The 87,098-nt window shown below is 64.6% G+C and carries 95 protein-coding genes, 1 tRNA gene and 2 pseudogenes; 30 read left to right on the top strand and 68 right to left on the bottom strand.

What is annotated here, in order from left to right:
• The 5 genes from E3O57_RS07355 to E3O57_RS07335 form a co-directional block, all read right to left on the bottom strand.
• Positions 1-1,422: Ig-like domain-containing protein (locus E3O57_RS07355; RefSeq protein WP_166804764.1), on the bottom strand; the 1,422-nt coding region annotated here is incomplete at its 3' end.
• Between the two features lie 3 nt (positions 1,423-1,425).
• Positions 1,426-2,151 (bottom strand): hypothetical protein, encoded by a 726-nt coding sequence (locus E3O57_RS07350; RefSeq protein ID WP_241990340.1) that lies wholly within the window; start codon positions 2,149-2,151, stop codon positions 1,426-1,428.
• Positions 2,135-3,850, bottom strand: a complete 1,716-nt coding sequence (locus tag E3O57_RS07345) for a serine/threonine-protein kinase (protein ID WP_103479803.1) — start codon at positions 3,848-3,850, stop codon at positions 2,135-2,137. The genes E3O57_RS07350 and E3O57_RS07345 overlap by 17 nt, the downstream gene beginning before the upstream one ends.
• Positions 3,850-5,238 carry an FHA domain-containing protein gene (locus E3O57_RS07340; RefSeq protein WP_133159825.1) on the bottom strand — a complete coding sequence of 463 codons (1,389 nt, stop codon included), beginning with the start codon at positions 5,236-5,238 and terminating at the stop codon, positions 3,850-3,852. Before E3O57_RS07340 ends, E3O57_RS07345 begins: the two co-directional genes overlap by 1 nt.
• 21 nt (positions 5,239-5,259) lie before the next feature.
• Complete coding sequence (locus tag E3O57_RS07335; RefSeq protein ID WP_103479801.1) at positions 5,260-6,141, bottom strand: PP2C family serine/threonine-protein phosphatase; 882 nt, start codon at positions 6,139-6,141, stop codon at positions 5,260-5,262.
• 199 nt (positions 6,142-6,340) lie between these two features.
• Here E3O57_RS07335 and E3O57_RS18660 point away from each other — a divergent pair, with 199 nt between their 5' ends.
• On the top strand, positions 6,341-6,634 hold the full coding sequence (locus E3O57_RS18660) for a 2TM domain-containing protein (protein WP_165787985.1): 294 nt from the start codon (positions 6,341-6,343) through the stop codon (positions 6,632-6,634).
• A gap of 77 nt (positions 6,635-6,711) precedes the next feature.
• Here the strand turns inward: E3O57_RS18660 and E3O57_RS07325 are convergent, their stop codons facing one another.
• Positions 6,712-7,272, bottom strand: a complete 561-nt coding sequence (locus E3O57_RS07325; RefSeq protein WP_198415728.1) for a DoxX family protein — start codon at positions 7,270-7,272, stop codon at positions 6,712-6,714.
• Between the two features lie 151 nt (positions 7,273-7,423).
• A tRNA-Glu gene (locus E3O57_RS07320) sits at positions 7,424-7,499 on the bottom strand.
• Positions 7,500-7,644: 145 nt separating this feature from the next.
• On the opposite strand from E3O57_RS07320, the gene E3O57_RS07315 reads away from it, so the two are divergent.
• Together E3O57_RS07315 and E3O57_RS07310 are read left to right on the top strand one after the other, a co-directional pair.
• A complete protein-coding gene (locus E3O57_RS07315) occupies positions 7,645-8,283 on the top strand; it encodes an MBL fold metallo-hydrolase (protein ID WP_103479799.1) in 639 nt (212 codons plus the stop codon).
• Positions 8,284-8,304: 21 nt separating this feature from the next.
• Positions 8,305-8,688: a YciI family protein gene (locus E3O57_RS07310; RefSeq protein ID WP_088456523.1), complete on the top strand. Its 384-nt coding sequence runs from the start codon at positions 8,305-8,307 to the stop codon at positions 8,686-8,688.
• Here the strand turns inward: E3O57_RS07310 and E3O57_RS07305 are convergent.
• The 31 genes from E3O57_RS07305 to E3O57_RS07155 form a co-directional block, all read right to left on the bottom strand.
• Positions 8,685-9,785, bottom strand: a complete 1,101-nt coding sequence (locus tag E3O57_RS07305; protein ID WP_103479798.1) for a DUF475 domain-containing protein — start codon at positions 9,783-9,785, stop codon at positions 8,685-8,687. The genes E3O57_RS07310 and E3O57_RS07305 overlap by 4 nt on opposite strands.
• A gap of 84 nt (positions 9,786-9,869) precedes the next feature.
• Positions 9,870-12,710, bottom strand: coding sequence for a LysM peptidoglycan-binding domain-containing protein (locus tag E3O57_RS07300; RefSeq protein WP_165787984.1), 2,841 nt, complete (start codon positions 12,708-12,710; stop codon positions 9,870-9,872).
• Positions 12,711-12,731: 21 nt separating this feature from the next.
• Positions 12,732-13,163 carry a hypothetical protein gene (locus E3O57_RS07295; protein WP_198416814.1) on the bottom strand — a complete coding sequence of 144 codons (432 nt, stop codon included), beginning with the start codon at positions 13,161-13,163 and terminating at the stop codon, positions 12,732-12,734.
• Positions 13,160-13,663: an ATP/GTP-binding protein gene (locus E3O57_RS07290; RefSeq protein ID WP_103479796.1), complete on the bottom strand. Its 504-nt coding sequence runs from the start codon at positions 13,661-13,663 to the stop codon at positions 13,160-13,162. The genes E3O57_RS07295 and E3O57_RS07290 overlap by 4 nt, the downstream gene beginning before the upstream one ends.
• A gap of 455 nt (positions 13,664-14,118) precedes the next feature.
• The gene (locus E3O57_RS07285; protein ID WP_133159823.1) at positions 14,119-14,760 is read right to left on the bottom strand and encodes a hypothetical protein; all 642 of its coding nucleotides are present in this window, start codon (positions 14,758-14,760) and stop codon (positions 14,119-14,121) included.
• Positions 14,761-14,813: 53 nt separating this feature from the next.
• Complete coding sequence (locus tag E3O57_RS07280) at positions 14,814-15,269, bottom strand: TadE/TadG family type IV pilus assembly protein (protein ID WP_103479795.1); 456 nt, start codon at positions 15,267-15,269, stop codon at positions 14,814-14,816.
• Positions 15,266-15,685 (bottom strand): TadE/TadG family type IV pilus assembly protein, encoded by a 420-nt coding sequence (locus E3O57_RS07275; protein WP_103479794.1) that lies wholly within the window; start codon positions 15,683-15,685, stop codon positions 15,266-15,268. Before E3O57_RS07275 ends, E3O57_RS07280 begins: the two co-directional genes overlap by 4 nt.
• 10 nt (positions 15,686-15,695) lie before the next feature.
• Entirely contained in the window at positions 15,696-15,887 is a 192-nt protein-coding gene (locus tag E3O57_RS07270) for a hypothetical protein (RefSeq protein WP_103479793.1), read from the bottom strand.
• Between the two features lie 51 nt (positions 15,888-15,938).
• Positions 15,939-16,817, bottom strand: coding sequence for a type II secretion system F family protein (locus E3O57_RS07265; RefSeq protein ID WP_103460404.1), 879 nt, complete (start codon positions 16,815-16,817; stop codon positions 15,939-15,941).
• A 1-nt stretch (position 16,818) separates the two neighbouring features.
• Positions 16,819-17,718, bottom strand: a complete 900-nt coding sequence (locus E3O57_RS07260) for a type II secretion system F family protein (RefSeq protein WP_103479792.1) — start codon at positions 17,716-17,718, stop codon at positions 16,819-16,821.
• Positions 17,715-19,328 (bottom strand): CpaF family protein, encoded by a 1,614-nt coding sequence (locus tag E3O57_RS07255; RefSeq protein WP_103479791.1) that lies wholly within the window; start codon positions 19,326-19,328, stop codon positions 17,715-17,717. Before E3O57_RS07255 ends, E3O57_RS07260 begins: the two co-directional genes overlap by 4 nt.
• On the bottom strand, positions 19,325-20,188 hold the full coding sequence (locus tag E3O57_RS07250) for a hypothetical protein (protein ID WP_103460401.1): 864 nt from the start codon (positions 20,186-20,188) through the stop codon (positions 19,325-19,327). Before E3O57_RS07250 ends, E3O57_RS07255 begins: the two co-directional genes overlap by 4 nt.
• A gap of 2 nt (positions 20,189-20,190) precedes the next feature.
• On the bottom strand, positions 20,191-20,919 hold the full coding sequence (locus tag E3O57_RS07245) for an SAF domain-containing protein (protein ID WP_103479790.1): 729 nt from the start codon (positions 20,917-20,919) through the stop codon (positions 20,191-20,193).
• Entirely contained in the window at positions 20,916-21,464 is a 549-nt protein-coding gene (locus tag E3O57_RS07240; RefSeq protein ID WP_103479789.1) for a hypothetical protein, read from the bottom strand. Before E3O57_RS07240 ends, E3O57_RS07245 begins: the two co-directional genes overlap by 4 nt.
• Complete coding sequence (locus E3O57_RS07235; RefSeq protein ID WP_103460398.1) at positions 21,461-21,901, bottom strand: hypothetical protein; 441 nt, start codon at positions 21,899-21,901, stop codon at positions 21,461-21,463. Before E3O57_RS07235 ends, E3O57_RS07240 begins: the two co-directional genes overlap by 4 nt.
• Positions 21,902-21,999: 98 nt before the next feature.
• Positions 22,000-23,913: a hypothetical protein gene (locus tag E3O57_RS07230; protein WP_103479788.1), complete on the bottom strand. Its 1,914-nt coding sequence runs from the start codon at positions 23,911-23,913 to the stop codon at positions 22,000-22,002.
• Positions 23,910-24,209, bottom strand: a complete 300-nt coding sequence (locus E3O57_RS07225) for a hypothetical protein (protein ID WP_103479787.1) — start codon at positions 24,207-24,209, stop codon at positions 23,910-23,912. Before E3O57_RS07225 ends, E3O57_RS07230 begins: the two co-directional genes overlap by 4 nt.
• Before the next feature lie 52 nt (positions 24,210-24,261).
• The gene (locus E3O57_RS07220) at positions 24,262-24,558 is read right to left on the bottom strand and encodes a WXG100 family type VII secretion target (RefSeq protein WP_103429634.1); all 297 of its coding nucleotides are present in this window, start codon (positions 24,556-24,558) and stop codon (positions 24,262-24,264) included.
• 444 nt (positions 24,559-25,002) lie between these two features.
• Positions 25,003-25,557 carry a hypothetical protein gene (locus E3O57_RS07215; RefSeq protein ID WP_133159822.1) on the bottom strand — a complete coding sequence of 185 codons (555 nt, stop codon included), beginning with the start codon at positions 25,555-25,557 and terminating at the stop codon, positions 25,003-25,005.
• Positions 25,558-25,564: 7 nt separating this feature from the next.
• Positions 25,565-27,676: a hypothetical protein gene (locus tag E3O57_RS07210; protein ID WP_103479785.1), complete on the bottom strand. Its 2,112-nt coding sequence runs from the start codon at positions 27,674-27,676 to the stop codon at positions 25,565-25,567.
• A complete protein-coding gene (locus E3O57_RS07205; RefSeq protein ID WP_103479784.1) occupies positions 27,666-28,625 on the bottom strand; it encodes a hypothetical protein in 960 nt (319 codons plus the stop codon). Before E3O57_RS07205 ends, E3O57_RS07210 begins: the two co-directional genes overlap by 11 nt.
• On the bottom strand, positions 28,622-29,185 hold the full coding sequence (locus E3O57_RS07200) for a hypothetical protein (RefSeq protein WP_103479783.1): 564 nt from the start codon (positions 29,183-29,185) through the stop codon (positions 28,622-28,624). Before E3O57_RS07200 ends, E3O57_RS07205 begins: the two co-directional genes overlap by 4 nt.
• Before the next feature lies 1 nt (position 29,186).
• Positions 29,187-33,692 (bottom strand): FtsK/SpoIIIE domain-containing protein, encoded by a 4,506-nt coding sequence (locus E3O57_RS07195; RefSeq protein WP_165787983.1) that lies wholly within the window; start codon positions 33,690-33,692, stop codon positions 29,187-29,189.
• A gap of 82 nt (positions 33,693-33,774) precedes the next feature.
• Positions 33,775-35,109 carry a phosphoribosyltransferase gene (locus tag E3O57_RS07190; RefSeq protein ID WP_103479781.1) on the bottom strand — a complete coding sequence of 445 codons (1,335 nt, stop codon included), beginning with the start codon at positions 35,107-35,109 and terminating at the stop codon, positions 33,775-33,777.
• Between the two features lie 59 nt (positions 35,110-35,168).
• Positions 35,169-36,188: a C4-dicarboxylate transporter gene (locus E3O57_RS07185; protein WP_165787982.1), complete on the bottom strand. Its 1,020-nt coding sequence runs from the start codon at positions 36,186-36,188 to the stop codon at positions 35,169-35,171.
• Positions 36,189-36,592: 404 nt separating this feature from the next.
• Positions 36,593-37,234 carry a helix-turn-helix domain-containing protein gene (locus E3O57_RS07180; RefSeq protein WP_103460388.1) on the bottom strand — a complete coding sequence of 214 codons (642 nt, stop codon included), beginning with the start codon at positions 37,232-37,234 and terminating at the stop codon, positions 36,593-36,595.
• A gap of 6 nt (positions 37,235-37,240) precedes the next feature.
• Positions 37,241-37,675 carry a VOC family protein gene (locus E3O57_RS07175; protein ID WP_103460387.1) on the bottom strand — a complete coding sequence of 145 codons (435 nt, stop codon included), beginning with the start codon at positions 37,673-37,675 and terminating at the stop codon, positions 37,241-37,243.
• Positions 37,676-37,784: 109 nt separating this feature from the next.
• Positions 37,785-38,309, bottom strand: a complete 525-nt coding sequence (locus E3O57_RS07170) for a hypothetical protein (protein ID WP_103479779.1) — start codon at positions 38,307-38,309, stop codon at positions 37,785-37,787.
• A 108-nt stretch (positions 38,310-38,417) separates the two neighbouring features.
• A complete protein-coding gene (locus tag E3O57_RS07165) occupies positions 38,418-39,152 on the bottom strand; it encodes a hypothetical protein (protein ID WP_103460386.1) in 735 nt (244 codons plus the stop codon).
• Positions 39,153-39,349: 197 nt separating this feature from the next.
• Positions 39,350-39,664 carry a hypothetical protein gene (locus E3O57_RS07160; protein ID WP_088456535.1) on the bottom strand — a complete coding sequence of 105 codons (315 nt, stop codon included), beginning with the start codon at positions 39,662-39,664 and terminating at the stop codon, positions 39,350-39,352.
• Between the two features lie 38 nt (positions 39,665-39,702).
• The gene (locus E3O57_RS07155) at positions 39,703-41,274 is read right to left on the bottom strand and encodes an MFS transporter (RefSeq protein ID WP_103460385.1); all 1,572 of its coding nucleotides are present in this window, start codon (positions 41,272-41,274) and stop codon (positions 39,703-39,705) included.
• 72 nt (positions 41,275-41,346) lie between these two features.
• Here E3O57_RS07155 and E3O57_RS07150 point away from each other — a divergent pair, with 72 nt between their 5' ends.
• On the top strand, positions 41,347-41,859 hold the full coding sequence (locus E3O57_RS07150) for a MarR family transcriptional regulator (RefSeq protein WP_103460384.1): 513 nt from the start codon (positions 41,347-41,349) through the stop codon (positions 41,857-41,859).
• Between the two features lie 221 nt (positions 41,860-42,080).
• Here the strand turns inward: E3O57_RS07150 and E3O57_RS07145 are convergent, their stop codons facing one another.
• Complete coding sequence (locus E3O57_RS07145; protein WP_088458038.1) at positions 42,081-42,467, bottom strand: MmcQ/YjbR family DNA-binding protein; 387 nt, start codon at positions 42,465-42,467, stop codon at positions 42,081-42,083.
• A gap of 164 nt (positions 42,468-42,631) precedes the next feature.
• Between E3O57_RS07145 and E3O57_RS07140 the strand changes: the two genes are divergently transcribed.
• A complete protein-coding gene (locus E3O57_RS07140; protein WP_241990339.1) occupies positions 42,632-43,645 on the top strand; it encodes an NADPH:quinone oxidoreductase family protein in 1,014 nt (337 codons plus the stop codon).
• A 24-nt stretch (positions 43,646-43,669) separates the two neighbouring features.
• Here E3O57_RS07140 and E3O57_RS19095 read toward each other — a convergent pair whose 3' ends face one another.
• Complete coding sequence (locus tag E3O57_RS19095) at positions 43,670-44,026, bottom strand: three-helix bundle dimerization domain-containing protein (protein ID WP_241990338.1); 357 nt, start codon at positions 44,024-44,026, stop codon at positions 43,670-43,672.
• A 198-nt stretch (positions 44,027-44,224) separates the two neighbouring features.
• Here E3O57_RS19095 and E3O57_RS07130 point away from each other — a divergent pair, with 198 nt between their 5' ends.
• On the top strand, positions 44,225-44,653 hold the full coding sequence (locus tag E3O57_RS07130) for a hypothetical protein (protein ID WP_133159821.1): 429 nt from the start codon (positions 44,225-44,227) through the stop codon (positions 44,651-44,653).
• A 140-nt stretch (positions 44,654-44,793) separates the two neighbouring features.
• Here the strand turns inward: E3O57_RS07130 and E3O57_RS07125 are convergent, their stop codons facing one another.
• Together E3O57_RS07125 and E3O57_RS07120 are read right to left on the bottom strand one after the other, a co-directional pair.
• The gene (locus E3O57_RS07125; protein ID WP_241990337.1) at positions 44,794-45,663 is read right to left on the bottom strand and encodes an ATP-binding protein; all 870 of its coding nucleotides are present in this window, start codon (positions 45,661-45,663) and stop codon (positions 44,794-44,796) included.
• A gap of 260 nt (positions 45,664-45,923) precedes the next feature.
• Complete coding sequence (locus E3O57_RS07120; protein WP_165787981.1) at positions 45,924-46,661, bottom strand: response regulator transcription factor; 738 nt, start codon at positions 46,659-46,661, stop codon at positions 45,924-45,926.
• Positions 46,662-46,862: 201 nt separating this feature from the next.
• On the opposite strand from E3O57_RS07120, the gene E3O57_RS07115 reads away from it, so the two are divergent.
• From E3O57_RS07115 to E3O57_RS07105, 3 genes are all read left to right on the top strand, one after another.
• Complete coding sequence (locus E3O57_RS07115) at positions 46,863-47,333, top strand: hypothetical protein (protein ID WP_103479777.1); 471 nt, start codon at positions 46,863-46,865, stop codon at positions 47,331-47,333.
• 92 nt (positions 47,334-47,425) lie between these two features.
• On the top strand, positions 47,426-48,037 hold the full coding sequence (locus E3O57_RS07110) for a DUF305 domain-containing protein (RefSeq protein ID WP_103479776.1): 612 nt from the start codon (positions 47,426-47,428) through the stop codon (positions 48,035-48,037).
• A gap of 70 nt (positions 48,038-48,107) precedes the next feature.
• Positions 48,108-48,707 carry a recombinase family protein gene (locus E3O57_RS07105; protein ID WP_103479775.1) on the top strand — a complete coding sequence of 200 codons (600 nt, stop codon included), beginning with the start codon at positions 48,108-48,110 and terminating at the stop codon, positions 48,705-48,707.
• Between the two features lie 148 nt (positions 48,708-48,855).
• Here the strand turns inward: E3O57_RS07105 and E3O57_RS07100 are convergent, their stop codons facing one another.
• The 4 genes from E3O57_RS07100 to E3O57_RS07085 all read right to left on the bottom strand — a co-directional run bounded on the left by E3O57_RS07100 (position 48,856) and on the right by E3O57_RS07085 (position 51,114).
• Positions 48,856-49,137: a thioredoxin family protein gene (locus E3O57_RS07100; protein WP_103460377.1), complete on the bottom strand. Its 282-nt coding sequence runs from the start codon at positions 49,135-49,137 to the stop codon at positions 48,856-48,858.
• Positions 49,134-49,829 carry a peroxiredoxin family protein gene (locus E3O57_RS07095; protein WP_103479774.1) on the bottom strand — a complete coding sequence of 232 codons (696 nt, stop codon included), beginning with the start codon at positions 49,827-49,829 and terminating at the stop codon, positions 49,134-49,136. Before E3O57_RS07095 ends, E3O57_RS07100 begins: the two co-directional genes overlap by 4 nt.
• Positions 49,829-50,776, bottom strand: coding sequence for a cytochrome c biogenesis CcdA family protein (locus tag E3O57_RS07090; protein ID WP_103479773.1), 948 nt, complete (start codon positions 50,774-50,776; stop codon positions 49,829-49,831). The genes E3O57_RS07095 and E3O57_RS07090 overlap by 1 nt, the downstream gene beginning before the upstream one ends.
• 71 nt (positions 50,777-50,847) lie before the next feature.
• On the bottom strand, positions 50,848-51,114 hold the full coding sequence (locus E3O57_RS07085; RefSeq protein WP_103479772.1) for a hypothetical protein: 267 nt from the start codon (positions 51,112-51,114) through the stop codon (positions 50,848-50,850).
• A 476-nt stretch (positions 51,115-51,590) separates the two neighbouring features.
• Here E3O57_RS07085 and E3O57_RS07080 point away from each other — a divergent pair, with 476 nt between their 5' ends.
• The 3 genes from E3O57_RS07080 to E3O57_RS07070 all read left to right on the top strand — a co-directional run bounded on the left by E3O57_RS07080 (position 51,591) and on the right by E3O57_RS07070 (position 54,525).
• A complete protein-coding gene (locus tag E3O57_RS07080; protein ID WP_103479771.1) occupies positions 51,591-51,869 on the top strand; it encodes a hypothetical protein in 279 nt (92 codons plus the stop codon).
• A gap of 275 nt (positions 51,870-52,144) precedes the next feature.
• Entirely contained in the window at positions 52,145-52,867 is a 723-nt protein-coding gene (locus E3O57_RS07075; protein ID WP_103479770.1) for a bifunctional 2-polyprenyl-6-hydroxyphenol methylase/3-demethylubiquinol 3-O-methyltransferase UbiG, read from the top strand.
• A gap of 227 nt (positions 52,868-53,094) precedes the next feature.
• Positions 53,095-54,525: a protein kinase gene (locus tag E3O57_RS07070; protein WP_103460371.1), complete on the top strand. Its 1,431-nt coding sequence runs from the start codon at positions 53,095-53,097 to the stop codon at positions 54,523-54,525.
• A gap of 82 nt (positions 54,526-54,607) precedes the next feature.
• Here E3O57_RS07070 and ppk2 read toward each other — a convergent pair whose 3' ends face one another.
• Positions 54,608-55,432: a polyphosphate kinase 2 gene (gene ppk2, locus E3O57_RS07065; RefSeq protein ID WP_103479769.1), complete on the bottom strand. Its 825-nt coding sequence runs from the start codon at positions 55,430-55,432 to the stop codon at positions 54,608-54,610.
• A gap of 149 nt (positions 55,433-55,581) precedes the next feature.
• On the opposite strand from ppk2, the gene E3O57_RS07060 reads away from it, so the two are divergent.
• Positions 55,582-56,562 (top strand): diacylglycerol kinase family protein, encoded by a 981-nt coding sequence (locus E3O57_RS07060; RefSeq protein WP_103479768.1) that lies wholly within the window; start codon positions 55,582-55,584, stop codon positions 56,560-56,562.
• Positions 56,563-56,634: 72 nt separating this feature from the next.
• Entirely contained in the window at positions 56,635-56,808 is a 174-nt protein-coding gene (locus E3O57_RS07055) for a DUF3618 domain-containing protein (RefSeq protein WP_103479767.1), read from the top strand.
• Here E3O57_RS07055 and E3O57_RS07050 read toward each other — a convergent pair.
• Entirely contained in the window at positions 56,735-57,550 is an 816-nt protein-coding gene (locus tag E3O57_RS07050; protein WP_088456555.1) for a bacteriorhodopsin-like, read from the bottom strand. The genes E3O57_RS07055 and E3O57_RS07050 overlap by 74 nt on opposite strands.
• 156 nt (positions 57,551-57,706) lie before the next feature.
• Here E3O57_RS07050 and E3O57_RS07045 point away from each other — a divergent pair, with 156 nt between their 5' ends.
• Positions 57,707-58,165 (top strand): MarR family winged helix-turn-helix transcriptional regulator, encoded by a 459-nt coding sequence (locus E3O57_RS07045; RefSeq protein WP_103460367.1) that lies wholly within the window; start codon positions 57,707-57,709, stop codon positions 58,163-58,165.
• A 250-nt stretch (positions 58,166-58,415) separates the two neighbouring features.
• A complete protein-coding gene (locus E3O57_RS07040) occupies positions 58,416-59,000 on the top strand; it encodes a hypothetical protein (RefSeq protein WP_103479766.1) in 585 nt (194 codons plus the stop codon).
• 211 nt (positions 59,001-59,211) lie between these two features.
• Here the strand turns inward: E3O57_RS07040 and E3O57_RS07035 are convergent, their stop codons facing one another.
• The gene (locus E3O57_RS07035; protein ID WP_103479765.1) at positions 59,212-59,823 is read right to left on the bottom strand and encodes a DUF6611 family protein; all 612 of its coding nucleotides are present in this window, start codon (positions 59,821-59,823) and stop codon (positions 59,212-59,214) included.
• A gap of 292 nt (positions 59,824-60,115) precedes the next feature.
• On the opposite strand from E3O57_RS07035, the gene E3O57_RS07030 reads away from it, so the two are divergent.
• Positions 60,116-60,970 carry an NmrA family NAD(P)-binding protein gene (locus E3O57_RS07030; RefSeq protein WP_198416813.1) on the top strand — a complete coding sequence of 285 codons (855 nt, stop codon included), beginning with the start codon at positions 60,116-60,118 and terminating at the stop codon, positions 60,968-60,970.
• Between the two features lie 54 nt (positions 60,971-61,024).
• Here E3O57_RS07030 and E3O57_RS18655 read toward each other — a convergent pair whose 3' ends face one another.
• Positions 61,025-61,183: a hypothetical protein gene (locus tag E3O57_RS18655; protein ID WP_165787980.1), complete on the bottom strand. Its 159-nt coding sequence runs from the start codon at positions 61,181-61,183 to the stop codon at positions 61,025-61,027.
• Between the two features lie 441 nt (positions 61,184-61,624).
• Positions 61,625-62,467 carry an SDR family oxidoreductase gene (locus tag E3O57_RS07025; protein ID WP_103479806.1) on the bottom strand — a complete coding sequence of 281 codons (843 nt, stop codon included), beginning with the start codon at positions 62,465-62,467 and terminating at the stop codon, positions 61,625-61,627.
• A gap of 64 nt (positions 62,468-62,531) precedes the next feature.
• Between E3O57_RS07025 and E3O57_RS07020 the strand changes: the two genes are divergently transcribed.
• The gene (locus E3O57_RS07020) at positions 62,532-62,921 is read left to right on the top strand and encodes a helix-turn-helix domain-containing protein (protein WP_103461984.1); all 390 of its coding nucleotides are present in this window, start codon (positions 62,532-62,534) and stop codon (positions 62,919-62,921) included.
• A gap of 34 nt (positions 62,922-62,955) precedes the next feature.
• On the opposite strand, the gene E3O57_RS07015 is transcribed toward E3O57_RS07020, so the two are convergent.
• Entirely contained in the window at positions 62,956-63,336 is a 381-nt protein-coding gene (locus tag E3O57_RS07015; RefSeq protein WP_103461985.1) for a helix-turn-helix domain-containing protein, read from the bottom strand.
• Positions 63,337-63,414: 78 nt separating this feature from the next.
• On the opposite strand from E3O57_RS07015, the gene E3O57_RS07010 reads away from it, so the two are divergent.
• Both E3O57_RS07010 and E3O57_RS07005 read left to right on the top strand, forming a co-directional pair.
• Positions 63,415-63,816 carry a nuclear transport factor 2 family protein gene (locus tag E3O57_RS07010; protein ID WP_103461988.1) on the top strand — a complete coding sequence of 134 codons (402 nt, stop codon included), beginning with the start codon at positions 63,415-63,417 and terminating at the stop codon, positions 63,814-63,816.
• A 510-nt stretch (positions 63,817-64,326) separates the two neighbouring features.
• Entirely contained in the window at positions 64,327-64,965 is a 639-nt protein-coding gene (locus tag E3O57_RS07005) for an isochorismatase family protein (RefSeq protein ID WP_103460496.1), read from the top strand.
• A gap of 341 nt (positions 64,966-65,306) precedes the next feature.
• On the opposite strand, the gene E3O57_RS07000 is transcribed toward E3O57_RS07005, so the two are convergent.
• Entirely contained in the window at positions 65,307-66,134 is an 828-nt protein-coding gene (locus E3O57_RS07000; protein ID WP_103479762.1) for a helix-turn-helix domain-containing protein, read from the bottom strand.
• A gap of 214 nt (positions 66,135-66,348) precedes the next feature.
• On the opposite strand from E3O57_RS07000, the gene E3O57_RS06995 reads away from it, so the two are divergent.
• Together E3O57_RS06995 and cynS are read left to right on the top strand one after the other, a co-directional pair.
• The gene (locus E3O57_RS06995; protein ID WP_103479761.1) at positions 66,349-66,732 is read left to right on the top strand and encodes a hypothetical protein; all 384 of its coding nucleotides are present in this window, start codon (positions 66,349-66,351) and stop codon (positions 66,730-66,732) included.
• The gene (gene cynS / locus E3O57_RS06990) at positions 66,719-67,156 is read left to right on the top strand and encodes a cyanase (RefSeq protein WP_103460493.1); all 438 of its coding nucleotides are present in this window, start codon (positions 66,719-66,721) and stop codon (positions 67,154-67,156) included. The genes E3O57_RS06995 and cynS overlap by 14 nt, the downstream gene beginning before the upstream one ends.
• Positions 67,157-67,209: 53 nt before the next feature.
• On the opposite strand, the gene E3O57_RS06985 is transcribed toward cynS, so the two are convergent.
• On the bottom strand, positions 67,210-68,082 hold the full coding sequence (locus E3O57_RS06985; protein WP_103460492.1) for an HAD hydrolase family protein: 873 nt from the start codon (positions 68,080-68,082) through the stop codon (positions 67,210-67,212).
• 128 nt (positions 68,083-68,210) lie between these two features.
• Between E3O57_RS06985 and E3O57_RS06980 the strand changes: the two genes are divergently transcribed.
• On the top strand, positions 68,211-69,158 hold the full coding sequence (locus E3O57_RS06980; protein ID WP_165787979.1) for a GlxA family transcriptional regulator: 948 nt from the start codon (positions 68,211-68,213) through the stop codon (positions 69,156-69,158).
• A gap of 23 nt (positions 69,159-69,181) precedes the next feature.
• Here the strand turns inward: E3O57_RS06980 and E3O57_RS06975 are convergent, their stop codons facing one another.
• Complete coding sequence (locus E3O57_RS06975; protein WP_103479760.1) at positions 69,182-70,399, bottom strand: MFS transporter; 1,218 nt, start codon at positions 70,397-70,399, stop codon at positions 69,182-69,184.
• 577 nt (positions 70,400-70,976) lie between these two features.
• Between E3O57_RS06975 and E3O57_RS06970 the strand changes: the two genes are divergently transcribed.
• Both E3O57_RS06970 and E3O57_RS06965 read left to right on the top strand, forming a co-directional pair.
• Positions 70,977-71,492: an RNA polymerase sigma factor gene (locus tag E3O57_RS06970; RefSeq protein WP_103479759.1), complete on the top strand. Its 516-nt coding sequence runs from the start codon at positions 70,977-70,979 to the stop codon at positions 71,490-71,492.
• 1,050 nt (positions 71,493-72,542) lie between these two features.
• Positions 72,543-72,812, top strand: a complete 270-nt coding sequence (locus tag E3O57_RS06965; RefSeq protein ID WP_103479758.1) for a hypothetical protein — start codon at positions 72,543-72,545, stop codon at positions 72,810-72,812.
• 20 nt (positions 72,813-72,832) lie between these two features.
• Here E3O57_RS06965 and E3O57_RS06960 read toward each other — a convergent pair whose 3' ends face one another.
• Positions 72,833-73,078 carry a hypothetical protein gene (locus tag E3O57_RS06960; RefSeq protein ID WP_103460486.1) on the bottom strand — a complete coding sequence of 82 codons (246 nt, stop codon included), beginning with the start codon at positions 73,076-73,078 and terminating at the stop codon, positions 72,833-72,835.
• Positions 73,079-73,732: 654 nt separating this feature from the next.
• On the opposite strand from E3O57_RS06960, the gene E3O57_RS06955 reads away from it, so the two are divergent.
• Positions 73,733-74,938 (top strand): epoxide hydrolase family protein, encoded by a 1,206-nt coding sequence (locus E3O57_RS06955; RefSeq protein ID WP_103479757.1) that lies wholly within the window; start codon positions 73,733-73,735, stop codon positions 74,936-74,938.
• Here the strand turns inward: E3O57_RS06955 and E3O57_RS19195 are convergent.
• Positions 74,878-75,195, bottom strand: a complete 318-nt coding sequence (locus E3O57_RS19195; protein ID WP_304991710.1) for a helix-turn-helix domain-containing protein — start codon at positions 75,193-75,195, stop codon at positions 74,878-74,880. The two genes, E3O57_RS06955 and E3O57_RS19195, sit on opposite strands and share 61 nt — an antisense overlap.
• A 167-nt stretch (positions 75,196-75,362) precedes the next feature.
• Here E3O57_RS19195 and E3O57_RS06945 point away from each other — a divergent pair, with 167 nt between their 5' ends.
• Positions 75,363-75,983 carry an NADPH-dependent F420 reductase gene (locus E3O57_RS06945; protein ID WP_103479755.1) on the top strand — a complete coding sequence of 207 codons (621 nt, stop codon included), beginning with the start codon at positions 75,363-75,365 and terminating at the stop codon, positions 75,981-75,983.
• A gap of 579 nt (positions 75,984-76,562) precedes the next feature.
• Here the strand turns inward: E3O57_RS06945 and E3O57_RS18650 are convergent.
• Positions 76,563-76,721 carry a hypothetical protein gene (locus E3O57_RS18650; protein WP_165787978.1) on the bottom strand — a complete coding sequence of 53 codons (159 nt, stop codon included), beginning with the start codon at positions 76,719-76,721 and terminating at the stop codon, positions 76,563-76,565.
• Between the two features lie 448 nt (positions 76,722-77,169).
• Between E3O57_RS18650 and E3O57_RS06940 the strand changes: the two genes are divergently transcribed.
• A complete protein-coding gene (locus tag E3O57_RS06940) occupies positions 77,170-77,460 on the top strand; it encodes a hypothetical protein (protein WP_103479754.1) in 291 nt (96 codons plus the stop codon).
• Positions 77,461-77,521: 61 nt separating this feature from the next.
• On the opposite strand, the gene E3O57_RS06935 is transcribed toward E3O57_RS06940, so the two are convergent.
• The 5 genes from E3O57_RS06935 to E3O57_RS06915 form a co-directional block, all read right to left on the bottom strand.
• Complete coding sequence (locus E3O57_RS06935) at positions 77,522-77,998, bottom strand: hypothetical protein (RefSeq protein WP_133159819.1); 477 nt, start codon at positions 77,996-77,998, stop codon at positions 77,522-77,524.
• Positions 77,999-78,146: 148 nt separating this feature from the next.
• Positions 78,147-78,566, bottom strand: a complete 420-nt coding sequence (locus tag E3O57_RS06930) for a hypothetical protein (protein ID WP_103479753.1) — start codon at positions 78,564-78,566, stop codon at positions 78,147-78,149.
• A complete protein-coding gene (locus tag E3O57_RS06925) occupies positions 78,563-79,657 on the bottom strand; it encodes a CU044_5270 family protein (protein ID WP_133159818.1) in 1,095 nt (364 codons plus the stop codon). Before E3O57_RS06925 ends, E3O57_RS06930 begins: the two co-directional genes overlap by 4 nt.
• Positions 79,620-80,213 carry an RNA polymerase sigma factor gene (locus E3O57_RS06920; RefSeq protein ID WP_241990336.1) on the bottom strand — a complete coding sequence of 198 codons (594 nt, stop codon included), beginning with the start codon at positions 80,211-80,213 and terminating at the stop codon, positions 79,620-79,622. Before E3O57_RS06920 ends, E3O57_RS06925 begins: the two co-directional genes overlap by 38 nt.
• A 270-nt stretch (positions 80,214-80,483) precedes the next feature.
• Positions 80,484-81,170 carry a hypothetical protein gene (locus E3O57_RS06915; protein ID WP_103479751.1) on the bottom strand — a complete coding sequence of 229 codons (687 nt, stop codon included), beginning with the start codon at positions 81,168-81,170 and terminating at the stop codon, positions 80,484-80,486.
• A 422-nt stretch (positions 81,171-81,592) separates the two neighbouring features.
• Here E3O57_RS06915 and E3O57_RS18645 point away from each other — a divergent pair, with 422 nt between their 5' ends.
• Positions 81,593-81,769 carry a hypothetical protein gene (locus tag E3O57_RS18645; protein ID WP_165787977.1) on the top strand — a complete coding sequence of 59 codons (177 nt, stop codon included), beginning with the start codon at positions 81,593-81,595 and terminating at the stop codon, positions 81,767-81,769.
• Between the two features lie 667 nt (positions 81,770-82,436).
• On the opposite strand, the gene E3O57_RS06910 is transcribed toward E3O57_RS18645, so the two are convergent.
• Together E3O57_RS06910 and E3O57_RS06905 are read right to left on the bottom strand one after the other, a co-directional pair.
• Positions 82,437-83,462, bottom strand: a complete 1,026-nt coding sequence (locus E3O57_RS06910) for a nitronate monooxygenase family protein (RefSeq protein ID WP_103479750.1) — start codon at positions 83,460-83,462, stop codon at positions 82,437-82,439.
• Positions 83,459-84,070 carry a flavodoxin family protein gene (locus E3O57_RS06905; RefSeq protein ID WP_103479749.1) on the bottom strand — a complete coding sequence of 204 codons (612 nt, stop codon included), beginning with the start codon at positions 84,068-84,070 and terminating at the stop codon, positions 83,459-83,461. The genes E3O57_RS06910 and E3O57_RS06905 overlap by 4 nt, the downstream gene beginning before the upstream one ends.
• A 73-nt stretch (positions 84,071-84,143) precedes the next feature.
• Here E3O57_RS06905 and E3O57_RS06900 point away from each other — a divergent pair, with 73 nt between their 5' ends.
• On the top strand, positions 84,144-84,743 hold the full coding sequence (locus E3O57_RS06900; protein WP_103479748.1) for a TetR/AcrR family transcriptional regulator: 600 nt from the start codon (positions 84,144-84,146) through the stop codon (positions 84,741-84,743).
• 483 nt (positions 84,744-85,226) lie between these two features.
• Here the strand turns inward: E3O57_RS06900 and E3O57_RS06895 are convergent.
• The 3 genes and pseudogenes from E3O57_RS06895 to E3O57_RS18640 form a co-directional block, all read right to left on the bottom strand.
• Positions 85,227-85,481 (bottom strand): annotated as a pseudogene (locus tag E3O57_RS06895) (recombinase family protein); the annotation flags it as partial.
• 556 nt (positions 85,482-86,037) lie between these two features.
• Positions 86,038-86,385 carry an ATP-dependent DNA ligase gene (locus E3O57_RS06890; RefSeq protein ID WP_103430601.1) on the bottom strand — a complete coding sequence of 116 codons (348 nt, stop codon included), beginning with the start codon at positions 86,383-86,385 and terminating at the stop codon, positions 86,038-86,040.
• 343 nt (positions 86,386-86,728) lie between these two features.
• Positions 86,729-87,098: pseudogene (locus E3O57_RS18640) on the bottom strand (hypothetical protein); the annotation flags it as partial.

The raw sequence follows: 87,098 nt of genomic DNA, 5'->3' as shown, positions 1-87,098 counted from the left end.
ATCGGCCACCGTGTACCGGAACGACACCGTTCCGGCCGCATCCTCGGCGGGAGTGAACTGCACGGCCCGGCCACCGTCGATGTAATCCAGGCTGCCCTGCGACGGGGAGAACCCGCTGATGTTGGTGACCGTGAGCACGTCACCGTCGGGGTCGGTGTCGTTCTCCAGCACCGGCAACACCGTCGTCTTGCCCGGCCGTACCCCGTACGCGTCGTCGCGCGCCAACGGGGCTCGGTTCACATCGGTGCGCTCAGCGATGGTGTCTTCGAAGGACTGTTGGGCGGCTTTTTCGGTGCCGTCCTCAGCGTCCGATTCCTCGGGCGGGGTGACCTCTTCCCAGTTCTCGACCAGGCGCATGTTCGAATCCACCAGCCACACGTTGCCATTGGAGAGGTTGTTCAACGCGATCACATCACGGTTGACCCTGAATTCAAGCACCGACCCCTGGGTGGGCTGCTGGATCGTCTCCCGCATTACCTCGGAGCCGTCGCAGTCGGCGAGGTAACGCTGGGCACCCGACCAGGCCGCGTGCGCGCACCCGTTCAACCACACCGGCGCCGACACCGATTTCGGATCGGTCACGGCGGCATCCAGCTTCGCGTCGACCGTGACGATGTCGCCGCCGTTCAGAGGCACCCTCAGCAGCGCCTTCGTGGTCGCCACCAGCGCCACGTCGTTCTCGGCCCCGGTCTGCTGCAGCTTCAGGGCAGTCTGGGGAACCTCAATGCTCTCACCGTCGACAACGAGCCGATGGTTCTCCGTGTCCAGCACAACGGCGGTGTCCCCCACCGCCGCAATCTGGAACTCGCCCAGCTTCGGCAGGTCACTCGCTACAGGTTGGGCCGTGTCTTCGGAGGACGGGTCGTAGCTGAAGAGGCTCTTTTCGGTCGATGATGCTCCGAAGACCACGCCGTCCTGCGAAACGGCGATGTGGCCGCCCGCACCGAGTTCCATCACCGGGTCGGTGGTTTTGGGGTCGAAGCTCAGTTCGCCGGCGGCGTTGAGTACCCACACGTCACCGGAGGGGGCCATCACGGCGATCGAGTCGCCGCCGTGGAGCACCTCGGAACCGGGCGTCACGTCGACACGTTCGCCAAGGGTGGTGAAGGCGGGGTCGATACGTTCGATCGAGCCCACACTGCTATCGATGAGGAAGACGTCATCGCCGTTCTGCAGCACGTCGAAGGCGCTGGACGCGGCGTTGACCGAGGCGTTGAGCTCCTCGATCTGCCGGTTCAACCGGCCGGCCAGCAGCTGCTTGCCGTTGGTGACCCACACATCACGGGCCGAGAGGTCGACATCCGTCACCGGGAAACCCTCGTGCAGCACCGCGAACGACAGCGGCACGCCGGCCATCACCGACAGGGCCACTACCGAAGCCGACATCTTGCGGCCGCGCAACCACGAACTCAGGGTCCCCACCGGTCACTCCCCCTCGGCCGCCCGGTCGAGCAGGACAACATCGTCCAGACTCACCAGCCGGGTGGCGACGGCGTACTCCACCAGTCGAGCCCGCCGATTGGTGGCCAGATGGCCGGTACCGCCGCGGAGCCCGGCGACGCCGAGCTTGTCGAGTTTGCTGCAGACATTGTCGAGCTTGCGGTTGAACGTGGTCATGCTCCAGCCCAGCCGGGCCGCGGCCTCCGCCGAGCTGGGAATGGCGCCCCGCCCGGGCACAGCCTGGGTGAGGATGCTCTCGGACAGGGCCACGATCAGCAGGCGCTGACTTGTCGTGAGGGTCACGGGCAGGATGGTGGTGGTACCGCCCTCGTGCGAGGCCGACAGCGAGGTGTTGTAGAAGTCGGACTCGGCGTGGATGGTGAAGTCGTAGGTGGACGAGCCGGCGCTGAACATCACGTGCATGGTCTGGAAGACGATGGGCAGTTTGGCGCCGGGCGCCAGCCAGGCCTGCACCGTGCCGGTGGTGTCCGGCACCGTCGCAGACAAGAGGTTGCCCACGTTCGCGATCCACCACATTCCGTAGTCCTCGTAGAGCCGCAGGAAGGTGCGGTGCAGATACGGATTGTCGTCGATGGTGAGGTCGGACTCGCGCCCGATCGAGAAGTCCGCTCCGGGCTCCACCCCGTACCACTCGCCGCAGAATTCAATCCGCAGCGGCTGCACCGGCGTGATTTCAGCGGTTGCAGGCACGGTTGGCCTCCGAAATCTTGCCGTCGGTGCGTTGCAGGTAGATGTCCACGCAGACCGTGCTGTCGGGCACGACGCCGTCGACGGTGATGTCGGCGACAGCGCTGAGCTTGGGCTGGTTGGGGGTTTCGGCGCGAGCCCACCTGTAAACGTCGCCGTCCAACGGGGACGGGTTGCTGACCGTGAAGGTGACCTGACTGCCGTCTTCGGAGGTGGCGGTGCCCTCGAGGACCGGCGCCGGCACTCCGGCGGCGGAATTCACGCTGTCCGGTTTGGCCGGTACCGGAGAGGCGCTGGGGGTGAGGGCGGAGTTGTCGATGCCGGTGAGTGTGACCGCGGCGACCACGGCGCCGATCAGGAGCACGGCCGCGGCTATGGACCCGATCATCACCAGGCGGCGACGGCCGGATGCGTTCTCTATCGGGGCATCGTCGGCGGCGGCGGGCGCTGAGACGGGTTCCTGTGCTCGTACCGAGCCGCGGGGGCGTACGACGGTGGCTTCCTTGGCCGGGTTGGGGGTGCCGGGGGCGGGCGTGCCGGCGTCGGCGCTCCTGGCGGGAGCGCTGCCGGATGGGGCGCTGCCCGGTTCGATCACCCGGGCGCCGCGCACGCGTGTCGCGTCCGCCTGATCCGGTTCGGCGGGCGGCGCTGCGGGCGTCGCCGGGGCGGCCCGGGCCGGAGCCGGGGCCTGCGCGGCGATCGACACCACGGAACGCGCCCGGGTCTCGTCGTCGCCGGCCGGCGCATCCGGTTTGCCGTGCTCGGTGCCCGCGATGGTGGGGATGTCGATACCCGTTGGCGCGTAGCCGAGTTCGAGCTCCACCCGCTGGAGGGCGCGAGCGAAGTCCACGGCGGTGGCGAACCTGTCGTCGCGTCGGGTGGCCATGGCCTTGGCCAGTACGGCCACGAGCGAGCGCGGCACATCGTCACGGCCGATGGGGGTGATGGCACCGCGTTCGATGCGACCGATCAGATCGAGGGTGCCGTTGGAGCGCCCGTGGATCTCGAACGGCGTCTGTCCGGCCAGGAGGGTGTGGATGGTGGCGGCCAGCGAGAAGACGTCGCTGCGCACGTCGGGCCGCGGGTCGTCCTCGAACATCTCCGGCGGCGACCAGGGCACACTCATGCCGACCGACTGGCTTTCTCCGGTGCCGGTGGACTCCGACCCGGCCGGGCGGTGGTTACCGGTGCTGGTTTGTACGGGCAGTTCCTCGTCGAGGCTCGATGAGATGCCGAAGTCGGTGAGGGCGGGCCAGCCGAAGTCGTTGGTGAGAACGTTGGCCGGTTTGATGTCGCGGTGCAGGATGCCGGCCGAATGGGCGGTCGCGATCGCGCCGGCCAGGCGTACTCCGGTGCGCAGGGCGTCCTCGACCCCGAATTTCTGGCGCTTGTAACGCTCGGCCAAGCTCGGGCCCGAGCAGTGCTCCATCACGAAGTACGGGCGGCCATCGCCCGCGACGTCGGCGTGGTAAATCGTGACGATGTACGGATGGGTCGACAGTTGCGCCATCAGGTTGGCTTCGTCGACGAACTGCGCCTGGGTGGAGGGGTTGAGCTGCTCGGTGAGCAGGACCTTCACCGCGACCCGGCGGCGGGGCAGGCGCTGCTGGTAGAGGAACACGTCGGAGAAGCCGCCGGAGCCGAGGACGGAGACATATTCGTAGCCGGGCAATTCCGGGGCGACGGACGGCGCGCGGCGCATCACTCCTGGCCGACCGTGAGGGTGATGCCGCTACCGAGGTCGATGACGGTGCCCACGATGACCGCGGTGGGTTCGCCCTGGCGCAACTTCTGGGCCGGCTTGCCCGGCAGCACGACCAGGGTGCCGTTGCGGGAATGCAGGTCGGTGACGACGACGGTGTCGCCCTCGACGGTGAAGTGCACGTGGTTGCGCGACACATCCTGGTCGGCACCGCCCAGGCTCACCAGTTTGGGCACGAGGCCGCCGGAGATCTTGCTGACGCTCGGCGCCCGACCCACCCGGATCGGCTGGCTGAGCGGTTCCCGCACCCCGCTGGGCAGCAGCAGGTAGAGCCGAGGCGCGACGGCGGCTGGTTCGGCGGCGATACGGCGACGCGAAGCGCGCATCCTCTGGATGTCACCGCTCATCACGGTGTGGCCGTCGTGGTCGCCGGGCAGGTCGCCGTCGAGCTCGTCGTCGTCCGGGTCGTCGTCGTCCGGGTCGGTGTCGTCAGGGTCGGTGTCGTCACGGTCGGTGTCGGAGGGGCCGACATCTGCCTTCGCGACGGGCTCGTCGTCATCGGCCTCGGCTTCAGGCCGCACGGCCGCCTGCTCGACACCGCGCATCACGGTCGCACCGAACAGGTGGTCGTAGCCGCCGGCGGGGTCGGCGTCGGGCTCCGGGGCGGGCTCGATGGCCGGTGCGTTGGCAGGCTCCGCCGCCGGGATGTCGGAGATGGTCTGTTCGCTGGCCGGTTCGGCGATCGGGCGGGCCGGCGGCAGCGGCGGCGGTGCGGTCTTCGGCGCTGCCGGCGGCGGCACGATCTGCGCGGTCGGTTGCACTCGAGCGGGCTCGACTCGAGTCGGCTCGGCCCGAGTCGGCTCGGCCCGAGTCGGCGACGCCGCACTGGCGCCGTCGACGGCCAGGCGCAGGCGACGGGTGCGCACCATGCCCGCCCGGAGGGGAAGGCCGGCCCCGAGCAGCAGGGCGGCGAGGTCATCCGTGCCGATCGGGTCGGCATCCGCAACAACGGGCACAGCGGTCACCGAGAGAGCGGTGACGTCCGCTACGGAGCGCTCCACCCAGGTTGAGACGCCCAGGCCGCCGATCGACAGGTCACCGTCGGCCGTGGTCAGAACGACCTCGACTTCTCCGCGCACAAAGACCCGTACCGTCGCCGGCACCGAGTCATCCCAGGTGAGAAGCGCGAACGGCGGGGTCTTGGACAGGCCGCCGGCGGTGAGGTCGTCGAGCACGGCGCGGGCACCCTGCTCGCTCGACCCGGCACCGACCAGGCTCGCCCAGACGCGGGCGCCGGCGGCGGAATCGGCGGCGGGCAGGAGCACCAGACGGTCCCCCGTCGCAGCCGCCAGCCATCCGCCCCGGTTGTCGTCGTCGTACGAAAGCACAGATCCCCCCATTGCCGTTCTTCAGTCCGGATTCGTGTTGCGTGGCCGCGTATCTTCAAGATTCTGGTGCAACCCTGCCGGGCTTTCGCGGGTCACATCGTTGTCCGGACCAGGATCGCCCCAGGTCGACTCGACGATGACGACGGTGACATTGTCCCGGCCGCCCTTGGCCAGCGCCGCGGCGACGAGCACGTCGGCCAGTGATCCGAGGTCTTCCGGAACGGCGTGCGAGGCCAGCAGCTCCGCGATCTCGACGACCGACAGTTCCTTGGTGAGACCGTCGGAGCAGAGCAGGAAGGTGTGGCGTCCGGTCGCGGGCAACAGCCAGACATCCGCGTCGACGAATTCGTCGGCCCCGATGGCGCGGGTGATGACGTTGCGGTCCGGGTGTCTCTCGGCATCCATCGCCTTGATCAAGCCTGCGTCCACCATCTCCTGAACCGCGGAGTGGTCGACGCTGAGCTGCTCGAGGGTACGACCATCCCAGGTGTAGATACGGGAGTCACCGATATTGAACGCCATCCAGTGAAAGCCGACGTCGTCGCCGGCATCGACGAACGCGACGCCGGTGAGGGTCGTGCCGGACACTGCGGTACCGAAGTCGTCAGCAGCGCTGAGGTCGCGCACCGCGTCGTTCGACGAGTGGATCGCGTCGAGGATCCGCTCGGGGGTCGAGGGCACGCCCTGTTCGATGTGGTCGTCGAAGACCCGGATGACGGTCTGGCTGGCGGCGTCACCGTGCGCGTGACCACCCATGCCGTCGGCGACGAAGAACACCGGTGACTGGGCCAAATAGCTGTCCTCGTTGACCTTGCGCACCCATCCGACGTCGCTGCCGGCACTGAAGCTGAAGTGCACGCTCGAGTCGCCGAGGGTGATCGCACTCTCGCCGTTGACTGCCATGTGCACTCCGAAAAAATCCGTCCGGCTCCGATTCGGAGCGCTTCCGCCCTGTTCGGGGGAAGTCGAGGTACCACCGTACCAATACCCCGGGCTTGTTCAGACGCACTCTGACCGGGAAATACGGGCGTCGCACTCCCCTTCGGCCACCTCGGCCGGTCGGGGGATGGTCGCGGCACCGTACCGGCGATACCCTCGCGGTATGAACAACGAAGAACTCCGCAAACTCGCGACGAAGCGGCTCAAGGCGCGCCGTGACTTCTGGAACTATTGCGGCGTCTGGCTCGGGGTTTCTCTCATCGTCATCGCCGTGTGGTTGTTGACGGATCCGGGCGGGTATTTCTGGCCGATCTGGCCGATCGGCGGCATGGGCATTGCTGCCTTCTTCATCGGCCTCGACGCCTTCGGACCCAACCGGGGCATCATCACCGAAGACGCCATTGACGACGAAGTCGCCCGAATCACCCGCGGCAACCAGCGCGGCGCCGCCAAGTAGCCTGCGGCCGGCTGCGGGTAGAACAGAACCGGCCACCCCGAAGGGCGGCCGGCCAGGTACTTCTGCGTGCTGACTGGCTAGATCAGCCAGGTGTACTTCTGCACGATCGGCAGTGCCTTCCAGGTCTTGCCGAAGCCCCAGGTGTCGCCGGCCGCGAAGACGGCGACGACGATCAGAGCCAGCGCGTAGATGATGTGGTAGTCCACCAGCGGGTTGGTCGAGGCCGCGCCGGCGGCGAAGGGCCACTCGGCCAGGTACATGAAGACCATGATGAGGCTGCCGGCAACGGCGCTGACGCGCAGACCCACACCGAGCATGACGGCGAGTCCCACGGCGATCATGCCGAGCATGAAGAGGAAGTCCACCAGCGGGCTGGCGATTCCGACGAAGAACGGTTGCAGCGGTCCGGTGACGCCGGGGCTGTTCAGGAAGCCCTGCGCCGGGGTTCCGCCGTTGAGCCAGGCACGCTCGGCGGGAGTGGAGAAGCCCAGACCGAAGGTCTTGTCGAGGAACGCCCAGAGGAAGATGAATCCGATGGCCAGTCGCAGCACCGCGAGGGTTCGACGCTGGAGCAGGGTGGTGCCGGTCGTCGCGGCGGGGGCTGTGACCGCTGCCCCGCGGGTGGTGCTGGTGGCCATGGGAGGTTTCCTCTGGGTCGATTGATGGCGCCCGTGTCGTCTGACATTGGGCTGTGAGTCCCAGACTCCCAGCCGGCGTTCAGCAACGACAGGGTCGAACGTCCCAAAACAAAAAATGCCCGGCCTCCTTCGTGAGAAGGAGGCCGGGCGTTGGTGACCCCAACCGGATTCGAACCGGTGTTACCGCCGTGAGAGGGCGGTGTCCTAGGCCGCTAAACGATGGGGCCGTTTTTGCAACTTCACGAGTATGCCACAGCCTGGTTACCGAGTTCAAATCGAGCGCGTCGTCCGCGCGTCGTGCGGGGTGCAGGTGCTCACAGGATACGCGTGTCGCGCGTTGCCCGCGGTCTGGTTTGGGTATTAGCTCGAGACATGAAGTTGACCAAACTCGAACACGCCGCACTCGTCCTCGAAGCCTCTGGGCAGAAGCTGTTCATCGATCCCGGCTCGTTCACCACCGCACTGACCGAGACCGCCAATGCGGCCGCGATCGTGATCACCCACGAGCACGCCGACCACTGGACACCCGAGCAGTTGAACCGGGTGTTGGCCATGAACCCCGGCGTTCCCATCTACGGGCCGGCCGGTGTCGCCGCAGCGGCCGGTGACATCGCCGTGACCGTGGTCGCCGAGGGAGATACCGTTGAGGCCGGGCCGTTCACGCTGCGGTTCTTCGGCCAGAAGCACGCCGTGATCCACTCGTCCATTCCGGTGATCGACAACGTGGGGGTGCTCGTGAACGACGAGCTGTTCTACCCCGGTGATGCGTTCACCATCCCCGAGGGAGTCACGGTGAAGACCCTGGCCGTTCCGGCTGGGGCGCCGTGGCTGAAGATCAGCGAGGTCATCGACTACGTTCTCGCTATGAAGCCGATGCGCAGCTTTCCCACCCACGAGATGGGTTTGTCGCGGAGTGGCAAGGACCTCGCCGGCTCCCGCATCAAGTCCGCCACGGAGCAGAACGGCGGCACCTTCTTCCCGCTCGAACCCCACGAATCGCTCGACCTGTAACCGCATATCGAAGGAGATCTCATGCGCTTCTCGTTGCTCATCATCAAGGCTGAGACCAGGGAGGGCGATATCTCCGAGGAGGAGCTGCCGCCGTTTCGGGAGCTGTTCGACGCGTACGCGGCGTCGTTACAGGAATCGGGCGCGTTGGTCGCAGCGGACATCTTCAGGCCCGCCGCGGAGTCAACTACGGTGACGCTCCGCGGCGGCAGCCGGGAGGTGCGCGACGGCCCGTTCATCGACGCCGTCGAATCCCTGTCCGGCTGCTTTGTGATCGACGTGCCGAATCGGGCCGCCGCGCTGGAGTGGGCGGAGAAGTGCCCCGCCGCACTTTACGGAGTCGTCGAGGTGCGCCCGGCGGCCCTGGCTTTCCACGACGGTCGCTGGCGCGGTGAGAACCGACGCTAGGGACTGTCGACGAGTTCAGGGGCCTTCACCTGGGTTTCGGCCGATTCGCGCCGGTTCGCGAGAACCGACGAGAGGAAGGCCGCGCAGATCAGGAACACCCCGATGAGACCCGTGACGATCTCCGGGATCTCAAAACCGATACTCAGAAGCAGGATGCCCGCGAGCGCACCGATGGCCCAGTGGGCGCCATGGTCGAGGTAGATGTAGTCGTTGAGGGTGCCCTGGCGCACCAGGAAGATGGTGAGCGATCGGACGAACATCGCGCCGATCAGACCGAGACCGAGCAGGATGATAATCGGGTCCGCGGTGATTGCGAACGCGCCGATGACGCCATCGAACGAGAAAGAGGCGTCGAGGACTTCGAGGTAGAGGAAAGAAAAGAACGCTGCCCGGCCGGTGAGTACGGCAAGCGTGGACGCGCCGCCGCGTGTGGTGTCCGAAACTGCCTCGGCCGCGTCGCTGCCCTCGAACAATGACCCGAGTCCGTTCACCAGAACGTACGTGATGAGGCCGAGCACGCCGGCAACAAGCACCACAGAGGCATCTTCGGCAATGGCAGCTCCGCCCAGCAGGGCCGCGAGCGCGACAACGTACGACAGGGAATCAAGCTTTCCGACCCGTGCGAGCGGCTTCTCCAACCAGCTGAGCCAGGTGATGTCCCGCTCTTCGAAAATGAAATCCAGAAACAGCATGAGCAGGAACATTCCGCCGAAGGCCGCAATCTGCGGGTGGGCATCGTGCAGATAGTGGCCGTAGGTGCCGACGGTGGCCGGGTCACCCTTCTGCAGGGCCAGGGTGATGACCTCGCCGAAAGACAGACCCGTGGTTGCGGACACCAGGATGAGCGGCATGATCAGGCGCATCCCCACGACGGCGATGAGGATGCCGATCGTGAGGAAGATCTTCTGCCAGAATCCCGACATTTTCTCCAGCACCCTGGCATTGACAACCGCGTTGTCGAATGACAGAGAGATCTCCATCAACCCGAGGATCACGCAGAGGGCAACCGCAGCCCAGCCGCCGTAGACCAGCGCGATGACGAGCGCTATCAAGGACACGATGAGCGACCACGAGAAGTGGTGGAAGAAGGTTTTCATACTGACTTGGTTGGGATCACCCGTTCGGGCTCTCCGCATCCTTTCTGACAAATTTTGCGCGACGGTGCAGTTTTTTGACCTGTCTCACCGGGTCTCGACAGGCTCGACCAACGCCGCAGGCTCGACCAACGGTACAGGCTCGACGAGCCCGCGCGCGCTCGCGGCGAGGGCAGCACTGTCGGCGTCGCCCGAGATCCGGGCCCGCGCCGCAAGCTCGTCGGCGGCGTCCAGGACGGCTCCGGTGATCTCCTCCCGAAGCGGCTCGGCCCAGACGAAATGGTTGGTCGGCAGGCCGCTCAATGGCTCCCCGGTGACCAGCCGCAGGGCGCTGACCAGTGTCGCTGTCGTCGTGAGGGTGACATCGTCGCCGAGCAGCTGCCGCCAGACGTCCCAGTCGCTCTGCACATCGGGGTGCAGGCGCAGGCCGTCCGCGCCGACAACCGGCAGGTACGGTTCGTCGTCGGTGCTGTCGCCGAGCCAGGCCCGGGTCTCGTTCGTCAGCGCGTTGCGGTTCTGCTGGGCGGCCAGGCCGGTGGGCAGATCGGCCGGCCAGAGTGCCGTTTGCACGTCGACCGCGCTGGCAGTGCGGTGCACCGTGAAAAAGGCCACCAGCTCGGTCGCCCACGGCAGCCGAAACAGTTCTGCACCGCCGGCAGTGCCGCGAGGTTCAACACCGCGGGCGCCAATCACTTCGACCGGCCCGAGCAGGCGAATCCACGGGGCACCGGATGCTCCGACGTCAGCCGCTTCCGCCGTACCGGTCGAACCGGCTCCGCCGACACCCGCCGCACCCATCTGCCGCGCCCACTCGGGCCCGGTCACGCTGTGGGCGGCGGTGCTGCGGAACAGCTCGATCAGCCGGGTGCACTCCGCGGCCCCCAGCAGCTGCGGGGCAAGGCTGAGCCCCACCGGCAGCAGCCGGGCGGCGCCGATGTCGTCGACGTTGAGAGTCCAGGGCGCCCGGTCGGGTGCCGCCGCGGCGCGGGCCGTTGAACCCGACTGGACGATACCCAGCCGCGCGGACCGGGCGGCCAGGGCGGCCCGCTGCCGGTCGGAGAGTGGTTGCGCCAAGGCGAGGATCACAATTTCCGGGGTCTCCGCGGCGAGGCCATCTCCGGCCGGGTGCGCCAGGAGGGTGGCCACATCCGGCACATGCCGTAGCCGTGGCGAAGCCAGCGCCGTGGCCAGGTCGTCGGCGGCGCCGACGACGGTGACGCGGATCTCGGAGCGGCGGCTGGTCGCCAGTTCGGCGGCGATCGCGGTGAGCACGCCCAGCCGCAACTCGGGCGGCCCGGTCACGCCGAGCGTGCCGAGTCGCTCGAGGTCCACCAGGATGTGCGCTCCGGCTTGGTCCTGGCCGAGGGTCACGAATGCCGGGTACGGCGGCTGCGGCACCCGTTCCACTCCGGGCAGTGCAGCCCGGTCAATCGTCCAGGCCGTCGTGCTGTTCGCGGGCACGACGTTGGCAGGAACAGCCTCGGTGCGGAACGGTCGCGGTAGCGGGTCGGTGCCGGACAGATACAGGGTGACGTCATCATCGGCGAGACGGATGGCCTCAATCGAGGGCAGGGTCCTCCCGGTGTCCTCGGCCCACACGGCCAGGTACCGCAGTGCGTGATCGATGTCGTCCAGGCCCATCCGGTTCTCGACGGCGCGCAGTTCCAGTTCCAGGGTGCTGGCTTCAGCGGTGGGTAGGGCGATCCGGCGCCCGAACTCCCGGCGTCCACGCTGACCGGCCCGGCGCAGCCCGAGCAGCCCGAGCAGTCCCACGGCGAGCACCGCACCGATGCCGCCCGTTGTGTGTGCGGGTGCCGTGTGCGAGAACGCGGCAGCCCCGGCAGCGTTGGCTTCCACCCCGGCTGAGGCGTCAACGGGAGCGGCCACGGCCGGGGTGACGGTCGGCGATGCTGCCTCGATCGTTGCTCCGACCGGTACTCCCTCGGCAACCGGGCTGGCGGCTGCTGTCCCGGCGACCGCATCCGGTGTCGGTGCGCCGACGCCCGGCAGGTTCACCGTCTCGCCGGGCTGAATCAGGTTGGGGTCGGTGATCGTGGCGCCGTCGGGTTGCACCACCGCGGCACTGGCCGCGACGATCTCCGGGTACCGGGTGCCGTCGCCGTATGCGTCGGCGGCCAGGTCCCAGAGCGTGTCGCCCTCGACGACAACGTGCTCAGCCGGGGTGGCGGCTTCGGGAGCAGCCGGAACCGCGGCATCGGCGGGGAGGGTCAGTACCCAGCCGGCGTTGAGCCAGTTCTCGGCCGTGAGGGAATGACCGTCGCCCTGAGCCACTCCCAGGTTCAAGCCCGCGATCTCGGCGAACCGCTCCCCCGACCCCAGGTGCTGCTCCGCGATTCGCCAGAGCGAGTCGCCGGGTTGCACGACGTAGGTGGGCGCGGCGGCGATCGGCGCGGCGGGTGCAGCCTCCACCGTCGTGTCGATGCTCACCGCGGCGCTGTCCGTCGATCCCGCGCCGGTGCCGCCATGCGCCTGGGTCGAGCCGAACGTGGCACCGGTGCCGCTTTGGGACACGCTGACGGATGCGGGCGCGGACGCGGGCGATCCCGCAGTCGACCCGGCGAGGGCTCCGACGCCGGTGAGCATCACGACGATGGCGCCGATCAGGGCCGCGGCCCAGAGCTGTTGCAGGCCGAGGCCGGGCAGGTGCGGGCTGGGGATGCCGCGAATGTGCCCCGGCAGCTCCACGAGGAAGCCGAGCGCGAAGGTGGCCCAGGCAACCCAGGCGATCAGGGGCAGCAGGGTGCCCACCAGAAACTCGCCGCCGTAGTCCGGCGTGCTCAACGCCCGTGACAGCTCGTCTCCGCTGGGGAACGGGTTGCCGGCTAGGAACAGCAGGGCGGCCGGGATACCTACCAGCAGGGCGAGCACGAGCACCAACGAACCGAGTCCGAGAGCGAGTCTTTTCATGGTGGTCTCCTGCATCGAAAACTATTGGGTGATCAGCCGGGCCGAGGCTTCCCCGGTGCCGGGGAGCTCGACGATGCCGATCAGGCTGAGAAAGCGGGTGCTGTAGGTGGTGCTGACGGTGACGGTGACGACCTCACCGGTGACTGTGACGGTGCCGGGCATGCCGGCCGCCGCGAGGTAGGCCTCGCCGGCCGCGGTCGCCTTCGCGGCGTCGAGGGTGAGCGCGCCCACCCGCACGGTGTCGCCGCCGATCGAGTTCGTGGCGGTGCGGGCGGCGGATGCCGCGACCAGGTCGGCGCGTTCGTTCGCCTGGATCTTCCCGGCGCCGTCGACGACGAGGCCGATCACGACGATCAGGGTGACGGAGACGAGCAGGAACGAGACCGACGCGGACCCGCGGTCTCCGCGCAGCGCGGCGAGCCGGTCCCGGAGAAACACCGTAGGCCTGCTCATCGGCCGGGTCCCACGTTCACCGATTGGATCTCGTTGATCCGCACCGCACTGGTCGCGGTGGTGGTCAGCGGGATCGTTCCGGATTCTCCGCCGCCCTCCCAGCTGACCTGCCACTGGCTGGTCGCCGTGATCGGAAACGTGCCGCCCGGCTGGGTGGCGGAGGTACGGGCGTACCGGTGACCGCAGGTGGGTGAATCTACGGCGCCATAGGCAACCACGAACGGGGTTCCCGCGTTGGCGCAGGCGACGGTGGTGCCGTCACCCATATTCCAGACAATGGAGCTCACCTGCGCTGTCGCGGTGATGGTCACACCGCCCAGGGTCGTCGATTGCACGTATGGGCCGTAGCTGAGCGGGGTCGGGTTCGCCGCCCACATCCAAATAGGGACGCCCACGTAGCTCTTCGAGCCGGCCACGGTCGGATCCGGTGCAAAGCCCACTGTGATGCCCTGCAGCCGGAAGCTGCTGATGAGTCGCTGAGCGGCCTGTCCAGGTGTCATTGTATTCACGCCTGGTGGTGGGGTGTCAGACCAGTACGTGAGGATGTAGCACTCGTACAAGCCGCAAGAATCCGCGGGAGGGTCGCAGGTGTACCACGCACCGTTGGCGTCCTCCCCCGGCGGGATCTCGAGTTGAGGGCTAGTGAGCTTGATATAGCAGTGCCTCTTGTTGCTCCAATATCCGTTGTCGGTAGAGCAAGGTACGACGACGTTTGTCGCATCGGCGAAGTTGGGCCAGGTGCACTCAACCGGACCGGGGGTGAAACCGGTCTCAGGATCGGGGTTTGAGATGGGATCTGTGCCTGGCAGTTCTCTTACTTCATAACAAACATCCGTGAACTCGTTGCAGTAAAGACCGGGTGCGGTCTCGGCGAAGGCCGCGATGGGAGCGCCGGCAACTGCTCCTGCCACGAGTGCTCCATTGAGCAAGGTGAGGAGGAGCAGACGTCTGTTGTTTAGCAAGCTTCACCTGTGTCATCCAACGACCTCACAAACCAGGCACCCGCGGCGGGGCTATATACGACAGTTATTGTCGACAAACCACGCGGGTTCGGTGGCTGGGGTGCAGCCTCCCCGCTGGGCAGGGTGACCGTTCGGGTGGAGCTGTCGTAGCAGGTGGTGACCATCACCGATCCGAAGGGGACGGTCGTCCCATCCGCTTCCAGGCCCCCAGAATATGAGTCCTCTACGGTGCTGGTGATTCCCCCGGTGACCACGTAGCCCTGATCGGCGATGGCTTGAGCCGTGGTGATGACAGAGGTATTTGCTGGAGGGACTGCAACCGCGTTGATTCGCTCGGGTGAAACACCCTTCTCCGCAATAACAGCGTTCATGATCTGAACGAACTGAGCGAGGGTCGCCTCAGCCGCGACCACAGCCTCAGACTCGCTCGTGGGAGCAGCCGCTGAGGTGGGTGTCGGCGCGGGAGCCGCCGAGCTCTGTGGAGTAGCTGTCGCGGCGGTGGCTTCAGGGGTCGGCGCAGCCTGTGGTGCCGGGCTCGAACAACCTGCCAGAATCACTGCGGCCACCAGGGACGAGCCCAAAAGGCCAAACGTGCGCTTCTGACTGATTGACATCGGGGTGATCAGCGTGGTCATGGTGCTCCTTTGAAGGGCTGGAAGTACATCAGATGCGATGAGTCGGCGAGAAGTCATGGTCGTTCCCGGAAGGCATCCACGGGCGAGCTCGCCGTGGTGGTGATGGTCTTGGCACCGGGTAGGCCGGGCAAGGCGATGTCGGTCAGGTCCAACGTGCAGCTCAGGGTGGCGCTCACGGTGCCTACCTCCCCCAGGGGAACATTGAGCCCACTGTCGTCAACGAACACGCTGAAGTCCGCGCAGGCGAGGCCGGACTGCGCCACCGAGGTCTGCGCGGCCAGCTGTGCGCTGGCCTGGGCGCCGGCGGTCGTGCGGGACAGGGACGCGTCCCGGGCCGCGGCGACAGCGGCGGATTCGACGGCGTTGCCGGCCAGGGCCACCCGGGCACCGGCCACCAGCAGCAGGATGACCAGTACCAGCGCCGGCGCGATCAGCACCAGTTCGACGGACATCGAGCCGCGCTCGCCGGAGCCGTGCAACCGCCCGCGCAGCCATCGACGTAGCCTCATGGTGTGATCCACCGTTCTACCGGTCCGGACACTGTGCGTTCCACTCGGGTGTCCCAGCCGGGAACCAGCGTGGGTGCGTTGCCGCTGACGGTGACGGTCACGGTGGTGATCGTTCTATCCACCACCACCACGGCACCGTCGAGCACAGTGCCGGTCTGCTGGGCAGAAGCGGTGCCGGCGGCCACGCCATCCGCCGCCACGGCGTCATACAGCCGGGCCGCGTTGTAGGCGCTGGACGCTGCGGCCTGGGCGATGTTGCCGGCGTGCAACCACACCGCACCCTGCACAATGACGAAGAAGACGCCGAACAGGATCGGCAGCACGATGAGGGCTTCCACCGTCTGTGAACCGCGCTCTGACGCCCCCTCACGACGAAGTGCCGTGAGGGTGGTGCGGAAACGCGGTCGTCTGGCCATGGTCTGCGGCTTAGCCCGGCAGCTTGCCGACCTGGGCCTGTACGAACGCCGTCACCGCGGCGATGACGATACCGGCGATCACGAGGATGCCGACGACGAGGAAGATCCACTCTACGGTCTGCAGGCCGGCGTCTCCGGTGGAGCGCACCAGACGGGCGCGGCGGCGAACTTCGGTGAAGAGGGATTGGGCGAGAGTGAACATGTGGCGCTCCTGATGATGTGCGGGTTGAGAACGGATGGGTCGGGCGAGAAATCAGGCGATGAGAAGGTTCATGACCAGCGGGGTGAGGATGATGCCGACGAAGACCATGGCGAGCATGGTCATCGGGATGGTCATGCGCTCGCTGGCCTCGTTGGCGTGGGTGTGTTCGTTGTTGAGCAGTTGCACCCGCAGGGACTTGCCGCGGGCCCGGAGGGTCTCGTACACCGAGGCGCCCTCTTCGCCCGAGAGCCGCACGATCTTGGCGACGTCGGCGAGTTCGGGCACGCCGATCTCCTCCGAGAACGTCGTCAGGGCGTCCCAGGGCGGGGTGCCGGCGTACTGCGCCCGGGTGAGTTCCTGGCGGATGCGCACGAACACCCACGACCGCCCGACCTGCGCCGCGGAGAGCAGCGCATGGCCGGCCGGGGCGCCGCGGCGCCGTTCGGCGGCGACGAGCTCGAGGTAGACCGCCACGGCCCGGGAGAATTCCTCCCTGGCGGTGGCGGCCTTGGCCTTGAGATCCTGGTCGGGACCGAACCAGAGCGCGACACCGAGCGGGATGCCCAGCAGGGCCGGCAGGTAGAACGGCACAACACCGAGCACCTGCAGGAACAGGCCGAACAGGCTGGGCGCGATCAAGCCGAATGCCGCCAGCAGGGCCTTGTCGGAGAGGTACTTGTTCACTGACACGCCGACGAGGGCAAGGTTGCGGGTGGGCAGGGTGAAACCCGGCAGGTCGGGCAGCCGGGCGCGCACCCAGCTGCCCACCCGCACCTCGAAGGAGGCATCCGTTTTCGCGTCGACGGCGGCGGTATTGCCCAGGCGGGTGATCGCGGCGGCCAGCTGCGGCTGCTTGGGCAGCAGTTGGGAGAGCACGAGCGCAACGCCGAGCCCGGCGATCACGCCGGGGATCAGGGCAAGCTGCCACATCTCAGGCCACCTTGCCGTGTGCGGAGTTTTCGTGCGCGGAGTCGAGCGGGTTCTCCAGGATGCGGGGCGTGGGCTTGCCCACCGTGATGCGCCCCAACCAGCCCAGCAGCACCACGTAGAGGGTGAGCCAGACGAACAGGGCCACCTGGCCGAAGAAGGTCTGGTACGGCTTCATGAACTCGCCGACGAACGGGATGACCGCCAGCAGTGCGAGCGTCACGATGGTGATGATGCGCACGCTGACGCGAGGCTTGGCGCGGTCGGTTTCGATCTGCCGGCGTACCCGCACCTCGTCGAAGACGATCTGGGCGAGGTCGTCGAGGGCGTTCACCAGGCCGGGGCCGCGCTGCTTCTCGGCGAGCAGAAGGTGGGCCACGACGAGGTCGGCGGTGGGGTCGTTGAGATCGTCGGCGAAGCCCTGTAGGGCGGCGGAGGTCGCCCACCGGGCGTTGATCCGGGCGATGAGCATGCTCACCTGTTCCTTGATCGCGCCGGGCGAGCTGCTCAGCGACGCGGCGATGGCCTGCTCCATTCCGGCGCCGGAGACGATCAGGCCGGACAGGCTCCTGGTCCAGGTTTCGAGGGCTTCCAGCCGTTCGATGGTCTCGTTCTCGGTGCCCTTGACCAGCAGAACCGGCAGGCCGATCGCGGCGATGGGCACGGCGATCACGGCGACGAACCACCCGGTCACCAGCCAGGCGAGCACACCCAGGACGAGGCCGCCGAGGGCCAACAACTGACGTTTCCGGCTGAATTGACTGCGGTAGGCGCGCACCCGCAACCGCAGCACACCCGGCGGCCTGGCCTGGGTGGGCGGGGGCGCGGGCAGCACGCCGAGCACCACGACGAGTAGACCAAGCAGGCCCACGACGGTGCAGAGCATCAGCAGGGTGGTATTCACGAGGGCGCACCGCCCTGCGTGGGGATCAGCAGGGCCGGGTCGAACCCGGCGTGCACCAGCTGGGCCAGGGTCTCATCGCGGGGCCGGTTGGCGGTCACCTGTTCGTGCGTGTACGGGTCGGCGCGGAAGATCGGGGTGGCGATGGGCCGCGAGCCCTCCCCCGGGCCGACCTCGGAGATCTCGGTGATGATGCGGCGCACCCGTCCGGTGGCGAGGTCGCGCACCTTGCTCACCTGCACGATGAAGTTGATGTGCTGGGCGATCTGCCGGTAGGCGTAGGCATCCGAGGTGTTCAGGCTCTTCTGGGTGAGGGTGGCCATGCGCTCGATGGCGTTGGACGGCGACTCGGCGTGCAGGGTGCTCAGGGAGCCGACTCCGGCCTGCATCGCCTGGAACATGGCGTCGATCTCGCCGCCGCGCACCTCGCCGACGACGATCCGTTGGGCGTTCAGCCGCAGCGCCTCTTCGAGCAGCTCCACCAGGGTGATCTCGCCCGGCCGGCTGCCGTCGCTGGTGCGCTCGCCCTGACCGGGCCGGTACTGCAGGGCCGTCACGATGTGGTGGCGGTCGCCCATGCGGTCCAGGTGCAGCTCGCGCTCCTTTTCGATGGTCACGATCTCCTCCATCGGGTCCATGCTGTTGCACAGGGCCCGCACGAGGGTGGTCTTACCGGCGTTGGGATGCCCGGCGACGACGATGGACTTGCCGGCCCGCACGGCGGCGTCGAGGAAGGCGCTCATCGGGTGGGTGAGGGTACCGTGGTTGACCACGAGGTCGTCGAGGGTGATGTCGACGAACCGGTGGATGCGGATGACGATCTTGGGCCGCGGCGAGATCGGCGGTGCGACGGCGGCGAGCCTGGCGCCGCCGGGCAGGTCCATGTCGAGGATCGGGTTGGTGGCGGTGAACGCTCGCCCGCTCTCGCCGCCCCGGGCAGCGAGGAACGCGATCTCGGCCATCAGGTCGGCGTCGGAGGAGGCCACGGGTTCGTGCCGCTTTTTCTCCCCGGACGCGTAGGTGAGCCAGACGTTGTCGTAGCCGTAGATGTCGATGTTCTCCACCTCGGGCTGTTCCACCAGCGGTTGCAACCGGCCGAGCTTGAACAGCGAGTCGAAGATGGCCTTGGCCATAGCGGTCTGGGTGCGCGGATCCCAGGCGCTGGTGCCGCCGGCCAGGCGCACCATGTCGTCGACCTGCGAACGGATGACGTCAACGATGTGCGCCTGCGCCAGGGCCTGCCGGGAGGCGTCGGTGAGGCTGGGCGAGGCCAGTTCGGACTGGGCCAGCAGATTCGCGACCTGCTCGCGGAGCCCAGCGACGATATCCCAGGGCAACGAAACGGGCAGGCTGCCGTCCAGCCCACCGGCCCACAACGGATCCACGGCCGCCGGAGCTGTGGCGGAGGTCGGCCCGTCACCGTGACGGCGATGGACCAGCAGGGCGTCGGACGGGTCCTCATCCGGAATGCTGATCGGCGAACCGCCGGCGAAGAACGGCAACTCGGCGATGTTCCGGGGCCGGTCCAGGTCGTCGGTCCGCTGGGTGGAGTCGGTCGACTCGGTGTCGTCCATGGGTTCGGTGCGGTCGGTCAGCCCGGTGCGGTCGGTCACGAGGGATCTCCTGCCTGGCTGGCGTCGGCGAGCGCGGTGTTGGTCTGCACGGTGTTGGTCTGCACGGTGTCGGTCGGTTTGCTCGGGCGGCGGCCGAGCCGGGTCGCCCGCATGGCGAGTCCCTGACTCAGCGCCTCGGTGGCGGTGGTGAGCGATCGGGCCAGGGGCGCGCGGTCGAATCGGAGCTGCCGGGTGGCGCCGAGCGAGTACACGGCGGCGGAGCGCACGTCCCAGTCGAGGCGCGCGGCCACCGGCAGTCCCAGGACCCGGCTGATCTCGGCGGAGGAGTAGCTCTCGTGGGCCGAATCCACCAGGAGCAGGGAGAGGGCACCGTCGCGGCCGGCCAGTCCGAGCGCCGTGCCGAGATCCCCCACCCGCGGGGCGAGTGCGGCCACATCGGGAAGCACCGGGCGCGCGACCAGCAGCACGCCGTCGGCCTGCTGCAGCAGCGGCATCCGCGAGTCGTTTTGGCTGAGCCGCCCCAGGTCGACCAGAACGTCGACGCCTGCCGCTTCGAGCCCGGCGAGCGCCGCACCCAACGCCACCCACAGCGTGGTCGTGCCGCGGGCGGCCTGCAGGCTGGAGAAACCGGGGATCAGGTATCGCTCCGGGGCGAGTTCGATGGTCTGGGCCCACAGGTTCGCCAGGGTGATCTCACCGCGCTGGTGGTCGACCGACAGCGGGGTGAGTCCAAGGGCGTGGTCCACCTGGCCGCGGAGGAATCCGGGCAGGATGCTGCTGGACTTGGAAATGTCGGCCTCGACGAGGATCACCGGACGCGGCCAGTTCAGCGCGGCGCCCACGGCCACGGTAGTGACACCGGGCGAGCCGGCCAGGCTGGTCAGGGCAAGGATCGCCACTGCTACTCGCCCTTGGGGGCGTCGAGGATCAGGGCGACACGGCCGGTGGCGCTGCGCGCCGCGATGTCGGCCGCCTCCTGTGCCGGCACGACGAGGTCGACGACCCAGGTGCCGGTGCCTTCATCGAACCGGCTGGTGAAGACCGTGGCGACAAAGGACTTGGGCGAGGTCGCGGGCGGGTCACCCTGCGCGATCGGGGTGTCCACAACGCGCACCCGATCCCCCGCGGCAAGCGGGTAGTTCGGCAGCTGCGCCACGGTGAGGGCCACACCCACGATGGATTGGCCCGCAGCGATGCTGATTCCCTCCCCCACGTTCGCTGTGGTGACCAGGGTGCCGGCCGGCAGGTCGACCGTGGCGGTCTGGCCGATCACGTCGGTGGCCTGCGCGGCGGTGAAGGCGGGGGTGTCCTGGCCGCCGGCGATCTGCAGCGTGGTGAGATCGGCACTGGTGATGGTGGCGCCGCGGGCGACATCAGTCTGCGTCGACAGAACCGTGACGGTATTGCCGACAGTGGATGCGTAGTACCAGCTGCCGAGTCCGCCGACGATGGCGAGGGCGACGCCGGCAGCGATCACGGCCGGCCTACGACGGGACTTCGTCGGCGGGCGCACGGCTCCCCTGAGCGTTCCCGTGGCATTCGCCGCAGTCGGCTTCAACGGACGGGACAGGCGTGGTGTGCGGCGCCTGGTGCCCGTGCTGGTCCTTTCGGGGCTGATCTGTTCGGTCATGACTGCGCTGCTCTCTCACTAGCTTCGAAGCACGGGCTTTCCGCACTGATGTTGAGCGAAGTCAGTCCGCCGACCTCTCCGCCACCGACGATGTTGACGCCGTAGCCGACCTCGTTGTCGTCCTGGTCAGGCGCAAGGAGCTGCACACGACGACCGTCACCGTCCGGTCTGTCCCCGGCCAATGTCCAACCGTCGGCGACCTGAGCCGTCACCAGCTCGTCGAGCACATCAAGACCACCGAGCGGACTCACACCCTCAACGAACCAGACATAACGCCGGGTCTCCCACATCCGCACACGCTGCTCAGGGTCCACATCGATCCCTCTGCACCCCGAGGATTCACTCGTCACATTGTCGATGCGTTCGATCGACGCAGGGTCAATCCGCGCGATCAGATCCTCCACGTGCGCTGCAGTGGTCTGCTGTGCGTCGTTCAACGTCAGGTCGGTTCTCGCACCCGACGGCTGGCTGCATCCGGCTACCGCGGCAAGCGCGAGTAGCGCCAGCGCAGCTGCCAGGCCCTTGGGCATCAGGCCATCGGTCACGGCCGCTCACCCTCGGCAACCTCGAAGCATGGGCTCACAGCGCTGATACTGAGTGAGGTCAGACCGCCGTTCTCACCGCCGCCAGCGAGCTCGACTCCATAGCCGGCATCATTGCCCGCGTCAGAGGCGAAGAGCTGCACCCGGCGGCCGTCGCCCTCTGTTGTTTCTCTGCCCGCCGTCCAACCGTCTGCGACCTGGGACGCCACCAGCTCGTCCAGCACATCGAGCCCACCGAGCGGGCTCACGCTCCCAACGAACCAGACATATCGTTGGTTCGTCCACTGCTGCACACGCTGCTCAGGGTCCACATCGTTTCCTCTGCAACCCGACGACTCACTCGTTACTTTGTCGATGCGTTCGATCAACGCAGGGTCAATCCGCTCGATCAGCGCATCCACGTGTGCGGCGGTGGTCTTCGATGCGTCATTCACGTTCATATCTGTTCTCGCTCCAGTTCCCTGAGTACAGCCCGCCATCGTCAGTGAGGCGAGGAGTAGCACTGTTGCCAACACCCGTCGGCCGTGCCGATCGTGCATCATTGCTCGCCCCCTTCGACGTCAACCAACGTCGGTTCATAGCCGGGTTCCATGATCGGATTGGTGGCATAACTCTGGTTCGTACCGGGGATCACGACCACCTCAGGTTCCGCGTAGAGCTCGACTTGTCCGCCCACAAGCACGTTGTACAGCTGTCGTCTCACCGTGCCTTTTCGGTCCCAGACATTCAGATGCCCCTCGAGCTGCCCGGACGACACCTGCCCGTTTTCTCGGTAGCCGGTTTCGAGGCGGATGAACCCGTCGGTGGTCAAGGGACTGCCGCCGTGGCCCAAGTCGCCGGCTTCCGCGCCCTGGAAGAGGACCAGCGGGTCGTTCGGGGCCATCAGGGAATAGTGCGGAACGTCGGCGGTGACGGGATACTCTGCCAGGTCCCGCACACCGAAACCCATCCCGGCGCTGGACAGTTGAACCGATCGGTCCAGTGCGAGACCCGCACGTTCGGCCGAACCCATAATCGATCCGCCGGCGCTGTAACCCATCCCGGTCACTTCGGCCGATGTCGCCAACTCTAAGCCCTGGCCAAAGTGCGCCAGCTTCTGACCAAGCCCATCGGCCATTGCCCCGGACAGCGCCTCGAGATCCTGCGGGAACGGCCCGCCCTTCCAGGTGATCATGCCAACGCTGCCCTTGTCTGTGGGTTGATTCAGGAACCACTCGCTTCGGTTGACCTCGCCGTCAAAGTTGCCGAGGGTCGTGTTGGTTCCGGGCACATAAAGACCGACGTAGTCCACCCCGGCGGGTACGTTGCCGGTGACCGGATCGAGCAGGCCGGAGTATTCCGCGATCGCATCGTGGGCATGGTCGAAGACAAGGATGTTGTGGCCAGTGACGGCCACCGGTAGCCCCGTCGCGGGGTCCGAAAACTCAATCTCCTCGTCGCGGAGGCGCCGGTAATAGCTGATCTGCTCCCGCAGGGCATCGATCTTCTCCTGCGCTTCCCGTCGGGCGAGCCCGCTCCCCCCACCCCGGGTGCCGCTGCCGTCCTTGTTGGCCTCAACGGTCTTCTCCAGATCGACGATCTCTGTCTCCAGAGTCGCGATGCCCGTGCTGATGTTGTGCTTGTTCGCCAGCACCCGGCTGCCGTACGGCACCCCCTCGAGGTTGCCGATCACAATGGGCAACGCCACGATCAGCGCAGCCTGTGAGGCCGCGTCGAGGCCGGACCACCAAACCTCCACCCCGGCGGTATCCGGCGGGCTGTTCCGGAATTTTTCCGCCAGACCTGGATTGTTCTGCACCAGAATGGTGATCTCCGTGGCGCTGAGACCGCCGAGCTTCTGCAGAAGCCCTGTCGTGCTCAGGTAGCTCAGCTGCTGGGTCCCGAGCCCGGCCAGGTTTCCTCGCGAACCCACCGAGGTCAGCGTCGCGACACAGGCGTCATCCGCGGCCCGGCGCTGGAGTGCGAGTTCGTCCCAACGCACCTCCACCTGGGTGAGCGTCGAGCGGGTTTCCCTCAGGGCCTCCGCCACCCGCGCACGCTCAAGGGCGTTGGGGTCCGGTTCCGAGCGAGGGCTCGTCGTCTCGGCGATGTCACCGAAAGACGTGAAAAGCAGTCGGGCCAGGTCGCGTTGGGCGTCTTCTTGCTGACGTTGGACCGCGCGGGCCTGGTCTTGGATTTGCTCGACCATGGCCGCGTACTGATTGAGGGCGCCGGCATCCGTCTCCAGCCCGGTGATGATTACCTGCACGTCGGGGATCAGGCCTTCCGCGCTGGCGGCGAAGGCCGTCGCCGCTTGCGCGGTCCACGTTGCCGAGGCGGCGTCGGTGACGGCGGTCTGCAGGTTTGTGAGCGTTGTTGTGCGTAGGTTGTCGGCACCGGTCTGGCGAATGCTGGCTTGGCTTCGGATGCCCCATGGGTCACCGGCACCCGGGTTGGTTCTGGTCCAGCTCACAGTTGCCTCCGACCGTTCTCCAGTTGAGTGACGAGCTTGGTGTCCGCGGCGAGGATCTCTTTGACGTAGTCGGTTGCCCGGCGGCCCAGGTCCGCGATTGTCTCGCCGGCCAGTTCGGCACGGGATGCGCGCTGGGTCGTCGACTCGTCGAGTGTGCTTGCCACGGGCCCAGAGCCCAGCGCGGCGCTACTCGCGCCACGGGTGAGGTCGCTGCCGAGTTGCAATGGCGCACTGGCGCGATCCATCGATGAGGCGATGCCCCTCACAAAGGCGGCATCGACGTTCAGGTCAACCACGCGTCACCGCAGCCCAGCGTCGCATCGACGCCGCGCTGCAGAACGCGCGCTGTTAGCGGGAGAGACGGGCAGCTAGCTGCGCGTCGACCTCGCCGAGGGTTTGCGCCGTGGTGCGCAGGAACAGCGACAGGTCGTCGAGTCCGCCGATGGTGTTCTGAGCTCCGGTGGTGAAGCGGTTGTAGGCATCCGAAAACGCGCCGGACGACTTGTCCGTCGAGAAGCCGGAGCTGATCAGTGCGGCGATCTGCGACTGGAGCTTACCCAGTGTCGCGTTGATCTCGTCGCGGCCGGCCACAAGGCGATCGGCATTGGAATTGATTTCCTGGTACGAAACATTGATATTCGCCATCGCGAACTCCCCTAAAGATAAACATGCAATGATGCGGCTCGATGCCGCACCCCCCGTGCAAGCCGCCAGCTTAGGCTCATATCTCATAAAAATACGCCGTTATCGGCAAAAAAGTTCAAATCACACCGACTGTTACCCAAATGGGGGCCGTCGCGGCGGCGTTATCGGGCGCTCACGTGCGGATCACGGGGCAGGGGCCGATGTCGGGGCAGTTATGAGCCCATCCGGCAAACCGCTCACCATGCTGCTGGTATTCACAGGCCCCTCGCTGACGCCCGGGATTGCCCACAGAGCAGCGTCTGCTGATTCCTTCGACTGCCCCTCCGAACCGCCCAACCCGCATCCCGCATCCCGCATCCCGACAGGATCACGACCAGCCCCGCCGCACCAACGGACAGGCGCACTCGCGAGGACAGTCCACGACATGCGGCGCTCATACGCGGGTCACGGCGTAGGCTCCGGCGTCGGGCCGACAATGAGCCCATCCGGCAGCACCGGCACCTCGCCAGGCCAGTCCCCAAAGCGGTCCTTGACTTCGTCAGCGCCCACCACCGCCCCTTCTGGGAAATTCGGGTCGACCCCGGTGTCCACCCACGGTCCCTCCTCGACAGCATCGACAATGGAAATCTGCGGGTCGCTGACAACAATGATCTCCACGCTCGAGGTCGCTTCCTTAGTCTTAGTCGACCACGCGACGCCAATCAAGTAATCGACCAGGGCCTCCGGGTCGGGCACCGAGAACCCAGGCTCCACCTGGACCTCGATCGTTGTGTGGGTCTCCTCCTGGAGGCCACTCACCATGCTGCTGGTATTCACAGACCCCCCGCTGACTCCCGGGATCGCCGACAGGGCCGCATCTGCGGATTCCTTCGACTGCCCCTCCGAACCGCCAAGTGAGCACCCCGTCAGGGCGATTACCAGCCCAATGCCCAATACCGACGTTGCCGCCCGGCGGGTCGGCCGTCGTGAGCGTTTGGGAAACGTCGCTTCCGGTTTCATCGGGAGCCTACTTTCGAGATGCGTGATAGTCGTTCACGGTCACGTCACCGGCGAAATAGCCAGTGATGTTCGGATCATTATTGATTTCGGGGTTCTCGGAGGCCATGACTGCGTATCGGTTCGCATTGTGGACGTTCAACGCGTGCATGGGGGTCGAGTCGGATTCTCCGGTGAGATGCGACCCGGATCCGCCCACTGTCGTCCATCTCTCCGGGTTCTGCCCTCCTGTCGCTACGACGACAAGGTCCTCGTCGGCCGCCAACGCGGTGACGTCCACGCCATCCGGAATGGCCATTTCCGAGATCGGAGACCCGGCCGTGACCACCTGTTGGATGTTGTAGCCGCGAGGGTCGGCCGCCATCGCCGCAGCGGTGATACCGCCCAGGCTGAAGCCGGTGGTCATCACGGGGGGCGCGCCAAGCCCGGTCGGGATTCCCTCTTTCTCCATGGCGTCGAAAACGGCGTCCATCAGGGCGGTCTGATCGCCGTGCACCGCAAGCAGGTCCGCGGTCAGATCGTTGGGGACTGCGCCGGCGAGCGGGTTCCACACCTGGGTGCTGGGAATCTGCACCGTGTATGCGTGCTCGATGACCGGGTTGTTTTGCGCATCAAGCACCGCGTTGCCTTCCGCATCAAGCTTCTCGGCCTGGCTGTGGAAGATGCGGATCTCGGCGAAATCCCCCTTGCCTGTGGCATCGATCTGGCTGGCGCTGACGAGCAGGGACGCGACGTCGGTTGGTTTGACTTGACCGGTCTCGCCATCCGTCGTTATCTCAACGTCATCGCCTGTCAGCCGTCGGCTCTCCCTTGCAGCGAATATCGCACGTTCGTCAATGGCTTCGTCACTGAGCCCGGAGTCACCCAAAGTCGCCTCACCATCGTTGAACATGCCGAGGGTCTGACCGTCGTAAATGATCATGCCGACAATGTCATCGAAGTACGGGCCGGTCGCACCGATTAGCGCTCCGACGTTCGCCGCGCTGTTGGCCGAAACGTCGCTCAGGGAGAAATTCTCGAAGAAAGAAACCCCGACACCCACGGCAAGCGGGATTCCACGAGTGCGCAGAACCCCAATGGGGTCCTCCTGGAATTCGTCCGCCGCGGCCATCAGGGCGCCGGCCCACGTTTCGGCGGTCTCCTGAAGGAAGCCCATTTTGAACGATGCGGACAGCGCACCCGCCAGGCCCGCCGCAACTCCAGCACCTGTCACCATCGTCACGGCGAGGTCGGCCTGGGCGGCGGCAACTCCCCCGGCACCGGAGGCGGCGGCGCCGGCGACATTTTCCGCACCGGTAACGGCCACGCCGGCAACACTTCCTGCACCTGAGGCGGCCGCACTGGCAAAGCCCCTGACGCCGGTGCCGGCGGCGCCGGCCACATCCCAGGCGCCGGATGCGGTCGCGCCGGCCACGTCACCGGCGCCGTGGATACTCGTTCCAGCCACGGTGACCGCACCGCCGACGACGGACCCGCCGACGGACACTCCGCCGCCGAGCGCCGCTGCCGAGACCTGCAGCGCGCTGTCGGCGAGCTGGTAGGTCGTGACCACGGAGGCTGTGACCAGGGCAAGACTCTCGGTGACCACGAGCTGCGTGGTCAGGCGCGTGGCAGCCCGCAGGGCAGCCGCCTCGGCGTTGGCACCGGTCAGTGGGGAGAGCACGAGAGATTCCAGCAGGTCGGGGTCCACGGCCAGGGCCGCCACTGTGCCGATCATGGGTGCCACCAGCAGGTTCAACGACTGGATGGACGTCGTCATTGCCTCGACATCGGCGAAGGTGACCGCGACTGCGGCCCCGCCCGATGCCACGGCCCGGCTGGTTGAGGCTGCGGCGCGGGCCACTGAGCCGAGGACACCGGCGGTGGCGGCGGTCTGCGCATCCTGTGCGTTGTGCGCGGCGACAGCCTGGGTATCTTGCACGTCGTGCACGGCGGTGGACTGCGCATCCTGCAGGTCACCCACGGCGGTGTCCTGCGCGTCCTGCACGTCGCGCGCGGCGGTCGCCTGCGCATTCTGCAGATTGTGTGTGGCCGCGGCGCCGGCAGCGGCGGTCTCTTCGATTCCGTCGAGGTACGCGTCGACGATGGTCGGGGCCGGCTGGGCTGTGTCGTCAGCGGGCATCGGTTGCTCCGGTCTGCTCGGCGGACGACACGAGGGTTTCGGCAACCAGCCCGAGGAGATCCTGGTGGATACCGGCCGGAGCGGTGCGCCGGATCGTCACCCGTCCCTGGTCGGTGATGGCCTGCGCGGCGTCAGCACCCGCGACGGGCCGGGGCAGGGTCACAGACATCTTCAGCCAGCCCCTCGGCCCCCTGAACCAGTCCCGGGCGAACAAGGCCCGACCTGACGTGTCTCCGACCGCACCGAAGGCTTTGATCCGGTACCCCGTGCCCATCGCCCCGCTGAGATCCTGTAGCACCTCACGAGCGTCTGCGGCGTGGAGTTCGGTGGTGAGGTTCGCCACGACCCGGTGGTCGCCGCCGCGGATCGCGGCGATCAGCGCACGCGACTCCACGATCCCCAGCGACACGGCCCGGCCCGACCCATCGCTGACCGGCGGGCCGGCCACGGGTGAATCGGTCGGCAGCAGCTGGGCCAACGACGGGTACAACCCCGTCACAGGCGCCAGTGTGACCTCCACCTGCGGATCCTCCTCGGCGTTCGCGGTGGAGCGCACGGTCAAGCCCGCGCACACGGTCTCGGACACGGTCGTGGAGTGCATGGTGGTCGAGCGCCCGGCCCCGTCGGCGGCGCTCCAGGCCACGACCTGGAAGACCAGTCGACCCGACATCTGCAGGGTCAGGGCCAGCAGCAGCGTCGACGGGATCTGTGTCGACCAGTCGGGATCGTCCAGGCCGACTTCGTTGCTGACGAGCTGCCGCGCCTTCAGTCCTGCCAGCACGCCAGCAGACTGGTTTGTCTCATCGTGTGCGCCTGTCGACTCGGCAGCGGGGATAAACGCCGGCAGGATCAGGCCAGGCAGGTGGTCCCGGAGCAGACGCGCCTCCGGCAGGGTCAACGAGAACAGGGTCTCCGCGCCGCGGGCGTTGGCGCCGGTTACGCCGCTCATTTCCAGCCCTGCGTGGAGAACGTGCCGTCCAGGTCAAGCCAATCGCGGGAGCCCGCCGGTGGTAACGCCGGCACGGCGCGCACCACACTCCGGGCCAGCTCGACCGTCGACTCTGGCACCAGTTCGTCCGCCATGGTGAACATCGTCACACGTACCTCGTCCGCGGCGCCGCTCAGGGCGCTGCCGATGGTGTTCATGGCGCTGCTGACCGAAGCCACCGCGATGTCTGTGGTCGTTTCGATGACGTTGCCGACCACGTTTACGGACCTGTCCCAGGCCACCTGCACGGCCGCCTGAGCTGCCACTATGGCCGCCTTCGCTTCATCGACGGCGCGGGCGTGGGCCTCCAGTTGCAAGGCTGCGTCGTCGAGCAACTGGGCTTCGCTACCCAGACCCAGGGCCACAGTGCGAATACGCGCGCGCAGTGTGTCCCCCGCGCTCGACGCCCAGGCCATTCCTTCAACCTGGGTCAGCATCGCACTGGCCCGGCTGCGTAGCTGGTTGGCGTTCTCGCGCGTGGTCGACGCCTGCGTGCGCAGCCGGCTTGTGTCTCCGTACATGTCAGCTCCGGATCTCTCTGAAGAGCGGGCGCGGGAAGGCCACCTGCACCTGGATGGCCCGGCCGGCGTCGACGAGCAGGCCGCGGCCCGGTGGGAAGTCGCTGCGGGTGACCCGTGGGAAGGGGGTGCGGAACAGGCTGAGGCCATCCGTCTCTTCGGGTTGCAGCACGATGCCGGCCCTGGCGGTCTTCAGCTCGCTGTAGATCTGCCAGGCGCTGGCGGCGGTGACGGTATCGGTTTCGGCTATCACCGGCACACCGGCGCGGCGGGCCGCCTTGATCAGCCGGGCAACGGCGCCCTCGGCGGGCAGACCCTCGAAGTCGCCCACGTTCTCGACCACAATCAGGAGGTCGGTGCTGCCGGTCGTGGCCGGTTGCTCCAGCACGGTCGCCAGGCGCACGGCCAACGCTTCGGCTTCGTCCGCGTCGGTAGAGAGCTCCGCCCAGTCGGTGACGTCGGCGAGGGCGCTGCGCCGGCCCACGAGCAGGTACGGTCGCAGCTCGGGCCGGGTCGCGCGCACCGACTGCAGGATGGTGGTCATGGTCGTCGTGCGGCCGGAGCCGAACGGGCCGGTGACCACGAAGAGTCCGTCCAGGGGCACGCCGACCGGTTCGAGGTTTTCGTCGCTGACCCCGAGGGTGGGCCGGCCGGCGACCTGCGCCGGCAGGTCGGCGAGCGGGATGTGCGCGGCCAGGCGCTCGACCCCGGTCGCGGCGTCGACGCCGGCGGCGCGCAGCCGAGCGGCGAGCTCCTCCACCCGGGTGGACTGTGCGGTGAGGTCGGCCGTGCCGCCCGGCACCGCCAGCTGAACCTCGTGGCCGTCGACCAGGCCGCGGCCGGGCACGGCGTCGGTGAGCACGTCGGGGCGCACCCCGGCGGCCGAGTATTCGCTCTCGCCGGCCAGGCGCAGCACGAGTCGCTGCCCCACGTTGGCCAGCAGCTGGGTGGGCAGCGCCCCCGAGCGGTCGGCGGTGAGCACGAAGTGCACACCCACCTGCCGGCCCGTGGCCGCGAGCTTGAGGAACCTGTCGAACAGCTCTCCGGCGCCGCGGAATTCGTAGTCGGCGCGGAACGCCGCCATCCCGTCCATGAGAACGAGCACGCGCGGTTCCGCGACGGCGGTGATGCGCCGGTAGTCGCCGAGCGAGCCGGCCCTGGCCAGCGCGAACCGGGCGGCCCGGTCGTCCACCAATTGGGCGAGGTCCTTGAACAGGCGGGTGGCCCGTTCGGTGTCGTCGCCGGCGATCACCGCGCCCACGGTGGGCAGCGACTCGAGCATGCTCAGGCCGCCGCCGGCGAAATCGAGTCCGTAGACGGCGACCGGATGCGTCTCGGCCGCCGCCGAGGCGGCCACCGCGATTGTGCGCAGCGCGGCGGTCTTGCCCGCCCCGCCGGTGCCGAGGATGACCAGGTTGCCGATGGTGTCGAGGTCCAGGACGAACGGGGACTGCCGTTGTTCCTCGGGTTCGTCGAGCATCCCCACCGGCAGCAGCCCCTCGCCGGCGACGGGCAGCCCGGCCAGGTCGAACAGGGCCGGCAGCTGGTCGAGCCAGGGTTTGCGCGGCAGGGCCAGGTCGCGGCTGTCCGCGGCGCCGGCGATGGTGCGGGCCAGGCGTTCGATGTCGCGGGCTCCGCCGGCACTGCGGGTGCGGGCGACGTTGCTCGCCCAGGTAGCCCCGGGGCCGAAGGACAGGTCGGCCACCTCCACATCCGGTGCCGGCACCGAAGCCGACGCGGGCGGGGTCAGGCCGCCGAGGTAGGCGGTTTGGAAGTCGAGCACCCGGCCGGGGCCGAGCTTGGCCGCGGCGCGGCCGGGGGTTCCCGGGTCGAAGCCCGCGGCATCCGCAACGCCGAGCACGTCGTGGCTGTCCGCCTCGTCGGCCACCCGCAGCGCCACCCGCAGGTTGGTGTTGGCCCGCAGGCTGTCTTTGATCACGCCGGCGGGCCGCTGGGTGGCCATCACCAGGTGCAGGCCGAGCGACCGGCCGCGCTGGGCCACGTCGATGACGCCGTCGACGAACTCCGGCACCTCGGAGGCGAGGGCGGCGAACTCGTCGATCATCAGGATCAGCGCCGGCGGGGCGTCCGGGTCGGAGCGCTTCTCGAGCGTCTCGAGGTCTTTGGCGCCCTTGCTGTTCAGCAGGTGCTCACGGAACCTCAGCTCGGCGCGGAGCGACGTGAGCGCACGGCGCACGAGGTGCGGGTTGAGGTCGGTGACCAGGCCCACGGTGTGCGGCAGGTCGACGCACTCGGCGAAGGCGGCGCCGCCCTTGTAATCCACCAGCAGGAAGGTCACCCGGTCCGGTGCGTATTCCGCGGCGATGCCCATGATCCAGGTCTGCAGGAATTCACTCTTGCCCGACCCCGTCGTACCACCGACGAGGGCGTGCGGCCCGTGCGTGCGCAGGTCGAGGTAGAACGGTTCGCTGGCGCCCTGCCCGACGAGGGCACGGATACCGCCGGCCTCGCGGGGGGTGCCGGGCACCCAGCTCGAGCTGAGGCTGTCGTTCTTCACCCAGCGCTGCAGGACCGCCGCGGTGTCGTCGGCCACGTCACCGTCGTAGAGGTCGAGGAAGTTGACGCTGTGCGGCAGGTCGGTTTCGTCGAGCACCCGGGCACCGATGTCTTCGACCGGAGCCAGCGCCCTGGCGGCGGTCGCGGCACCGGCCGGTTCCACGGTTTCCAGGGCCGCCAGGGCCACCGTGCGCCCGACACGCACGAACCCGACGCTCGTGCCGTCGGGCTGCACGTCGAGGTAGGTGCGGCAGACCACGGGCAGCGCCGCCACGGAGGGTGCCAGCCAGACCAGGAACACGCCGTGGTCGGCGCCCTCTTCGCTGAGCGCGACCAGGCGGGAGCGGTCGGCGGGCGCTTCGTTGGTCACCAGCACGATGATCGCCGGCCGGGCCGGGAGCCGGTCCACCGCGGCGGCCAGGTCGTCGGTGGCCGTGCGCGATTCGGTCAGCCTCGACCGCACCTGCTCGGCGCCGGATCCAGCCGTGCGGCGGGCCGCGATCAGGCCCTCCAGGGCGGCCAGCAGGGCGGTCGCGGCGGGGAAGTCCGCGGCGAGGCCGTTGACGCGCAGCGGGCTGTGCGGGGAGTTCACGTGCGGCAGCCACTTCAGCCAGGCCCAGTCCGCGGTGGCGTCGCCGCCGGCGAAGGCCGTGACGACGAGGTCGGCCGGGGAATGCAGGCCGACCAACTGGGTGATCACGGCGCGGGCCGCATCCGCCGCCTGGGTCGACGAGCCGGCGATGCCGAGCGCTCCGCAGCGGGCGAGGTTCTCCACGACGGGCACGCCGTCCACCTGGGCGCACTCGTCGATGATGGCGTTCACCCGGTGCCACTCGTCCACGGTGCCGGTGTGTTTGGACGGCAGCGCGACGGTGCTGCGGCTGCGCTGGGCGCCCAGGCCCAGGCGCACCTCGAGGAAACTGGCGTGTTCGGGCTTGCGGGTCCACAGCAACGCGGAGTGCTCCTGCATCGCGGTGGCGATGGCGGTGGCGGACGGCGATTCGGCCAGCCGGGCGTCGATCTGGTGCTCGCGCTCCTCCGCCAGGCTGGCTTCGAGGTCGACGACCGCGGCGTCGAAGCGTGCGTTCTCGGCGCGACCCTTGCGGCGACCCTGGATGCGGTTGTCGATCCAGGTGCCGAGCAGGATGATCGGGGCCATGGCGATGAACAGCAGCGTGTACACCTGCCGGGTGGCCAGGAACAGCACCGCGCCCATGACCACCGGGGCGATCAGGGCGAGGGTCGGGAAGCGCTGCTTCTCCGGCGGGTTGGGCAGCTCGGGTGCGGTGAAGGTGCGGCCGAGATAGACCGGCTCAACGCGAGGCGAGCGGGAGAAGTCCGCGGCGGCCGGTTCCGCCGACGCCCCGGCCGGCACCGGCAGCGGGATGACCATGAGCACGGATGCGCCCAGCTGCAGCCGCGACGAGGCCGAGAGCAACGAGCGGTGGCAAAGGGCGCCGTCGACGGTGACCCCGTTGGCCGAGTTCAGGTCGGTGACGCTGATGGTGTCGCCCACCGTGATGGAGGCGTGCCGGCGCGACACATTCGGGTCGTTCAACGGCACCTGGGAGTCGGGGGCGCCACCGACGTAGTTCACGCCGGTGGCGATGGTGAACTCGTTGCCGGCATCCGGGCCTTCGAGCACCCGCACGATCGCGGCGGCGGTGCCGAAGAGGTCATCGCCGTCCCGGCGTTCCAGGCTGGAGACCACTTCGACGGTGCAGCCGGAGCGCAGGTTCGACTCGTGGATGGTGGCGGACGGGTTGAGTAGCCGGGCCTGGGTCCGGCCGGGGTATTCCGCTCGCAGGGTGAGGTCCGGGGCCAGCCCAGGGGGCTGGGCGCCGGCCGTGTCTGCCGAGAGCCCCGGTGTTCCGCGAACCGTTCGGCTGGAGAGGTGTCTGGCGATGTCGCTCACCGTGGCGGTGACATCCGCCGTCACGACGACATCACCCACCACCCCGGACACATCTTTTACGGCAAGTCGAAGCTTCATTGTTGTTCCCCCAGGGGCGACCATACGGCATGGGGCCCCCGGATGGCGCTTTTTTGCGTCTGATCGGGAAACTTCTTGGTTCCTAGGCGGGCTCCGCGGTGTTCGGCGGCACCAGGTGGCGGGCGAACCAGCCGGCGGCCAACTCGGCGGCGGCGCCCAGGGCGCCCGGTTCCTCGAACAGGTGGGTGGCGCCGGGTATGACGGCCAGCCGGTTCTCGCAGCGCAGGTGTTTCTGTGCCTCGCGGTTGCCCTCCAGCACGGTGATATCGGCACCGCCGACGATGAGCAGGGTGGGCGCGGTCACCAGCGGTAGTCTCGTTCCGGCCAGGTCGGGCCGGCCCCCGCGAGACACCACAGCGGCAATATGCGTCTCGGCATCGCCGGCCGCCCACAGGGCTGCGGCGGCTCCGGTGCTGGCACCGAAGTAGCCGATCCGGCATCCGGCGGTGTCGGACCGGTCGGTCAGCCAGCCGGTGACGGCGACCAATCGCCGGCCCAGCAGCTCGATGTCGAAGACGTTCCCCCGGTCCAGCTCCTCCTCCGGCGTGAGCAGGTCGAACAGGAGGATGCCCAGCCCGGCCTCGAACAGCACATCGGCCACGTACTGGTTGCGGGGGCTGTGCCGGCTGCTGCCGCTCCCGTGGGCGAAGAGCACCACGCCGGTCGGCGACGCGGGCAAGTGCAGATGCCCGTTCAGGGGCACGGTGTCGACGGGGATCTCGACCTCGTCGTCGACCCCCGCCTCGAGGTCCGAGTCGCCCGCACCCGACGGCCCGGTGAGCCGGCGTGCCGCCTCGTCGAGCAGCCGAGCGACCTCGTCGTCGGTGGTGGCCGAGAAGTCGGTGTAGAACTGGCCGACCGCCCAGAAGGTCTCCGGCGCCGCCAGGTAGACGATGTCGTCTGCGCCGGTCATCTCCGCCAGGGTCGAGGCGGCGATCACGGGCACCGCGAGGATCACGGTCGCGGCGCCGAACCTGCGGGCCACGTCGCACGCCACTCGTGCTGTCGCCCCCGTAGCCACCCCGTCATCCACGATCACGACGGTGCGGCCATCGAGTGGGATCCGGTCGCGGCCCGGCCGGAGTCGCTCGACCCGCGCGTCGAGGTTCACCCGCTCGCGAGCTTCGACCGCGCTAACCTCGGCGTCGGTCACCCCGGTCAAGGCCACGGTCGATTCGTCGATGAGTTGCTCCCCGCCCTCGCCGATGGCGCCCATCGCGAATTCGGGCTGGAAGGGCACGCCGAGCTTGCGCACGACGATGACGTCGAGAGGGACGTCGAGTGACGCGGCGACCTCGTACGCCACCGGCACTCCCCCGCGGGGAATGCCGAGCACCACAATGTCCTGCCCACGCAGGTAGTCGAGCTGCAGGGCCAGCCGACGACCGGCTTCCACGCGATCAATGAAGAGCACCATCGGCCCATGATCGTCCCCCACGCCCTCTGCCGCTAGACATCACATCCAGAGTGCGACCATCACGGACTACACGGGCCCGACTCTCCCGGCTTCGGGTCGGCCCAGCTCGTCTTACCAGTCCGACCGCTCAGCAGGGCGACGGATCGCACGGCGATGCTCCCGATCAGCATCGTGGCGACCCCAATGGCGAGCCACGCCCACACCGCGTGGCCTGGACCGCCCCAGAGCGCAAGCCAGTGTGCCGTATAGGTTCCGCTGGATGCCGCGGTGAAGGTGAATGCCCAGAACCCCAGGGTGAAAGGCAGCCGCCAGTAGGTGCCCAGCATCATCAGTTGCACGAGGATCAGCACGACGAAGGCACCGAGCAACATCGTCTCGACCAGGTCGATGCGGCCGCCGTTGACCGCGAACCACGCGTTTCCGGCGACCGCCGGCGGTGCGGACCAGATCGCGAAGGTCGGTAGGAGAGCGTCGGGCGGCGCCGGGCGGAACGCAATCCGCGCCAGGATGATCGTGCCCAGCATCAGCCAAAACAAGATACCGACAGCGATGGCCGCTTCGCCCAACAACGTCCAGCCGAACGTGCCTGCCCCCTGCCCGATGATGAACGCTGCGGCGACGGTTGGCAACAGGTAGCCGCCGTGGATGCTGTCGATGCTGCGCTCGCGGAGAGCGAACTGAGCAAGAAACCAGGTGCCGAAGAGCAGGCCGATCACCATGAACACACCCGTGGCGATGCGGCCGGCGATCGGGAAATACTGCGCGTAGTGGGTGCAGACCAACAACGCCGACGTCGGTGCGAGCGACGCGAAAGGGCCCTGCACGGGGTCGCGGAGATCCTCGCCGATGCTGCCGCCGTGATAACCGGATCGCCGGAGGTAGTTCGTGACGACGACGATCCAGGCGGCTGCCGCGAGCATCCACAGCCCCTCGGCGATGATGTTCGGCGTGAGCGAGGTGTGTGCGGCCATGGTCCAGGTGCCGGCCAGGCCGGCCAGCCCGAACGGGATGCCAAGGCTGCTCAGCGGAGCCCGACCGGTGCGGGTGCTGCGGACGCGCGACCTCGGCGCAGGTGTCATGGCGTTGTCTCCTCGCGGACGGACGTGGCTGGTGAGCGTCGTGCCCACATCGTCAGGCATCTCGATCCCGCCCGGTCAACGCTACGCGGGGTGAAGCGGGACTTTCGTCACAGTGAGGCTCGACCGAACCGATGGTTTCGAGTCTCGGAGTTTTGAGGCACTCGGTGCAACACCCGGAGACTCAAAAGCCGCCGCCAAGGTCGGCAATGGGCTGTCTGTCGTCCCTGATCTTGTCGCAGAAGCGGCAGCCGTGGTACCTCGGCGCGTCCGGCGAGTCCTGCTTGATGACCCATTTGTGCAACCCGAGCCGGCACCGAAGTCGTCGTTTCATCTTCAGCTCCCTCAGGTCAAGGTGACGCCGTTTGCCCCCCAAGCTACGCCGGACGACCCGGTCGCGCTCGTGGTCAGGCGACCAGATTGAAGGTGCTCGCGAAACGGTCGAGCAGGTCGGCACGTCCGTGTAGCACCTTGATCACCCCCGTTGTGATCGCACGAGCCGGTGCGAGCTCACCCAGAATGAGCAGGTGGATGTCCGGACCGGCCACAAAGGCGAGGTCTGCAGGTCCGTCCCCGCGGGTCACGTCCAGGGTGCTGCCCTTTACCCTGATGAGCAGCTCGGCGCCACCGAATTGCGCCGCGTAGGCGGTAGGGGGCAGCTTCGCTGCCACCTGGGCGCGGAACGTCGTTCGCAGATCCATCGTCAGCGAGTCGGGAGTGACGACTTGCTCATCCCGCGGCTCACCCATCGCCTTGAAGCCCCAGGCGCCGAACGCGAGCACAACGGGCTCGAGCTCGCGGCCGTACGGCGTCAGCTCGTAGACGATCACACGCGAGCGCGGTGCCCGGCGGATCACACCGGCCGACTGCAGTTCTTTGAGTCGCGCCGCCAGGATGTTGCTCGGGATGCGGGGCAGTCCCTCGGCGAGCTCACCGTAGCGGCGCGGCCCAACGAGCAGGTCGCGAACAATGAGCAGGGCCCAGCGCTCGCCCACGAGTTCCATGGCGCGGGAGACACCGGAGTACTGCCCATAGTCGCGTGCAGCCATGGCTGGCTAGGCCTGCTGGTTCAGGACGGCGCCCGGCCCCTGCTCGGCGGCGACGGGCTCCATGTAGCCGAACTCGACAATGTTGCCGTCGGGGTCAGTGAGCTGACGCTGATACATGAAGCCGTAGTCGGAAGGCTCCTGCGCCTCCGTGCCGCCGGCTGCGACGCCCCCGGCTACGCTGGCGTCCACCGCCTCCCGACTGTCCAGGAAGATTGCGGTCGACACCGACGGGTTCACGGCCGGGTCACCGAGGGGAAGCTCGGTGAAGGTCTGGAAATAGTCGCGCACCAGCAGCATGATCGCGCTGTGATCCTCCTCGACGACGACGCAGGCCGCGTTGTGATCAGTGAAAAGCGGGTTGATGGTGAATCCGATCGCCGTGTAGAACGCCTTCGCGCGATCCAGATCGGTCACCGGCAGATTGACGAACATCGAAGTCATGGTGGTCTTCCTTTCGTGGGTTCGGTATCACTGGGGAGTCCGGAGATGGACACCATCCACACTTGCAAAAAACAAGTAGCGTGTCAAGGGTTTGGCGCGCTGCCTGGTCCTACCTGCCGTCGATGATGGACATCAGCCCGGCAAACGCGAAGATCCCGGGCGCGACGTAGAGCAACGTGCAAAAAAGAAACCGGGGGGGGATCTCCTGCCCGGGTACCCGTTCATCCCGATATCGTCGAGCGCTGGCAGCGATTCGTGACGCAGAATCGGCGAGGATCGCGTGTATCGCGAGCCAGGGCTCCGGCGTGCCGAAGTCGGCGGTTGACGAGGTGAAGAAGACGAGAGTGTCGTCGACGATCTCGATGTTGAAGTCGCTGGCCGTGTCGATGAGCGCCGCCATCACGTCGGGTGTCAGCAGGTAGAGCGCGTCCGACCGGTACGTGACCGGCCTATACAGGTGGAACCACCGGTCGAAACCTCCCTCAAGAGACAACCGCTGGGCGCGATCGACTCCGGTGGGCAGGTCGCTGCCGAGCCTGTTGTTCGAGGTCGCGTCGAGGATGAGGTGCGGCAGCGGCGCAGGCAGCCTGACGGCCAGATAGTGCCATCGGCTCGACCGGCCCGCTCGGCGCACCAGATTGCCGAGAGACTATGAAGAGGTACCACAGGTCATTGATCCCCCGAAACTCACGCTAATGGGCACGCGGACACCGCGTCTACCGGATCAGCTCGCGGCGTCTGGTCAGCCTGGCGGCGGGCCCGGCTCCGCGGGCCGCACGTACTCGTAAACATCGACATGGTCACTCTTGAGCACGAACCGGGTGAGACTGCGCGTCGTCTGCGCGAGGTCAGCGATGGTCTCGTCACCGCTGGGGGAACACGCTTCGGCACCGATCCCCTCGTTGAGCCCTTGAACGGGATGGGCCACGAGCAGGCAGGTAGAACCGTAGCGAGAATTCCCGCTCCAGACGGTGAGGTACCCGTAGGTTTCGTAGCGCCGCATCGCATCGGCATTCAGCCCCAGCCGGTTGAGAGTGCCGTGCGGGTCATTCGGCTCATCGGCCTCCGTGCCCTCCGACACCAGCCCGAGAATGGCGTCCGGGGGAAATGCGTAGTTCGGCGTGCGCACGTAGTCCGGCGCAGATGGCTGCATCCACGCGACGATGGCCGCGGTTAGGGCGAGGGTCGTGATGGTGCCGCCGAGGATCGTCAGCCAGCTGCGGCGGCGGCGCCACCACGGCGCCGCGGGGGCTTCGCCGATGGGAGCGGAATCAGCGATCGGACCCTCGGCGGGGTCGCTCTCGGTGACCGCCCGTGAGTCAGGGTCGGGGTCGGTGACCGCGGCCTCCAGTTCGGTGAGCCGAGCCCGAGCCGCCGCATCCCCCGCGATGTCGGCATTCCGTCCGTAAGCGCGTCGGCGCAGGCGCTCCAACTCGGTGGATTCGTCGAACTCGCCGGGCGCCGGCGGCACATCCATGCCCTCATTATCCGCGCGGGCGGGACAGGAGGAAAGGGGCTACCTGTTAGGGGCCGTCATCTGACAGGACAAAAGCCCGGAGCACCGACCGGAGCGGCTTCATGCTGGGAGCCGTGGTGTCCGGTGCTGTGCACGTCGTCTCCATGCTCGTTCCTCGAGCCTGGCCGTCACACCGGTCCGCCTGTGCGAGGTGCTGCCTACCGGAAGGGCACAGGGACGTGGGCGGCCTTGGCCCAATCAAACCGGATGCGTTGACCGCCGGTTTCGTTCAGAATGTAGGCCTCAAGCTTCATGACGCGATGGTCGGCGATTGCCTGATCGGTTCCCACGATGTCGAATCGATACCTGCTGGAGTGCTCGGTCACGAGGACCGCACCGATGCCGGGAAAGATGACGAACATTTGATCCGTGAACAACAGTGTGTGTTCGTAGTGCCGACGAAGATTCTGGCCCAGTTGCGGGAAACTACGGAGCGATTCGACCGGGCGCACGATGGCTGTCATGGTGATCATGATGTAATCCTCAGCCCGCAAGGTAAGCACCAGGTTAACTACCGGTGGGCGTCTGCTGGGAATTCACGCGTCGCGACTTCGCGCTGGGCGGGTGCGATGAGGAAGGTGATGATCGACGCTACGACCAGGATCACGGCCCCGGCGAGCATCGCCGCGCTGAACCCGACCGCGAACGCTTCCCGGGCAGCACGTGCGAGGGCCTCGCCTTCCGGGCCGAACGAATCGGCGATGCCGATCGCGGCACCGGCGCCGGCGTCGACGACCTGGCGCACCTGGTCGGGAATCCCGTCAAGCGCCGGCTTGATGTCGCTCCGGTAGAAGCTGATCAGGACACTCGAGAGCACGGCGATTCCGAGCACGCCGCCGACCTCGCGGGTGATGTCGTTGACGGCGCTCGCGACGGAGCGCCGCTCCGCGGGGAGACCCTCAATGATGAGTTGGGTTCCGGGGGTGATCCCCATGCCAAACCCGATGCCGAACACCAGGACGCCGGCTCCCAACACCCAGATCGAAGCATCCACCCCGCCGGCCAGGCCCGCTGCGCAGACGAAGAGCCCGACCCCCATGAGCAGCAGGCCCAATGAGCCGGGTACGCGTGCACCAAACCTCCTTTCGAGTGCGGCCGATATCCCGATGCCTGCGCCGACGCCGACGGGAACGATGAGCAGGGCCAGAGCCGCTCCGAGCGGCGTGTATTCCAACACGATCTGCAGATACTGCGGCGAAAGCACGAAGAACCCGAGCGAGGCGAAAAACTGAACGGTGACGATGAGGGATCCCGCGGCCAGTCCACGATTGGCGAACAGCCTCACGTCGAGCGACGGATCTTTCGCACGCAACTGGTGCACGACGAACGCCACGAAACCCAGAGCGCCGACGGCGAGCGCCAGCAGGGTGACGAGGTCGAGCCATCCGCGCTGAGGGCCCTCAACCACGCCGAAGACGAGCCCAGCCAAAGCGATGATCGACCAGAGTGCGCCCAACGGGTCGAGAGAAAGCCGCGGGTTGCGATTCTGCGCAACGAGCATCAGTACCGGGATGATCAGGGCAACGGCGACGCCGCCGAACACCAGTTGCACGCTTCCCCACCAATACGCTTCGAGGAGAGCGCCGGCGATGATCGTGCCAGCCACCGCGCCGGCAGAGCTGACCCCCGACCACACTCCGATGGCAAAGGTTCGTCGCTCGGGCGGATACGCGTCAACGAGCGCGGAGAGGGTTACGGGAAAGACCGCGGCGGCGCCCACCCCGGCAATGGCCCGCAGCGCGATGAACCAGCCGGGGTCGGGCGCGAACGCTGACGCGACGTTGGCCGCCCCGAAGATCAGCAAGCCCATCACGAGAATCGTGCGCCGCCCGACTCGGTCAGCGGCGATGCCCGCAGTGAGAAGGAGGGCGGCGAAGGTCAGGGCGTACGCATCGATGATCCAGGTCAGCTCGGACTGGTCAGCCTCAAGGTCGATCGCGATGTCGGGCAAGGCGATCGCCAGTGCCGAGTTGCCCGCAACGACCAGCGCGAGGGCGGCACAGAGCACAACAAGCAGCCCACGAAGCTGAGTCGGGTTGAGCGGCATATGCGGTGCGGCAGTGGTGGGTGGGAGTGCGGTCATGACTATTCCCTTCCTTTAGCTCCTTTACCGAGTGTCTCCGTTACGGAAGGAAATGTCAACTATGATGTGGCCATGGCGAAAGACAGCGACATCCCGGGAGCGGAGCAGGTCGAGCGCAGCAGAATGTCGGCTGCAGAACTGTCGTGGGCGCTGCGCTCGGTGAATCGCGCCGCGTCCCAGCTCGAGCACGCCCTGGCCGCCAAGGTGGGACTGCGCGCCCTCGACTTCGAGGCGATGGGTCACATCATGGATCTGGAAGGAACCCAGCTCGGGCCGGCCGAACTTGGCCACCGTTTGGGCATCAGTACCGGCTCGGCGACCGAACTGGCGGACCGCCTCGAAGCTGCGGGCCACATCGCGCGCGCCCGGGATGCAACTGACCGGCGTCGAGTCAACCTAGTGCCGCAGGCTTCCGCCGTGGGTCGCATCCTCGGAGAGCTCGCCCCGCTCTTCACCGCGCTGGACAGCCTCGCACTCGAATTCTCGCCCGAGGAGCAGGCCGCGATCAGCCGATACTTGCGTGCCGCAGCAGACGAGCTCCAGACGCACTCTGCGACACTCACCTCGTCTTCGTCTGACGAGTGATGGTCAGCCGGCGCCGCCCCCGGCGCTGCCGTCGCCCCCATCGAACATGGCGGCGTGAACGCGGTCACCAGGCCCTTCGAAGGCCTCTTCGCGAAGAGTCACAATGCGGGAGGGTATGTCGCGTTCAATCAATCGTTGAAGAGCCGGGTGGAGAGCCGGGCATCAATCCATCGCTAGGCCGGTGTCGCGGGCGTGCTGGTGACGTCACTCTCCCGAGGGGGTCACAGTTCTCTCTGGCCGAACGTTCGGGGGTCGACCGGCCGCTGGGCATGGGGCAGGTTCCCAATGACGAGCCGATAGGACTCGGTGACGAGGTCGTCGACGAGATCCTTCTCCAGGGTTCCGTCGGGATGCAAGGTGATCCAGTGCTGCTTGTTCATGTGGTAGCCGGGGGTGATATCCGCGTACTGCTCGCGCAGAGCTCTTGCGTCCTCCGGGTCGGCCTTGAGGATAACGATCGGCTCACCGGTGATCTCGGTCATCAGCATGAAGACCTTCTCGCGCACCTTGAAGACGTCCCAATCCGGCCCGAACGGATGCTCCAACGTGGCCCCCGGGAGCTCCCAGACGCGGTTACGCGCATGCTGCCGCAGCGTGTCGCCCTTCATGGTCACCCTCCTGAGGTCTCTCTCGCTCCGCACGGTGCCGCGGCTGCGCTCCCATTCCAGCAGACGGCTCGGCCGGATAGAAATTCCCGCGGGGATACTCACGGTCGGACGCGACAACGGGTGAGGTGAATCGATCGAGCCATCCACCGGCGGATGATTGACTCATGAGTCCACACCGCACGATGATGCACGCGCTGCGAAATACAACGCACGGCGGACCACGACTGCTGCAGATGCAGCAAATCCCCATCCCGAGCCGCGGCCCGGGAGAGGTACTCGTAGAAGTACATGCCGCCGGTGTCGCTTACCCTGACGTGCTGCAGTCGCGCGGCGAGTATCAGCTGAAAGTTCCGCTTCCATTCACTGTGGGATGTGAGTTCTCCGGCATCATCGCTGACGCTGATCCCGATTCCGGATTCGTCGCCGGCGACCGGGTCCTTGGCGTAGCTGGTTCCGGCGCGTTTGCCGAGTACGTCGTCACCCCTGCCGATCGGGTGTTGCCATTGCCCGATAGTGTCGACTTCATCCAGGGTGCGGCGATGCCGATCAATGTGCTCAGCGCTGAATTCGCCTTGGGAGAGCGCGGCAATCTTCGTGCCGGTGAGACGGTGTTAATCCACGGCGCCGCGGGCGGGCTCGGAGTGGCGCTCACCCAACAGGCGAAGCTACTGGGCGCATCCGTCATCGCTGTGGTCTCCACGCCTGAGAAGGCCGAACTGTCACGAAGCATCGGTGCGGATGACGTCATCTCCCCCTTCGACTTCCTCACCGAGGTCCGCCGCATCACGGATGGGCGTGGTGTGGATATGGTGTTGGATCCGGTGGGCGGTGAGCGCTTCACTGATTCGCTGCGGGCGCTAAATACCCGCGGCCGCTTGCTCGTTCTCGGTTTCACCGGAGGGAGCATCCCGACCGTTCGGGTGAACCGCCTTCTGCTGACCAACACGACGATCGTTGGTGTCGCCTGGGAAGGCCTCATGCCCTCAACGTCGGTGTCTCTCCAAGACCAGTGGGCGCGGCTTGCTCCTGATGTCGCCCGGGGTGCGCTCGCGCCGGTCATCGGCGAGGTCGTCCCGTTCACCCAGGCGCCGGAAGCAATCGCCGCGCTGGATGAGCGCCGCGCGCTCGGAAAGACAGTTCTTCGTGTCAGTGGCGACGGATGGGCGGCCACGAGTTAGACCACTCCCTCGGGTTGGCGCGCATCAGCGTTCGTTGCCGCCGGTGCCTCCGAGTAGATCGCCAAGCAGGGGCCCACGATGTCCCTCACGACTTGCGCGCTCGACTTCCATCGGGTCCAGGGCCTGGTCACCGTCCGGCACCGGACCCAGCGCTTCGAGCTGTTCGACCACAACGCTCGACTCCTTCGCTTCCTTTTTCAGCCGCTTCTTCGCAGCCTTCTCAACCAGGACCGGAACGAAGTCACGAACCCGACCCCCATCCAACTTCCCATGCTCCTCGTCGACGACGTCCGCGATATGGCCGCGCTCCAGACTCGGGAACCGTTCCGCCAACCGATCGATCACCTGATCGATGGCTTGAGTTTCATCTAGCTCGCTCATGTGGACATTCTCTACTGGTGACCCTCCCCCGACAACATCTGGCAGTGCCAAATGTGGGCGAAAGGCGAAGCCGAAAGGGCGAAATGGTTGCGTCCCTGATGGCGGCGAAAATTGACTCACAGTCAGCTCCGCCGTAGGGTCTGAGTGTTGCCCCAGACCCCGGCAGCGGTTTTATCCGCAACGATCGGGGGAGCATAAATGCTTGACAGCCCGCCTCGCCCCGGCATCGGTGGCGCATCCAGGAACACCACTTCTGTCGAGACAACCGAAGACGCGGCGAATTCTGTGACTGATGCCGCTAACCTCGCCTACACGCTGTCCTCAGAATTGGAATCGGTGGTGCGAGCCGTTCCTGGAGTGGACACTCTGTATCCGACCGAGCCCGTCGTCGCGACGATTGTCGGTGCCATTGTCGATGCGCTGACGCACCGAGAACGCACGTCCAACCTTGTTGCCGTCACCATGGGAGACGCGGGGATAAACGTGTCCGTGGCTTTTCGGGCCGTCAGCTCTGAGCCAGCCACCGAAGTGTGCCGGCTCGTATTTGACTCGATCGCCATGGTCCTCGATGCCAGTTCGATCACGCGCATCGATAGCATCCACGTGACAGTTGCCAGCATCGGCTGATGTATCGCCATATTCTGGCCGCCCGTCAGGAACCGATGCGGGTGTCCGTTTCTTTCACACCGAAGTTTGTCGACGTATAGACACCGAGATTCGCCCCTGAATATTGGTGACCTGAGCTCGACCTCTGTGACCGGTTGGCCTTAGTGATTCTGGCTGAGCAACGGCAATTCAACGGTGAAGGTCGCTCCTCGGCCGACACCCGCGCTGTCCGCTCGAACGCTTCCACCGTGGGCCTCGGTGATGGACTTAGCGATCGCCAGGCCTACGCCGGAGCCACCGTGTGCGCGGTCCCTGCTGGCGTCCACTCGGTAGAAACGCTCGAAAACATGCAAAATGTGGTCGGCCGGAATTCCATCGCCCTCGTCGGAGACGGCGACCACCGCCCTGCCGCCGACTACCGCGGCGGAGATCACGACCTCGCCCCCGGACGGGGTGTGTCGAACCGCGTTGTCGAGGAGATTTGTCAGGACCTGACCGATGCGATCGCTGTCCCCATCGACAGCCGCGCCCCGGGCGGCTCCGGACATAGTGACCGTCAGCGTCACATTCTGGGCAGCGTATTGCGCTGTCGCCTGGGCCACTGCATCCGCGACTACCTGGGAAACGAGCAGGCGTCGTCGGTGCATTGTCAGTCGGCCTTCTTCGGCGGTCGTCACGATCGCGACGTCCTGGCTAAGCCGTGCCAGACGGGTGACCTGGTCACCAAGCATCGTGAGGGTTGCCGGATCCGCTTCCTGGACGCCATCGGCGATGGCCTCCAGGTAGGCGCCGATCGTGGTGATGGGGGTGCGCATTTCGTGTGCCAGGTCGCCCAGCATCCTCGTTCTGGTCGCTTCGATCCGGCCGAGATCGGTGGCCATCGAGTTGAAGGCCGAAGTGAGGTCGTCGAACTCACTGCCTAGTCCCACAGCGGGGATACGCGCGGTGTAGTCCCCGTCAGCCACCCGGCCAGCTGCTTCAGTGACGGGTGCCAGGGACCGGGTGATCCGGCGGGAGAGAAACAGGCTCACCCCGACTGACGCTGCCAGAGCAGCGATGAGGGCCAAGGCTAGAGAGAGCGTTGATGCCGTCCGGAATGCTTCCTCGGCATGCACCGTCGAGTCAGCCCCAGAACCACCCGTGCCCATCATGTGAACGTGGAAAATGGCTGGGCCGATCCCTGCGACGACGACCCAGGCAGTTGCGACTCCGACGAGAACTACGACGAGGATGGCGCCAAGTAGGCGGGCGCTGAGGTCCCGAGGGCCAGGGACCCGAGTGCGTGTTCTGCTCACGCTCCCACGCCCATCTGGTAGCCGACGCCACGCACCGTCCTAATAAAAACCGGTGAAGCCGGATCATCACCGATCTTGCGTCGTACGTGCCCGATATGCACATCCACAAGGTGCGGATCGCTCATCCAGCCGTCTCCCCATACGGCATCAATGAGTTGCTGCCGAGAGAAGACGATTCGAGGTTGACCAGCCAATGCCGCCAACACCTCGAACTCGGTGCGGGTCAGGTCCACCGCTTCACCGCTTCGGCGGACTTCGCGGCCGCCGACGTCGATTTGGAGGGAGCCAAAGAGAAGAGGCGGTGTGCCGACAGCGGCGGCTTGTTCGCTGGGGCGGGGCCGGCGGAGCATAGCGCGCACTCGAGCCACGAGCTCTCGCGGGCTGAAAGGCTTGGTCAGGTAGTCGTCTGCTCCGACAGAGAGGCCGACCAGCTTGTCGATTTCGTCAACCCGGGCGGTCAGCATGATGATGTAGCAATCGGTGAAGGTGCGCACGGTACGACAAACCTCAATGCCGTCCATCCCTGGTAGGCCCAAGTCGAGAACGATGATGGCGGGGGCCCAGTTTCGTGCCGTCGTCACCGCAGACTGGCCGTCAGCTGACGTCTGCACGTCGAACCCATCTCGCTCCAAGTAGCCGGCGACCAACTCGAGCAGCGGCACCTCATCGTCGACCACCAGGACTCGCGGCCGCGGCTCCGCAGTGGTTTGTGGCCTGAAGGTCGTTGACATCATGGTCTCATTGTCCCTCCGGGTTCATCCCGGACCGCTCTGATGAGCGGCTGCCGCCCATATCCCCAGTCAATCTTTGTCAAAAGACCTATCAATGGATTTCGGCTGAGCTGCACCGCGCCATTCCCAGCTGAACTTTGTCAAGTGTCGATACGGTTTTGGGTACCCGCGATTTCAACCTGGTTTGTCGACACTGGAGGTGACATGAACCCGCACGGCAATTCCGTAGCTGACCGTCACCAAAGGCCTGTATTCGCCTATGCGTTCACGGCGGTTCTTGTCATGGCAGCCATGTTGCTGGGCATGCACTCCATGATCGGCGAGCACAGCGTAGGTTCGGGGGCAGCCGAGTCCACTGCACATTCCGACACCGTCCCGGGGGCCGCTGACTTCGGAACTGACGTGGCGGTCACGGCGACGGCGCCGATGCTCCCAGTAGTCGTGCATGCAGAAATCGGCCTTTTCGGTAGCGCCGACGGCATGCTCGATTGCGCCGTATGGGCGATGACCTGCGCCCTGGTACTGGTCTTAGCGGCTCTCATCATTCTTGCCAGCTCGCCGGCCACGTATCGGCGTCTGCTCGAGGCGGGCGGGCGCGTCATCTCTCGCTTTCAGGGCCCCGCGCTTCATCTCTTCCGGCCTAGCTTGGTCGTTCTCTCCATCAGTCGCACCTAAAACCAGCAACGGCCTTAGCGTCACTCGACGCCTACCTCCACCACGCCGTATGGCGACCCGATTTTTCACGTCTGACTCCGAATGGATTGACAATGCCCAAGCCACATACTTATCTTCTTGCTGCCGCAGCCGTCGCGACTGCACTCACTCTCAGCGCCTGCGCTGGCGGAACAACCAACACCAGCTCATCCGCCGCCCCCAGCTCCCCCGAGTCCTCCGCCTCACCGGTTGATCTCGCCGACGCGGACGTCGAGTTCACCCAGATGATGATCCCCCATCACGAACAGGCCGTCGAAATGAGCGATGACCTTCTCGCGAAAGACGAGATCGACCAGCGCATCGTGGACCTGGCCACCGAGATCAAAGACGCTCAAGAGCCCGAAATTCAGCAGCTCGAATCCTGGCTATCCGCATGGGGCATGGATGACACCAGCTCCAGCGAAATGGATATGTCCGATATGGATCACGGCACGGACGGCATGATGTCTGACGACGATATGAACGCCCTCGAGTCCGCGCCCTCAGAAGACGCTGGAAAACTCTTTCTCGAACAGATGATCGTTCATCACCAGGGCGCAATCGCGATGGCTCAGACCGAGATCGACGAGGGACAATTCCCGGACGCTGTGGACGTGGCCACGAACATCGTGAACAGCCAGACCGCCGAGATTGATGTCATGAACGGCATCCTCGCCACACTGTAGCCCCAGGTTCAGGAGCGACCGTGACACGCGAGCGGTCGGACCCCGGATTCCGCGAGCGAAGCAGGTAAAGATGACTGTCATCGGTTACGCGCGTGTTGCAACGCGCAAGCAGAGAGTCGATGAGCGAGAAATCGCGTTGACCGCGGCCGGCGCGGAGCGCGTGTTCGTGGACCACGGCGAGTCGAAGAATAGGGCGTCGTTGCCGCAGTTTTCAGCCTGCTTGGCTTACTTGCGGGCCGGTGACGTCTTGTTGGTTTGTCAACTTAGCCAGTTGGATCGGTTGGCTCGTGACGATCGTCTGATTTCACTCCTTCACGAGCTCGGCGAACGCGGCATCGGACTTCGTTCGTTAGCGGAACCGGCGATCGATACGACCGGCCCCTCAGGCCGGGTCCTTTTCGACATCATCGCCGTTTTCGCTCAGTTGCGTACTGAGTCGATCCAGGCGCACCGCCGCGATGGCCCCCCACTGGCTCGAGCGCATTCGCGCGACAGCGCACGCCCGTCAGCAATGACAAACGAGAGGATCGCTGTCGCAATCGATATGCGCGAAAGGGGCGCCACGATTGACACGATCGCCATCACTCTCGGCGTCGACACCGTGACCGTGCAACGCGCGCTTCTGAGCAACCCGGACGGACAGCCGAAGTTGGCGCGCGATGAGGGATGATGTCGGGCACGCGAGCTCGCTGCCCGTCTCGCTTGCCCAGGTTGAAGGCCCCATAGGCGCTACCGTCCTTGCCTGCGGGGAGAGCTGGAACTGGGTGTAACCGTCAACGACAATGACGAGCTCGCCAATGCGTTCGCCTATGCCTCCGTCAGCTGGGGCCCGCGGGTGGGCGTGTGGTGGGCCACTCCACTGAGGAGAGATGGCGGCGCAATTTCTTTTCGGACAAGCGGCCGTAGCTGAACAGCTCGCCGTCGATCAAGATGCCCGGGGCGAAAACGATGCCGACCCGGCTCGCAAGATCTCGGCCTTCGGCTGATGCCAACGGAATCTCCACGATGTTGAAGGGATACTCGTCGGCGAGCTGCGCCAGGGTGTTTTTCGCGTTCACGCAGGAGGGGCAGGCCTCCTGGGTCAGGACGGTGACCATCATGATCCGTTCACCCCGGCAGCCGTCATGTCGGCGAGAAGGTCGGTCATGGACACGTACATTGTGTAATCCGGGGCGCCACCGTAGTCGGCCCGCCACTGAATCGTGCCGTCAGGCCCGACAAGGATGAAGCTGTGTCCGGCGCGGGAGTCGCCCATCATTCCGTAGTCGTTCGCCCCGTACTTTTTAATGACGTCCATCTTCGTGTCCGCCAGGGCGACGGAGGCGAGTTTGTCATCGTCCATCTTTTGCGCAATCAGGTCTACCGGCCCGCTGGTGATTGTGAGCACATCGTCGACGCCGACGGCAGTGAGCTGATCGGATGCGGCGTCCAGGTCACGCATCTGGTCCCAACAGGGCTGGCAGCCCAGTCCCTCATGGAAGTACAAGAGCACCGATTTGCCCGCGTAGTCAGTCAAATCCACGGTGTCCCCCGATGTGGACTCCATTGCGAATCCCGGGGCCATCTCTCCCACCCCCGGAGATCCCACCGCGTAGTCAGCCGCATCGGCGCTCCTGCCCAGAGGAACGGACTGGGCCGGCTGGGCGGGTGCGGAGGGCTCCTGAGCGAGAATAAGGAAAAAGGCGCCGAAGATGGCCACGACCACGCCGGCACCGATCAGCACGGCAAGGCGGTTGGTGTTCTTTTTCCGAGGCCGCATCGCTACGGCGGGCTTCTTGTTGCGTGATGCCATTACTGTGAATCCTTTGCGGTGTCGTGACAGGCCGGAGTGGTCGAACCGGCCGCTACCTGCTCTGCCGTATCTGGCTCTGTCGCGGAAGTGGTGTGACCTCCCTGTGGGCGTCGGGCGCGCAGCGCCTTCCACACCAGGGTGGCGAGGGCGATGAAGACCACGAGGGCCGAGAGCCAGCCGGGTATGAAGCCGACGGACTGCTGAATAACCACAGCTGCGTGGTTGAGCCAGGCGGTGACCCGAACCTGCCAGCCGTCGGGCGCCATGCCGATGCCGCGAACCGCGATGATCATGGTGACGATACCCATCCCGAGCATCAAGCCACCGGACAACAGGCTCGACAGCGGCAGCCGTCGCCCGCCGGGCCACAGGGCGACAGTGCGCGCCGTGAGCAGCCGGCTATTGCTCCAGTCCTTCCGATCCCACACCAGCGCAAGGACACAGAGCGGAGCGACCATGCCGAAGACGTAGGCAATACCGACCAGCGCTGCGGTAGAAATCGACGACGCCGCCCCAGACATTGCGGCAACTCCGGCCAGGACTGGTGCACAACAAGCACTCGCCGCGCCAGAAAACACGCCCAACCCGTACACGGAACCGATTCCTGACCCTGAACTCTTCCCCGACGGCATCGGGAGCATCAACTTCCACCCCACCAACGTGGCGACACCCACGACGACCATGGCAATTCCCACCACGCTGAAGATCCAGAAGTGGTACTGCGCCAGGGCGCGGCTAACGATCGCGGCCCCCAACGCAATGGGCAGGATGATCGTGCCGACACCGGCAGCGAAAACCAGTGTCATTCCCAGGATCTGGCCGCGACGGCGGAAGCTTGACGCGAAGAACGCCGGCAGCATGACCGACACACAACAGGGGGCCAGCAGGGCGACGATGCCGCCTAAGAACGAGGCGAGGATTGTGGTGGAGACCAGGACCTGCTCCATGTATTGCTCCTTCAAAAGTGCACGGACTCACCGCCGTGCCGATGCCGTGGGGACGGGCGGACGCCCGAGGGTCAAGCCTGGGTCGTAGTCTTCGCGGCTTCGTTAGAGCCGGTGTCGCCGTGGAGGGGTGATTCCCGCGGGGTGTCAGCGTCCTTGTTTTTGCTGCGCATCATCATGAACATCATCCCGAGCATCACCACGGGGCACGCCAGAACCGCTGCGAGGGGAAGTGCCTCGCCGATCGATCTTCCGGCCACGAGCAGGCCGCCGAGAATGACGACACCGATCACAATCATGCCGATGAGATGCGACTTGCCACCGTGGTTGTGCCCGTTCATGGACATTCTCTTCTCTGGAGTTCGGTTGGGTGGACTGCGTCCCCTGGTGGTGTGTCATTGCCGTTTATGGGGAAGATCCGAGCAATCGCCCACACCCCGAGGATGACGAACACCACACAAATTCCGGCGAGAATCGGCCACGCGCTCATGACCATTACTTCCTCCTGCTGGAATGTCTTCTCATGACTCTGGCTCATCCACCCGCGCTTCTCGATGCAGGTTTGACGAAGAAACGATAAAGAAGGAGCGCCCGGTTCGAGGGTTTGTGGACCCGGAGACTTCGTTTACGCATCGCTGAACGGCGACAACGCTGTGGCGCCGCAAACCAGGGCCTCGTGAGATCGACCGTCGCAGCGGCGCTGACGGACCTCGGGACGCCCGAGGACGGGAAAAATGAGTTATTGCCAACTTTTGCGACTTGTGATTGCATTTTTCTAAAGCACCAGATGACAAGCTGAAAGTACGAGGAACGCACCATGAGCAACACCACCAACAGGGGCCGCGTCACGCGGCTCTCAACTGAGACGAAGGCTGCATTCAAGACCACTGAGTTCATTGCGTATGTGGTCATACTCGTCGGGTTGTTCGTCGCATCGGCCATGGTGGACAACGGAGACGACGGTGAGGGATTCGGCGCTCAGGATGCCTGGTTCTACGCCACGCTCCTAACCATCGGTTACATGGTCAGCCGCGGCCTCGCTAAGTCAGGAAGTCGGGAATACTACGACCACGACGACCACGACACTCGTCGCTAGCTGGCGCCCGCAGAGTAGTCAGTAATGGGCGGTGGGAGCGCCAGGGCCTTCTGGCAGCCTGACCGCTCCACACGCCCGAAGTTCGGAAATGTGGTCGTGTTTGCGGCGAGAGCTTCAACGACCGGCCACGGAGGATGACGTTGCGCGTTCCGCGGTGTCATCCTCCCCCAGTCCGACTCTGGGAGGGCTACTTGCGCGTCTTGAAATCGATCGCCTCACCGCTGACAGAGTTCCGGCTGCTCATTCCAGTCCTGGACTCGCTATCATGACGCGTGATGGCACAACTGACCTCCCCGGTACTTCAGGCGCTTGGCCGATTCAACGACCGGCATCCTTGGTCGCACAACGATGCGTACTCAGGCTGGATCGTCTATCAGGCCCGACGCGTTCACAACCGCGGAGGGTCACGCGCACTCGACGTCGGTTGCGGCACCGGGCATCTGGTCGGACGCCTGTCCCGCGAGCTCTCCGACGTGCGTGGCATCGAACCAGACCCGGCCAGCGTGGAAGCGGCGCGTTACAACACGCGAGAGCTCTGCAACGTGGTGATCAGCCGATCGACATGGGCCGAAGTCCACGACACCCCGTATGACCTGATCACGTTCGTGGCAGTACTCCACCACCTCCCCCTTCAGGAAACTCTGCGCAGAGCGAGCCTGCTCGTCGCTCCAGGAGGCCGTCTGGTCATCGTGGGCGTCGCCCGTGAAACCGCTCGCGACATCCCGTTGTCGCTGATCTCGACACTGCTCAATCCTCTGGTCGGCTTGGCATTGCACCCGCGCCCGGCCGTCCGCTTGCCCGCTCACATGCGCTCCCCCATCCAGCCACCCACGGAAACATACGCCGAGGTCAAGGCCGTTGCCCGACGGGTGCTGCCCGGTATCACCCTACGGCGCAGCCTGTTCTGGCGGTACACGGCCGTCTGGACGGCACCACCGTCGTCCTCCCAAGTCCGCCGGCCAGCATTTCGCAGCAGATTACGCCGGGCTACCGGTTGAATCACCCAAGTCGTGAAATCGATCGTACCGACGGATAGCAGTCTTCAAGAGCGCACTCCGCCGAAGGAGTCCGTCCGACGCTGCCGAACGGAATCGATCAGACACGCAGACGCGAGATGCAGCCCGCAATTTTAGTGTCGGGCGTGACACATTCGCCTCGAGCTACGTCCTAGAAGTGGATACTCCGGACCGCCTGTGGTGGAGGCGCCACGAAACAAGGGTTCACTATGGACGCAATCACATTGGCCGGGCGCTCTCCTGAGGTCACCGCAGCCGGACCACCGCGACTACGCGGACGTTACCGGTTGCTGGAACTGATCGGTCGAGGCGGCGAGGGCTCTGTCTACCGCGCCAGGGACGAAACGCTGGGTCGCGATGTCGCGGTGAAGGTCTTCGAGGCGTCCGCGACAACCGAGAAGGACATCCGTCGTCAGGAAGACGAAGTGAACCTCTTGGCGAGCCTGAGCCACCACAGCCTCGTCACCCTGCTCGATGCGGGTGTCGACCGCACGGATGTGGGCCGGCCACGTGTCTTTTTCGTCATGGAGCTCGTCACCGGCGCGGATCTCAAGGTCCAGCTCGAGCGGGGCACTCTCTCGGCTCGTCAAATAGCGCACATCGGCTACGACCTGGCCGAAGGCCTGCAGTACATCCACCATCGGGGTGTTGTGCATCGGGACGTCAAGCCGGCCAACGTCCTGCTTGTCGACTACAACCACGGCGGCGCTCGATACCGCGCGAAGCTGACCGATTTCGGCATCGCCCTGGTAGGCGCCATCGACCGCCGAGACCCGGACGCCGTGACGACGGGCACGGCCGCCTACCTCAGCCCCGAACAGACGCGGGGTCAGACGCTCGGCTCGGCCAGCGATATCTACTCGCTGGGGCTCGTTCTTCTCGAGTGCTTCACTCGCACCATCGCGTTCCCCGGCGACCCGATCCCGTCGGCACTGGCCCGGCTCAGAAAAGACCCCTCCATTCCGCCCGACATCGCCCCGGAATGGCGGGCGCTGCTGGCTGCGATGACCGCCCGCGACCCGAAGGACCGCCCCTCCATCCACGATCTGGTCGTGGCGCTTCGCCAGATGGTCGCTGCCGAGACCGGCCGGCACCGGGATGTGGCGGCGATTCCCGCGCCTTCGACCGAGGAAGCCCGGATGCTCGCGGTCGCGCGCTATCGACTGCCGGAAGCACCGGCCGACGGGGCCTTCGACCGCGTCACGGCCATTGCCGCCCGAGTGTTCTCCGTTCCGGTCGCGCTCGTCACGATCGTCGACCAGGACCGGATCTGGTTCACGTCCCACCACGGCCTGGAGATCGACCACATTGAGAGGCACCCGGGGCTCTGCGCCTCGGCGATCCTGGACGACGTGCCCTGGGTCGTCGAGGATGCCCGGTTCGACCCCCGGACGCTGGCTAATCCCCTCGTCGCCAGCGATTTCGGCCTCCAGTTCTACGCCGGGGTGCCGTTGCGCACCCGCGACGGGCACAACCTCGGCACTCTGTGCGTTCTCGACTTCGAACCGCGCCAGGCGTCGGAAGAGGAACTCGCCACCCTCGGCGACCTCGCTGCGGTGGTCATGAGCGAAATGGAACTGCGCCTAGAAGGCCGGCGATCTGCTTTGGCGCTCAAAAGCGCTACTTCGACGCCGAGCTGACCCGCCGAACCCGCCGGGTCACCGTGAACTCGCCTGACGCCCTGCGAGCCGCAGAATACCCTGCGCGAAGCATGAGACCTCTCTATTTCTTCTTCAGAGTGTTGGCGTGATCAGTGACCAGGCTCGCCTCATCCTTTGGGGGCCGCTCGTAGTCATTTGCTTCCGGGCGATCGGGAATAGTCACTTCGTCCGGCACCCGGTGCTCATAGGGGATGTTGGACAGAAGGTGCTTGATTGAGTTGATTCGTGCCGCACGCTTGTCATCGCTCTCAACCGTCCACCACCGTGCAAACGGAAGGTCCGTGACAGCGAACAAGTCATCCTTGGCTCGCGAGTAGTCCTCCCAGCGGGTAATCGAAAAGAGGTCCGTCTCGGAGAGTTTCCACCGGCGCATCGGATCTTCCAGTCGAGAACGGAACCGGTCTTCCTGGACCTTGTCAGACACGGAGAACCAGAACTTCACCAGAATGATCCCCTCGTCAACGAGCATCTTTTCCACCAAGGGCACCTGCTCGAGAAACAGACGGTACTGGTCATCGGTGCAATATCCCATCACCCGTTCGACGCCACCACGGTTGTACCAAGAGCGGTCCATCAGGACGATCTCCCCGGCAGTGGGTAGCCGTTCAATGTAGCGCTGGAAATACCACTGGCCCTTCTCTCGCTCGCTCGGAGTGGGAAGTGCGACGACCCGGGCGGAGCGCGGATTCAAATACTGGACGATCCGCTTAATCGCGCCGCCCTTGCCCGCGGCGTCTCGACCCTCGAAGATGACCAGCACCCGCGCCCCGGTCTCAATGACCCATTGCTGCATGCCTACGAGCTCGGCTTGCAACCGTTCCAGCTCATCCTCGTATAGAGGTTTCGGAACGCGCTTGACCGCACCTGTTTTCTTCGACTTCGACACGGCTGTCCCTTCAACGACCTACGGCAGCAGCCCGAAACACGCGGCCGGGACGATCATAAATCCTGTGCGGCGACAAGCGCGAGGTTAGAGCGCAGATTCGTTCCCTGCGAGCATGCTCATCTCTGTACGGCCTGGTTTACAGTGGCTCAATGAGTGATGTCACGCTTCGGAACGCCGCTGTCATTTACAACCCCGTCAAGGTCGATCTCGATGCCCTCCGAAAAGCTGTGAATACGGAGGCAGCGGCCGGGGGGTGGTCTGAGAGCGTCTGGTTTGAAACGTCCGTCGACGATGTCGGCCAGGGCGTGACCGCGAAAGCGTTGGAACTCGGCGTTGATCTGATCATCGTCGCCGGCGGTGACGGTACCGTGCGTGCTGTCATCGAGGCCGTCCGCGGGCACGACGTGCCCGTTGGGCTTATACCCTCCGGAACGGGCAACCTCCTCGCGCGCAATCTCGACCTCACCCTCAGTGACATGCATGAGAGCGTGCGCGCAGCATTCACCGGTGAGGATCGCGCCATTGATCTGGGCATGATTCGTATCGAGCGAGACGACAAGTCGCGCGACGAGCACGCGTTCGTGGTGATGGCAGGTTTGGGCCTTGACGCAAAGATGATCACGAACACTGACGAAGATCTCAAGGCAAAAGCTGGCTGGGCAGCCTATGTGAAAGCAATCGTCAAGTCTCTGCGTGACCCGGATGAGCTGCACATGCGATTCCAGATCAACGACGGCGCTGCCAAGCGAGCAACGGTGCACACCCTGATCCTCGGCAACTGCGGATCGTTGCCGGCCAATATCTTGCTGATGCCCGAAGCAGTGCTGGATGACGGTTTGTTCGATGTCATGATGACCCGGCCAGGCGGTGCACTGGGCTGGATCAGGGTATGGGTGACAGTGGCCTGGACCAACGGCATCGTTCGTCGAACCAAAGCGGGAAAGGCCCTCGCCGGGGAACAGAAGAACGACGGCGACTTGCGCTATGAAACCGGCTCTGAGTTCACCGCACGCTTCTCTCGACCCGAGGAAATAGAACTCGACGGCGACGCGTTCGGCAAAGCCGTTGCCTTCAAAGCCTGGATCGAGCCCAGCAAGCTCCGCATCCGCATTCCAGTCACAACCGCATAAGGATCCTCGCACCAACCACAGCACCCAGAACTTGCCGGCGGAGTATCTGCATCACGTGGAGAACCGCAACGAGTGACCTGCCCATTCGAAGTCACCCGTGGGGGCCTTGGCGCCGATGTCGACGCGCTTGCTGACAAAGCCACGCCCAGCAAGATCGTGGACCGCCAGAAAGTCAGACGCGCGCAGGCGCCTCATCGCGGGACCGCTCAATACCGGCGAACGTGGGGTCGTCGTCGAAAGACTTAATGCGTGCCACCTGGAAGATGATCAGAGCATAGACGGCCTTTGCCAGAATGTCGGCGATCGAATAGCCCACCTGTTTGTAGACCCAGGCATCAGGACCGGCGATGTCCAGCAACGGCAACAGATAGGCAATCGGGTAGACACCCCAGCTCAGCAACAGCAAGAAACGCAGCTGGCTCAGGATGCGGCGCACGCCCACGGGTTGTTTGTTCAGCGACTTACCCAGCTGCACGAACAGCACATAAAGAATGTAGGCGAACGGGATGGTGGACAGCAGCCCGAACAGGCCACGGATGCCGTTGTCGCCACTGATCTCTCCGGGGTAGCCGAGGATGATCATGAGTGCGGCGGCCGGAACGAGCCGCACTAGCAGCCCACGTTGCACCGACCGGGCCAGCGCGAGCACGGCGATGAGTTCCACGAGCAGAAGAGGGACCGTGAGAAGCCAGTCCACGTAGCGGTAGCCCTCGTTGAAACCTTCGCCGACCGCCTGACTGTAGTCGGCCTGGCCGCCGACGCCTTCGGTCACGAAGGCCGCCTTGAACGAGTCGAAGATGCGGAAGTAGTGGTAGGCCGCGATCCCGCAGACGACGATGGCCACCGTGATGGCCTGGCGATACCGCGGCAGGATGCGCGGCAGCGAGATGAGCAGAAAGACCGCCGTGAACAGCTGGGCGGCGATGACCAGGGACAAGGAGTTGTAGACCGTGTCGTACTGGCCGGGCGAGAGAATGTCGGGAATCATGATCTACTCCATCGGTTTTGACGGTGCCTGATTTGCCTTAGTCACTAAGTGACTTACTTAGTAAACTACATTTTCACCTTGTTTGGGGTGAATTGGGTACGATTACTTCACAACGCCGCGTGGGCGGGGCTTGCCCCCACGTAGGCCGGAGGAGACATGACCCAACCCGAACCGCTCGCGCATACCCTCACCGGTTTTCCGGCGGCGGCCACTGCATTCGTGAGCGCCCTGGACGCCAACCGCCAGCGCATTGCGCAGGACGTCGGCGTAAGCGCGACCGAGCTGCGCGCCCTGTTCCGGGTGGGGCGGTCGGTGAGCATCACGCCCAAGGAGCTGGCCGCCCACCTGGGCATGACAACGGGCGCGATCACCGCGATCGCCCGCCGGTTGGTGGACGCGGACCTGTTACACCGGGTGGATCACCCCGGCGACCGGCGCAGCCTCTACCTGGAGTTGACCCCGCTCGGGCACGAGGTGATGGGCGGCATCCACCAGGATTTCTCGGAGATGCTCGCCGCCTCGACCAGCAGTTTGACTGCCGATCAGCTTGCCGCCTTCACCGACGCCCTCACCTCTGTCGCATCCGAGGTACGCACCCGGTCTGCGCGGCCCTGATGCTCAGAGCAGTTACTTGCTCGTTGTCAGAAACGGCACGCTGAACCTCACGCCCCATTTTGCTTGCCGGGCGATTTCCACTGTCTCCTCCCCCACCGCGGTACCGTTCGGTTCCGCGAAATTCCCGTATGTCTTCCGTTAGGGGGGAGGTTTTACGCCCGGGGGTCCGTTAGGACTGAAGAATGACTACTCCTGACAGCCCCACATTGGAGCCCCTTAGACCCAGCGATCTGGGAACAAGGTCTGGCTCATGACTCTCACCGCGATGATGCCGTCCCTCCGGCGCACGCTTGCCGATCCTCTCGACATCGATGCCTGGCCCGAATCTTCACACGCCAGCACCACTGATGTCATCGTCGCCGGCGTGTCCATGATGCGGCTCGTCGACGTGTGCCAAACCCCGTGCGTGCATACCGCTACCGCCGTCATCCCCGGCACTCACGGGCGGCGATCGCCGTACCGGGACGCCGCCGTCGTCGTCGTGCGGGTCACTGCGGTACTGAAGAACTTCGACGCCGCACGCGTGGTGCTCATCGACGCGTGCCTGGACAGTGTGGACGCGATTTGGCGGGAAACCCGACTCATCGGGCGAGCCTCGACGGTCAAGAGCACCACCGCGATTCTGCTCTCCGGCGAATCTCACGAAACCCCCAGTCGCGGTCGCGGCATGGTGGAGCTGCCCGACGATCTCCGTGAAGGTGACCTGCTCGCCATCCCCTGTACGGGTGTTGTCGCCCTCCGCGATGTCCGCGCGAGGCCGCAATTAGAAGACGACACGGTGACACCCTCCGAGCTTGACGCCGCTGAATTGACCTGGCTGGCACAACTCGCATGACTACTGCAACCACAGAATCACAGCACGGAGGAATTTGACTCTCCTGTCCAGCATCATGGCCAGGCGGTCCGGCGCGTGCTTGAAATGAGAGTCCACGCCGAACCGGTGGTGCCGGATCACAGCGCCCTCGATCGCCCTCCGGGGCGACGAGGTCGACACCTGTTTCTTCCTCCACGACAGCCACCAGCTCCCGTGGAAGGAAGATTGGCGGCTACCGGTCGTTGCGGGCCGCAGCGAGATGCTCCTGGGCGTTCGTGAACACGCCCCACCACACCATCTCGTGCTCTGCGGGTGAGGAAACACCGCTGGCCAGCGCCGCATCGGCACTGGTCATCGTGGCCGCCAGCGTCGCCAGATATCCGCACTCGAGCGCGTGCCCCGCATCGGGCGCCAGATGGGATCTCGCCGCCGTCAGCTCAAGCACCTGCCGGCGGACCGGGCCGGCGCGCCGGGCCACGACGACAGTTCCAAAAACATAGAACGTGACACACGCCGTGATAATCACCAACCGCGACGCGCCAACCGCACCGAACGTTATGAGAAGTCCAAGAACGCCCACGAGGCCCGACACCATCCAGCCACGCCACAGACGAACCCAGCGACGTTGAGGCGCCGAGATTCCCGGTGGGTATAACAGCAGTCGGTGGCCCACGCTGCCATAACGGCCGACCGAGACCGTGTAGCCGCCCCACTTGCACCGTCCATCAAGGACGGGCGAGAGCCACCGGCTGAGCAAGAATTCCGAACTGAGCGTTCGCGCGCTATTCACCTCATAAGCGTCGACCCGGAAACTCGACGTCTCAACGATCAATACGGAACCCATACACCGAATACCGCAATCCTGACGACTTCCCTACGGTTCGCGCTGGCGGCGCCGGACCACCTGGCCATGACGGCCCATCGCTGGAGGTCTCAGCTGACGTGCACCTGTGGTTGTCGTGAGGAGGCGGCAGCGGAAAGAAACTCCAATTTCGCCGCAGGATCGGGTCGGCCCGTTTATTTTTCGGTGTGAGACTGGGCATACCGATGCTGTCATGGGGGACAAATCCCACGTGCGAAGGTCTCGGAGACGGCGATGGGGCGCGATGCAGGCACGAGAGCGGAAGAATTCGGTATTGGTCACCGGCGCGACCGGGAATGTGGGTCAGGTGGTTGTGCAGGAGCTTCTGGATGGTGGCGCCCGCGTTAGGGCAACCGGTCGTAGCGTCGCGTCGGTTCGGCGGGTATTCGGCGACCGGGTGGAAGCCGTTGCTCTTGACTTCACCGACCCAACTACCTGGGAAGCGGCCTTCGCTGGGGTGGAGCAAATGTTCCTCATGCGCCCGCCGCACCTGGGGAAACCGAAAAGTCAGATGATCCCGGCGCTGGAGTACGCCCGCGACCACGGGATCTCGCAAATCGTGTTCCTGTCGCTGCAGGGAGCCGAGAAGAACACCATCGTGCCGCACGCGGCGATCGAGGCGTGGCTTCGTGGCTCAGGCGTGGCCTGGACTTTCGTTCGGGCATCCTTCTTTCACCAAAACCTGTCCACCACCCATCTGACCGATATTCGCGATCGGGACGAGATCATGGTCCCCGCACGCAACGGAGCGACGGCATTCGTGGATGTTGACGACGTCGGAGCCGTTGCCGCAGCCGCGCTTCTGAATCCGTCAGCGCATGTGGACACCGCGTGGACGGTGACCGGGAATGAAGCGCTGACCTATGCGCAGATTGCCGAGATCCTCACCCACGAACTGGGCCGGCCAATCCGCTACGCGCGGCCCGGTGTCCTGCGGTATATCGTGCATGCCCGCAGGAAGTTAGGCCTGCCATGGGGCATGGTCCTCGTCACTGCGGCGATTTACACCACCGCCCGGCTGGGCCTGGCCGCGGGCCTGACCGACGATGTCCGTCAGGTCCTCGGTCGCGACCCAGTCGGGTTCGCAGTGTTCGCCCACCGCGACCGCTCGGTGTGGACTCCGCGATAGTTCGAAGCGAGCGCGCGCCTCGGTAGAGCTTTCAGCGGTGCTTACGATCCTGTTTCAGGACGAGGTCGCGCTCGTGTCCGTTGGATGCTCGTGAGAAGTATCCATGTCGGTGTACTCGCCCTCCACCTCCGCCCCCTCGCCGTTTGCTTCCGACGGTCCTGCTGCTGGCTCAGAATCGGTGTATTCGCCATCAGGAGCATTGTTGTTTTTCATGAGCTTCTCTCTCGAAGGGAGTACTGAGTTTATCTCTTGTAGCTGGCCCGTGTTCGGGTCCGTCATTCTCGCGTGCCGCTCCCCAGGGGATCGGTGGACGGTAGGAGACGATCACCCCCCACCCTGATCGGCGGGTCGAGGTTGGTGCGCCGAAGGAGCGCTGTTAAAGCGAAATGGCACCCGCGAGGGAGCCAAACGTTCAAAGCGGCACTTCGCGATCAGTGTGATCACGCCAGCGACCAGCTCGCCGCAATCGCCCGCGAAGGCAACGTGCCGGACCCGCCCGTGCGAACCGATGGTCGACGTGTCCACGAGGTCGCACGATTAGCGCGGAGAGGTGCTTGCGTCTTAACACTCGCAAGAACCCCTCCGCTCTGCCACCTCCAGCGCAGCGCATTGTCCCGCCGGGTTTTGAGACGCAACCCGGTGATCAGATCCCGGTCAAGCCTGGATGTCCCGGAGCCACTGTTCGATGGAACGCGGTTCGATACCGAGACGCTGCTGTGCGCTATCCCCCTTGCCGATCTCCTCACCGGACTGAGTGAGCCTCCAATGGTAGGACGCAACAACCGGGTCAGCGCCGGCTTTGCCGAACAACGGCGTGATGAGTGCCCCGAAGTCGTCCGGATCCTGCGCCTCGAAGCTCACGTCCCGGTCAAGATACGTCCCGAAACCCGTTGCCAGGTCGTCCCCAAGAAGACCGGGAAGGGCTCCGACCGCGACCACACCGGTGACCCCGGGCTGATCGAAGAGTCGAACCACCACGTCGGCGATGTCCAGGTGCGAGCTCCACGACACCCGGTAGTCGTCGCGGATGGGATATCGCAGCATTCCCTCTTCACGGGTGGGTCCGCTCACGGTAGGCAGAAGGAGGTTCTCCAGGTAGAGCCGGGGTTCAACGATGGCTACTGACACACCGCTCGCCATGAGTCCCCTCACGAGAACCGACGCGGCGCCCTCCCCCGCCTCGGCCGTGTTCACGCGGTACCCGCTGGTAGAGGCAACCACCCGTGGGGGCTGGGCGCGCGTGACGGCTTCAACGATGGTCCGCGCGTGGGCGAGTTGCTGTTCGGCAGTCCCGATAGGAAGGTGCACGAAAAGACCCTCTACTCCGCGGTAGGCCTCTTCCAAGGACGCGACCGAAGTGAAGTCGACGGCGACAGCATCACCCTCGTAGTTGGATGGGTTGCGCACTGCGGCTGTGACGTTCTTGCCGGCTTTACGGAGGGCTGCGACGACAGGGCCGCCTTGGGCGCCTGTGGCGCCGTGAATGAGATAGGTCATGTGAACCATTAGTGCACACAGTGCACTAGTTACGTCAACTGCACTAATGGAGTAGCCTCGAAATATGACATTCTCCGGTACGCCCTGGCCAGAATGCGGCATTGCCCGATTTCTGACCCTGCTCGATGGCCCCTGGGCGACACTCATCATCAGAGAGCTGCTGACCGGGCCGGCGCGGTTCACTGAGCTGCGCGATGCGCTGACTGGTATCAGCGCCCACACTCTCACGAACCGGCTTCGCCGCTTTGAAACCTACGGGCTCGTAACGAGGACCGTGTATGCCGAGATCCCTCCTCGTGTGGTCTACGAGCTGACGGCGTCGGGTGAAGCGCTGCGCCCCGTATTGGAAGCGATGAACACCTGGGCGGCTACGGTGCCGATGATCGACGCTGAAAGCGCCGTCCCGCTGCCCGCGTCCTGTGTGACCGGTGCCACCGAACCCGCGAGCGCGTAGCGGGCACCCGGACTTCACGTGGACGCCGGTTGCGTCACCTGTCCGTCGGCCGTTGATCGTAGGCGTCTCGGGCGTCTAGAACCGCTTCGATGTGCTGCTCCGCCCAGATGCCCAAGGCGGTCAGAGGCTCACGTAGCGTCCGCCCCAACGACGTGAGTTCGTATTCCACTCGAGGGGGCATCTCGTCGTACGCGGTTCTGGTGAGGACCCCGTCCCGTTCCAGGTCGCGAAGCGTTCCCGAGAGCACCTTGCCGCTGATGCCCCCGACGCTCTCGCGGATGGCACCGAACCGGGCCGGGCCGTCACTGAGCGTGATGACGATCATCGCGGTCCACTTGTTGGCGATCTTCGCCAACGAGGTTCGGGAGGGGCATGTCGCCAACATGACGTTCCATACCGGGGTCGCGTTCGACATGCGTCTCCTTAGTTACGTTGAGGTAACAAGTTACCATCTGTGACTATGGGTGAACACACCGACGAAGGAGCCACCAAAATGACCGAGCCCATCCCCGCAGCCGTTGCTGAGACCTATTTCGCCGCCCTTGGCCGCGGCGATATCCCCACCGTGATGGCCCAGTTCAGCGACGACGTCCTCTGGCACCAGCCCGGCGCCCACCAATTCTCGGGAGACCACCATGGCGTGGCCGGGGTCGGCGCCCTCCTCAGCGGAATGATGGAAGCCAGCGCAGGCAGTTTTCAACTCGCCGTCGCCGGTCCCCCGATGGTCAATGGTGACGTGGTCGCGGTGCCGGTGCGGTTCTCAGGAAACAGCGCCGAAGCGACCATGGACATGGCTGGCATCGATCTGCTCACAGTCCGAGGCGGCAAGATCGTCGAGGTACGACTGTTCTCCGAAGACGGTCCCGCTGAAGATGCCTTCTGGGGTCTGAACTAACCCAGTGACAGCGCTGTTGATCTGACTCGCGTGGGCGACTCGGTTACGCCGTTCTGAAGAAACGGCGCAACCGGGGCCCCCTGCGGATCAGCAGCTGGTCCAGCGCGAGGACGATCAGCAGCGACAGCCCGGACAACGGTAGTAAGACGTCGAGAGCCGCGATAGCCGCGAGCAAGACCCGGTCGGCAGCTTGGCACGGGGAGCCGCCGTCCCGGAGGCCGTGCCACGCCGAGTCCACCACATGATCGGCCCCGTCGCGCACATGACGATCACGGCCAGACAGAGCAAAGTTGTTGCGATCATGTTGACCACCCCAAAGCGTCGCCCCCGTGCACCGCGATCCCCTGGGATAAAGCGCATCGTCGGACGCATACGGGCGCAGCACTCAGCTCTTCAACGGTTGGCCTAAATTCATCGCCTTGTGTCGTGCGAGCCAATGGCATGCCGGGGCGGAGGACGTGACCATGGATGAGCGAAGACAATGTCGCTCAAATTTCAGGAGTCAAGACTATGAACACACCCCGTCGCGCCTTAATCCTCGTTGACGTGCAGCAGGAGTACTTCAGCGGACCGCTGGAAATTCAATTCCCCGCTCACGCGGACTCGTTGCCGAGGATCACCGCCGCCATCGACGCGGCCACCGCCGCAGGAATTCCGATCGCGGTCATCCAGCACAGTGCTGGCGACGAGGCACCAGTCTTCAACCCGACGATGGACGGTTTCGCGCTGCACCCCGAGATCGCGCGCCGCCAGAGTCCCGCGTGGAAGTCCGTGACGAAGCAGTTCGGCACCGTCTTCGCCGGCACGGATGTTCTCAACTGGCTGCGGGAGCACGACATCGACACGATCACCCTTGCGGGCTACATGACCAACAACTGCATCATCGCCTCAGCCGCCGAGTCCGAGACCCATGGGCTGGCCGCCGAAGTCCTCTCGGACGCGACCGGGTCCATCAACATCGCCAACGATGCCGGCTTCGCCGACGCGAAGACCGTGCACACGACCCTCATGGCGCTGTTGCACTCTAACTTTGCCGCAGTCGCCACCGCCCAGGCCTGGACCGATGCGATCGCCGAGGGTTCCGCGCTAGCGAAGGACAACCTCGGCAGCTCCGCCGTCCTCGGCGCCCAGCGAGTAGCCGCACTGTGAGTTCACGAACCCGAGAGTCTCGGCTGCGTACTCTTTACGCGTCCACTGTCGGGGTCCTTCGCAGTATGACCGCCGAATACCGTGCCGGGCTCATCGCCAACGACATCATTCCCCCCACCACAACGACCGCCCCGGACGCCGCCACACAGCAGCCGCGGCTCTGAGGTTCCAATCCCCGACGTTCTCCTCGCTCGCCTGTGCCTGATCGCTGAATAGTCGAGGCCAACACAGCGACCGAGGGCGCCGGTCTTCGGCCAGGCCGAGGCAATTCGAGGCTTGTCAATCCGACGCATCTTGGTTTTCCGTTCGATACGAATGCCCCACACCAGTGGCTGTGGGCTTTACCACCCTCCGTCGTCCTCAATCTCGTTATCGTCTGGTGCGCGCGAGGAGGAGTGCTGGGAGGGTGGTACGCCGTACTGGCGCCGGAAAGCGCGGGCGAACGCACTGGGCTCTCGGTATCCGCTGTCAAACGTTGCGCGTTGCACGGTGCTACCGCGGTCGATGAGGTGGCGCGCGAATTCGAGGCGTACCCCCCGGATAGTGGCTGCTGGAGTCGTGCCCGCTGCCGCGAATATCATCTGCAGAGTCCTCACCGAGATGTGATTGTTCGCGGCCAGCGAGAGCGCATTGAAATCTGGATCGGCGAAGTGCTCCCTGATCTGGCGCAGCATCTCGGATCGGAGAGCTGTGCGGGTGGGCGCTATCCCGAGGCGCCGCGCGGCTGACCTGACCGCGTCCTCGCCTTGAGCGAGTTGAAAGCGGGCCTTCTCGGCCAAAGACTCGCTTGTCGCGAAAGAGAGTAGCGCCGCGCCGCCTACTTTCAGCTTTCTTATCGACCAGATGACGGGCACGATCTCACCCGTGCGACTCAGGAAGAGCTCCGGAGCCTGCGCCGCACGACTGTGACCGTTATGCACAATCGGACAGTCCTCGGCACTGTACGTGGATCCATCCGGGTGAAGGTGGTGCAGAGTCGCGTGGCTAGGCAATCCCACGAGTTGGTCAGGATCGGCATATCCAAGAAGCCTGGCCCCCGCGGTGTTCGTCCGCGCAACCGACCCGTCGTCGCTGATGACCCACAACGGGTCGGGGGCCGCCTCGACAATGGCCTGAAGCAGCGCGTAGTCGGCAGCGTCACCCGGCGCCGGCTGAATTGAGAGAGCCACCTATTTTCCCTCCGCCCCCAGATAGTGAACGCTGCACTCTGCAGGGCACGGCTCCAAGCTACGCTCTGAAAATTTCCGCATTCTTTCCCTTCTGTGTCGCTGGTGTTACTGCGCGCCGCTCGTTCGCATCCGGCCTCGTGCCCTGCGCAAATTGGCTTGTCGGTCCCGGCTCTTTTCAGCTGAAATGAATGCAACCTAGAGAAAGCGAAACAACATGACCTACTTCCCGTCCATGCAGAAGGCCACTCTGTCCGAACTTGAACCGGACGTCCACGGGCGCATCGCTAAGCGAACGGCGAGCCTGAATGGTGTGGAGGTCACGCAGATCACGTTCCACGTTGGCGCGCGCTGGTCCGCGGACCTCAAGGAATATGCGGGCACCGATCTGTGCGTGCTGCCACACGTAGCCCTCGTTACCGCCGGAACCCTTGCCGTCGAGATGAGAGACGGTGAGCATGCCGAGTTCTCCACCGGTGACGTGATGCTGCTCCCGCCCGAACACGATGCGTGGGCCGTAGGAGAAACCGATTGCACCTTCGTCGAGTTTTCCCGTGGCAACGACTATTACGACGGCGAGGTAACGCATGGAGAAGCGTGAGGCGGGAGAGCTGGCGAACCAACTGCGCCTCAAAATTGGGCTCACTTGGGAGGACCTCGCGTCGGCTATCTCCCGCCCACCGGTGTGGACCGCGGCCGCGATCCTAGGCTTCCACCCGATTCCGGCCGACCAGGCACGTGCCGTTGCTGAGCTGCTGGGCTTGGAGGACGACGCCGTCACAGCGATGCAGCGTCAGCCCTACCGCACAGCAGACGACTCGCTACGGAGCGATCCAACGATCTACCGGTTCTACGAGCTCCTCCAGGTCTACGGCCCCGCAATCAAAGAACTCATTCACGAGGAATTCGGTGACGGGATCATGAGCGCGATCAATTGCAATGTCGAACTCGGCCGCGTTGCTCACCCCGACGGCGATCGAGTCCGGGTGACCATAGAGGGAAAATTCCTCGCGTATCAATGGTGAAAGCCGGTTCTCGTGGGGGTGTTCGGTCTGACGTGGAGACGGCCTGGACACCTCTACCAGACGCGCTCAGGCTCCTCCGCGTCGGGACCAACTGGTCGGATTTCTGGACGTGTCAGGCCTAGAGCATCGAAGCCGAAGGCTATTCCTTCACGGTCAGGGCCTGGGATGACCAGGTCGGCGAGCCGGAGCAACGCTTTCGGGGATCCTTCAACGGCGACAGCAGTACCAGCGAAGGCGAGCATTTCAAGGTCGTTTGCCCCATCCCCGATGGCAACGACGTCGCTTTGGTCGATTCCGAATCGAGCGATGACAGCGGCGATACCGACCGATTTGTCAACGCCGGGGATGTAAAGCTCACCCGCCCTTTCCTTCAGCCCCGTGATGGAACTTGGAAGTGCCGCGATATCGGTGCCGATCTCTTCCGCGAGGACGGGAACCGGCACTCTGGAGTCGAAAATTGTGACTTTACCGAACGAACAATTGCTGAGGTCGTTGGGTATCTGAAGAGACGCGAGGATGTCGCTCGGCCCCTGGCCATCGCCGGGAAAGGCTCCAAAGAGAATCCCGTGAATCCGCTCGCGACTTCCGGGCGGCCCGAAGATCGCGGTGGGTGCTTCGAGGACGAAGGTTACGTCGTATTTCTCGAGGACGGAGATCGTTCTCGCTGCTAGGTCAGCCGAAAACCGCTGGTCAGACCAGACCTGCTCGTCAACCTCAATGTAGCCGCCAGCGGCAGCGACAAGGCCGTCGAATCCGACGGCCTGCACGTTGCGAGCGAGCATCGATTTCGGTCGGCCCGTGCACAGGAATATCTTGTGTCCGTTGGACCGCGCACGACGAACGGCTTCTACGTGAGCTGGTGGGATGACTCCTCGATCAGCGAATGTCCCATCGAAATCGATGAACACGGCCTTGGCGGTGGTCATGTCAGCGGAAGTGGGCGTTGGGGTAACAACTGGATGGGGCACGTCTCCACGCTACCGGTCTTGTCGCCGCCTCCGCGACTGGCCCGTGTGCTGCATTACGATGGCATCAGGCCAGAGGAAGGGTTTCTGTGAAGATCGCGATCTACGCATTCGATGGTGTCCCGATGTTTCATCTTTCGGTGCCGCAGATGGTCTTCGACGAGGTGACCCGGCAGGGGCTGGCCCAGTGGGAAACAGTTCTGTTCTCCGACCGCGCGGGCTCGATCCGCACTGCCGAGGGGTACACCTTGGGCCGGGTTATGGGTCTTGACGCTGTCCTCGACGCCGACTTGGTCGTCGTCCCCTCATGGATCGACGACGGCCGGAAGATCCGGCCTTCATTCCGGGCAACGCTTCTCAGCGCCCACGGTCGCGGATCGACGATCGTCGGGCTGTGCCTCGGGGCGATCGCCGTCGCCGACCTCGGCCTTCTCGAGGGCCGAAGTGCGGTGACACACTGGCACGCCGCCGGCGACCTGGCCCGGAGACATCCGAACGTCACCGTGGACGCGGACGTGCTGTATCTCGATCACGGCGACGTGATGACGTCGGCGGGTACCGCTTCCGGCATCGACGCGTGCCTGCATGTAGTCCGGACGCGCCTCGGCGCCGAAGCGGCGAACCGGGTCGCGCGAAGCTTGGTCGTCGCACCGCATCGGGAGGGCGGGCAGGCGCAGTACATCGAGCGGCCCCTGGCGCACCAAGCCGCAGCCGACCCCATCGCCGTCGCATCGACCTGGGCCCTGGAAAATCTCGGAGAGGATCTTGGAGTTGACCGCCTCGCGGCCGCGGCGCACATGAGCCGCCGGACCTTCGTACGGACTTTCCGTAACGCCACAGGGGCGACACCCGCCGCGTGGGTGAGGTCTCGCCGCCTCGATGAAGCCAGACGACTTCTCGAGACATCGGAACTCTCGGTCGATCAGATCGCCGCGTCCTGCGGATTCGGCAACCCCGTTACCCTGCGCCAGAACTTCGCCGCCGCGTTCGGCAGCACGCCGTCGAGCTATCGCCGCCGGTTCGACGCCCGGGCGTGACAGTCCGCTTCAACCGCTTCGGGTCAGCGACCCGCCGCACGCACAGGCAAAGGCGACCCAGCACGATCGGTCAAAGTCTCGGAAGGCCTGACGACAGGGGTGATGAATGCAGCGGCCGCGACCAGGATGAGCGGGGCGATCAGTGCCGTCCTGAGGCTGTAGTGGTCGCCGAGGAACCCGATGACCGGCGGCCCGACGAGCAATGCCACGTATCCGACCGTGGCCGCGAAGGCGACGCGCCTGGCGGGGTCTCCATCCCCTTCTCCTGCGGCGGACAACGCCAGAGGGAAGCCCAAGGACGCGCCCAGGCCCCAGAGGACGACGGCAGCCACTGCTGCGACGTGACTGTCAACGAAGATCACCAGGGCCATGCCCACTACGGCGCTGAGAACACCGACTCGCAGAACAGGCGCCCGGCCAAAACGGGCGACAAACAACCCGCCGATGAAGCGGCCGATCGTCATGGAGGCAGCGAATCCGGCGTACACGGCGGACCCCGATGTGGCGTCGAAACCGTGGCCGTCGACCATGACTAAGGGGAGCCAATCGCTCGCGGTCCCCTCCGTAAGCGCCATCGCGAGCACCAGGGCAGCGATAAGGAGAAGACGCGTGTCACGCCACAGAGGCAACCGAGGCGCCGCGGCCGCCGTGGGTTCCGCTCCTCGGGGAACCTGCCCGGTTGCGCGCGGGATACGCGGAGCAGCTGCGCCCATGATGACGACGGCGACGACCCCAATCGCCGACAAGTGCCACAACACCGGGACGTCAGTAGCGGTGAAAGCGATGCCCGCACCGGCACCGACGAGAGTGCCCAAACTGAAGAAGCCGTGCAGGGCGGGCAGCACGGGGCGGCCAATGGTCTTCTCGATGTCGGCGCCCTCGACGGTCATCGCAATCTCCCCGCCTCCCATCCCCAAGCCGAAGAGAAACAGGCCGATGACCGTCGCTGTAGCCGACGACGAGGCTGCCCCGACGCCGATCGTCGGCATGCTCAGGATGACCCCGATCGTGCCCGCGAGCATCACGGGCCTCGCTCCCCAGCGCGCGACGGCAGGACCGGACGCGAGGATGCCGATCATCGACCCGGCAGACAAGCCGAGCAGGATCAAGCCCATCTCCGATGTCGTCGCGCCCAGCAGATCCCGGATGGCTGGCGTCCGAGTAACCCACGAAGAGATCGCCAGACCGGGCAGGGCGAAGAGGGCAAAAAGTGCGAGGCGGCGTGAGTGCAAGGTCATCATGGTTCATTTCTCGGTCGTGGATACAGCGGTCAGGAATCGGCATTGAGATGACGAATGCCGCCCTAGGCCGCGAGCACGGCCTCTCAAATTCTGCAGGCGGCAGGCGATCTGGACCAGTGGCCTAGAAACCAAATAACAATGAATACGAGCCACACAAAACGTGTAGACGCCTCCCTGGCGTGCGCCACGACATGCAGCTCGAAGACCCCGACCTCGGGGTCGACGGCGTACTCGAACTGGGTGGTGAGGTCCTTGCTCGAGGCGAAGAACAGAGCCCATTGAGACCACCGAGTGGGTTCGCAAGCTGGTCGCACTCACCGTCGGTGCGGTCGAGCGCAAGTAGCGGTGCCGGCAAACCAAGGCGTTCCTCAGCGTCAATACCTTACTCACGGAATCGTCCCAAAATTGACATTTTGCCAGCGTTTTAGGCCGCATTGTGTCCGTATACTCAACGAGTGAATTCAGCCGATCGAAATCAGGAGTCCGAACCAGTGAGTCCTTCCGCCAGCGATCGAGCAACTCGATACTGCTGGCGGACGTCGGCCGGCTGCTCCTCGAAGACGAACCGGATAGCGTCTTGGTTGACGTCGCGACGAGCGGGAATTTGGTCGCTTTCGAGGTCTTAGTACGCCGCTATCGGAATCTGATGCACGGCTACGCCGTCAGGATCCTGAAGTCGTCTGCCGATGCTGACGATATCGTGCAGGAGACCCTCATAACTTCTTGGGACAAGCTACCAACCTTGAATGATGGCGCGTACGTGAAGGCCTGGTTGATGCGTGTGGTCCGCAATAAATGCCTAGACCGCATGCGCAGGAACGTTCCGGAGACTGCCGAGGATGACGACGGCACAACAGAAATTCTCGATACCGAGCCTTTCAAAGTCGTCGAAACGCTGCTCCAAAATGAGGCATTGGCCCTGGCCCTTGCCAACCTGCCGACCAACCAGCGCCGCGCCTGGCTGATGCGCGAGTTCTCCGACAGCAGTCACGCCCTCATTGCGGATGAACTCGATATCCCGGTATCGACTGTCCGTGGTCTCCTCGCGCGTTCACGCAGAAGCTTGGCAGGGGCGTTGGCCGACTGGCTCTGACTGTGTTTTCATCAACTCGAGAGGGAGCCTCATCGGCTAGCTCATCACCAGTGGTACGGAAACTGAATTTGACGTGCGCTCCGTTGACTTGTAGGTCGATATTGGCGGCAGGCTGCGCCGGGTGAGAGTTCGGTGTCTCTGGGTCTTCGTGCCGCGCCAGTATCGCAAATCCGTGTCGACGACGCCCGGCGAGATCTAAGGTTCGAACTGATCGACGCAGCCGGATTTCGACTTTGATTCACGACGTCACGGCGTGGCTCCTCGCCCTCCAGTACGCCGGCTCGAAATATTGACATTGGCCCGTCCGGGGTGTCAGCTATGTGAAAGCGCGAGTTGAGCAGGGGGCCCACTCGCGTGTGGGGGTGCTCATGAATCTACGCAACCGCTTCACCTCACGCCGCGGTGCCCGATGAGCACCGCCGCTACGCCCCGTCAAATTTTCGACCTGGTCGACTCGTTACTCTCTGACACGTGGCCTGTCCTGGAACGCGAGGCAATTGCGCTTCTCGAGAGGCATTCCTGCGACGTTTTGCTCGCTCATCGGCACACTAAACGTGCGGTTCGGGTCGCGCGTTGGCACTGCCCCGAACTAGACATCTGGGGTGCCTGGACGACCTGTCCCCCGCACGGGATCGGGCTCAGCGTCTATCTGTCGGACACCACCGCCACCGGCCCCACCATCTCGCTAGGGTACGGCGCCCTGACCAACGAGTTCACCACTCATCTGGGAGCGCCAGAGATCATTGACCGCAACCCCTACAGCCCCCGAACATCGTGGACTCGCCACAAACTTGCCGTCAGCGTCGACTCTTACACCCGAGAACACGAATGCCCCTTGATCAAACTGACAATTCAGCCGCTGACCACAGTCATCCGACACCACGTCACCACAACTAACCAAACCGCCTGAAATCTGGGGCACTGTCCGGCACCTCTTTACCCACCCGTTGCCTGAACTACCGGAAAGTTGAAGGCAAGCAGCCCTCGGCTGCAGGAGCGGCGATCGGCCCCTGGGCCCTGGTCCCCCCACTGGTACTCATCGGGCTCGGCATGGGCGCGTGTTTCGGCACGATCTTCAACTTCGCCCTCGGCGGAATCGACGAGCACGAGACCGGCAGTGCCAGCGGAGCCCTCAACGCAGTGCAGCAGCTTGCAAACGCGGCCGGAAGCGCCGCGATCACAACCGTGTTCTTCGCCAGCGCCGATGAGGCATCCGTAGGCGGCATGCTCGTGAGCCTCGCTGTGGTCGGCACCCTAGTTCTGGTCTGCTGCTTCCTCGTTCGACTCCTGCCCTTGGCAGCGCAAGTATCACTGCGGTGAATCCGGCTAGTCTTAATGGATCAGACAGGGCGTCGCGGGTCACCGGGACCACCCCTCGTGCCCTTGTGTGCCTCTTCGATGATCCGGACGTTCTTTACAACGGCGCTTTCGGTCATGAGCAGATCGAGCGAAGTGACGAACAGTCGGGCGATTTCTTCACTGCTCACATCAGGGCCGGGCACGTCGACCCGGAACCCCTGGGCCTGAAGACCACCCTCGTTCGAAAACACGATCTCTGCATCAAAAACAGCGCGATATTCGGTCATCTGGCAACACTAACGAGATGGTCGTTGACGAACACGCTGCCCCGCGGTACCAACTCGGCGATCACGCGACGCAACAGATAACCATCGCGCGCACGAACCCATCATTTGATCAGCCTTCGACCGGTTGGGTTAGACGCCTCGCAACCCATGGGATAGGAGACGTAAAAGAATGGTGAGGCATCGTCGCGGTGGCGAACACAGCATTGCGGCCGGGAGTCGCCGTGAATCAGGAATTTCGGAACGGTGGCATTCAGGCATTAGGGAGAGCGGCTTCCGGACCATCCATGGCCTCCATGCTGGTGGCAGGTGGTCGAAAAGGCGAACAATGCAATGGCAACAACGGGTAACCCTGCAACGCCAAGGCGACGAAGAAGCCAAGAGCCGAGTGGTTGGATTGCGTAGTTTTCCTTCTTATGGTTGTGGCTGTTGGGGGGGGAATTCGTTAACCAGTTGTACTCGATTGCAGTTGAAAGCGTGCGCTGTGTGGTGTTGTCGGCGGAGGCGGACACGGCGTCAGGCAGATCGGGAGGGTCGGTGCCAACGCCCTAGGTTGTCAGAGAGACGGCGAACTGCGGTCCACTGGACATCTCGACGGGAGTGACTTTCGGTGGGCTGCAAGAGTCGGCGGGACTAGTCCATCGGTAGAGTTTTGCGATGAAGAGTTTCCACATTTCGGTGCCAGAGTCGGATCTTGTTGATCTACGGCAACGGCTTCTTCGTACACGCTTACCGGAGGCAACGCCTGGGACGGAGTGGGCTGCTGGAGTTCCGAAGTCTTACTTGCAGAATCTCGTGACCTACTGGGAAGCCGAGTTTGACTGGCGCGCTCAGGAACGCTGGTTGAACTCATTCCCGCAATTCACTGCTGACATCGACTCCCAGTCAGTCCACTTTGTTCACGTGAAGTCATCCCATCCTCATGCCGTCCCTCTTGTCCTTAGCCATGGATGGCCCTACTCGTTTGCCGAGATGCTCCCACTCGTCACTCACCTGTCCGACTTCGACCTCGTCATCCCCTCGCTACCCGGATTCGTGTTCTCCGACGCCCCCACCGGATTTTTCACCGACACAAGTACGGCGCGAACGATACATAAGCTGATGACAGATGTCCTCGGCTATGCCCGGTACGGCACCTATGGTGAGGACATTGGCGCCTCCGTCAGTCATAGCCTGGCGTCACTCTTCCCGGACTCAGTGCTCGGTATCTTCGTCACACACCCCGCAGTGCCCCCGGTTGACGACCGGAAAGACCTCTCCGCGGCAGAAGACGCCTTCATTGCATGGCTCGACGCGGAATGGGAGGACGAGACCGCGTATGCGCATCTGCAAAGCACCCGCCCCGACACGGTCGCCGCCGCCTTGAATGACTCGCCAGCCGGGCTTGCCGCCTGGATTCTCGAAAAGTTTCGCTCGTGGAGCGACAGACGCAGCGGCCCGACGGAACTCACTCTTGATGAAAAGTTCTCTCGAGACGACCTTCTGCGGACGATTTCGCTGTACTGGTTCACTCAATCCATTGGGTCGTCATTCCGCTCCTACTACCACCTGCGGCACCGCGAGAAGCGTGGCGCCGTTCACGTCCCGACCGGCATCGCCGTCGGGACAGGAGACCTCGGATACCCCCGTGAACTTGCCCAGCGCACGTACACCGACATCCGAAGCTTCGCCGTGCTCCCCCACGGTGGTCACTTCACGGCTAAAGAGGAACCCGAACTCGTCAGCGCCAACATCCGCGCATTCTTCCAGGGGTTCCTAACCGAACCGGACCCGACGCGACCTCCCGATGGCGCCCGGGGCGCCTATTCGGAGGTCGGAGAGGCGTCGGAGTTCGAACGCTCTCGGCCCTCCGTCACCGAGTGATCAGCTGCTGTAGCGTCCGCCCACTCCTCCGCCCAGGAAACAAGCGGCCCGAACGCCGCAGGTAGAGCGGCTCCAAGCGAGGACAACTCGTATGAACCGTCGTGCTGACGGGCGACCAGCTTCGCTTCAGTGAGTTCACGAAGTCGGAGAGTCAGCGTCGAAGATGACATCCCGTCGCACTCTCGTTGAAGTTCCAAAAACGTGAGCGAGTGGCCCTGCAATTCCCAAACAATTCTCATGCTCCATCGCCGCGTCATCAAGTCGAGCAGCGCGAACAGCGGCCGCCCTGTTCGCGAACCCTTGGCAGGTCTTCCTGGAAGAGGGGTGGTTGACATAAAGCCACACTATCGCTTGCGCTTCGATATTCGAAGTGGTAGCTTCGGCTTCACTTCGATAGTCGAAGTGATCAGGGTTGGGAGCGGAAATGAAGATCGGAATTGTAGGCGCGGGCAACGTGGGCAACCTGTACGGCGAGCAGTGGGTGAAGCGAGGCCACGAGGTCGCGTTCAGCTATGTGCGCGATTTGGGCCGTCTCGAAGATTTTGTCGGACGGCTAGGTTCGTTGGCGTGCGTGCTTGAGGTGGAGAAGGTGGCAGCATTTTCGGACGTGGTCGTTTTCGCGCCGCCGTTCGAGCTGATTGCGCACGCGGCAGCGCTCGTCGGTCCAGCATCAGGAAAGGTGGTCGTCGACACCACTAATCCTTTCAACCCAGAGCGCACTGGGTTGGTCGATCTCGGCACCAACACTTCGTCGGCGAAGGTCGCAGACTTGTTCCCGGACGCCTTGGTGGTCAAGGCCCTACATAATTTGTCGGTAGATCAGGCCGCCGCTGGCATCAACCAGACTCCCTCCGTCATATTCATAGCCGGGGACAACAACGAGGCCAAGGACACGGTGGCGCGCTTAGTCGTCGACGCTGGGCTCATTCCCTTTGACACGGGTGAACTAACTACCGCCGATCTGAGCGAAGCACCTGGCCCCTTGTTCATGAACGTGTACAGCATGTCGGCGGTCGCCGAAGCGGTCGCGATCGCCCGCGGCTGACTGCCCCCTAACAAACTCGAGCCACACCGACTTCGCGGTGAGTTGGCGCACGATCGAACGGAGCTCTTCACCATCCAGAACGAGTTGGATCAGCTCTGGCAGATCAGCGGCGCGTTTGCATGAGTAGCGCAAGAGATGAGGACCTCCGTTGCATCGGCTTGAGTGTGGTCGCCCAATCCACGTCCGTATTCGTCCGGGCCGTGCGACGTTTCAGCTCCCGTAAATGGAGTATCTGGTGTCGTATCTGCTAATTCGAGCCGTTTCGGCCTGGTCGGGAGGAGGGACAATGGGTGGTTTCGCCGCGAAGTCCTGCGCCTGTTACTGCTGGGGTACCTGGACTCGAACCAAGAACAAATGATAGGTGATTCGGCCAATTCGCCCACCCGCAACTGAGGCGGAGTTCCGCGGATTTCCGCGGTTTTCATAGGGTCTAGTTTACGCTCTGGCACGGACTAGTACGGGCTCAATCTGGTCACACAGCGAGGTACCTGGTTCGTTTCTGGTCACACCGCCGACCGGTTCTGGCGCTGCCGGAGAGCTAACCAACACGCGCTGCCATCGGCAAAGCGCGACCTGGGGTCAGAGTGACGTGGTGTCCGTTGCCGGCGGGTTCTCGTTAGGAGTATCGCTATCGGTGTACTCGCCCTCTGCCTGCGTCTCGTCGGCGTCAATCTCAGGCGCGCCGGCCGCTGCCTCGGAATCGGTGTACTCACCATCGGCGTCGTCGTTGATTTTCATGGTTCTCCCTCTCGAACGGACAATCAGTCTATGTCGCTGGACTGACCAAGGACAGGCGTACGTGATGTGCCGTGTCCCCTGTACGCCTGCGGAGGGCCCTACGGGATCCGGGAACGCTGCCCTTCGACACCCCTGCACAGTCGATAGTATTCCCCTAGACGTAGTGCAGCTTCTACTTCAAACCGGCGCACTGTCTCTGGCGTTGGCTAGCTTCCCACTGGATCAAGAACGGGCCTGGCTCATGCGTGTGATTTTCGGCGCTACATGGCGGCGTTCTGTGATCGCTATTTAACGCATCGAACTGGATACTCGCGTTGGCTCAGAGCGGGTAGACAGCGTCTTCTATCCCATGGGAAATGAGGCAACTAGGTTATGAGACAGTCTGCGGTCGCCAGTTGTAACTGGCCTCTACAAGCGTCAAGTCCACAGCCTGAGTACGATCGACGCCATGAGCGGAATCAACGAAGCATCCAGTGCCCCGGACTGGCTCCTTGACCTCAGCCGTGCCGTTCGTCAGCCCATGAGAGATCCACGACTGGACAACGCTCGGGCGGCACTCATCGATATACAGGCCCGATTGGTTGCTCTGGACACAGAAGCAAAGCAGGTGGAGGCCGTACTCCGAGACTGCGCAGAGATCGGAATGACTAGCGAAGAAATTGCGGTCCGGATCTTATCGATGGAAGTCGTCAACCGCGTGCTAAACGGCGGTTCCCTGCTCGGAACAGACTACGACTAATCCGTCTCGTAACCCATGGGATACGAGGCAGCTGGGTTGCGAGACACGCTAAGGGGGCTGCTCAGGGACGAACTGAAGTCATCAGCTCGTCCAAAGTGACCATGGCGTTGCTCGACGTTTTCGGTATTGACCGGAATTTTCGAGCCAGGTCCGGATCCGCTGCGGTGGCCCGGAGGTACCGCTCGATGTCGGCGCGAGTTGCGAAGTTGAAAGGCTTGACTCTCAGGGCGGCCAGCGGCGCCTCCTCTTGGAAAGTGATGCTGCGGGCATCCTCTGGATGATCAGCGAGGGCAGCCTCGAGAAGACCGGACGGGATGTCCCGATGAAGGTTGCAGACCATATGTCTGACATCCTCATTCTCGTCCAGGACTAGCCGGGCGATCAGCTCAAACGAGAGGTCGGGCTGAAGTGCGACTTCTGCACGTTCCTCCCATACAGAATTCGCCACGAAAGTCGCGCGCATCTCCTCTGTTAGGCGAGGACGCGGCGCGCTGCTGCGCCGATAGACCGGGGCAGGAGGGGAATCATCATCCATCACAGGATCAGTCAACCTTCCATGCGGCTGCTGTGTATCAGCGACTGTTCAGGCGGTTTTGAACGCCTCATATCTCATGGCTTGTGAGGCGTCTCGTGTGCTCGAGTTAAGATTCCGCAAATAGCGATCTNGCCTCCAGCACGCGATTTCTTCAGCTGGGGCGGAATTGGGGCAAAACCACCGCGATGTCGTAGACCTCAACCTCAAGCAGACGCACTAACTCATCTCCCGTCGCCAACCATCGAGTCTGATTCCTGGATTCGTCCCAGCCGTCAAACGGGTCAAAGTGACGTTGCCAGAAAAGCGACCAGTCGTTGAGGCGTCGGCCCAGTTCAGAGGAGATGCCATAATCGTCCGGCTCCATGGCGTACTTGTCAGTGAAGCTCTCCCATAACGGATAGTCATGGCCCCAGTCGAGGAAGAACCGGATCCGGTGCAGCTCGCCTGCTTGCTCGTCGGAAGAAGACTCCGCCAGCTTTCGTTTGACCAGGGCGGTTAGATCGACGGAGTAGCCCAGCCGGAGGTCGACACCGGCTGGGTCGGGCGTTGAGGACTGATTGCGGGAGATCATCCCGGCAGGCCCATGTGTCCGTAAACGTTGCCTCCCGCGGGGGCTTCGTCCACCACTGTGGTGGTCACAGCCGTCCATCCCACTATCGCTCCCACTGGGAGCGGATAATCGCCGCCGAGCGCCACGACGGTCGTTCGTTCCCCGATCATTTCCCCGGTTTCGGGATCGATGATCATGTCGAGTCTGGTCTTCTGACCCGATTCCTGCCGACCAATGGCAATTCCTGTGCGTCCGTTGAGCGTCGCGACTCCCTCAGTGATCATGACGCCGGGGATCATGGCTGCGGCTTCGTAAAGTGCTCCGCGGAGGTCTGCTGGAATTCCGCCACCGCGGAGGGTGTCTGAAATCCAGACGAGCGCTTCACCGTCAGGTGAGGGGCCCTGGCCCAACGTAATGCGGTAGATGTTGTTGAGGAGCTGGTACGGGTCACGAGGCAGCGAAGCAAGCATCTCGACGTCAGAGCTGGGGCTGCCATAGAAGGCTCCGCCCGCGGCTCGCACGTTCTCCTGGTAGTCAGGGCTGCCGCGTTTTGCCAAACTCTGCTCCCACTCCGACTGCATCGCGGCCTCGGACTCAGGCCCGAAGGCTTGATACGGCTTCCTCATACCCCGCATCCAGACCCAATCGTCATTGAGATTGGCCGGGACATAGAGCTGGTCCTCGGTGATCGTGAGGAAGAAAATTTCGCGGCCGTTCTTGCCGGCGGGGCCCAGTCCGTTGTAGACCGCGCTCGTGTCCACCCGGAGATACTGACCTGGCTTGAGCACAGGGTCTGCTGTGGCGATAGTCAGCGCCGACGCTTCGTTAAGCACGGCAGCCGCCGCGGGATCGGCGCCGCCGCGCCAGCCGGCGAGCCCGATCATGTCGCTCATGATCAGGCCAGTCACGAGCGTGGCCGCCACAGCCGTGCAGGCAGCCGAATATCCAACTCGGCGCAGAACGGGCATGCGCCTGGCGACGGACGGGCGGGATGCCGGACGGCGGGATTCCTCAATGTGCGCCAGCAATGCCGCGCGACCGGAGTCGAGTGCTTGCTGACTCGGCTTGGGTGGGTCAGTACGAGCGCTGCGGAGCAGTGTCAGTTCGTCCATGAAAGGTCTCCATATCGGTAGCAATGTCGAGAGCGGAGCGAAGCAGTCGACGCGCCCGGTTGAGCCGGGAACGCACGGTGCCGAGAGGAATTTCTAAGGCATCCGCGACGCCTTGGTAGTCGAGATCTCCCCAGGCGTAGAGCAGCAAAGTGTCTCGGTCACCCACCGTCAACCGCCGCAGCGCACTTTCGATCCGTTTAGCGGATCGCGCCGCGTCCATCCGTGCGCCAGCAAGCTCGATCGCGTCAGGCACAACGTCAGCCGCGATTCCTGCGACCATGCCTCTCCACGCGACTGCCTCCCGCCGGGCATGCTGCTTCAGCAGCGTTGTGGCGATGCCCAGCAGCCACGGAAGGGCGCTGGTAGCAGATGCGTCGTACCCTCGCCGCTTGTCGAAGGCGACCAGGAAGGTTTCGGACAAGATATCGTCCGCGACCTCCGCGCCGATCCGGCGAGCCGCGTATCGGTGGATCGTCCCCGCATGCCGGTCGTACAGCGCCGCAAATTCTTCCGGGCTGCCGATCGATCTCTCGATCACCTCGTTGTCTGTGCTCACACTAGGTATTGCTCATTCACCGATAAATAGTTCACGATTCGACCATAGAAGCTGAGGACCGGCCCGCCGCGCAGACCTGAGCTTCCGCGCCACTCCAGCAGGCTCCATCAGCGAAGGCTTCGGTGTCTCGAAACCCAACCGATACGAGACAGGTCAAATTGCGAGACAAGTCGCCTGTTGCTCGTCGCCTCGACGACGTCTCGTATCGCATGGGTTATTAGACACTCGGGTTACGAGACAGTCAGCGGTCGTCGGGCCTGCTCGGGGGCATCAGTCGACGGTTCGCGCATCTAGTCCACCTTGGCTGACGCGAAGTGTGTTGAGGATGTCAATGGTTCGGACGACCAAGTCCGGTTTCCCTACGTGGTACGGGTCCCGACCGGGTTGGGAGATCGTAATCGGCATGTAGATGCTGCCACCCGTCGTTTTCAGGTGGAGCTTGATCATTGGGAACCCCTTGATCCCAATCGTGAATTCACCCAAACCTATTGACACAACGTCCGCCCAGGGTATGAACGTCGCCTGTTTGGGCGGGCTGTAGCCCGAATAGAGCGCAAGCCCTGTCTCGCTCGCGACAATCACGAAGAAATTGCGTCGATAGATCTTCTTCTTCACCCCGAGAGCGCGCAGTGCCCCTCTGAAGCTCACTATCCGATTGCCGAGATTAACGACCAGAGCATCAGGGTAGGCCGCAGACATCTGATCGGTCCTCTCGCTCACCCGGAACGCCCACAGCCACATGGTCCCGAATCCGACGAGAATGACCAGCACGACCGTGGCAAATGCCCCGATAACGGGAATTGCGTTTTGGAACTGGCTGAGTGGAAACTCCGGGTTCGGATTGAGAAGGATTACCAACCGCCCCGCCACGAAGATCGAGACCAGGACTAAGAAGTAGACGGAAATCGATCTGACGGGCTTGCGAGGCGTGGATGGCCTACTGATCAGGAACCCCAAGGACTCTAATTGCCGAGCCCGAAGTGCAATAGATCTGCCCTGCCACTCGAGTCACACGACTCACCAACCCAATCTTTAACCAAAGGCCACGTCGCATAGGCGATTGGCGGCCGCCTGTTGCAATTCTGGCACCAGCCTTGTCCTTGAGGGACCCCCCAAAGGCCCCAAAGAAGCGGCCGACGGACCCATCGTGAACCGCCACCGGCTCGTCGCCCTCCCCTGCATCAGCCCGGATTCGAGTCGACACTTGGTTGCAAGCTCCAGCCTCATCCCCAGGCCGTGGCGAGACAGGCGATCCGTGCTGTGTCGACTGCTCCCGTCATCCAGCACCGGCCCCGCCCGGTAACTCCATAAACCCGGTGAATCAGTGTCTGTAACGGGTCCGACCGCCTTGCAACGAGCGACCCGATGGAGATCGGGGTATGTCGACCTCGATTTTTGCCATTGCCGTCTACTTTTTAGATGTATTCGTAGAGCAAACAACGGCGGTGATTCTGTCTCGAAACCCTACGGATGCGAGACAGGTTCAGATGTTTGTTCTTTCAGTTCAACCGCTGTCGCTGTCGGAGGCCTACTGCCGCCACACCCGCCCCGAATAAAGCCACCAATGACATTCCAGCCAGCGCCAAGGAACTCCACCCGGGACGCTCGATGACGGTGTCTCCGTCTGTCGTGATGAAGATGCACTGTGGGCCAAGGGGGAAGGTGGTGATCGTCCCAACTATGGGCTGTGATGGATCCACATTGACGTCCACGGAGGGCAAAACGTCAACTAAGCAGGAGTATGTGGGGTCGCGGACCGAATAGACACCTGCGGCCACGGAAATACCGAGGAGGAATGAGAATACGCAAAGCACACCAATCGTCCTTCCTCTGTCTGACATGCTGCTATGCAATCAGATCCAAACCAACGTCGCAATCAGGCGAGCATTTGCAGAAAGTTTTGTGATCTTGAGCCAGGCGCTGAACGGCGCAAATCCCGGACATGCTGTCTCATATCCCTAGGGATATGACGCGTCTCACGAGCTGATTTCGGTCGGCGTTAACAGCCACGAGCGATCCCCAGTCTCGTAACCAATGGGTTTGAGACAGAAGGGTTACGAGACAGCGGTCGACGGACGAGCGTTCTCGCAACGTGGGTCCAGAAATATGGACGACGCAGCAGCTCCAGAACACCTAATTCGAAGCCGAGGCAAAGGCGCCGTATGGCAGCTCCTCCGATGGAGCGGACCAGAGGAGCTGCCGTTCTAGCGAGTTAGTAAGGGTTCATACGAGGGACTCCATATACTCCGCGGCCGACATTCTGCCAGCGAGGGGTGCGGCTTGTCCTGCCCACAGGTTGAGGTAGTCGCTCTCGCCGAGTTGTGCCGCGGCCTTGCGCAGCGGCTGCATGAGCGCGTTTTGTAGCGGGTACGGTGGAACGGCGCCTTCTTCGGCTGAAAGTTCTCTGATGAGGGAGTTCACGATGCCGCGAGCGTGGCGTCCGGAGAAGAGGCGAGTCAAGACGGTGGTTTCCGCATCTGAACTTGCGAGCATTTTGCGGTGTACGTCGCTCGCTCCTGACTCTGCCGTGGCGAGGAAGCCGGTGCCGATCTGCACCCCATCTGCTCCGAGAGCGTGTGCCGCGAGAATGCCGCGCCGATCGGCTATTCCTCCGGCAGCCACCACTGGGATGTCAACCGCGTCTGCGACCTGCGGGACGAGCGAAAAGGTGCCGACCAATGACTCTTCTACCGGGCTGAGGAACGCACCTCGATGGCCGCCCGCATCGCTGCCGGACGCAATGACGGCATCGAGCCCGGACGCTTCAATGACTCTGGCCTCTGCGACTGTGGTCGCCGTACCAATCAGCACGATTCCTTTGATTTTGGCTCGCTCGACGGCCCATACGGGCGGAAGCCCCATTACGAAACTGATGCTCGGTGGCGAGGAATCGAGAAGCGAATCAAGCTGCTCATCGAAGTTCGGTGCAGCCTCGACCGTCCCCGTCCATTCGACTCCCAAGCGCGCATAAAGTGGTGCAAGTCGCTTGATGTGTGGGGCTAGGTCGACAAGATCCTGCTCTCCCGGCTGCGGGACCCACAGATTGATCGAAAAGGGTGCGAGAGTCTGCGCGCGAATTCTTTCGACCACCTCACGAATCTCGCCCGGAGAAAGGATGTGAGCACCGAACGAGCCCAGCCCACCAGAATTCGACACCGCCGCAACGAGGCTCACACGGGAAATCCCACCGCCGAAGGGCCCCTGCACGATCGGATGCGCAATCTTCAACAGCGAGCTTAATCGGTTCATTCGCGCACCCCCGCGGCAGGCAGGCTACGCAGCCGAGTGGCGACCTCAGCAACTCGCCGCCCCAAATGCTCAGCGGTTCGCAGATCAGCCTCGGGCGGCGCGATAGCCGACGACGCATCCGAGGGCGATTGCGCCATCGCTCCGAGGAAACCGCCGAGGCGGTTGAGATCGTCGATACTCCCATTCGAGGAGTACAACCATCCGGGAGGAAGGCCCAGCGAAACCCAGTGCATGCCGTGTTGCGCCGCCAGCAGCGACAGAGATGTCAACGTGTTGAGCTTGTCGCCGTTGACTCCAGCCGAGTTGGTGAACCCAGCAGCTACCTTGTCCTTCCAACCCTGAACGGCCCACACAGAAGCGCTCGCTTCAGCGAAAGCCTGAAAGACAGCCGATTGGCTCCCCATGTAGGTAGGTGCTGCGAAGATGATCGCGTCTGCGGCCGACAGGCCGGCCCACAGTTCGTCATTGAGTTCGGCGACGTTGAACAACGAGGCCGAGCTTCCCGGGTTTTGTCGCGCACCCGCCACGATTGCTTGCGCGTGACGCTCGGTGTGCCCATAGCCGCTGTGATATGTCACGGCCACTTCGATGCTTGGTTGATCATTCATATTCATCCTCTCGATATGCCGAAACTAGACGACTGGTCAACTATACATATTTGACCGGTCGTATACTGCTCTTATGGGTCGAACAAGCGGTGCGCCACAACAGCTGGTCGAAGCGGCGAGGAGTCTCCTGCACGACCGCGGATACTCAGCCATCGGCGTAGCGGAGATTTGCGAGCGCGCCAACGTGCGCAAGGGCAGTTTTTACTATTTCTTTCCCTCTAAGCAGGCACTCACGGTTGCGACGCTCCGCACTACTTGGGCGGCGGAGAGAGGTCGCTGGCTCGAACTCCTCGATGACGAGGATGGCTTGAGAGGGCTCGAGACGCTCTTCCGCGAACAAGCGGGCATTCAGCTCGAACATCACGTCTCGACAGGTTCAATAATCGGTTGCCTCTATGGCAACTTAGCGTTGGAGACTGGCGCCAGTGAAGCGGATCTTCGTAGTTGCCTCAGGGAAATCTTCGACGATCAAAGTCAACTCGTATTCAGCGCGCTCTCTAAAGCGGCGGCCGTCGGCACATTGTCAATGAATAAAGTAACCATGGAGACCGGAAGAGGCCTCATTGCGCAATTAGAGGGCGCCGTGCTCTTGGCAAAACTCTATGATGACCCGTCGCGACTGGCGAACCTCTGGCAACAAATGGCCGGGTTGCTCGGCATTGCGCGGTCATAGGTCTTCATCCGTAGAGCCGCTCACCTGTCGGTGTTGGCGATTCATGTCGCGCCACGTCAGCTCGCGCCGCTCCGATCCGTTATCTCGCACGTGATGCTCGCCCAAGCTTTGACGAAGAACGGGCCGTTGCGCCGCCGATCAGCAACGGCACCGTCTTAGGGGCATAAGACGACTCACGGCCGTGATCTGCACTTTTACAAAATCACAGGAATCCCGCTGAGCGACGAGTCTCGTTACTACTTCGCATAACTATTTGCTTGAATTGCGGCACTCACCGCTAGTTATGAGACACCCCAGGAGCAGGCCTCGAGGCCGGCGACACGCTCCTGATCACGACGCTGAACTGGCTGGTGGCGATTAACGCAGAACATGCCTTAGGCACCAACTATCCCGACCACCAGCACCAAGATTCAGCGGCGTCCCGCTCACAGATTCGGCCTGGCGCGTCCCACTCAGGAGGCGCTCGCCTCGACGGAGAGTCCGTCAGGCCTCGGCGCGGAGGTAGGCATAGACGGTCTCGCGGCTGATTCCGAAGTCGCGCGCGAGAGCAGCTTTCGGCACGCCGGCGGCGGCCTTCTCGCGCAGTTCCGCAGCTCGAGCCTTATCGAGGGACGGAGTGCGGCCACGGTAGACGCCGCGCGTCTCTGCCGGTGCAATGTCCTCGCGTTGACGTTCGCGGATCAACGATCGCTCAAACTCCGCAAAGGCCCCCATGACGTTCAGCAGCAGGTCCGCCACCGTCCGATAGGGGATCGACTAGCGAACTATCCCCCTCAGCCGGCATCCCGTATCGAACTTTCGCCATAACGGTCAAGGGGGGTGTCGGCGCGCAGCGGCGCTAGCGTGATCCTTATGCTCCGCAGCGACCTGATTGGCGCTCTGATTCAAGAGCGGATACGTACCTGCGAAGAAGCATGCGACGAACTGGTCCGTGTGAGCGAGCTCTGCGCAGAGGAATGTCTAACGTTGCCCGGTGATGGAGAAATCACAACGTGTTTCCTCGCCGACTTGTACTGCGTTGAGATTGGACTTGTGACGGCCAGGGTTCTTTCATGGACGACCAGCGCTAATCACGCAGCAGCGATTCTAATCCTGGATGCCTGCGTGGAAGCCTGCACAGAGTCCGTGATCGCATGTGAGCGAATGGCTCGGCTCCACCCCAACTGGGTAACTTGCACACAAGCGTGCCACCGTGTGAGTAACGCCTGCACCGACCTGCGAGTGGCCCTATCCGCCCGATAGACGATCGTCTTCCGACCGCTCTGGTGGCTGGCTTTGCTGGACCTTGTGTGCGCTAAATAGGGCCAATGCTGCCCCGTCGTTGGCGGGTTAATTCCCGGACGAGCGGGCGCGGTTCTGGCATGACCGTCATGCCCTCAGGCGTGTTTGCAGACTTGACTAACGCTTCGACCCACTTCGAATCGAGGAGAGGCCCTCGGCCATCGGCGAACTTGAAGAAGAGTGGGGCGCCGGGGAATATCCAGATCGACCCCCACCCTCCGTCACCGTCCGTCTCATCCTTCCAGGAGAGATGAAAGCTCTCTCTTAGGTGGAGCTTGACCCCGATGGCGACCTGAAGATGAGCGAGTGTCCAGTCGTTGAAATAGATTGTGAGGCCCGAGTCGTACGTCAGGGTTCCCATGAGCTTTCCTTTCGTGCAGTGACTATGGCCGGACCATAACCCCACTGCGTAGCCTCAGGGAGGGGGTTGCGCGCTCCCGCGCTACTGTGTGTTCCATACTGCTCGGCGACGTAACGAGCACCCTGATTCAGGAGCGGATAGCAGCAGAACCGACGACGGCAGCGCCGTTCGTGTCGCGGATGACCTTGTGGCCGTAGCCGTCCTTGGTCCCAAAGCGCACGTAACCGTCATCAGCAATTGCGCCAGCCCATATCCAGCAGTCATCGGCAACAGGTCCATTGACGACGTGCGACCAGAAGCGTTTGGGCTCTGGGCTTTCAGTTCTCCCCGTCGAGGGCTGGGCCTAAGCCGTCTCTTTCACTTCATCGAACCAACACACGACGCCGTTCGCCGCTTGGGCCTTACCGACAAGGTCGGCTGTTTCTGCGGCGGAGGCCGCCGCAATTTTGAGAAGAAGCGTTACCTGCTCGCTCGCACCGGCGGCCGTAGCGGGAACACCGTAGAGACCGTGTCCGTCTGTGCCGCTGCAATGGGTGCCGTCGACTGCATCCCTGTGCCAGGTCGCTAACTGTGTGCAAACCTGGGCGAGCGACTGCTGTGCGATTTGAAGGGCGCCCAGCAGCTCGTACGAATCAGAGGGGCGCGGCACGGTTCGCGTGGCATGCGCAAGCGACCGGGCGACCTCGGCCAGCTCATCCGCAATCTTGATCTGG

This window comes from Cryobacterium sp. TMN-39-2 (genome assembly GCF_004402745.1).
Taxonomy (GTDB): Bacteria; Actinomycetota; Actinomycetes; order Actinomycetales; family Microbacteriaceae; genus Cryobacterium; species Cryobacterium zongtaii.
The sequence above is the reverse complement of the archived record's forward strand: the minus strand, read 5'-3'. Positions and strand labels throughout refer to the sequence as shown.

Bases quoted from the DNA above. Each gene is read 5' to 3' on its own strand.
- E3O57_RS07270 (WP_103479793.1), bottom strand. From the start codon at position 15,887: ATGTTCACTCTCGCCCAATCCCTCTTCACCGAAGTTCGCCGCCGCGCC.
- E3O57_RS06960 (WP_103460486.1), bottom strand. From the start codon at position 73,078: ATGACCGAATATCGCGCTGTTTTTGATGCAGAGATCGTGTTTTCGAAC.
- E3O57_RS07155 (WP_103460385.1), bottom strand. From the start codon at position 41,274: ATGACCGCACTCCCACCCACCACTGCCGCACCGCATATGCCGCTCAAC.
- E3O57_RS07235 (WP_103460398.1), bottom strand. From the start codon at position 21,901: ATGAACGTGAATGACGCATCGAAGACCACCGCCGCACACGTGGATGCG.
- E3O57_RS07275 (WP_103479794.1), bottom strand. From the start codon at position 15,685: ATGGCCAGACGACCGCGTTTCCGCACCACCCTCACGGCACTTCGTCGT.
- E3O57_RS07020 (WP_103461984.1), top strand. From the start codon at position 62,532: ATGACATTCTCCGGTACGCCCTGGCCAGAATGCGGCATTGCCCGATTT.
- E3O57_RS07345 (WP_103479803.1), bottom strand. From the start codon at position 3,850: ATGCGCCGCGCGCCGTCCGTCGCCCCGGAATTGCCCGGCTACGAATAT.
- E3O57_RS07075 (WP_103479770.1), top strand. From the start codon at position 52,145: ATGGCACAACTGACCTCCCCGGTACTTCAGGCGCTTGGCCGATTCAAC.
- E3O57_RS06955 (WP_103479757.1), top strand. From the start codon at position 73,733: ATGAAGAGTTTCCACATTTCGGTGCCAGAGTCGGATCTTGTTGATCTA.
- E3O57_RS07025 (WP_103479806.1), bottom strand. From the start codon at position 62,467: ATGACCTATCTCATTCACGGCGCCACAGGCGCCCAAGGCGGCCCTGTC.
- E3O57_RS07310 (WP_088456523.1), top strand. From the start codon at position 8,305: ATGCGCTTCTCGTTGCTCATCATCAAGGCTGAGACCAGGGAGGGCGAT.
- E3O57_RS07210 (WP_103479785.1), bottom strand. From the start codon at position 27,676: ATGCCCGCTGACGACACAGCCCAGCCGGCCCCGACCATCGTCGACGCG.
- E3O57_RS07070 (WP_103460371.1), top strand. From the start codon at position 53,095: ATGGACGCAATCACATTGGCCGGGCGCTCTCCTGAGGTCACCGCAGCC.
- E3O57_RS19195 (WP_304991710.1), bottom strand. From the start codon at position 75,195: ATGACGCGGCGATGGAGCATGAGAATTGTTTGGGAATTGCAGGGCCAC.
- E3O57_RS07145 (WP_088458038.1), bottom strand. From the start codon at position 42,467: ATGAAGGGCGACACGCTGCGGCAGCATGCGCGTAACCGCGTCTGGGAG.
- E3O57_RS07245 (WP_103479790.1), bottom strand. From the start codon at position 20,919: ATGACCGAACAGATCAGCCCCGAAAGGACCAGCACGGGCACCAGGCGC.
- E3O57_RS18660 (WP_165787985.1), top strand. From the start codon at position 6,341: ATGAACAACGAAGAACTCCGCAAACTCGCGACGAAGCGGCTCAAGGCG.
- E3O57_RS07105 (WP_103479775.1), top strand. From the start codon at position 48,108: ATGACTGTCATCGGTTACGCGCGTGTTGCAACGCGCAAGCAGAGAGTC.
- E3O57_RS07110 (WP_103479776.1), top strand. From the start codon at position 47,426: ATGCCCAAGCCACATACTTATCTTCTTGCTGCCGCAGCCGTCGCGACT.
- E3O57_RS06985 (WP_103460492.1), bottom strand. From the start codon at position 68,082: ATGACCACCGCCAAGGCCGTGTTCATCGATTTCGATGGGACATTCGCT.
- E3O57_RS07120 (WP_165787981.1), bottom strand. From the start codon at position 46,661: ATGATGTCAACGACCTTCAGGCCACAAACCACTGCGGAGCCGCGGCCG.
- E3O57_RS07300 (WP_165787984.1), bottom strand. From the start codon at position 12,710: ATGAAAAGACTCGCTCTCGGACTCGGTTCGTTGGTGCTCGTGCTCGCC.
- E3O57_RS07140 (WP_241990339.1), top strand. From the start codon at position 42,632: ATGAGTCCACACCGCACGATGATGCACGCGCTGCGAAATACAACGCAC.
- E3O57_RS07295 (WP_198416814.1), bottom strand. From the start codon at position 13,163: ATGAGCAGGCCTACGGTGTTTCTCCGGGACCGGCTCGCCGCGCTGCGC.
- E3O57_RS06905 (WP_103479749.1), bottom strand. From the start codon at position 84,070: ATGAATGATCAACCAAGCATCGAAGTGGCCGTGACATATCACAGCGGC.
- E3O57_RS06965 (WP_103479758.1), top strand. From the start codon at position 72,543: ATGGGCGCGTGTTTCGGCACGATCTTCAACTTCGCCCTCGGCGGAATC.
- E3O57_RS06975 (WP_103479760.1), bottom strand. From the start codon at position 70,399: ATGATGACCTTGCACTCACGCCGCCTCGCACTTTTTGCCCTCTTCGCC.
- E3O57_RS07185 (WP_165787982.1), bottom strand. From the start codon at position 36,188: ATGACACCTGCGCCGAGGTCGCGCGTCCGCAGCACCCGCACCGGTCGG.
- E3O57_RS07190 (WP_103479781.1), bottom strand. From the start codon at position 35,109: ATGGTGCTCTTCATTGATCGCGTGGAAGCCGGTCGTCGGCTGGCCCTG.
- E3O57_RS07035 (WP_103479765.1), bottom strand. From the start codon at position 59,823: ATGGGTTCCGTATTGATCGTTGAGACGTCGAGTTTCCGGGTCGACGCT.
- E3O57_RS07305 (WP_103479798.1), bottom strand. From the start codon at position 9,785: ATGAAAACCTTCTTCCACCACTTCTCGTGGTCGCTCATCGTGTCCTTG.
- E3O57_RS18645 (WP_165787977.1), top strand. From the start codon at position 81,593: ATGTCGACCTCGATTTTTGCCATTGCCGTCTACTTTTTAGATGTATTC.
- cynS (WP_103460493.1), top strand. From the start codon at position 66,719: ATGGAGAAGCGTGAGGCGGGAGAGCTGGCGAACCAACTGCGCCTCAAA.
- E3O57_RS07205 (WP_103479784.1), bottom strand. From the start codon at position 28,625: ATGAGCGGCGTAACCGGCGCCAACGCCCGCGGCGCGGAGACCCTGTTC.
- E3O57_RS07005 (WP_103460496.1), top strand. From the start codon at position 64,327: ATGAACACACCCCGTCGCGCCTTAATCCTCGTTGACGTGCAGCAGGAG.
- E3O57_RS07325 (WP_198415728.1), bottom strand. From the start codon at position 7,272: ATGGCCACCAGCACCACCCGCGGGGCAGCGGTCACAGCCCCCGCCGCG.
- E3O57_RS07080 (WP_103479771.1), top strand. From the start codon at position 51,591: ATGAGCAACACCACCAACAGGGGCCGCGTCACGCGGCTCTCAACTGAG.
- E3O57_RS07200 (WP_103479783.1), bottom strand. From the start codon at position 29,185: ATGTACGGAGACACAAGCCGGCTGCGCACGCAGGCGTCGACCACGCGC.
- E3O57_RS07280 (WP_103479795.1), bottom strand. From the start codon at position 15,269: ATGAGGCTACGTCGATGGCTGCGCGGGCGGTTGCACGGCTCCGGCGAG.
- E3O57_RS07060 (WP_103479768.1), top strand. From the start codon at position 55,582: ATGAGTGATGTCACGCTTCGGAACGCCGCTGTCATTTACAACCCCGTC.
- E3O57_RS07040 (WP_103479766.1), top strand. From the start codon at position 58,416: ATGACTCTCACCGCGATGATGCCGTCCCTCCGGCGCACGCTTGCCGAT.
- E3O57_RS07220 (WP_103429634.1), bottom strand. From the start codon at position 24,558: ATGGCGAATATCAATGTTTCGTACCAGGAAATCAATTCCAATGCCGAT.
- E3O57_RS07180 (WP_103460388.1), bottom strand. From the start codon at position 37,234: ATGGCTGCACGCGACTATGGGCAGTACTCCGGTGTCTCCCGCGCCATG.
- E3O57_RS07130 (WP_133159821.1), top strand. From the start codon at position 44,225: ATGCTTGACAGCCCGCCTCGCCCCGGCATCGGTGGCGCATCCAGGAAC.
- E3O57_RS07010 (WP_103461988.1), top strand. From the start codon at position 63,415: ATGACCGAGCCCATCCCCGCAGCCGTTGCTGAGACCTATTTCGCCGCC.
- E3O57_RS06890 (WP_103430601.1), bottom strand. From the start codon at position 86,385: ATGGGAACCCTGACGTACGACTCGGGCCTCACAATCTATTTCAACGAC.
- E3O57_RS07285 (WP_133159823.1), bottom strand. From the start codon at position 14,760: ATGACCACGCTGATCACCCCGATGTCAATCAGTCAGAAGCGCACGTTT.
- E3O57_RS19095 (WP_241990338.1), bottom strand. From the start codon at position 44,026: ATGAGCGAGCTAGATGAAACTCAAGCCATCGATCAGGTGATCGATCGG.
- E3O57_RS07045 (WP_103460367.1), top strand. From the start codon at position 57,707: ATGACCCAACCCGAACCGCTCGCGCATACCCTCACCGGTTTTCCGGCG.
- E3O57_RS07150 (WP_103460384.1), top strand. From the start codon at position 41,347: ATGGCGAAAGACAGCGACATCCCGGGAGCGGAGCAGGTCGAGCGCAGC.
- E3O57_RS06945 (WP_103479755.1), top strand. From the start codon at position 75,363: ATGAAGATCGGAATTGTAGGCGCGGGCAACGTGGGCAACCTGTACGGC.
- E3O57_RS07215 (WP_133159822.1), bottom strand. From the start codon at position 25,557: ATGAAACCGGAAGCGACGTTTCCCAAACGCTCACGACGGCCGACCCGC.
- E3O57_RS07335 (WP_103479801.1), bottom strand. From the start codon at position 6,141: ATGGCAGTCAACGGCGAGAGTGCGATCACCCTCGGCGACTCGAGCGTG.
- E3O57_RS07100 (WP_103460377.1), bottom strand. From the start codon at position 49,137: ATGATGGTCACCGTCCTGACCCAGGAGGCCTGCCCCTCCTGCGTGAAC.
- E3O57_RS07085 (WP_103479772.1), bottom strand. From the start codon at position 51,114: ATGAACGGGCACAACCACGGTGGCAAGTCGCATCTCATCGGCATGATT.
- E3O57_RS18655 (WP_165787980.1), bottom strand. From the start codon at position 61,183: ATGAAAAACAACAATGCTCCTGATGGCGAATACACCGATTCTGAGCCA.
- E3O57_RS07160 (WP_088456535.1), bottom strand. From the start codon at position 39,664: ATGATCACCATGACAGCCATCGTGCGCCCGGTCGAATCGCTCCGTAGT.
- E3O57_RS07265 (WP_103460404.1), bottom strand. From the start codon at position 16,817: ATGTGGCAGCTTGCCCTGATCCCCGGCGTGATCGCCGGGCTCGGCGTT.
- E3O57_RS06925 (WP_133159818.1), bottom strand. From the start codon at position 79,657: ATGGACGAACTGACACTGCTCCGCAGCGCTCGTACTGACCCACCCAAG.
- E3O57_RS06930 (WP_103479753.1), bottom strand. From the start codon at position 78,566: ATGATCTCCCGCAATCAGTCCTCAACGCCCGACCCAGCCGGTGTCGAC.
- E3O57_RS06940 (WP_103479754.1), top strand. From the start codon at position 77,170: ATGAGCGGAATCAACGAAGCATCCAGTGCCCCGGACTGGCTCCTTGAC.
- E3O57_RS07290 (WP_103479796.1), bottom strand. From the start codon at position 13,663: ATGACACCTGGACAGGCCGCTCAGCGACTCATCAGCAGCTTCCGGCTG.
- E3O57_RS07115 (WP_103479777.1), top strand. From the start codon at position 46,863: ATGAACCCGCACGGCAATTCCGTAGCTGACCGTCACCAAAGGCCTGTA.
- E3O57_RS06995 (WP_103479761.1), top strand. From the start codon at position 66,349: ATGACCTACTTCCCGTCCATGCAGAAGGCCACTCTGTCCGAACTTGAA.
- E3O57_RS07090 (WP_103479773.1), bottom strand. From the start codon at position 50,776: ATGGAGCAGGTCCTGGTCTCCACCACAATCCTCGCCTCGTTCTTAGGC.
- E3O57_RS06900 (WP_103479748.1), top strand. From the start codon at position 84,144: ATGGGTCGAACAAGCGGTGCGCCACAACAGCTGGTCGAAGCGGCGAGG.
- E3O57_RS07050 (WP_088456555.1), bottom strand. From the start codon at position 57,550: ATGATTCCCGACATTCTCTCGCCCGGCCAGTACGACACGGTCTACAAC.
- E3O57_RS18650 (WP_165787978.1), bottom strand. From the start codon at position 76,721: ATGAAAATCAACGACGACGCCGATGGTGAGTACACCGATTCCGAGGCA.
- E3O57_RS07095 (WP_103479774.1), bottom strand. From the start codon at position 49,829: ATGGCATCACGCAACAAGAAGCCCGCCGTAGCGATGCGGCCTCGGAAA.
- E3O57_RS07315 (WP_103479799.1), top strand. From the start codon at position 7,645: ATGAAGTTGACCAAACTCGAACACGCCGCACTCGTCCTCGAAGCCTCT.
- E3O57_RS07195 (WP_165787983.1), bottom strand. From the start codon at position 33,692: ATGAAGCTTCGACTTGCCGTAAAAGATGTGTCCGGGGTGGTGGGTGAT.
- E3O57_RS07175 (WP_103460387.1), bottom strand. From the start codon at position 37,675: ATGACTTCGATGTTCGTCAATCTGCCGGTGACCGATCTGGATCGCGCG.
- E3O57_RS06910 (WP_103479750.1), bottom strand. From the start codon at position 83,462: ATGAACCGATTAAGCTCGCTGTTGAAGATTGCGCATCCGATCGTGCAG.
- E3O57_RS07015 (WP_103461985.1), bottom strand. From the start codon at position 63,336: ATGTCGAACGCGACCCCGGTATGGAACGTCATGTTGGCGACATGCCCC.
- E3O57_RS07165 (WP_103460386.1), bottom strand. From the start codon at position 39,152: ATGGATGTGCCGCCGGCGCCCGGCGAGTTCGACGAATCCACCGAGTTG.